The 114,358-nt window shown below is 64.5% G+C and carries 103 protein-coding genes (1 of these 103 cut by a window edge); 39 read left to right on the forward strand and 64 right to left on the reverse strand.

Annotated features, from left to right (window positions below; translation table 11 throughout):
* The coding region (locus K359_RS50935) for a transposase (RefSeq protein WP_029082718.1) at positions 1–260 on the forward strand (260 nt) is incomplete at its 5' end.
* A gap of 333 nt (positions 261–593) precedes the next feature.
* On the opposite strand, the gene K359_RS0102970 is transcribed toward K359_RS50935, so the two are convergent.
* The 6 genes from K359_RS0102970 to K359_RS50950 all read right to left on the reverse strand — a co-directional run bounded on the left by K359_RS0102970 (position 594) and on the right by K359_RS50950 (position 5,755).
* Entirely contained in the window at positions 594–983 is a 390-nt protein-coding gene (locus tag K359_RS0102970) for a hypothetical protein (protein WP_035975960.1), read from the reverse strand.
* Between the two features lie 294 nt (positions 984–1,277).
* Complete coding sequence (locus tag K359_RS0102975; RefSeq protein ID WP_029078010.1) at positions 1,278–1,490, reverse strand: hypothetical protein; 213 nt, start codon at positions 1,488–1,490, stop codon at positions 1,278–1,280.
* A 141-nt stretch (positions 1,491–1,631) separates the two neighbouring features.
* Positions 1,632–3,923 carry a virulence-associated E family protein gene (locus K359_RS57095; RefSeq protein ID WP_198031096.1) on the reverse strand — a complete coding sequence of 764 codons (2,292 nt, stop codon included), beginning with the start codon at positions 3,921–3,923 and terminating at the stop codon, positions 1,632–1,634.
* Between the two features lie 4 nt (positions 3,924–3,927).
* On the reverse strand, positions 3,928–4,536 hold the full coding sequence (locus tag K359_RS50945) for a class I SAM-dependent methyltransferase (protein ID WP_198031097.1): 609 nt from the start codon (positions 4,534–4,536) through the stop codon (positions 3,928–3,930).
* A 134-nt stretch (positions 4,537–4,670) separates the two neighbouring features.
* Complete coding sequence (locus K359_RS0102990; protein WP_035975963.1) at positions 4,671–5,330, reverse strand: hypothetical protein; 660 nt, start codon at positions 5,328–5,330, stop codon at positions 4,671–4,673.
* A 50-nt stretch (positions 5,331–5,380) separates the two neighbouring features.
* A complete protein-coding gene (locus K359_RS50950; RefSeq protein WP_035975966.1) occupies positions 5,381–5,755 on the reverse strand; it encodes an AlpA family transcriptional regulator in 375 nt (124 codons plus the stop codon).
* A 424-nt stretch (positions 5,756–6,179) separates the two neighbouring features.
* On the opposite strand from K359_RS50950, the gene K359_RS0103000 reads away from it, so the two are divergent.
* From K359_RS0103000 to K359_RS0103020, 5 genes are all read left to right on the forward strand, one after another.
* The gene (locus K359_RS0103000; protein ID WP_198031098.1) at positions 6,180–7,544 is read left to right on the forward strand and encodes a DUF3631 domain-containing protein; all 1,365 of its coding nucleotides are present in this window, start codon (positions 6,180–6,182) and stop codon (positions 7,542–7,544) included.
* An 856-nt stretch (positions 7,545–8,400) separates the two neighbouring features.
* A complete protein-coding gene (locus K359_RS0103005; RefSeq protein WP_029078013.1) occupies positions 8,401–8,778 on the forward strand; it encodes a VOC family protein in 378 nt (125 codons plus the stop codon).
* Positions 8,779–8,952: 174 nt separating this feature from the next.
* A complete protein-coding gene (locus K359_RS0103010) occupies positions 8,953–10,227 on the forward strand; it encodes an acyl-CoA dehydrogenase family protein (RefSeq protein ID WP_029078014.1) in 1,275 nt (424 codons plus the stop codon).
* Positions 10,228–10,375: 148 nt separating this feature from the next.
* Positions 10,376–10,993, forward strand: a complete 618-nt coding sequence (locus K359_RS0103015; protein WP_029078015.1) for a flavin reductase family protein — start codon at positions 10,376–10,378, stop codon at positions 10,991–10,993.
* A 13-nt stretch (positions 10,994–11,006) separates the two neighbouring features.
* A complete protein-coding gene (locus K359_RS0103020; protein ID WP_029078016.1) occupies positions 11,007–11,282 on the forward strand; it encodes a GNAT family N-acetyltransferase in 276 nt (91 codons plus the stop codon).
* Between the two features lie 203 nt (positions 11,283–11,485).
* Here the strand turns inward: K359_RS0103020 and yghU are convergent, their stop codons facing one another.
* Positions 11,486–12,364, reverse strand: a complete 879-nt coding sequence (gene yghU / locus K359_RS0103025; RefSeq protein WP_029078017.1) for a glutathione-dependent disulfide-bond oxidoreductase — start codon at positions 12,362–12,364, stop codon at positions 11,486–11,488.
* A gap of 270 nt (positions 12,365–12,634) precedes the next feature.
* Here yghU and K359_RS0103030 point away from each other — a divergent pair, with 270 nt between their 5' ends.
* Both K359_RS0103030 and K359_RS0103035 read left to right on the forward strand, forming a co-directional pair.
* On the forward strand, positions 12,635–13,768 hold the full coding sequence (locus K359_RS0103030) for a nitronate monooxygenase (RefSeq protein ID WP_029078018.1): 1,134 nt from the start codon (positions 12,635–12,637) through the stop codon (positions 13,766–13,768).
* Positions 13,769–13,917: 149 nt separating this feature from the next.
* Positions 13,918–15,429 (forward strand): acetyl-CoA acetyltransferase, encoded by a 1,512-nt coding sequence (locus K359_RS0103035; RefSeq protein ID WP_029078019.1) that lies wholly within the window; start codon positions 13,918–13,920, stop codon positions 15,427–15,429.
* Between the two features lie 146 nt (positions 15,430–15,575).
* Here the strand turns inward: K359_RS0103035 and K359_RS0103040 are convergent, their stop codons facing one another.
* The 7 genes from K359_RS0103040 to ltnD all read right to left on the reverse strand — a co-directional run bounded on the left by K359_RS0103040 (position 15,576) and on the right by ltnD (position 27,085).
* A complete protein-coding gene (locus K359_RS0103040; protein ID WP_029078020.1) occupies positions 15,576–16,778 on the reverse strand; it encodes an efflux RND transporter periplasmic adaptor subunit in 1,203 nt (400 codons plus the stop codon).
* On the reverse strand, positions 16,765–19,944 hold the full coding sequence (locus K359_RS0103045; protein ID WP_029078021.1) for an efflux RND transporter permease subunit: 3,180 nt from the start codon (positions 19,942–19,944) through the stop codon (positions 16,765–16,767). Before K359_RS0103045 ends, K359_RS0103040 begins: the two co-directional genes overlap by 14 nt.
* 389 nt (positions 19,945–20,333) lie before the next feature.
* Positions 20,334–22,040 carry a methyl-accepting chemotaxis protein gene (locus K359_RS0103055; protein ID WP_029078022.1) on the reverse strand — a complete coding sequence of 569 codons (1,707 nt, stop codon included), beginning with the start codon at positions 22,038–22,040 and terminating at the stop codon, positions 20,334–20,336.
* 190 nt (positions 22,041–22,230) lie between these two features.
* Positions 22,231–23,922 carry a methyl-accepting chemotaxis protein gene (locus tag K359_RS0103060; protein WP_029078023.1) on the reverse strand — a complete coding sequence of 564 codons (1,692 nt, stop codon included), beginning with the start codon at positions 23,920–23,922 and terminating at the stop codon, positions 22,231–22,233.
* A 170-nt stretch (positions 23,923–24,092) separates the two neighbouring features.
* Positions 24,093–25,382 carry a 3-oxo-tetronate kinase gene (gene otnK / locus K359_RS0103065; protein ID WP_029078024.1) on the reverse strand — a complete coding sequence of 430 codons (1,290 nt, stop codon included), beginning with the start codon at positions 25,380–25,382 and terminating at the stop codon, positions 24,093–24,095.
* Entirely contained in the window at positions 25,379–26,161 is a 783-nt protein-coding gene (otnI, locus tag K359_RS0103070) for a 2-oxo-tetronate isomerase (RefSeq protein WP_029078025.1), read from the reverse strand. The genes otnK and otnI overlap by 4 nt, the downstream gene beginning before the upstream one ends.
* 12 nt (positions 26,162–26,173) lie before the next feature.
* Positions 26,174–27,085 (reverse strand): L-threonate dehydrogenase, encoded by a 912-nt coding sequence (gene ltnD, locus K359_RS0103075; RefSeq protein WP_029078026.1) that lies wholly within the window; start codon positions 27,083–27,085, stop codon positions 26,174–26,176.
* A 156-nt stretch (positions 27,086–27,241) separates the two neighbouring features.
* Here ltnD and K359_RS0103080 point away from each other — a divergent pair, with 156 nt between their 5' ends.
* From K359_RS0103080 to K359_RS0103090, 3 genes are read left to right on the forward strand one after another with little or no spacing between them, the layout of a single operon-like run.
* On the forward strand, positions 27,242–27,901 hold the full coding sequence (locus K359_RS0103080) for an aldolase (protein WP_029078027.1): 660 nt from the start codon (positions 27,242–27,244) through the stop codon (positions 27,899–27,901).
* The gene (locus K359_RS0103085; RefSeq protein ID WP_051345956.1) at positions 27,894–28,397 is read left to right on the forward strand and encodes a GNAT family N-acetyltransferase; all 504 of its coding nucleotides are present in this window, start codon (positions 27,894–27,896) and stop codon (positions 28,395–28,397) included. The genes K359_RS0103080 and K359_RS0103085 overlap by 8 nt, the downstream gene beginning before the upstream one ends.
* A 47-nt stretch (positions 28,398–28,444) precedes the next feature.
* Positions 28,445–28,711 carry a hypothetical protein gene (locus K359_RS0103090; protein ID WP_029078029.1) on the forward strand — a complete coding sequence of 89 codons (267 nt, stop codon included), beginning with the start codon at positions 28,445–28,447 and terminating at the stop codon, positions 28,709–28,711.
* 150 nt (positions 28,712–28,861) lie between these two features.
* Here K359_RS0103090 and K359_RS0103095 read toward each other — a convergent pair whose 3' ends face one another.
* The 6 genes from K359_RS0103095 to K359_RS0103125 form a co-directional block, all read right to left on the reverse strand.
* Positions 28,862–29,566 (reverse strand): ABC transporter ATP-binding protein, encoded by a 705-nt coding sequence (locus K359_RS0103095; RefSeq protein ID WP_029078030.1) that lies wholly within the window; start codon positions 29,564–29,566, stop codon positions 28,862–28,864.
* Positions 29,550–30,281 carry an ABC transporter ATP-binding protein gene (locus tag K359_RS0103100; protein ID WP_029078031.1) on the reverse strand — a complete coding sequence of 244 codons (732 nt, stop codon included), beginning with the start codon at positions 30,279–30,281 and terminating at the stop codon, positions 29,550–29,552. Before K359_RS0103100 ends, K359_RS0103095 begins: the two co-directional genes overlap by 17 nt.
* Positions 30,278–31,264 carry a branched-chain amino acid ABC transporter permease gene (locus K359_RS0103105; RefSeq protein WP_029078032.1) on the reverse strand — a complete coding sequence of 329 codons (987 nt, stop codon included), beginning with the start codon at positions 31,262–31,264 and terminating at the stop codon, positions 30,278–30,280. The genes K359_RS0103100 and K359_RS0103105 overlap by 4 nt, the downstream gene beginning before the upstream one ends.
* Positions 31,264–32,142, reverse strand: a complete 879-nt coding sequence (locus K359_RS0103110) for a branched-chain amino acid ABC transporter permease (RefSeq protein WP_029078033.1) — start codon at positions 32,140–32,142, stop codon at positions 31,264–31,266. The genes K359_RS0103105 and K359_RS0103110 overlap by 1 nt, the downstream gene beginning before the upstream one ends.
* Positions 32,143–32,333: 191 nt before the next feature.
* On the reverse strand, positions 32,334–33,575 hold the full coding sequence (locus K359_RS0103120; protein ID WP_029078035.1) for an ABC transporter substrate-binding protein: 1,242 nt from the start codon (positions 33,573–33,575) through the stop codon (positions 32,334–32,336).
* 88 nt (positions 33,576–33,663) lie between these two features.
* A complete protein-coding gene (locus tag K359_RS0103125; RefSeq protein WP_029078036.1) occupies positions 33,664–34,482 on the reverse strand; it encodes a putative hydro-lyase in 819 nt (272 codons plus the stop codon).
* A 120-nt stretch (positions 34,483–34,602) separates the two neighbouring features.
* Here K359_RS0103125 and K359_RS0103130 point away from each other — a divergent pair, with 120 nt between their 5' ends.
* From K359_RS0103130 to K359_RS0103140, 3 genes are all read left to right on the forward strand, one after another.
* Positions 34,603–35,520: a LysR family transcriptional regulator gene (locus K359_RS0103130; RefSeq protein ID WP_029078037.1), complete on the forward strand. Its 918-nt coding sequence runs from the start codon at positions 34,603–34,605 to the stop codon at positions 35,518–35,520.
* Between the two features lie 141 nt (positions 35,521–35,661).
* Positions 35,662–36,912: a Zn-dependent hydrolase gene (locus K359_RS0103135; RefSeq protein ID WP_029078038.1), complete on the forward strand. Its 1,251-nt coding sequence runs from the start codon at positions 35,662–35,664 to the stop codon at positions 36,910–36,912.
* 30 nt (positions 36,913–36,942) lie between these two features.
* The gene (locus tag K359_RS0103140; protein ID WP_029078039.1) at positions 36,943–37,851 is read left to right on the forward strand and encodes an NAD(P)-dependent oxidoreductase; all 909 of its coding nucleotides are present in this window, start codon (positions 36,943–36,945) and stop codon (positions 37,849–37,851) included.
* Between the two features lie 170 nt (positions 37,852–38,021).
* On the opposite strand, the gene K359_RS0103145 is transcribed toward K359_RS0103140, so the two are convergent.
* On the reverse strand, positions 38,022–39,098 hold the full coding sequence (locus tag K359_RS0103145; RefSeq protein WP_029078040.1) for a tartrate dehydrogenase: 1,077 nt from the start codon (positions 39,096–39,098) through the stop codon (positions 38,022–38,024).
* A 168-nt stretch (positions 39,099–39,266) separates the two neighbouring features.
* On the opposite strand from K359_RS0103145, the gene K359_RS0103150 reads away from it, so the two are divergent.
* On the forward strand, positions 39,267–40,043 hold the full coding sequence (locus K359_RS0103150; protein WP_029078041.1) for an SDR family oxidoreductase: 777 nt from the start codon (positions 39,267–39,269) through the stop codon (positions 40,041–40,043).
* Between the two features lie 99 nt (positions 40,044–40,142).
* Here K359_RS0103150 and K359_RS0103155 read toward each other — a convergent pair whose 3' ends face one another.
* Positions 40,143–40,994, reverse strand: coding sequence for an alpha/beta hydrolase (locus K359_RS0103155; protein WP_029078042.1), 852 nt, complete (start codon positions 40,992–40,994; stop codon positions 40,143–40,145).
* An 88-nt stretch (positions 40,995–41,082) separates the two neighbouring features.
* On the opposite strand from K359_RS0103155, the gene K359_RS0103160 reads away from it, so the two are divergent.
* Positions 41,083–42,504: an amidase gene (locus K359_RS0103160; protein ID WP_029078043.1), complete on the forward strand. Its 1,422-nt coding sequence runs from the start codon at positions 41,083–41,085 to the stop codon at positions 42,502–42,504.
* Between the two features lie 107 nt (positions 42,505–42,611).
* Here the strand turns inward: K359_RS0103160 and K359_RS0103165 are convergent, their stop codons facing one another.
* Positions 42,612–43,244 carry a TetR/AcrR family transcriptional regulator gene (locus tag K359_RS0103165; RefSeq protein ID WP_029078044.1) on the reverse strand — a complete coding sequence of 211 codons (633 nt, stop codon included), beginning with the start codon at positions 43,242–43,244 and terminating at the stop codon, positions 42,612–42,614.
* A 176-nt stretch (positions 43,245–43,420) separates the two neighbouring features.
* On the opposite strand from K359_RS0103165, the gene K359_RS0103170 reads away from it, so the two are divergent.
* From K359_RS0103170 to K359_RS0103190, 5 genes are all read left to right on the forward strand, one after another.
* A complete protein-coding gene (locus K359_RS0103170) occupies positions 43,421–43,627 on the forward strand; it encodes a ferredoxin (protein WP_029078045.1) in 207 nt (68 codons plus the stop codon).
* Between the two features lie 70 nt (positions 43,628–43,697).
* Positions 43,698–44,924 carry a cytochrome P450 gene (locus K359_RS0103175; protein WP_029078046.1) on the forward strand — a complete coding sequence of 409 codons (1,227 nt, stop codon included), beginning with the start codon at positions 43,698–43,700 and terminating at the stop codon, positions 44,922–44,924.
* A gap of 83 nt (positions 44,925–45,007) precedes the next feature.
* The gene (locus tag K359_RS0103180; RefSeq protein WP_029078047.1) at positions 45,008–46,330 is read left to right on the forward strand and encodes an MFS transporter; all 1,323 of its coding nucleotides are present in this window, start codon (positions 45,008–45,010) and stop codon (positions 46,328–46,330) included.
* Between the two features lie 13 nt (positions 46,331–46,343).
* Positions 46,344–47,006: a sulfite oxidase-like oxidoreductase gene (locus tag K359_RS0103185; RefSeq protein ID WP_029078048.1), complete on the forward strand. Its 663-nt coding sequence runs from the start codon at positions 46,344–46,346 to the stop codon at positions 47,004–47,006.
* 28 nt (positions 47,007–47,034) lie between these two features.
* Complete coding sequence (locus tag K359_RS0103190) at positions 47,035–48,255, forward strand: bifunctional alpha/beta hydrolase/OsmC family protein (protein WP_029078049.1); 1,221 nt, start codon at positions 47,035–47,037, stop codon at positions 48,253–48,255.
* 192 nt (positions 48,256–48,447) lie between these two features.
* On the opposite strand, the gene K359_RS0103195 is transcribed toward K359_RS0103190, so the two are convergent.
* Complete coding sequence (locus K359_RS0103195; protein WP_084518250.1) at positions 48,448–49,905, reverse strand: PLP-dependent aminotransferase family protein; 1,458 nt, start codon at positions 49,903–49,905, stop codon at positions 48,448–48,450.
* Between the two features lie 47 nt (positions 49,906–49,952).
* Here K359_RS0103195 and K359_RS0103200 point away from each other — a divergent pair, with 47 nt between their 5' ends.
* Positions 49,953–50,894 carry a DMT family transporter gene (locus K359_RS0103200; RefSeq protein ID WP_051345957.1) on the forward strand — a complete coding sequence of 314 codons (942 nt, stop codon included), beginning with the start codon at positions 49,953–49,955 and terminating at the stop codon, positions 50,892–50,894.
* Positions 50,895–51,006: 112 nt separating this feature from the next.
* Here the strand turns inward: K359_RS0103200 and K359_RS0103205 are convergent, their stop codons facing one another.
* The 18 genes from K359_RS0103205 to K359_RS0103295 all read right to left on the reverse strand — a co-directional run bounded on the left by K359_RS0103205 (position 51,007) and on the right by K359_RS0103295 (position 67,552).
* Positions 51,007–51,477, reverse strand: a complete 471-nt coding sequence (locus K359_RS0103205; protein ID WP_029078052.1) for a DUF1801 domain-containing protein — start codon at positions 51,475–51,477, stop codon at positions 51,007–51,009.
* Between the two features lie 186 nt (positions 51,478–51,663).
* The gene (locus K359_RS0103210; RefSeq protein WP_029078053.1) at positions 51,664–52,719 is read right to left on the reverse strand and encodes a YeeE/YedE family protein; all 1,056 of its coding nucleotides are present in this window, start codon (positions 52,717–52,719) and stop codon (positions 51,664–51,666) included.
* A 114-nt stretch (positions 52,720–52,833) separates the two neighbouring features.
* A complete protein-coding gene (locus K359_RS0103215) occupies positions 52,834–53,868 on the reverse strand; it encodes a zinc-binding alcohol dehydrogenase family protein (RefSeq protein ID WP_371261119.1) in 1,035 nt (344 codons plus the stop codon).
* A gap of 103 nt (positions 53,869–53,971) precedes the next feature.
* Positions 53,972–55,402 carry an indoleacetamide hydrolase gene (gene iaaH / locus K359_RS0103220; RefSeq protein WP_029078055.1) on the reverse strand — a complete coding sequence of 477 codons (1,431 nt, stop codon included), beginning with the start codon at positions 55,400–55,402 and terminating at the stop codon, positions 53,972–53,974.
* A gap of 33 nt (positions 55,403–55,435) precedes the next feature.
* Positions 55,436–56,767 carry a phenylacetate--CoA ligase PaaK gene (paaK, locus tag K359_RS0103225; protein WP_029078056.1) on the reverse strand — a complete coding sequence of 444 codons (1,332 nt, stop codon included), beginning with the start codon at positions 56,765–56,767 and terminating at the stop codon, positions 55,436–55,438.
* A 16-nt stretch (positions 56,768–56,783) separates the two neighbouring features.
* Positions 56,784–57,242, reverse strand: a complete 459-nt coding sequence (gene paaI / locus K359_RS0103230; RefSeq protein WP_029078057.1) for a hydroxyphenylacetyl-CoA thioesterase PaaI — start codon at positions 57,240–57,242, stop codon at positions 56,784–56,786.
* Positions 57,243–57,443: 201 nt separating this feature from the next.
* Positions 57,444–58,520, reverse strand: coding sequence for a 1,2-phenylacetyl-CoA epoxidase subunit PaaE (gene paaE / locus K359_RS0103240; RefSeq protein ID WP_035975974.1), 1,077 nt, complete (start codon positions 58,518–58,520; stop codon positions 57,444–57,446).
* A gap of 2 nt (positions 58,521–58,522) precedes the next feature.
* Complete coding sequence (paaD, locus tag K359_RS0103245) at positions 58,523–59,026, reverse strand: 1,2-phenylacetyl-CoA epoxidase subunit PaaD (RefSeq protein WP_029078059.1); 504 nt, start codon at positions 59,024–59,026, stop codon at positions 58,523–58,525.
* On the reverse strand, positions 59,020–59,796 hold the full coding sequence (paaC, locus tag K359_RS0103250) for a 1,2-phenylacetyl-CoA epoxidase subunit PaaC (RefSeq protein WP_029078060.1): 777 nt from the start codon (positions 59,794–59,796) through the stop codon (positions 59,020–59,022). The genes paaD and paaC overlap by 7 nt, the downstream gene beginning before the upstream one ends.
* Before the next feature lie 142 nt (positions 59,797–59,938).
* Positions 59,939–60,226, reverse strand: a complete 288-nt coding sequence (gene paaB / locus K359_RS0103255) for a 1,2-phenylacetyl-CoA epoxidase subunit PaaB (protein ID WP_016842890.1) — start codon at positions 60,224–60,226, stop codon at positions 59,939–59,941.
* Between the two features lie 12 nt (positions 60,227–60,238).
* Positions 60,239–61,231, reverse strand: a complete 993-nt coding sequence (gene paaA, locus K359_RS0103260) for a 1,2-phenylacetyl-CoA epoxidase subunit PaaA (protein ID WP_029078061.1) — start codon at positions 61,229–61,231, stop codon at positions 60,239–60,241.
* 76 nt (positions 61,232–61,307) lie between these two features.
* Entirely contained in the window at positions 61,308–62,177 is an 870-nt protein-coding gene (gene paaX / locus K359_RS0103265) for a phenylacetic acid degradation operon negative regulatory protein PaaX (RefSeq protein WP_029078062.1), read from the reverse strand.
* A gap of 210 nt (positions 62,178–62,387) precedes the next feature.
* Entirely contained in the window at positions 62,388–63,158 is a 771-nt protein-coding gene (locus K359_RS0103270; RefSeq protein ID WP_029078063.1) for a triacylglycerol lipase, read from the reverse strand.
* 204 nt (positions 63,159–63,362) lie between these two features.
* On the reverse strand, positions 63,363–64,646 hold the full coding sequence (locus K359_RS0103275) for a DUF445 domain-containing protein (protein ID WP_029078064.1): 1,284 nt from the start codon (positions 64,644–64,646) through the stop codon (positions 63,363–63,365).
* Between the two features lie 192 nt (positions 64,647–64,838).
* Positions 64,839–65,315, reverse strand: a complete 477-nt coding sequence (locus K359_RS0103280) for a phasin (RefSeq protein WP_029078065.1) — start codon at positions 65,313–65,315, stop codon at positions 64,839–64,841.
* 181 nt (positions 65,316–65,496) lie between these two features.
* Complete coding sequence (locus tag K359_RS0103285; protein ID WP_029078066.1) at positions 65,497–66,093, reverse strand: GNAT family N-acetyltransferase; 597 nt, start codon at positions 66,091–66,093, stop codon at positions 65,497–65,499.
* On the reverse strand, positions 66,090–67,172 hold the full coding sequence (locus K359_RS0103290; protein WP_029078067.1) for an alpha/beta hydrolase: 1,083 nt from the start codon (positions 67,170–67,172) through the stop codon (positions 66,090–66,092). Before K359_RS0103290 ends, K359_RS0103285 begins: the two co-directional genes overlap by 4 nt.
* A complete protein-coding gene (locus K359_RS0103295) occupies positions 67,169–67,552 on the reverse strand; it encodes a hypothetical protein (protein ID WP_029078068.1) in 384 nt (127 codons plus the stop codon). Before K359_RS0103295 ends, K359_RS0103290 begins: the two co-directional genes overlap by 4 nt.
* A gap of 171 nt (positions 67,553–67,723) precedes the next feature.
* Here K359_RS0103295 and K359_RS0103300 point away from each other — a divergent pair, with 171 nt between their 5' ends.
* Positions 67,724–68,650 carry an alpha/beta fold hydrolase gene (locus tag K359_RS0103300; protein WP_156928336.1) on the forward strand — a complete coding sequence of 309 codons (927 nt, stop codon included), beginning with the start codon at positions 67,724–67,726 and terminating at the stop codon, positions 68,648–68,650.
* A gap of 288 nt (positions 68,651–68,938) precedes the next feature.
* Entirely contained in the window at positions 68,939–69,334 is a 396-nt protein-coding gene (locus tag K359_RS0103305; RefSeq protein WP_371261125.1) for a nuclear transport factor 2 family protein, read from the forward strand.
* A 318-nt stretch (positions 69,335–69,652) separates the two neighbouring features.
* Here K359_RS0103305 and K359_RS0103310 read toward each other — a convergent pair whose 3' ends face one another.
* The 16 genes from K359_RS0103310 to K359_RS0103385 form a co-directional block, all read right to left on the reverse strand.
* A complete protein-coding gene (locus K359_RS0103310; protein ID WP_156928337.1) occupies positions 69,653–70,747 on the reverse strand; it encodes a branched-chain amino acid ABC transporter permease in 1,095 nt (364 codons plus the stop codon).
* Positions 70,744–71,610 carry a branched-chain amino acid ABC transporter permease gene (locus K359_RS0103315; protein WP_029078072.1) on the reverse strand — a complete coding sequence of 289 codons (867 nt, stop codon included), beginning with the start codon at positions 71,608–71,610 and terminating at the stop codon, positions 70,744–70,746. Before K359_RS0103315 ends, K359_RS0103310 begins: the two co-directional genes overlap by 4 nt.
* A gap of 7 nt (positions 71,611–71,617) precedes the next feature.
* Positions 71,618–72,322 carry an ABC transporter ATP-binding protein gene (locus K359_RS0103320; RefSeq protein WP_029078073.1) on the reverse strand — a complete coding sequence of 235 codons (705 nt, stop codon included), beginning with the start codon at positions 72,320–72,322 and terminating at the stop codon, positions 71,618–71,620.
* Positions 72,319–73,032: an ABC transporter ATP-binding protein gene (locus K359_RS0103325; RefSeq protein ID WP_029078074.1), complete on the reverse strand. Its 714-nt coding sequence runs from the start codon at positions 73,030–73,032 to the stop codon at positions 72,319–72,321. The genes K359_RS0103320 and K359_RS0103325 overlap by 4 nt, the downstream gene beginning before the upstream one ends.
* A gap of 85 nt (positions 73,033–73,117) precedes the next feature.
* Positions 73,118–74,461: an ABC transporter substrate-binding protein gene (locus K359_RS0103330; RefSeq protein WP_084518252.1), complete on the reverse strand. Its 1,344-nt coding sequence runs from the start codon at positions 74,459–74,461 to the stop codon at positions 73,118–73,120.
* 80 nt (positions 74,462–74,541) lie between these two features.
* Positions 74,542–76,332, reverse strand: a complete 1,791-nt coding sequence (locus K359_RS50955; RefSeq protein ID WP_051345994.1) for an FAD-dependent monooxygenase — start codon at positions 76,330–76,332, stop codon at positions 74,542–74,544.
* A gap of 35 nt (positions 76,333–76,367) precedes the next feature.
* Positions 76,368–77,270 carry an intradiol ring-cleavage dioxygenase gene (locus K359_RS0103340; RefSeq protein ID WP_029078076.1) on the reverse strand — a complete coding sequence of 301 codons (903 nt, stop codon included), beginning with the start codon at positions 77,268–77,270 and terminating at the stop codon, positions 76,368–76,370.
* Positions 77,271–77,294: 24 nt separating this feature from the next.
* Complete coding sequence (locus K359_RS50960) at positions 77,295–78,416, reverse strand: maleylacetate reductase (RefSeq protein WP_051345995.1); 1,122 nt, start codon at positions 78,414–78,416, stop codon at positions 77,295–77,297.
* Positions 78,417–78,774: 358 nt separating this feature from the next.
* Positions 78,775–80,202 carry a DUF1254 domain-containing protein gene (locus K359_RS0103350; protein ID WP_035976079.1) on the reverse strand — a complete coding sequence of 476 codons (1,428 nt, stop codon included), beginning with the start codon at positions 80,200–80,202 and terminating at the stop codon, positions 78,775–78,777.
* 284 nt (positions 80,203–80,486) lie between these two features.
* Positions 80,487–81,374, reverse strand: coding sequence for a helix-turn-helix domain-containing protein (locus tag K359_RS0103355; protein WP_029078078.1), 888 nt, complete (start codon positions 81,372–81,374; stop codon positions 80,487–80,489).
* Between the two features lie 124 nt (positions 81,375–81,498).
* Positions 81,499–82,173, reverse strand: coding sequence for a spermidine synthase (locus K359_RS0103360; RefSeq protein WP_029078079.1), 675 nt, complete (start codon positions 82,171–82,173; stop codon positions 81,499–81,501).
* Positions 82,174–82,449: 276 nt separating this feature from the next.
* Positions 82,450–85,683 (reverse strand): bifunctional cytochrome P450/NADPH--P450 reductase, encoded by a 3,234-nt coding sequence (locus K359_RS0103365; protein ID WP_029078080.1) that lies wholly within the window; start codon positions 85,681–85,683, stop codon positions 82,450–82,452.
* Positions 85,684–85,852: 169 nt separating this feature from the next.
* Positions 85,853–86,848 carry an alpha/beta fold hydrolase gene (locus tag K359_RS0103370; protein WP_029078081.1) on the reverse strand — a complete coding sequence of 332 codons (996 nt, stop codon included), beginning with the start codon at positions 86,846–86,848 and terminating at the stop codon, positions 85,853–85,855.
* 10 nt (positions 86,849–86,858) lie between these two features.
* A complete protein-coding gene (locus tag K359_RS0103375; RefSeq protein ID WP_029078082.1) occupies positions 86,859–88,409 on the reverse strand; it encodes a wax ester/triacylglycerol synthase family O-acyltransferase in 1,551 nt (516 codons plus the stop codon).
* A 59-nt stretch (positions 88,410–88,468) separates the two neighbouring features.
* Positions 88,469–89,260, reverse strand: coding sequence for an alpha/beta fold hydrolase (locus tag K359_RS0103380; protein ID WP_029078083.1), 792 nt, complete (start codon positions 89,258–89,260; stop codon positions 88,469–88,471).
* A 5-nt stretch (positions 89,261–89,265) separates the two neighbouring features.
* Entirely contained in the window at positions 89,266–89,517 is a 252-nt protein-coding gene (locus K359_RS0103385; protein ID WP_029078084.1) for a DUF6489 family protein, read from the reverse strand.
* 374 nt (positions 89,518–89,891) lie between these two features.
* On the opposite strand from K359_RS0103385, the gene K359_RS0103390 reads away from it, so the two are divergent.
* The 12 genes from K359_RS0103390 (at position 89,892) to K359_RS0103445 (ending at position 103,660) form a co-directional block, all read left to right on the forward strand.
* Positions 89,892–91,490 carry an ABC transporter substrate-binding protein gene (locus K359_RS0103390; protein WP_029078085.1) on the forward strand — a complete coding sequence of 533 codons (1,599 nt, stop codon included), beginning with the start codon at positions 89,892–89,894 and terminating at the stop codon, positions 91,488–91,490.
* 115 nt (positions 91,491–91,605) lie between these two features.
* A complete protein-coding gene (locus tag K359_RS0103395) occupies positions 91,606–92,586 on the forward strand; it encodes an ABC transporter permease (RefSeq protein ID WP_029078086.1) in 981 nt (326 codons plus the stop codon).
* An 11-nt stretch (positions 92,587–92,597) separates the two neighbouring features.
* Positions 92,598–93,560, forward strand: coding sequence for an ABC transporter permease (locus K359_RS0103400; RefSeq protein ID WP_029078087.1), 963 nt, complete (start codon positions 92,598–92,600; stop codon positions 93,558–93,560).
* Positions 93,557–94,540, forward strand: coding sequence for an ABC transporter ATP-binding protein (locus K359_RS0103405; RefSeq protein WP_029078088.1), 984 nt, complete (start codon positions 93,557–93,559; stop codon positions 94,538–94,540). Before K359_RS0103400 ends, K359_RS0103405 begins: the two co-directional genes overlap by 4 nt.
* Positions 94,537–95,532, forward strand: a complete 996-nt coding sequence (locus tag K359_RS0103410; protein ID WP_029078089.1) for an ABC transporter ATP-binding protein — start codon at positions 94,537–94,539, stop codon at positions 95,530–95,532. The genes K359_RS0103405 and K359_RS0103410 overlap by 4 nt, the downstream gene beginning before the upstream one ends.
* A gap of 109 nt (positions 95,533–95,641) precedes the next feature.
* Positions 95,642–97,447: a gamma-glutamyltransferase family protein gene (locus tag K359_RS0103415; protein ID WP_029078090.1), complete on the forward strand. Its 1,806-nt coding sequence runs from the start codon at positions 95,642–95,644 to the stop codon at positions 97,445–97,447.
* Between the two features lie 9 nt (positions 97,448–97,456).
* On the forward strand, positions 97,457–98,167 hold the full coding sequence (locus K359_RS0103420) for a DUF1028 domain-containing protein (RefSeq protein ID WP_029078091.1): 711 nt from the start codon (positions 97,457–97,459) through the stop codon (positions 98,165–98,167).
* Positions 98,164–99,153 carry an ABC transporter ATP-binding protein gene (locus tag K359_RS0103425; protein WP_029078092.1) on the forward strand — a complete coding sequence of 330 codons (990 nt, stop codon included), beginning with the start codon at positions 98,164–98,166 and terminating at the stop codon, positions 99,151–99,153. Before K359_RS0103420 ends, K359_RS0103425 begins: the two co-directional genes overlap by 4 nt.
* Positions 99,150–100,241, forward strand: a complete 1,092-nt coding sequence (locus tag K359_RS0103430) for an ABC transporter ATP-binding protein (protein ID WP_029078093.1) — start codon at positions 99,150–99,152, stop codon at positions 100,239–100,241. The genes K359_RS0103425 and K359_RS0103430 overlap by 4 nt, the downstream gene beginning before the upstream one ends.
* A gap of 30 nt (positions 100,242–100,271) precedes the next feature.
* A complete protein-coding gene (locus tag K359_RS0103435; RefSeq protein WP_029078094.1) occupies positions 100,272–101,792 on the forward strand; it encodes an ABC transporter substrate-binding protein in 1,521 nt (506 codons plus the stop codon).
* Between the two features lie 31 nt (positions 101,793–101,823).
* The gene (locus K359_RS0103440) at positions 101,824–102,765 is read left to right on the forward strand and encodes an ABC transporter permease (RefSeq protein WP_029078095.1); all 942 of its coding nucleotides are present in this window, start codon (positions 101,824–101,826) and stop codon (positions 102,763–102,765) included.
* Between the two features lie 4 nt (positions 102,766–102,769).
* Positions 102,770–103,660, forward strand: coding sequence for an ABC transporter permease (locus tag K359_RS0103445; protein ID WP_029078096.1), 891 nt, complete (start codon positions 102,770–102,772; stop codon positions 103,658–103,660).
* Between the two features lie 168 nt (positions 103,661–103,828).
* Here K359_RS0103445 and K359_RS0103450 read toward each other — a convergent pair whose 3' ends face one another.
* From K359_RS0103450 to K359_RS0103475, 6 genes are all read right to left on the reverse strand, one after another.
* Positions 103,829–104,572 (reverse strand): hypothetical protein, encoded by a 744-nt coding sequence (locus K359_RS0103450; protein WP_029078097.1) that lies wholly within the window; start codon positions 104,570–104,572, stop codon positions 103,829–103,831.
* A 203-nt stretch (positions 104,573–104,775) separates the two neighbouring features.
* The gene (locus tag K359_RS0103455; protein ID WP_029078098.1) at positions 104,776–107,874 is read right to left on the reverse strand and encodes a multidrug efflux RND transporter permease subunit; all 3,099 of its coding nucleotides are present in this window, start codon (positions 107,872–107,874) and stop codon (positions 104,776–104,778) included.
* A gap of 81 nt (positions 107,875–107,955) precedes the next feature.
* The gene (locus tag K359_RS0103460; RefSeq protein ID WP_029078099.1) at positions 107,956–109,149 is read right to left on the reverse strand and encodes an efflux RND transporter periplasmic adaptor subunit; all 1,194 of its coding nucleotides are present in this window, start codon (positions 109,147–109,149) and stop codon (positions 107,956–107,958) included.
* Position 109,150: 1 nt separating this feature from the next.
* Positions 109,151–109,852, reverse strand: coding sequence for a TetR/AcrR family transcriptional regulator (locus tag K359_RS0103465; RefSeq protein ID WP_029078100.1), 702 nt, complete (start codon positions 109,850–109,852; stop codon positions 109,151–109,153).
* 64 nt (positions 109,853–109,916) lie between these two features.
* Positions 109,917–110,507 (reverse strand): thiamine pyrophosphate-dependent enzyme, encoded by a 591-nt coding sequence (locus K359_RS0103470; protein ID WP_029078101.1) that lies wholly within the window; start codon positions 110,505–110,507, stop codon positions 109,917–109,919.
* On the reverse strand, positions 110,504–111,037 hold the full coding sequence (locus K359_RS0103475; protein WP_029078102.1) for a thiamine pyrophosphate-binding protein: 534 nt from the start codon (positions 111,035–111,037) through the stop codon (positions 110,504–110,506). Before K359_RS0103475 ends, K359_RS0103470 begins: the two co-directional genes overlap by 4 nt.
* Positions 111,038–111,244: 207 nt before the next feature.
* Here K359_RS0103475 and K359_RS0103480 point away from each other — a divergent pair, with 207 nt between their 5' ends.
* The 3 genes from K359_RS0103480 to rocD all read left to right on the forward strand — a co-directional run.
* Entirely contained in the window at positions 111,245–112,468 is a 1,224-nt protein-coding gene (locus K359_RS0103480) for a cytochrome P450 (RefSeq protein WP_029078103.1), read from the forward strand.
* A 4-nt stretch (positions 112,469–112,472) separates the two neighbouring features.
* Positions 112,473–113,147: a potassium channel family protein gene (locus tag K359_RS0103485; protein WP_029078104.1), complete on the forward strand. Its 675-nt coding sequence runs from the start codon at positions 112,473–112,475 to the stop codon at positions 113,145–113,147.
* 129 nt (positions 113,148–113,276) lie between these two features.
* Positions 113,277–114,358: the 5' portion of an ornithine--oxo-acid transaminase gene (rocD, locus tag K359_RS0103490; protein WP_029078105.1), read on the forward strand. It continues 133 nt past the right edge of the window; only the first 1,082 of its 1,215 coding nucleotides appear in the window; the start codon lies at positions 113,277–113,279; the stop codon falls past the right edge of the window.

The following is a 114,358-nucleotide window of genomic DNA, read 5'->3' on the forward strand; positions in this document are numbered from 1 at the left end:
GCAAGGTCCCACGTTCAATCCACGAAAAGGCCCGGGACGTTGCGCGCGATATTGCCAAGACTGATGCCTATGTCAGGTCCCGGCGCGAACGGAAGAAGATTGAGATGCTCTTCGCGCACCTCAAGCGCATCCTGCGCCTCGACCGTCTCAGGCTAAGAGGCCCGTTGGGCGCTCGTGACGAGTTCCTCCTTGCCGCAACGGCGCAGAACCTCAGGAAGCTCGCAAAGCTGATCCCGATCCCTGCGCTCCAGCCCGCCTAGGCGCAATCAAGCACCCGTGCGCCGGTCGCATTGCCCGATCCCAAATTGCCAGTTCGCGGACTTCTTCAACACAATCCGCCAACAGCTGCCACTTCTCGCCCTGGCCCTTTTCGGACCCGAGGCGATGTCCAGTTTGAGTCTGCAATACCCCGGATAGCGGATATGGGTCGAGCTCGCTCACGAACTTCGATTTATGAGTACGACGCGCGGATGAAACACCTAGTCTGGCTTTCTCTGTGAGGGCTGCACCAGAAGCTTCGGCACACCGCACGTACCGTTGCGTACCGTTTCGGCGAAGTAGGGTGAATGGGCGCCGCTGGGGCAAAGGGCAGCTCACTCCGGATCCCACGGGCGTCTTGCTGGTCCCCGAGGGTGCTTCGTCTCTGCCCGAAGGACCGACTGCTGGGTCAAGCGCATGGATCGCAACAAGCGGGTGATTGCAGCAGTCTCGGTCACCTGGAGCTGGAGCAGTTTGCCAAATTCCTCGCGATCGAAATCCCCCTCCTCGAGCACCTGGCCGATCAGCTGGGCGACCCGACGGGCTGCGATCACATGTCGACAGTATTGGTTGAGAAGCGCGAAATTGCCGCGCATGAAATGATCGGCAGGCATCGATCCGACCACAGCACGCCACTCATCGGCCTCCTCATCGGTCAGCTCGTATGGGGCGTCAGGGCGTTGAATGATCTCGGTCGGATTGCCCGGCATCATCAGCGTTGCCATCGATGGGCGGCCTCGGATACCCATTACACACGTCCTTCTACCGGCACCGGGGCGGAATTTACCGGTAATTGTACAGCTTTATGGTGGCTGCTCCATGGACCGATCCCGTCATCCGCTTCCTTTTAGTTCGCGAACTCCCCCCCGGCCCCCTTTGACGTTGAGTGACATACCAACCTAGTTACGCGCTTGTTCGATGCGCGCGAACATGACTGGCCGTTCCACGAGATCAGCAATTGTGTGCAAGTTATCCACGATTGACCTTGCCTTTATCAGTGAGAGCATCGCAAAGGGCGCTCAGGGTTGGGAGCGGTTCACGATGCTGTCGATTGGATCAGCACGCTTGGCCAGCATTGCGCCCACCATGATCGCCATCAAGGTCTCATGCGGCAAGCGTTTTCTTTCGTTATCCGCCTGCCGCGCGCACGCCCTGCGATGGGTGACCTGAGCGACTTGGACCCCAATGGGGGGGGCCTGCCGCTTGTCGAGAAATCGCTGTGCTGCAGTCATAAGAGAGACCTGAGAGACCTGACTCTAAGGCTAGAAGCTTCTACGCAATATAGGCTAGTGCCTCGCATGGCCGGCTGGTGTGCACTGCCAGAAAAAGAGTTTGGCAACTCACAAGAAGCCTCTCGGGGTCTCTCGAGCCTCTCACTTCGTCCTTCGGTAATAGCCGCGCACCCGCTGGCCTTTAATGGTGACATAGCCGTTCTTTTTCCGTTTCCAGCCCACCGCCTTCATCGCGAGCGACAACCGCATGGTGTGTTCGACACGCTGATTCTGCGGCGCGAGATTGAGCACGTAGGCCAGCAGGTCCGCCGCCGAAACCTGCTCCTTGTCAACGAAATCGTGGTCGATGATGTTGCGCAGACCTTCGTGCTTCACACCGTCTTGAAAGTAGCAGTAGGGAGTGTGTTCAGGGATATCGCGCAGCACATTTTCCCAAGGGTCTTTCACCCGGCGATGCTCCTGCTCCCGGCCAGCAACAGCCCATAGCTGTTTATCGAGCACGAGGCTTTCGCCTTGGCTGTGGTAGTACGCGGCTTCGCCCCAGAGCTGGAGCCGGTCGCGCTTCAGCTTGTCGATGTCGATGGGTTGTTGCACGAGCAACGTCCAAAACCGTCGATTGCCGGTTTGGCTTTGGAGATATTCATCGCTGTTGGTCGTGCCGACTTCGATACTGTGGCGCGGCTGCTTCCTGACGAAGTGCCCATAGGCGGGGCGTGCTATATCGACTTGCCGCGATGCATACGCCTTCACCGTTTCGACTTCGGCCTTTCGCAGGCCAGACAAGTCGGCGGATTCGTGAATCCATATCCCGGCGAGCTGCTCCTGCACCTCGCGAGCTTCCCGGCCGATGATCTTCTCGTCGGAAAAATTGTCATCGCCCGCGGGCACGCGCCATGCGGTGGATTTTTCGTAGCCTTCTTCGCTCTCGAGCACCAGAATCTGATCGAACTTGATGCCGGGAGTGCGTGCCCGAGCAACCGCCGCGATCATCGTCTTGCGGGCGCAGGCGGCGTTGAGCGGTGTGTCGCTACAGTTGAAATAATCGACCGCCATCTTGTCGAGCCGTGGCTTCCGATCCCAATTGCCTTCGGCCTCGGCCAACATATCCACGATGGGATCGAAACAGTGTTCGAGCGCCAGGGAAGTGACGGCATCTCGCACGTGTTTTTCAGTCAGGTCGAACCCGAAACGATCTGACATCAATTGCCGCAACGCGATAATGCCGTTGTCGGACACTTCACCGAGAAGCTTTTCGAGGGCATGCTGCGTCGTGTCGCCCCGATAGCCGAACAACATCTTGCCGTGAAAGGTATCGTACTTGCATTCGATGCCGAGCACACAGACGGCAAGCCGTGCATTGTGCATCGATGGACGCGGCGAACCGTCCTTGCGACACTCACGCCAATCTGGCTCACCAGCAAGTCGTACCTTCCTGATGTCGTTGTTGTCTAGCTGCTGATGGCAGCGACCAAGCAGGCGTCCGACGGCGCGGCGTTGATCGCGCTGCCTAAGGATGTGTTGATTGCAGGGTAGATCGCACAACAGCGCGGCGGCGATTTGCTCATTACTGAATCTCTTGTCGTTCTTGAAGATCGCGGTGAGCGCGAACGATACTTCGGACCAGCTCTGGTATGGCTTGCTGGCGAGATTGGCCTGATCGAGATCGAACCGCAGATCATCGAGGTTGCCGGCGTGCCCAATGATCAGTTTGCCCTTGGCGTTGAAATCTTCCGGCAGATCGGCAGCGCTCTTGAGCCATCCGGCATGTTCGGCGACTTTGGTCCAGTCAATCGAGGATTTGTCGTTAGCATCATCAGGTTTTTGCTCGTTACTATTCTTCTTGAAGATCGCTCCGGCATATAGGTCTTCGCGTAGATCGAGAAAGTCACCGTCGAGCACAATGGCGCGGTGATCGGGATTTTCTGCGCTGCCGAAGAGGTACGCTTGCGAGAGCGTGAAGCTCTCATCGGCCAGCACACCACCGAAAAGCCCGTTAACGCACGCCACGAGGTTCTCCCGGATCTTTTTTTCGCGGCTCTTCGACAGCGGCGCCAGAATTCTCCAACGCTCCCTCTCACCAGCGACATGCGACGCCGATGTGTATAACAAGCATCGAACGCCCGCTTTTCGCATCGCTTCAATCGCATCGTCGAACGGGATCAGTCCGGCGTCGTAGTCGGTCTCGATCCCGGTAATCTCATCGAGGTTGGCGTTCGTGCGCAGGCAGTTCTTCTCGCTACGTGTGCCGCCGAACGACGCCAGCTTGAGCCAAGGCAGCTTCATCTTGTCGATGGCAGTCTCTCGCAAAATCAGATCGCGCAATTCCGGCAACGTTAGTCTTGAGACGCGCTTTGATGCTGCGAATTCGTTCTCGAAAAACGTCACCACGAAGGAGTGGGTGTCGAGATCAGTTGTTGCGTCGGGCTCGGACATTGGCTCACCTGCCTTCCGCTGTGAGGCGGTGCAGCGTCGGCGGGCCGTTGTGATTGCGGCACCAAACGAACCACGCGAAAGCGACGGCATTGCTCGACTTGTTGCCGCTCCAGCCCGCACGATGCATGCCCGGCAGGCGATTCCGGAAAACCCAGACCCGTGCGAGTTGGCCGCCTTCGAGGATAGGTGTGCGCTTAACGGATTCGTAGAAGCCTAACGGGAGCAGCAGCGCGCCCTTCGGCGCGAGCGTCAGAGTGTGCGCGGCGAAGCGGTCGGCCTTAGCGAACGGCGGATTCGTGATGCACGCGGTGCCTGCAGGCATCTCGCGCTCTTGAAAGAAGTCGCGCCCCTCGCTGATATCGGTGCCAACGACGAAATGCCCGGTAGCGCGCAGCACAATGACTATCGCGCTGCCTCCAGCGGCAGACTCCCAGACGGCGCGCGGAATCTTTTCGACCTTCAGCAGCGCGTGCACCGCGCAGGCCGGTGTTTCGTAGAGATCATTGCCGCGCTCGACGCGTGCCGCGCTGGCGACTTGAGCGACGGCAAAGGGTTGGCTCTTGCGGGGTTCATTAGCAGGCGCTTGATCAGTATTTGGGAGCGTGTTATTCATTTACGCCTCGTTAGCAAACCTGTTTGATGTCCACCCCGCCGACGCCTATCGGCGGGGTGTTGCCTGCATCCTCCTTTTTGCGCTTTGATTTTGCTGTCTGCGATTCCGGCGAGGCCGGGGCGGGCGGCATGGTCTTAACTTGTCAGGTTTATTGTGGAGCCATGTATTTCGGTGCCATCGTCGGACGCGTTAAGGATCGTTCGCCAGTTGTAGGCCTTGTGACCGATCAAGCCCGGCATGTCCGTCACTTCAAAGACGAGAGCCGTGCTGTGTCCGGCGTCCTTAGCTTTATTGAGCGCCGCCCTGATGAACCGCTCCAGCGGTCCAGTCATGTGCAGCCAGAGCATGGCCGTCGCCATGATCGCTCCGCTATGGTTCTGTGTGTGAGGCTCGTCGGTGTAGTGCCGGTTTTCGAGTAACCACTCCATCAAAAAATCACGGGTACTGTTGCGCCGATCTTTCGATGGTGGCAGCAGTTTCATCATCTCGACCCAGTCGCGAACTATCGCATCGATGCGCCCGATATCCGGCAACACTGCAGTGAAGACGTGCAGGTGGTAGTAGCGCAACTCAAGCTTGAGTTCACAATTTGATCTCCGCACCGGCTCTCCACGCGGATGCAATACAAGCATATCGATCCCGATTGCCTTGGCCAGTTCGCCGCGCATCCATCCTTCGCCGATCTCCATGTCCGACACCTTGGAGATGAACTTGCGGTATCGCGCCGAATAATCCTTGAACCCTGCATCTGCGTTTGCCTGAGTATGTTCACGTTTCCATTTTGCTTCACCCATTGCTTCTCTCCATGTTGTGGTCTTGCGGTTCTGTTTTGTGCCCTGTCAGTTTATTTGACGCCTAAAAGCGAAACCCCGGCTTTGGGTGCCGGGGTTCGAGTCGTGTCTTTCTTTATGGCTGGGCGTCCGCCGCGACGCGGGCGCTCGGGATCGCGGTAATCCTTCGTGGCAAACGCGGTCTGCCACGCCGTGATCTCGGCTTCGAACCAGCATCTCCTGTTCGGGGAGACGAACGTGCTGCGCGGGAATTTTCCGTTCTTCTCCAGTCGAAAGAGCGTGGTCCTCGAAAACGGAACGAGGTTGAGTACGTCCTTCTCCGAGAGCATCTTGCGCGGCCTGGTGGTGGTGTGTTCGTCGTCGGGATCGGTGATTGAAGTGCTGCTCTGCAGCAGCTTCTCCTTAGCTGCAGTCAACTTGCTCATCATAATGATGCGTCCTCTCCTTGGGCTCGATGTTGCTAGCGACACTAAGGAGTGTACTGCGACTGCACTCGTTCGCCTTCGTCGATCGTGGCCTTCGCTGAAAATTTCATCGTGTAGGACGAATCGCTTTTGTGTTGACGTCGCGATGATGCACGCATCAGCAAAGTGCTTCGCGGCAAGCAGAATACCAAATCAAAATTAAACTTTGCGCTCGACCTTCTCTAGAGTGTCCTCGCGCGCTCAATCGTTATGACGTATTTCCAAGCGCAGGATGTTGCAGTACACTGCATGCAGCACCGTCTCCCAGCGAGCGCGTGTTTCGACTCTGCGCCGGTTCACCGACGCAGCACGAAGCACCCCCGCTTCTCGTTTGGTCCTGTGATCCACCTCCTCAATGAGGGCGGACCGAATCGTCGTGGGTGCTTCGATGACCATTTCAGAGAAAGACCGTGAGCGGCTGCGTAGGCTTCATGCCTTGATGGGGTCGAGCAATTCCGGCGAGGCCGAGAACGCGCGAACGAAAATCTTCGAGCTGCTTAAACGACACCAGCAGTCGTGGAACGACCTCAGTAAGCTGCTGCAGGAAGATGTGCAGCTCCCGGACTATGATGCCTCAGCAGACAAGACAGTGTTCGATTTCCATCCGCTCGATCTGGTTCGTTACTTGCTGGCCGAATGTGTCAGCCTCACCGAACATCAAATTACAGCAGTGACGTTGTGGATCGGCCACGCCTACGTCTACAAATCCTTTATCCAGACGCCGCGCTTATTTCTGACGAGCCCGGTTCGTGGCTGCGGCAAGACCACGCTGCTGGCGTTCATTGAGAAGTTGACGCCGAACGCACACAGGATCGATGGCATCAGCGAGGCGGGATTATTCCGTCTGCTCGACACCACACCGACGCTGCTGCTTGATGAAGTCGACAACGCCGACCTGCCCAACAGTCCGATCAAACGCCGGGTGTTGAACGCCGGACATCGTAAGGGCACCGTCGAAACCCGCGTCATAAATGGTGAGCTTGTCTACTTCTCGGTGTTTGCGCCCATTGCTCTCGCTGCAATCAAGCGCCTCCACGGGCCGCTAATGGATCGATCCATCGTCATCGCCATGCAACGCAGCCGAACCAAGTTGCGGGAGTTCGATGGACAAGATGCAGCCTTGATTCACACAGCAGAAGGCTTGTCAGCGTTCTTCCGTGCGAACGGCGCATTCGTGAACACCACGCCAGAGCTTCTGTTCAAGAACCGGTTCGCGGACAATTGGCGACCGTTGATCGCCGTCGCCGAGCTTTGCGGGGTGTCGAAAGACTACGACTGGCCCGCGCTGGCGCGTGAGGCTGCGTTGGAATTCAGCAAGTCGGTCCGCGATGAAGACCCGGAGATCACTCTGATTGAGCACTGCATCGACGCATTCAAATCCGCAAACGCTGATCGGCTTCGAACGGCGGATTTGCTCGCCGCTTTACACGAGCACGACATGTGGTCGGAGTGGGAAGGCCCGAAGGGCAGCACAATTGCGCATGCACTGACGGCGCACGAACTGGCGACGATGCTGAAAGAGTTCGACAATATCAAGCCGCAACCGTTCAACCAACTGCATCGGAAGTCGAGCGACAAGACCGCGCGAGGATACAGGCTCGCGCCGTTCGAGGCCGCGTGGCAATCGTATGGTAGAGGCCGCGATCCAGCCGCGCCAGAAGCCGCAGCACCAGCGGCGCCGCCGAGTAAAAAGAAGAGCAAGGCCAAGCGACCGATGCAGGCGAGGCCAAAGCCTAGGGGGAAAAAGACGTAACAGCGTAACGGCACCGGCCGGTGTTACGCTGTTACGCTTTTTCCCGCCTACATTCTGACCATCACAGACTGCCCCCGGCTCAAGCATGTTTCTTTATGTTTTGGTCTCAGGGCCCGCTGAAAACAGGGCCTAGCCGGGCCCGGCCGCAAAAACCATGCGAAATCCCCGAGGAAACGGCCTTGACGTAGGGACCACACGACTTCGCCGTCCGCCTCATGCGCACTCGTCAGTTGCGCATTCGGCGTCCACCGCATCCCACACCGCGTTCGTGACGACCGCGAAGCGCCCTCGATCGGGTGAGACGGGTGCACCATACACCGAGTTGCTATTCCGATAAACCGAATTGCCTTTGGCGGAGGGTCTTGCCACGTCGGGCAACTCAGTGATTGAGCGCGTGAGGGAAGCACTAGCGGAAGGGTTCCCTCTCCCCTTGCGGGAGAGGGTGAGGGAGAGGGTGCCATACGGCGAACTCTCTCCGAATTTGTCACAGCGGCAAGCGAACACGTTGCGAGACCGATGCACTCATCGATCAGCTCGCCCGGGGCCACCCCTCTCCCCACCCTCTCCCGCAAGGGGAGAGGGAGCCTAAGCGGCGTGCTCACCTCACCGTCATTCCGGGTTCTCGCTTCGCGAGCCCTCAGGTGCGCAATTGCGCACCGGGGAATGACCATGGAAACAACGTCGCTTCCGAACACCGCACGCCTCGAGGCCGCTTCCGCCGCGGCAAATCTGCTGCTAGCGTTTGACCGGCGCGCGCGGCATGCGGGACATTGCGCGGCATTGCGGCGCGCCAAGACAACGCGCCAAAACAACGCGCCAAAACAACGCGCCAAGACAAGCAGGGAGGATATTTCAGATGTTTTCACACGTGATGATCGGCACCAACGACCTGGACAAGGCCAAGGCGTTCTATGACGCGTTGCTGGCCACGCTCGATGTCCGGCCGGCCCGGGTCGACGGTCACCGCATTATGTACCTCACCAAGGCCGGCATTTTCATGGTTTCCAAACCGATCAACGGCGAACCGGCGACGCACGCCAATGGCGGCACGATCGGCTTTGCCTGCAATTCGCCGGAGCAGGTCGAGCCCTGGCATGCGGCCGGCGTCGCTAACGGCGGCAAGCCCTGTGAGAACCCGCCCGGCGTGCGGGAAGGTTCTGGCGTCAAGCTCTACCTCGCCTATCTGCGCGATCTCGACGGCAACAAGATCTGCGCGATGCACCGGATGGTCTGAGCGCCTGCCGCCAAATTCGATCTTGAGACCGACGGCGTTTAAACAACGTTTTAAACGCTGTCGCGATATTCCGCGATGCGGCAGGGATCACGCCGAAAAGCATGCTCGCGCTTCGCAAATCCTAAGTCTATTGTCGGCCGCAACGCGAAACTCTCGCTGATGGGAGGACCAAGAATGAAACACGCCTATATCCCGCGAACCACGACCTACAATCTCAATCCTGGCGAAGAACTCAACGATCTCAGGATGTCGGACGAGGTTCGTCCGCTTTACGAGCACGTCAAGAAGTTCATCCGTGAGACCGTCGATCCGATGTCGGTCGAGTTCATGCGACTCGCCGAGGGCAAGAAGGACCGTTGGAGCTTCACGCCGGAGCAGCTCGCGGTATTGCAGAAGGCCAAGGACAAGGCCAAGGAGGAAGGGCTGTGGAACTTCTTCCTGCCCGATGACGAGACCGGCCAGGGCCTGAAGAACCTCGACTATGCCTATATCGCCGTCGAGCTTGCGAAGAATCCGCTGGCGTCGGAGACCATGAATTGCTCCGCGCCCGACACCGGCAACATGGAAGTGCTGGAGCGCGTCGGCACCAAGGAGCAGAAGGAGAAATGGCTGAAGCCGCTGCTCAACGGCGAGATCCGCTCGGCCTATGCGATGACCGAGCCGAACGTCGCCTCCTCCGACGCCAAGAACATCTCGACCACCGCAAAGCTCGTCGGCGACGAGTGGGTGATCAACGGCGAGAAGTACTACATCTCCGGCGCCGGCGATCCGCGCTGCAAGATCATGATCGTGATGGTGAAGACCAATCCGGACGCTGCGCCAAGCAAGCAGCAATCGCAGATCCTGGTCCCGATCGACACCCCCGGCGTCGAGATCCTCGGCCCGATGCATGTGTTCGGCCACGACCACGCGCCGCGCGGCCACATGCATCTGCGCTTCAACAATTGCCGGGTGCCGAAGGCGAACATGCTGCTCGGCGAGGGCCGCGGCTTCGAGATTTCGCAGGTCCGTCTCGGCCCGGGCCGCATCCATCACTGCATGCGCACGATCGGGAAGGCCGAGAAGGCGCTCGACCTGATGGTGTCGCGTGGCCTGACCCGCGAAGCCTTCGGCAAGAAGATCGCCCATCTTGGCGGCAATTTGCAGATCATCGCGCAGGCGCGCTGCGAGATCGAAGCGATGCGGCTGATGGTGCTCAAGGCTGCCAAGGCGATGGACGTGCTCGGCAACAAGGAAGCGCGGATCTGGGTCAGCATGGTCAAGGCCATGGTGCCGGAGCGCACCTGCAAGATCATCGACCAGGCGATCCAGATGCACGGCGCCACCGGCATTTCGCAATGGAGCCCGCTCGGCGAGATGTACCAGGACGTCCGCCATCTGCGCTTCGCCGACGGTCCGGACGAGGTGCACTGGATGGTGGTCGGCCGCCACGAGCTGAGCATGCCGTAGGCTTTTTTCTCTTCCCCGCTCTTCGCGGGGCGAGGTAAGCAAGTTTGGTAGGGCGGGTTAGCGCAAGCGTAACCCGCCTTTTACTTTGCTGTGCGCCCGCGGCGGGTTACGCTTCGCTAACCCGCCCTACGCTCTTCCGGATCATCCCATGGAATACGCCCCAAGCGACCTCACCCAGCGCGAATGCTACAAGGTGCTGACTTCCTTCGTGCTGCCGCGGCCGATCGCCTGGGTGACCAGCATCGGGCCGGATGGCGTGGTCAATGCGGCGCCGTTTTCCTTCTTCAACGTGTTCTGCGAGGACCCACCGCTCTGCATGTTCGCGGTCAACCGTCGGCCCGACGGCCGCGAGAAGGACACCTTCATCAACATCCAGCGCACAGGTGAGTTCGTGGTCAACCTCACCGACGAACCGTTGGCGCGCGCGATGCACGAGAGCTCGGGCGACTTCCCGCCCGAGATCGGCGAGCCCGACTATCTCGGCCTCAAGCTCGCGCCCTCGCGCAGGATCGCGGTACCCCGGCTTGCCGACGCCCCTTTCGCGATGGAGTGCAAGACCTGGAAGCTGATCGACGTCAACGGCGACCGCCAGCTGATCATGGGCGAAGGCATCCACTTCCACATCCGCGACGAATTGTGGGATCGCGAGGCGATGCGCGTGCACATGGAGCGCTACCACCCGATCGGCCGCATGTTCGCCGACCGCTATTGCCGCACCGACGACCGCGTGGTGTTTCCCGCAGCCGAGGGCGCGCAGAAGAAATAACCGAGGAAGATAAATGAGCGAAGCATTCCAGGACAACGAGGCGCAGAGCCGGTTCGAGCTCAAAGTCGACGGCGCCACCGCCTTCGTGGTCTACCGCAAGACGCCGGATGCGATCACGCTGGTGCATACCGAGGTGCCGCCGGAGCTCGGCGGCCGCGGCATCGGCTCAAAGCTCGCCCGCGCCACGCTGGAGGCGGTGCGCGCGCAGGGCCGCAAGCTCGTCGTGAAGTGCGAGTTCATCCAGGGCTTCATGAAGAAGCATCCGGAGTACGACGATTTGCTTCAATGATGCGTAGGGCGGGTTGGCCGAAGGCGTAACCCGCCGATGTCTTCCGCGCACGAGGGCGGATTGCGATTCGCTAATTCGTCGTCATGGCCGGGCTTGTCCCGGCCATCCACGTCTTTCAGGCCGCATTGAAGCAAAGACGTGGATGCCCGGCACAAGGCCGGGCATGACGAGTTTCACCGAGAGGCCGAAGCTTGCTGGCGACGCTACGACGCCGCTTGCTCGCCGATCTTGTCCTGCGTCCTGGTCTCGAAATCGCTGGCCTCATGCCGCTCGTGGAGCTGGCTCGACGGCTCGCCCCAGGTGCGGTTGACCATGCGGCCGCGCCTCACCGCAGGCCGTGCCGCGATCGCGTCGGTCCAGCGCTGCACGTTCTTGTAGTCCTGCACCGAGAGGAATTCGCCGCCACCGTAAAGCAGGCCCTTGGCCAGGCTGCCGTACCAGGGCCACACCGCCATGTCGGCGATGGTATAGACGTCGCCCGCGAGATATTCGCTATCGGCGAGACGGCGGTCGAGCACGTCGAGCTGGCGCTTCACCTCCATCGCAAAGCGATCGATGGCGTATTCGATCTTGGTCGGGGCGTAGGCATAGAAATGCCCGAAGCCGCCGCCGAGATAGGGCGCGGCACCCATCTGCCAGAACAGCCAGGAGAAGGTTTCGGCGCGCGTCTTGGCGTCGGTCGGCAGGAATGCGCCGAATTTTTCCGCCAGATAAACCAGGATCGAGCCGGACTCGAACACTCGGATCGGCTCCGATCCGCTGCGGTCCATCAGCGCCGGGATCTTCGAGTTCGGATTGACCGCGACAAAGCCGCTGCCGAACTGGTTGCCGTCGATCTTGATCAGCCAGGCGTCGTATTCCGCACCCTTGTGCCCCGCGGCGAGCAGCTCTTCCAGCATCACCGTGACCTTCACGCCGTTCGGCGTCGCCAGCGAGTAGAGTTGCAGCGGGTGACGGCCGACCGGCAGTTCCTTGTCATGGGTCGGGCCGGCGATCGGCCGGTTGATGCTGGCGAAACGCCCGCCGCTCTCCTTGTTCCAGGTCCAGACTTTTGGCGGCTCGTAGGCAGGGGTGTCAGTCACGTCATTGGCTCCCGATTTACGTTTTTCCAAGGTGGCGCGGCGACCGCCGTGCATGTCCGCACTAGATGGTGGGCACAGCTGGCTTTGCCCACCCCGTTCTCCCGCATTTTCTACCTTGCGGAATGCGCCGCGAGGGATGCAGCCAGAGCAGCGCTTGCACGCAAGATCGCGGTAGCCGAAACCGGCTTGGCTTAGCCATCCATGATGCGCTAGCGTCGCGGAAGCCTGATGCCAACAAGCACAAAAAACGGCTGCCGGGAGAACCGCTCCATGAAATCACCGATCTGCGACATGCTGGGAATCGATTTCCCCCTGCTCGCTTTCAGCCACTGCCGCGACGTGGTGGCGGCGGTCAGCCGCGCCGGCGGCTTTGGCGTGTTCGGCGCGACCGCGCACACGCCGGACACGCTGGAGCAGGAGCTGAAGTGGATCGATGCGCATGTCGACGGCAAGCCCTATGGCATCGACGTGCTGATCCCGGAAAACATCTCGACCGCGGGTGAGAAGAACGTCACCTGGAAGAGCCTGGAGGCGCGCGTCTCGCAGGAGCATCGCGACTTCACCCGCAATCTGCTGAAGAAATACGACATCGAGCTGACGAGCCGAAACGTCGCCGACAACCAGCCACAGCCTTTCGATGCCGAGACCGCGCTGCAACTGCTCGAGGTCTCGTTCCGGCATCCGATCCGGCTGATCGCCAATGCGCTCGGCGTGCCGCCGAAGGCGATGATCGAGATGGGCCGCAAGCACGGCGTGCCGGTGGCGGCATTGGTCGGCTCCAAGGAGCACGCGCTGCGCCAGGTCGCGGCGGGCGTCGACATCCTGGTCGCACAGGGCACCGAGGCCGGCGGCCATTGCGGCGAGGTCTCGACCATGGTGCTGGTGCCCGAGGTGATCAAGGCGGTCAGGAAGATCCGCGACGTGCCGGTGCTCGCCGCCGGCGGCATCATGACCGGCAGCCAGATGGCGGCCTGCATGGCGATGGGCGCGGCCGGCGCCTGGACCGGCTCGGTGTGGCTTGCCACCGTGGAGTCGGAGACCTCGGAGATTTTCCGCGAGAAGATGATCGCGGCGTCCTCGCGCGACGCGATCCGCTCCAAGGGCCGCACCGGCAAGCCGGCGCGCCAGCTCCGCTCGGTCTGGACCGATGCCTGGGACCGCTCGCCGGACAGCCCCGGTGCGCTGCCGATGCCGCTGCAAAGCATCATCAGCCGCGACGCCTTCAATGCCATCGACCGCTCGGCTGCGGCCGGCAACGAGAAGGCGCGCGATCTCGTCACCTACTTCGTCGGCCAGGGCGTCGGCCTGATCGACAGCGTGAAGTCGGCCGGCGCCGTGGTGCAGGAGTTCAAGGAAGACTTTGTCGAAGCCGTCGAGCACATGAACGCGCTGGTGGCGGAGTGAGTGCACGCGGCCCCTCCTCGTCATTGCGAGGTGCGAAGCGACGAAGCAATCCAACCTATCCCCGTGTGGAGATGTGGATTGCTTCGCTTCGCTCGCAATGACGCCCAGAACAACGATCGAGTCCAATACCGCAGAGTGAACCAACAAGAATGTCGAACAGCATCCCCGAAGACCGCATTCCCGTCATCGTCGGCGTCGGCGAGATCGTCGATCGTCCGAAGGACATCGCCGCCGGCCTCGAGCCGCTCACCTTGCTCGAGGAGGCGCTGAAGCGCGCCGAGGCCGACAGCGGGGCCAAGCTGCTCTCTGACGTGCAGTCGCTCGACGTCGTCAACTTCCTGAGCTGGCGTTACCGCGATCCCGAGAAGCAGCTGGCGCAGCGGCTCGGCGTTCAGCCTTCGCATCTCTATTACGGCCCGGTCGGCGGCGAGAGCCCGATCCGCTATCTGCATGAGGCAGCGCAGCGCATTGCGCGCGGCGAATGCAGTGTCGCCGCGGTGTGCGGCGCGGAGGCGCAGTCGACCGCGACCAAGGCGCAGCGCGCCGGCGTCGAACTGCCGTGGACGCCGTTCGCACACGACGTCGAGGAGCCGAAGCGCGGCGCCGCGTTCCAGAAGCCGCTGGCGGTGTCGCTCGGCGTCTTCAGGCCAATCACGGTCTATCCGCTCTATGAGTCCGCAACCTCGGCGCATTGGGGCCAGACCCCGCGCGAGGCGCTGAAGGAATCCGGCGATCTGTGGTCGACCTATGCGCGCGTTGCGGCCGACAATCCGAACTCGTGGCTGAAGAAGCGCTTCACCGGCGACGAGATCACCACCGCAACGCCCGATAACCGGATGATCGCCTGGCCGTATACAAAACTGATGGTGGCGAACCCGACGGTGAACATGGGTGGCGCGCTGATCCTGACCAGCCTTGCCAAGGCGCGCGCTGCCGGCGTGCCGGAGGACAAGCTGATCTATCCGCTCGGCGGCGCCTCGGCGGAAGAGCCGCGCGACTATCTGATCCGCGATCAGTTCGTCGAGAGCCACGCGCAGAATGCGGTGCTGAAGGCGGTGATGGACCTCGTCGGCGGCGACGGCAGGAAGTTCGATGCGATCGAGCTGTATAGCTGCTTCCCCTGCGTGCCGAAGATGGCGCGCCGCACACTCGGCCTCGGTGCCGACGTGCAGCCGACCGTGACGGGTGGTCTTACGTTCTTCGGCGCGCCGCTCAACACCTACATGACGCATTCGGCCTGCGCGATGGTGCGCAAGCTCCGCAGCGGCGGCACGCTCGGCCTGCTCTACGGCCAGGGCGGCTTCGTCACCAAGCATCATGGCCTCGTGCTGTCGCGCGCGGCGCCGACGACGGCGCTCAAGCAGGACACCTCCGTGCAGGCGGAAGCGGACCGCAACAGGCGTGACGTGCCCGATTTCACCGCGGAGGCCGCGGGCAAGAGCAAGGTCGAAGCCTTCACCGTGATTTACCGCGCCAATGGCGAGGTCGAGCATGGCGTCACCATGCTGCGCACCGAGGACGGCCGCCGCACGCTCGGCCGCATCCCGGCCAGCGATACGGCGACGCTGGCGTATCTGCAGGACATGGACCGCACGCCGGTCGGCACGCTCGGCGACATCGTCACCGCCGGCGACGGCGTGCTGGAATGGCGGGCGGGATAAGAACTCTCGCCCCAGGCGCGGTGTAAGGCTCCCTCGCCCCGCTCTTGCGGGGAGAGGTAAGAGGTGCCCTCCCAAAGCATCACCTGAAAACGAAAATGCCCGGGACAAGCCCGGGCATGACGGAGAGAACGCTGCTGCGTCCTCCCCTACCCCTTCACGTCCTGCTTCTCGGACGCCGTGGTCGGCTTGCCCTTGGCGCCGGGGCCGGTCACGCGCACGTGGTCGCCGTCGGCGAGACCGTCCGGCGGGGCGGTGATGATGCGGTCGTCGGGCGCGAGGCCCGAGGCGAGCTCGATGTCCTTGCCGAGGTCGCGGCCGATCTTCACGGTCTTGAACAGCACCTTGTCGTCAGGGCCGACGGTCGCGACCCGCAGGCCGTTGCTGTTGAAGATCAGCGCGCTGGCAGGAATGCTGAGCGGCGTGGAGTCGCGCTGCAGATTGAGCTTCACGCTGGCGTAGCTGCCCGGCATCAGCTCGCCGGACGAGTTGTCGAGCCCGAGCTGCATCCGCGTCGTGCCGGAGGCGACATCGACCGCCTGCGAGGAAGCCTCCACCGTCGCCTGGAAGGTGCGGTTCGGGTAATCCGGCAACACCAGCGCGGCCTTGGCGCCCATCTTGATCGCCGGGACGTAATTCTGCGGCACGTTGACGTAAACGCGAAGCTTGGTGATGTCGGAGACCGTGAACATCGCGGGGCCCGAGTTGCCGCCGGCATTGATCAGCGCGCCGACGTCGGTGTCGCGCGAGGTCACCACGCCGTCGAACGGCGCCGTGATCTTCTTGTAACCGGCGAGCGCTTCGAGCCGCTCGACATTGGCCTGGCCGGCTTTGACCGCACCGTTCTTGTTGGAGAGGTCGGCGGTGCGCTCGTCGATCTCCTGGGCCGAGACGAAGTTCGAGGCGACCAGCGTCTTGCGCCGGTTCAGCGTCGCCTCGGAGAGCTTGGCTGATGCCTGGGCGCTGGCGAGATCGGCGCGCGCCTGCAGCAATTGCTGGTCGAGGTCGGGCGCCTCGATTTCGGCGATCACCTGGCCGGCCTTGACGCGGGCTCCGATGTCGACGTCCCAGGTCTTCAGGTAGCCGGAGACCCGGGCGAAGATCGGCGCGCGGGAATAGGCCTCGAGCCGGCCTGGCAGGTCGATGGTGGGGGTGAGCGCCTTGGCGGTCGGCAGTGCCACGGCGACGGTCGGAACGGCCTGGTCGTCGGTCCATTCCTTCAGCCGCGTGTCCTGCTCCTCGCGGGCACGGATCCCGGTACCGACGATCAGGCCGGCGCCGACCAGCGCCACCACGCCGAAGATGCCCAGTTTCCGGCGCGAAACCGGCGGGCGCTGTTCAGTGGGCGGCATGCGGAATCTCCGATGAGGCGGCGGCTTTGGCGCCTTGCTTCTTGTGTACCATACTGAATACCACGGGAACAAACATCAGCGTCGCGAAGGTTGCAAAGATCAGGCCGCCGATCACGGCCCGGCCGAGCGGCGCGTTCTGCTCGCCGCCCTCGCCCAGCCCCAGCGCCATCGGCGCCATGCCGATGACCATGGCCAGCGCCGTCATCAGCACCGGGCGGAACCGGACGAATCCGGCCTCCAGCGCCGCCGCGACGGGATCGCCGAGCTCCTCATAGCGCTCGCGCGCAAAGCTGATCACCAGCACGCTGTTGGCGGTCGCGACGCCCATGCACATGATGGCTCCGGTCAGCGCCGGAACCGACAGCGTGGTCTGCGTCGTGAACAGCATCCAGACGATGCCGGCAAGTGCTGCGGGCAGCGCCGTGATGATCACGAACGGGTCCGACCAGGACTGGAAGTTCACCACGATCAGGAAGTAGATCAGTACGACCGCACCGAGCAGGCCGAACAACAGGCCGGTGAAGGCCGAGTTCATGGTCTGCACCTGGCCGAGCAGCACCACGGAGGAGCCCTTCGGCACTTCCTTGGCGGTGTCAGCGATCAGCTGGCGCACGTCGGTGGCGACGCCGCCGAGATCGCGGCCTTGCGTCGTCGCGTAGATCTGCACCAGCGACTGGATGTCATATTGCGAGACCACCGCGCTCGAGGTCGCGCGCTTGATGTCGGCGATGCCGCCGAGGATCGGCGCCTGGGTGTTGCCGGTCGCGGTGATCGGCAGCGTCTGCAGCGCGCTCAGCGAGTCGATCTGGTATTGCGGCGTCTGCATCACGATCGAATACGACACGCCGTTGTCCGGGTTGAGGTAATAGGTCGGCGCGATCTGCGAGGAGCCGGCGAGGTTCACCACCAGCGAGTTGGTGACGTCGCGTTCGGTCAGGCCGACATATTGCGCGCGGGTGCGGTCGACATCGATGTTGAAGGTCGGGTTGTTCGGCGACTGCTGGATGCGGGCGTCGGCGATGCCGGGGATGCGCTTGATCCTGGCGAGCAGCTTGTTGGCATAGGCGAAGTTGGCGTCGAGATTGGCGCCGCGGATCTGCAAATCGATCGGCGCCGGCGCGCCGAAGTTGAGGATCTGGCTGACGATGTCGGCCGGCAGGAACGCGAAGCTGGTGCCCGGGAACAGCCGCGGCAATTGCTCACGCAACGCGCGGACATGCTCCTCGGTCGGCTTGTGGCCTTCCTTCAGGCGGATCTGGATGTCGCCGTCCTGCGGACCGATCACGCCGGTGTTGTTGTAGGTCATGTTGATGCCGGAGATCGGCATGCCGATGTTGTCGGTCATGGTCTCGATCTCGCCGGGGACCAGCTTGCGGATCGCCTTCTGGATGTCGGCGAGCTGGTTGGCGGTCTCCTCGACGCGGGTGCCGACCTGGGTGCGGACATGCATCAGGATGTTGCCGGCGTCGACCGACGGGAAGAAATTGCGCCCGAGGAACGGCACCAGCAGGAACGATGCGGCGACGACCGCGAGGAAGCCGGTCACGAACACCGTGCGATGACCGAGCGCCATTACGAGCAGGCCGCGATAGCCGCTGCGGATGCGCTCGAACCGCGCCTCGAAGCCGCGCTGGAACCAGACCAACGGATTGCGCGATTTCGGCGGCGCGCCCTCGTGATGCACATGCGGCTGCAAGAGATAGTTCGCCATCGTCGGCACCAGAGTGCGCGACAGGATGAACGACCAGATCATCGCGAACATCACTGCTTCGGCCATCGGCACGAACAGGAAGCGCGCCACGCCGGACAGAAAGAACATCGGCACGAACACGATGCAGATGCAGAGCAGCGAGACGAAGGCCGGCGTCACGATCTGGTTGGCGCCGTCGAGGATCGACTGCTCGACCGGCTTGCCCTGCTCGAGGTGGTAGTTGATGTTCTCGATCGTCACCGTGGCGTCGTCGACCAGGATGCCGACCGCGAGCGCGAGGCCGCCGAGCGTCATGATGTTCAGCGTCTCGCCGATCAGGGACAGCATGATGATGGCGCCCAGCACCGACAACGGGATCGACACCGCGATGATGACGGTCGAGCGCCAGCTGCCGAGGAACAGCAGGATCATCACGCTGGTCAAGAGCGCTGCGATCACGCCCTCGAAGGCGACGCCGGTAATCGCACCGCGGACGAACACCGACTGATCGCCGATGAATCCGATCTTGAGCGCGTCGGGCATCTGGTCCTTGACCTCGATCACCTTCTGCTTGATGCCGGAGATGATATCGAGCGTCGACGTGGCGCCGGCCTTCAGCACCATCATCAGGACCGAGCGGTTGCCGTCGACATGGACGATGTTGGTCTGCGGCGGGTTTCCGTCGCGGACCGAGGCGACGTCACGCACATAAACCATCGCGCCGTTGACCTGCTTGACCGGCAGGTCGCCCAGCTCCTCGAGCCGCAGCGGCGAGTTGTTGAGGTTGATGGTGTATTCGAAATTGCCGATCTTCTGGGTGCCGACCGGCGTGATCAGGTTCTGCGCGGCGAGCGCGTTGGCGACGTCCTGGCCCGACAGGCCGCGGGCCTGCAGCGCCGTCGAATTGAGATCGATCTGGACCTGGCGCTGCTTGCCGCCGAACGGATACGGGATCGCGGCGCCGGGCACAGTGACCAGCGGCGTGCGCAGCTGGTTGATGCCGATATCGGCGAGGTTCTGCTCAGTCAGGCCTTCGCCCGACAGCGCGACCTGGATGATCGGAACCGTCGAGGCGCTGTAGTTCAGGATCAGCGGCGGCGTCGCGCCGGGCGGCATCTGCTTGAGCAGGGTCTGCGAGATCGCGGTGACCTGCGCGTTGGCGGTGCGGATGTCGACATTGGGCTGGAAGAAGATCTTGATGATGCCGACGCCGTTGTAGGAATTGGCGACGATGTGCTCGATGTCGTTGACGGTCGTGGTCAGCGCGCGCTGAAACGGCGTGGTGATGCGGCCGGACATCTGGTCGGGCGGCAGGCCGGTGTACTGCCACACCACGCCGATCACGGGGATGCGGATATCCGGAAAAATGTCGGTCGGCGTGCGCAGCGCCGCCAGCGGTCCGATAATCAGCAGCAGGATCGCGAGCACGACGAAAGTATATGGCCGGCTCAGCGCGATACGGACCAATGCGATCATAAAAGAGATATTCCCGAAATAGAGCCCGCCCAGGCAGAGGAATCGGCATTGCAAAAGCCGTTCCGATAGCGGCCGATTTACCCGATGGCGGGCAAAACGCCAACCCGCGGAGCCGCAGCGGCTTTCACTTCCTCGGCATAGCGCGTGAAGCCGCGTCCTCCGATCGACCATGCCGGACGCAGTGCCGCCGGTCGCACGCGCGATCATCGCCAAAAAGAGACGGCTCTGCTTCAAATGCGAGCCGGCCGAGCACGCCGTTTCGGCCGTCGGATGCTAACGCATCGCTGCTCTGCGAAAATGCAAAGCGTGGTGAGCCGGTCAGTCCACCACGCTGGTGTCGGTTGCCCGGAGACGATGCCGGCAAGCCCGGCCCGACGGGCGGCGCCGGATCAGGCGGCGCGGACGGCGTCGAGGAACTTGCCGACCTCGAGCTTGAGACGGCTGCTGTCGCCCGACAGCGTCTGCGCCGCCGACAGCACCTGGGTCGACGCCGAGCCGGTTTCGTTGGCGCCGTGCTGCACGTCGGTGATGTTGGCCGAGACCTGCTGGGTGCCCTGCGCCGCCTGCTGCACGTTGCGGGAGATTTCCTGGGTCGCCGCGCCCTGCTCCTCGACAGCTGCGGCGATGGCGGACGAGATTTCCGACAGCCGTTCGATGGTCGAGCCGATCGCGCGGATCGCGTTCACGGAGTCCTCGGTCGCGGCCTGAATGCCGGAAATCTGCTGGCCGATCTCGCCGGTCGCCTTCGCGGTTTGCTCGGCCAGCGCCTTCACTTCGGAAGCCACCACCGCGAAACCACGTCCGGCCTCGCCGGCGCGCGCCGCCTCGATGGTCGCATTCAGCGCCAGAAGGTTGGTCTGGCCGGCGATGGTGTTGATCAGCTCGACCACGTCCCCGATCCGGGCGGCAGCCTTCGACAACTCCCCGACCCGGTCATTGGTCGCACGGGCCTGGCCGACCGCATCGCCCGCCATCCGGGCAGACTCCTGCACCTGCCGGCTGATCTCGTGGACCGAGGATGACAGCTCTTCGGTTGCCGACGCCACCGACTGGACGTTGGTGGTCGCCTCCTCCGAGGCAGCGGCGACGGACGTCGCGAGATTTTGCGAGCGTTCGGCGGTCGAGGTCAGCGTGGTCGCCGACGCCTCGAGCTCGGTCGAGGCGGATGCGACGGTCTCGACGATCTCGCCGACCGCGCGCTCAAAGCCGTCGGCCAGCTGGAGCATGTCGCTACGGCGCTGCGCGGCGGCGCGCGCCTCCATGTCCTTCTGCTCGCGCTCCATCCGGACCTTGGCAAGGCCGTTGTCCTTGAAGACGAGCGCGGTCTTGGCGACGTCGCCGACCTCGTCGCGGCGGTCGGTGCCGTGCACCGGAATGTCGTAATTGCCGCTCGCAAGCCGCTGCAATGTCTCGACGACAGCACGGATCGGCTTCGCGACACCGTATTGCCCGACGATGAAGCCGAACAGCAGGCCGAACAGGACGCCTGAAGCGGCAAGCAGGATCAGCAGCTCCGAGGTCGAGGTATATTCCTGCTCGTTGGCCTTCATGTTTTCCCTGACGCGCTGATCCTGGCGGTCGGCCACCGCCCGGACCCTGGCCTGCAGCTCCTCCGCGGCCGCGCGGCTCTTCATCGCGGCGTCACGCAGCTTCTCGGCGGACTGCGTCAGGTCGGAAGCCCTGGCACTATCGACCGCATCGAGCGTCTGCTTCAGCTGGGCCTGGTAGGCCGACTGCGCCGAACGCACGCCGGGCAGCAGCGCGATGGTCTGCGGATCCTGCGTCTTGCTGATCTCGACCAGGCGCTCCTCGAGCAATTTGAGCTGCTCGTCGATCACGGATCGCGCCGCGACCCGGTTCTCGTCGCGCGGATCGAGCGCGCTGCGGAATTCGGCGCGATTGATCGTAAGCACGCTCTGGTTGGCGTGCGCCGAAAGCAACGCACGGTTCGCGGCGCGCGCCGTGACCACGCCGCGCTCACTGAGCGACTTCAGCGAAGCAATGCCGAGATAGGCGAGCGTACCGGCGATGATGGAGAGACCGCACACAATCGCCAGTATCTTCGTGAGAATGCGGAATCTCGCCAGGAACATCATCCGGTGCCTCGTTTGGAATGGATTTCGCGATTCTGTGCGGGTGGCCGCGTCGCGCTGTGGCAAGTTACCGCGCGTGAAACTACGGTTCGTTAATCACGCTTCAGTGGAACTACGGAGCGCTGCATACGCAAAGAAAAATGCGCGGCCTGGGAGCCGGGCATTTTCCGATGGTCAGAGGTTTCGGTCGACGTCAGGCCGCGCGGACGGCGTCGAGGAACTTGCCGACCTCGAGCTTGAGACGGCTGCTGTCGCCGGACAGCGATTGCGCCGCCGACAGCACCTGACTTGAGGCCGAGCCGGTTTCGCCGGCGCCGTGCTGCACGTCGGTGATGTTGGCCGAGACCTGCTGGGTGCCCTGCGCCGCCTGCTGCACGTTGCGGGAAATCTCCTGCGTCGCCGCGCCCTGCTGTTCGACTGCGGCGGCAATGGTGGACGAGATCTCCGACAGCCGCTCGATCGTCGACGAAATTTCCTTTATCGCGCCGACCGACTCCTGGGTCGCGGCCTGGATGCCGGCGATCTGCTGGCCGATCTCGCCAGTCGCCTTTGCGGTCTGCTCGGCCAGCGCCTTCACTTCGGAAGCCACCACCGCGAAGCCGCGGCCGGCATCGCCGGCGCGCGCCGCCTCGATGGTGGCGTTCAGCGCAAGGAGGTTGGTCTGGCCGGCGATGGTGTTGATCAGTTCGACGACGTCGCCGATGCGCGCGGCGGCCTTCGACAGCTCGCTGACGCGATCATTGGTGGTGCGCGCCTGACCGACGGCGTCACCGGCCATCCGCGCCGATTCCTGCACCTGACGGCTGATCTCGGTCACCGACGACGACAGCTCTTCGGTTGCGGATGCCACCGACTGCACATTGGTCGAGGCCTCCTCGGATGCCGCGGCAACCGAGGTGGTCAATTCCTGCGAACGCCGCGCGGTCGACGACAGCGTGCCCGCCGAGGCTTCGAGCTGGGTCGAAGCCGACGACACGGTCTGCACGATCTCGCCGATCATCTGTTCGAAATTGCGGGTGATGGTGTCGACCCGGCGGCCGCGCTCGATCTTGGCTTCGGCATCGGCAGAAGCGGCTTCATCGGCCGCCTTCTTGGCGACCAGGGCTTCCTTGAACACCTGCAGCGTATCGGCCATGGCGCCGATCTCGGTCTTCTCGCCCTGATGCGGCACGACGGCGGTGAGGTCGCCGCGGCCCAGCGTCTGCATCGGACTCACGATCGAGGCGATGCCGGCCGACACGTCGCGGATCATCAGGAAGCTGACGCCGACGCCGACGATGATGGCGGCACCGAGGATCATTGCAAGCAGCGTGAAGCCCCAATCGTAGCTGCTGGCCGCGTCCTGCGCCGCCTTGTCGGCACCGGTGTTGTTGAGGTCGATGTCCTTGCGCAGGATCTCGTCCGCCTCGAGGCCGATCTTGTTCACCGTCTTGGCATTCAGCTCATGGGCCTCGTGCGGGATCTTGCCGGCTTCCTTGCGCGACAATTCCATCACCTGCTCGGTGCCCTTCTTGTAGCGCGTCCAGCTATCGACCCACTGATTGTAAAGCGCCCGCTCCTCGGGGGACGTGATCAGCGGTTCATAGACCGCACGGACCTTCGTGTTGGCTTCGACCACGGTTGCCAGGGTCTTTTCCGCAACCAGCTTCTCCTCCAGCGTCTCGGCCAGCATGTGCTCGCGGATCACGTTGCGGTAGGTGATGACGCCGGCGCGCAGGTCACCGAGCGCCCGTACGCTCGGCAGCCAGCTCGTCATGATGTCGACGGTGTTGGCATTGATCGCCCGCATGTTCTTGACCGCGAGCAAGCCCATTCCCGTTATCGCGACAAGCAGGAACGCAACCACGGCAATGATCTTGGCGCGGATCGAGAATTTGGCGAACATCGTGAGGTCTCTTGGATATCGGGCTCGCGAGGCCCGATCGAATGGCTGGGGGCGCTGCGGGACGCCGCGGATATCAAAGCCAGCCCCCCTCCTTCGGCAGGGTTAATTTGGTTCCCCGTTGAACTACGGAGACGCCCGCCACCGCATTGATGCGCCGCGCGTTCCGCGCCTCAGGGCATCAATGCCAGCGCATCCGAGAAGAACTCCGGCCCGCCGAAATTGCCCGATTTCAAGGCAAGCACCATCTCGCCATTTCCGGCGCCGACGGCGCGCAGAACCGGCACGCCTGCAGCGATTTCCGCACCGACCAGGAATCCCGGGATGCGCAGCCGGTCGACCACGGCGCCCGAAGTTTCACCACCGGCGACCACCAGCCTGCGCACACCCGACTGCACCAACCCCTCCGCGATATCGGCCATCGCCTGCTCGATGGCACGTCCGGCTGCATCGCGGCCATGACGGGATTGCAGAGCTGCCACCTCCTCCGGGGTCGAGCTGCTGGCAATCAGGATCGGCCCGGGCCCGAACCGGTCTCTCGCCCAGGCGAGCGCGCGCTGCGCCTCCTCCCGTCCAGCGATCACCCGCTCGGGGTCGAGGTGCAGCACCGGCATCACCTTCTCGGCGTTGGCGATCTGGCGCAGGGTCGCCTGCGAGCAGCTGCCGGCGAGACAGGCGGCCGGGCCGCCGATCGCGCTCTCAGGCATCGCAGTCGCGGCGTCCGATTTGGCCTTGCCCGCCGCGACCAGCGCCCGCGCCAGGCCAAGCCCGATGCCGGAGGCGCCGACCGACAGGCGGTGATCAAGCGCCACCTGCCCGATGGTCTCGAGGTCGCGATCGAACACCGCGTCGACGATGGCAGCGCCGATGCCGCCGCGCGCGAGCTCGGCCAGCCTGCCGCGCACGGCGTCGGTGCCGCGGCTCAGCGTCGCCAGATCGACCAGGCCGACCTTGATCTTGCTCTGCCGCGCCAGCACACGCACCAGATTGGAATCATGCATCGGGTTGAGCGGGTGATCCTTCAGCGGGCTCTCGTTCAGCGGCACGGAGCCTACGAACAGATTGCCCTGGTAGACGGTGCGGCCGGTCTCCGGGAACGCCGGCGTCACCAGCACGATGCTGTCAGAGGAATCGGCGCGCAGCGCGTCCATCACCGGGCCGATATTTCCTGCATCGGTGGAATCGAAGGTCGAGCAGATCTTGAACAGGATGTGGGAAGCGCCGCGGCCGCGCAGCCAGCTCTCCGCCGCGCGCGAGCGCGTCACGGCGAGGCCGGCCTCGATCGAGCGGCTCTTCAGCGACACCACGACGGCGTCGACCTCGGGCAGCGCCAGATCGTCGGCGGGCACACCGATGGTCTGCACCGTGCGGAGACCCGCACGGGTCAGCGTGTTGGCGAGGTCGGAGGCGCCGGTGTAGTCGTCGGCGACACAGCCAAGCGACAGTTTCGTTGCTGATGTCACGGCTTCACTCCGGCGTAGGGCTTGAACCAGGCGAGGCCGTTGGTGGTCTTGCCCCGCGGATTGTATTCGCAGCCGACGAAGCCGCCATAGCCGAGCCGGTCGAGCTCGTCGAACAGGAACGGATAGTTCAGCTCCTCGCCGTCGGGCTCGTTGCGCGAGGGGATCGAGGCGATCTGGATGTGGCCGATGACAGGCATCATCTCGCGCAGCCGCATCGTGACGTCGCCATGGATGATCTGGCAGTGATAGATATCGAACTGCAGCTTCAGGTTCGCAAGACCAAGCTCGTTGATCAGGTCGCGCGCGAAGATGAAATCGTTGAGGAAGTAGCCGGGCACGTTGCGCGGATTGATCGGTTCGATCACGACGTCGAGGCCGTGCGGCGCGAAGAACTCGGCCGCGTATGCGACCGATTTGCGGAACGCCGCGACCGCCCTGGCATCGCTGCGGTCGGCGATGCCGGCCATCAGATGCACCCGCTTGACGCCGGTCGCCGCTGCATAGGGCAGCGCGGTCTTCAGGCTCTGCTGCAGATCGGCGAAGCGATCCGGCAGCGCGGCAAATCCCTTTTCGCCGGCGGCCCAGTCGCCCGGCGGCAGGTTGAACAGCGCCTGCGTCAGCCCGGCGGCCTTCAGCCGTTTGCCGACCTCCTCGGCCGGATGGTCATAAGGAAACAGGAACTCGACCGCGGTGAAGCCCGCTTTCGCCGCCGCCTCGAAGCGGTCGAGGAACGGGACCTCGTTGAACATCATGGTGAGGTTGGCGGCAAAACGGGGCATTGCAAACTCCTGTTATTTCGCGCCGGGAAGCTTGGTACCGGTGACTTGCGCATACATCCGCGCCACCGACGCATCGTCGTCGCGGCCCATGCCGGCGGCCGATGTCATCAAAAACATCTGCAAGGCCGCGGCCGAGACCGGCACCGGGAAGCGCGCAGTGCGCGCCATGTCCTGGATGATGCCGAGGTCTTTGACAAAAATCTCCACCGCGCTGCGCGGCGCATAATCGCCGTCGAGCACATGCGGGATGCGGTTCTCGAACATCCAGGAATTGCCGGCGGAGGCCGTGATCACTTCATAGACCTTGCGGATGTCGAGGCCCTGCTTGGCGGCAAAGGCGATCGCCTCCGAGGCGGCCGCGATATGCACGCCGGCCAGCAGCTGGTTGATCATCTTGAACGCGGCGCCCTGGCCAGCCGCATCGCCGAGCTCGTAGAGCTTTGCCGCCATCGCATCCAGCGCCGGTCGCGCCTTCGCGAACGCGGCCGCGCTGCCCGAGGCCAGAATTGTGAGCTCGCCCTGCGCCGCGCGCTGCGCGCCGCCGGAGATCGGGGCATCGAGATAGTGCCGGCCGGTCGCCTCGAGCTGTTTTGCCAGCCGACGCGCGATATCGGGGTCCATGGTCGCCGAGGAGATGAAGACCGCATCCCTGACCATGGTCTCGGCAGCGCCGCCCTTGCCGAACAGGATGGCCTCGGTCTGCGCCGCATTGACGACGACGCTGACGACGATATCGGCATCCTTGGCCGCCTCGGCCGGCGAGCCGGCGCCCTTGCCGCCATCGGCCACGAAGCGCGCGACGGCATCGGCCGAGACGTCGCAGCCGGTCACGGCGAGACCGGCCCGCCTGAGCGAGGTCGCCATGCCGTATCCCATCGACCCCAGCCCGATGACGGCGACACGTGGTGTTGCGGAACTGGACATGCGGCGATCCTCAAATTTTTACTTGTTTGAGCATGATTGCGGTTTTCCGGATCATGCTCGTTGCTGCTTGCTATCACGGCTTGGCCGCGCTGCCAAAGCATGAGACAAAGCGGAAAACGGATGGCGCCATGAGCGAGCCGGAACGGGCGAAACCGGATGAGCGAGACAAAGCTTCGTGAGGACATTTGCCGCTTCGGCCGCTCGCTGTTCGAGCGCGGGCTGACGCCGGGCTCCTCGGGCAATATCAGCGTCCGGCTCGACGACGGCGGCTGGCTGGTCACACCGACCAACGCCTCGCTCGGCTTCCTCGATCCGGCGAAAATGTCGCGGCTCGACGGCAACGGCCGGCTGGTCTCCGGCGATGCCCCGACCAAGGAAGTGCCGCTGCACACCGCGCTCTACCAGACCCGCGCGAGCGCCGGCGCCGTGGTGCACCTGCACTCGACCCATTCGGTCGCACTCTCGATGCTGCCCGAGATCGACCCGCGCGCCGCGCTGCCGGCGATGACGGCCTATTACGTGATGAAATGCGGCCAGACCGCGCTGGTGCCCTATTATCGCCCCGGCGATCCCGCCGTTGCCGACGCGATCAGGGGGCTGGCCGGGAAATATTCATCGGTGCTGCTCGCCAATCACGGCCCGGTCGTGTCGGGCGACACGCTGGAAGCGGCGGTGTTCGCAACCGAGGAGCTGGAAGAAACCGCAAAGCTCTATCTGCTGCTGCGCGGGCTGAACCCGCGGTATCTGTCACCGGAACAGGTCAAGGATTTGACCAAAGTGTTCGGGCTGACGCTGCCGGAACATGGGCATGATTGAACAATTGATCGGACAACCGAAAGCAACGATCAAATATCTGGCTGACCATCCCGCACTCGTGCCAACGATCGCGGCATGGCAGCACACGCAATTCGGCTACCTCACGCCGGCGGCCACGCTCGAAGATCGAACCGAGAGGCTCCGTCGATCGCTCCAGAAAGACGCGCTGCCGATGGCGATTGTTGCATTGAGCGAGGACGGAACGCCGTTGGGATCGGCCGGCATCCTAGCGGCGAGCATCACCCACAAGCATCTGACGCCGTGGCTGTCCTCGGTATACGTCCCCAGCGAACATCGCGGACAGGGAATTGCGTCCGCATTGAGTCTGCGCGCCATCGATGAATGCGCCAAACTGGGATTCGACCGGCTGTACTTGTTCACCCCGCACAGCGAAGCGATGTACGCGCGGCTGGGCTGGAAGAGCTTCGAACGGATCGAATACAATGGAACGCCCCTCACCCTCATGGATAGAGGCGCGTCACTGCAACAGCTGTAGGATTTACGGACTAGACATAGCAGAGGTGAGACATGCGGAGGACAGTCATGACGAAGTTCACAGGCTTGGCATTCGCGGCTCTGTTCGTCGGCGGCTTGGTGGGATCCACTGCGCAGGCCGAGGAGACCTTGGAGGACCTGCTTGCGGTCCAGCTGCGCGCGCAGGGCTATGCCTGCGACAAGCCGCTCAAGGCCGAACGGGACGACAAGCTCTCCAAGCCCGACAACGAGGCCTGGACCCTGACCTGCAGCAACGCAACCTACCGCGTCACCCGTGTGCCGGACCTCGCGGCCAAGGTCGAGGTCCTCAAGTAGGTTGTAGGCCTGCACGGGCTAGCTCGATCGTGGCCCGCATAAGCGCAGCGATATGCGGGACATTTCCCGGATGTCGCCTCCGCCTTTGCTTTTCGAGCTACGGCGGACAAGTCGCTCATTCGGGGCGGCTTCTCGCCGCGCACACTGCCGCTACAGCCCCAGATACGCCTTGCGCACGTCGGGATTGCCGCTGATCTCGGCGGCGGTGCCCTCCATCAGCACGCGGCCGGTCTGCAGGATGTAGGCGCGGTCGGCGATCTCCAGACACTCGGCCATCCGCTGCTCGACGATCAGAACCGTCATGCCGGCGTCGCGGATGCGCTTCACGGCCTGGAAGATCTCGTCGACCAGCTTCGGCATGATGCCCTGCGACGGCTCGTCGAGCATCAGAAGCCGCGGCCGCGTCATCAGCGCCCGGCCGATCGCGAGCATCTGCTGCTCGCCGCCGGACAAAGTCTCGGCGCGCTGGTCGAGCCGCTCGGCGAGCCGCGGGAACAGCTGGAACACCAGATCGAGCGGCGCGTCGCGATTGGCCTCGCTGCGATAGAGGTAGCTGCCGAGCCGCAGATTGTCGTGCACCGAGAGCCGCGGAAACAGCCGGCGGTTTTCCGGCACGAAGGCGATGCCGCTCGACGTGATGACGTGCTGCGGCTGGCCGTCGATGCGCTTGCCGTCGAAGGTGACGGTCCCTGCGCGCGGCCGCTCCGCACCGGCGATCGATTTGAGCAACGTCGACTTGCCCGCACCGTTGGCGCCGGCGACGCAGACGATCTCACCCTTGGTGACGTCGATCGACACGGAGGAGATCGCGACCAGGCCCTGATAGGCGGTGGTGACTTCACGCACCGACAGCATGACGACCCCCGAGATAGGCAGAAATGACCTCTGGATTGCGGACGACCTCGGCGGGCTTGCCCTCGACGAGCACCTTGCCGAGATTGAGCACGATGGCGCGATCGACCAGCGGCATCACGATTTCCATCACATGCTCGACCATCAGCACAGTGACGCCGGTGGCGCGCACCTTCCGCACGAGCTCGACGCCAGTCTGCGCCTCGACCGGCGTCAGACCGGTCAGGACTTCGTCGAGCAACAGCAGTTTCGGTTCGGTCGCCAGCGCACGCGCGACCTCGAGCCGGCGCTTCTCGGATGGCACGAGGTCGGCGGCAAGCTTTTCGGCGCGCGCCGCAAGGCCGCAGAACTCCAGCACCTCGTAGGCTTTCTGCCGCGCAACACGCATCTTCGTGTTGCGGATCAGCGCGCCGACGATGACGTTGTCGATCACGGTCATGGTCTCGAAGCTCTTGACCACCTGGAAGGTGCGTCCAACGCCGCGCTGGCAGCGTTCCGCCGCCGGCAGCCGGGTGACGTCCTCGCCGTCGAAGATGATCGAACCTTGGGTCGGCGGCAGTACGCCCGCGATCAGATTGAACAGCGTCGACTTGCCGGCGCCGTTTGGGCCAATCAGGCCGACGATCTCGCCGCGCCCGACCGAGATCGAGACATCGCTGTTGGCGACGAGGCCGCCGAAGCGCTGCCAGACGCCGCGGGTTTCCAACAGTGCCGTCATCGCGCGGCCTCCTTGCGCCAAGGGACCTTGCCGAACACGCTGACCAGACCGCGCGGCAGCGCCAGCGAGATCAAGACGATCAGCGTGCCGTAGACGATCAGGTCGACGCCCCGCCCCGAACCGCCGACGAACGAGCGCGTCAACTCGGTGAGCGGGATCAGGATGACAGCGCCGAGCACCGGCCCCCACAGCGTGCCGATGCCGCCAAGCACCGCGGGCAGTGCCATCAGCAGCGAGAACTGGAAGCCCATCACGCTTTCAGGATCGATATAGGAGACGAACTGGGCGTAGAAGCTGCCGCCGACCGCGACCAGGAATGCCGAGACCGCCGCCGCGCCCATCTTGGAATTGAACACGACCACGCCGAGGCTTTCGGCGGCATCGGGATTGTCCTTTACCGCGCGCCACCAATAGCCCCATTTGGAGTCCTCCAGCCACCAGGTGACGAGCCAGGCGACGCAGGCAAGCGCCAGCGCGAAGTAGAAATATGGCAGCTTGGATCGGGCGAACTGGAATTTCAGCCAGCTGTCGCCGCGCATCGGAATCGTGATGCCGAGCGCGGCACCTGCCCAATCCCAGTTCTGGATCAACAACAGCGCGATCTCGGCGATCACGATGGTCGCGATCACGAAATAATGCCCGCGCAGCCGGAAGCAGGGATAGCCGAGCGCCATCGCGATCAAGGCGGAGATCACACCGCCCGCCAGCATGCCGAACCACGGCAACACGCCGAACTTGGTGAACAGCAGCGCGGTGGTATAGGCACCAAGCCCGAAATACAGCGCATGGCCGAGCGAGATCTGCCCGCAATAGCCGGACAATATGTTCCAGCTCTGCGACAGCGCCGCATACATCAGGGTCAGCACCATGATGTTCTGGACGTAAACGTCCTTGACGAACAGCGGCACCAGCGCGGCGATCACAGCCAGGCAAAGCGCCACGATCAGGTCACGCCTGCGGCGTTGGGCGAAGTGGGTGTCCATCACATCGATCCGAACAGGCCACGCGGGCGGATGAAGACGACCAGAAGATAGACGGCGTAGATGCCGACCGATTTCAGCGACGGCGGCAGGATCAGCGCGGTGCTCGCCTCCACCAGGCCGACGATGATGCCGCCGGCGAAGGCGCCGAATACACTGCCGAAGCCGCCGAGCGCCACCGTGACATAGGCGATCAGGGCAAAGGAGGCGCCGACGTCGGGATAGATGTAGAAGAAGGTCGCCATGATCGCGCCGGCAAGCCCGACCAGCGCCGCACCAAGGCCCCAGCCCAGCGCGAACACGCGGTTCTTGTCGATGCCGACCAGGGCCACCGCCCCGGCATCCTCGCGCGTCGCTTCCAGCGCACGGCCGAAATCGGTGCGGTTGATGAAGAAGTAGAGCGCAACGAAGGCCGCGATCGAGACCAGCGCGCCGACCAATTGCGGCACGGGCAGGTAGATGCCGGCAACCGAGATCGTCTTGCCGCCGAGCCAGGAGTGCGTGACGCTGCGATAATCGGGCGTGAAGAAGAACTGCGCCAGACCCCGCATCACGATGGCAAGGCCGAAGGTCGAGAAGATCTGCACCATGCCGGCATTGGCCTTTGCCCGCACGGCGAAGCGGACGATCAGGAGATAGACTACCGCGCCGAACACGAACAAGGCGGCGGCAACCAGCGGCGCCGACAGCAACGGGTCGATCGCAAAGAACGCGAACAGGAAGAAGGTCGCGTACATCGCGATCATCAGGAATTCGCCGTGCGCGAAATTCACGACGTCCATCAGCCCGAAGATCAAGGCGAGGCCGGCGGCGATCAGTCCGTAGAGCAGCCCCATCAGGAGGCCGCTCGCCAGACTCTGGATAATGGCTTGGGCGGTCACGGCTGGAGCCTCGCGACGCCTGCCATGCCATGACGTGCCGTTCCCGGCGAAGCGGAGCAAGCCATCGCCCCGCGAGCAAGACTGCGTTGCGCCGCCGCTTCGCTCCTCGCAATGACGAAATGCGCGGTGCGCTGAATGATCTCTTTCGCTGTCACAGTGCTTGCTCCCCCCGCCCCTTGCGCCATCCCGGCCTATTTCATCGGCCAGACCGCGTCGGCGATCGCGGCCTGCGGCGGGAAGATGGTGACAAACTTGCCGCCGACATATTGCAGCAGCACCGGATCGGCGTCGTTGTTCTGGCCCATGTCGTCGAACTTGACCCGCTTCCAGGGCATGATGGTCTGCTCGCCCGGAATGTCGGTCGCGACCAGCGCCTCGCGGATCTTCTCGCCATCGGTCGACTTGGCGCGGTTGATGGCGTCGGCCATCACGATCAGGCCCATGAACTGGCGCGAGGTGAGATCGTTGAAGTCCTTGCCCGAACGTTCCTTGAACATGGCGTTGAGCTTGCCGACCATCGGACGCTTGGTGGCGAGGTCGAGCGAGAAGGTGCCGCGCGAGATCACGCCTTCCAGCTTGTCGCCGACCGCGTCATACAGCGCCTTCTCGGAAAAACCCGCATCCTGCGCGACGATCGCATTCGGCTTGTAGCCGAGTTCGGCCATGGTCTTGACCAGCAGGATGCCGTCCGTCGTATAGCTCGACGGCATCAGCACGTCTGCATTCGCGGTTTTCAGCTGCTGCACCTCGGCCGACAGCGACGGCGAATTGGCGCGGTACTTGATATCGGCGACGATCTTGTAGCCGCGTTCGCCGGCGATCTTGGTCTGGGCGTTGCCGGAGTCGGTGCCGAAGATGGTATCCTCGTGGAACAGCGACAGCGTCTCGATCTTGGTGCCCTTCTTCTTCATCGCATCGTAGAAATCGAACATCGCGGCCGAGTACATCTCGTCATGCGGGGCCGCACGGAAATAGAACTTCAAGCCGCGGCGATGCAGGCTCGGCGAGGAATTGTCGGCCGAGAGGAACGGGACGCCGTAGCGTTCGCAGATCTGGCTGACGGTGACCGCGACCGCGCTCTGATAGGTGCCGATCACGGCGCAGACCTTCTCCTGCGTGATCAGGCGCTCGGCTTCGGCACGGCCCTTCTGCGGATCGGCCTGGTGGTCGGCAAACACGAGACGGATCTTGGCGCCGCCGAGGCCCGGCAGGCCCGCGCCCTTGGCGAGCGGCAGGTCGAAATCATGGTCCTTGTTGATGACGTCGAGCGCGGTCTCATAGGCCTTCTGCGCATCGACGCCCTGCTGCGCGCTGCCGCCGGAGAACGGATAGATGATGCCAATGACGACTTCGGAGGTTTGCGCGCGGGCCACGATCGGTGCCAGCGCGGCGGCGGAGGCGCCAAGCAATACGTTACGGCGAGAGATCGTCATTCGAAATTCCCCTTGGTCAGCTTTGTTCTTATCGATGTGATGCTTGTAGCGCGCAGTAAAGCCTCAATGAATTGCACGAATTGCCTATTCAGAGCACAGCGAGCTGCTTGTTCCTGAGGTCGGTCACCAGCATCAGGCCCGGCGAATGCGTGATCGCGAACGGCAGCTTCGCACTTGCGATCACCGATTGCGGGGTCACGCCGCAGGCCCAGAACACCGGGATCTCGTCGTCGGCCACCGGCACCGCATCGCCATAGTCGGGCCTGGCGATATCCTTGATGCCGATCGCATGCGGATGGCCGAGATGGACCGGCGCGCCATGCACCGACGGGAAGCGCGAGGTGATCTGCACCGCGCGGATCGCATCTGCCGGCTTGAACGGGCGCATCGACACCACCATGGGTCCGGCGAACGGCCCCGACGGGCTGCAGGCGATGTTGGTGCGGTACATTGGAACACGCAGATTGCGTTCGATGTGACGGATCGGCAGTCCCTCATCGAGCAGCGCCTCTTCGAACGAGTACGAGCAGCCGAGCACGAAGGTGACGAGATCGTCGCGCCAGTATTTTGTGATGTCGGTCGGCTCGTCGGCCACCTCGCCGTCGCGCCAGACCCGGTAGCGCGGCACGTCGGTGCGAATGTCGAGGTCGAGGCCGAGCGCAGGGATCCTGACATCGCCGACATCGGACATGCCGATGATCGGGCACGGTTTCGGATTGAGCTGGCAGAACCGGTGGAAGGCGCCGGCGAGCTTCTCCGGCAGGATCGCGAGATTGCCCTGGACGAACCCGTTGGCGAGACCGGCTGTGGTGGCCGAGGCCACGCCGTCACGGCAGGCGCGCCGCGCCTCGACGCTCGCGAGCGCCGCTTCACCCTGAGATCGCTGCACTGCCGCAAAAACAGTCATGGGAGGCTCCTGCCCATAATCTCGACAAGGACAAACCAACACCAAGCGTGATATAATGTCTAATCGTCCTTTCTAATCAAAATCGATAAATGGAATTTATCGATCGAGGATATGCTTCCAATGACGGACTTCCGCTCGATCGAAACCTTCCTCTGGGTCGTCAAGCTCGGCAGCTTCCGCGGCGCCGCCCAGCGGCTCAACACCACCCAGCCGGCGATCTCCCAGCGCATTGCCCAGCTCGAGCGCGAGATGGGCGTCAAGCTGTTGAACCGCGATCATCGCGTGGCCTCGCCGACGCCGAGCGGCCGGCTGATGATGACCTATGCCGAGAAGCTGATCGGCCTGCGCTCGGAGATGATGGCCGAGGTCGGCGACCGTTCAGCGATGCGCGGCGCGCTGCGGCTCGGTGTCGCGGAGACCATCGTGCACACCTGGCTGCCGCGGCTGGTCAAAAGCGTCAACGAGATCTACCCAAACCTGTCGCTGGAGATCGAGGTCGACATCACGCCGAACCTGACCCCGCGGCTGCTGGCGCAGGAGATCGAGCTCGCCTTCGTGCTCGGACCGGTCTCGGCCTCCGGCGTGCACAACCATGTGCTGTGCGATTACCCGATCGGCTTCCTGGCGAGCCCGTCGCTCGGCCTCGGCGACGGCCCCGTGGCGCGGCGGGATCTGGCGCGATTTCCGATCATCACCTTTCCGCGCAAGACCCAGCCCTATGAGACCGTGCGCGCGCTGTTCAACGCACCCGATCTGCCGCCGATCCGCCTGCATGCCTCGACCTCGCTCGCGACCGTGATCCATATGGCCAATGAAGGCCTTGGCATTGCGGTGATTCCATCGGCGATCGTCGAGAACGAGCTTGCCGACGGGCGGTTGCAACTGCTCGATACCGACCTCAAGCTGCCGCCCCTCACCTTCACCGCAAGCTGGCTCGCCTCCCCCGATGCGGTCGCGATCGAGCGCGTCGCTCATCTCGCCAGGCAGATCGCGCAGGCGAGCGTGGCGGTTGACGCGGTGGAAGCGGCGCGTCATTGAACGAGTGCCGGATAATCAAACGTCATTCCGGGGCGATGCGTCAGCATCGAACTAAGATGTGCTATTGCACATCTGAGAATCTCGAGATTCCGGGTCTGGTCCTTGGGACCCGGAATGACGAAATAAGAATGGACCGACGACATGAGCCGAGCCGCGACCAACCTGCAGATCGATTCCGCCCGCCTCTGGGGCAGCATCCACGAAACCGCGCAGTTCGGTGCAACACAGAAGGGCGGCGTGCGGCGCCTGACCCTGAGCGCCGAGGACAAGCAGGTGCGCGACTGGTTCCGCAAGGCGTGCGAGAACGCCGGCCTCGAGGTGCAGGTCGATGCGCTCGGCTCGATGTTCGGGTTGAGGAAAGGACGGGACATGTCGAAGCCGCCGATCGGCGTCGGCTCGCATCTCGACACCCAGCCGACCGGCGGCAAATATGACGGCATACTCGGCACGCTGGCCGGGCTCGAACTGGTGCGCACGCTCAACGATGCCGGCATCGAGACCGAGCTGCCGATCTGCATCTGCAACTGGACCAATGAGGAAGGCTCGCGCTTTGCGCCGGCGATGATGGCCTCGGCCGCCTATGTCGGCGATTTCACCACCGACGACATCCTGTCGCGCAAGGACGCCGAAGGCGTCACTGTCGGGCAAGCACTCGACTCGATTGGTTATCGCGGCGATGCCCCAGTCGGCCGCCAGAAATTCACCAGCTTCGTCGAGCTGCATATCGAGCAGGGCCCGATCCTGGAGGCCGAGGGCAAGACCATCGGCGTGGTCGATTCCGGCCAGGGCGTGTTGTGGTACGACGGCAAGATCATCGGCTTCGAGAGCCATGCCGGCTCGACCCCGATGCCGCTGCGCCGCGATGCCTTGGCGACGCTGTCGGAGATCGTGCTGGCGATGGAAAGCATCGCCAGGAAGCATGGGCCGAAGGCGGTTGGCACCATCGGCGAGGCGGTGATCGCTGCGCCCTCGCGCAACGTCATCCCCGGCGAGATCGCCTTCACGGTGGATTGCCGCAGCGCCGATGCCGCGATCATGGATGCGCTGGATCGCGACCTGCGGGCCGCGGTCGCCGAGATCGCCGCGCGGCGCAAGGTCGAGGTTCAGCTCGATCTGGTCTGGCGCAAGGCGCCGACGCATTTCGATCCGAAGCTGGTCGACGCCGTGGAGAACGCGGCCAAGCAGCTCGGCTATTCGCATCGCCGCATCACCTCCGGCGCCGGCCACGACGCCTGCAACCTCAACACGGTGATGCCGGCGGCGATGGTGTTCGTGCCCTGCAAGGACGGCATCAGCCATAACGAGCTGGAAGACGCGACGCAGACCGATTGCGCCGCCGGCGCCAACGTCCTGATGCACACGGTGCTGGCGCTCGCCGGCGTCGCGTCGTGATCCTCTGATTCCCTTTACCTGGAGGTGCGCATGCGCGCAGTTTTCGTCGACGCCAATGAATCGCTTGCGGTGATCACGGAGCGGCTGGAGAAACCGGGCGATCCCAGGATGCGGATCAACCGCAACCCGGACATCAAGCCGGAAGACTATCCGGCGGTGCTCGACGGCGCCGAGATCGCGGTGGTCGATCACACCGCGTTGCCGACCGACATTGCCAAGAAGTGCGCCGGCCTGAAGCACGTCGTGTTCCTCGGCACCGGTGCGCGCAGCTACATGAACCCGGAGGAACTCGCCGGGCTCGGCATCGCCGTGCACCTGATCAAGGGCTATGGCGACACGGCGGTCGCGGAGTCCGCGATCGCGCTGATGTGGTCGTCGGCGCGCGTGATCGCGCAGATGGACCGCGAGATGCGCGCGGGCAACTGGCTGCGCGAGGACGGCATGCAGCTGACCGGCAAGACGCTCGGCCTGGTCGGCTTCGGCGGCATCGCCGCCGAGGTCGCGCGCATCGCGCTCGGCAGCGGCATGAAGGTGATCGCCTGGAACCGGTCGCCCAAGAGCCATCCGGGCATCGAATTCGTCGATCTCGACACAGTGCTGGCAAAGAGCGACGTGATCTCGATCCATCTCTTGCTGAACGACGGGACCCGCGGGATGATCACGCGCGACAAGATCGCGCAGATGAAGAAGGGCGTGGTGCTGATCAACACCGCCCGCGGCGCCATCGTCGACGAGCAGGCGATGATCGATGCGCTCAATTCGGGCCACATCCGCCACGCCGGCCTCGATGTCTACAACACCGAGCCGCTGCCGAAGGACCATGCGCTGACGAAAATCCCGAACGTGACGCTGTCGGCGCATTCCGCCTTCCGCACGCCCGAGGCGAGCGAGAATCTGATCCACGCGGCATGGGAGCATTGCCGCAGGATCGTGAAGTAATAATTATCGACGTCGTCCTGGACAAGCGAGCGTAGCGAGCGCGATCCAGGACCCATTACCACCGGCCTGTGTCATCGCGCAGGCCGGTAGTCAGACCTATCAAGACAACAAGCACTCGGGGTAATGGGTCCTGGCTTTCGCCAGGACGACCCCGTGATTGACAGCACAGCTCAATCCACCATCTCTGCAACGGCCTTGCCGCAGGCCGTGGTGTCGGCGTTGCCGCCGAGATCGCGGGTGCGCAGCGTGCGTTCGCCGAGCGTGCGCTCGATCGCGCCGACGATGGCGTCAGCGGCCTGCTTCTCGCCGAGATGCTCCAGCATCATCGCACCCGACCAGATCATGCCGATCGGGTTGGCAATGCCCTGCCCCGCAATATCCGGCGCCGAGCCGTGCACCGGCTCGAACACCGACGGGAAGTCGCCTTCCGGGTTGATGTTGCCCGACGGCGCGATGCCGATCGTGCCGGTGCAGGCCGGGCCGAGATCGGAGAGGATGTCCCCGAACAGATTGGAGCCGACCACGACGTCGAACCAGTCCGGATGCAGCACGAAGTTCGCGGTGAGGATGTCGATGTGGTACTTGTCCCACTTCACACCAGGATACTTCTTGGCCATTGCCTCCACGCGCTCGTCCCAATAGGGCATCGTGATGGAGATGCCGTTCGACTTGGTCGCCGAGGTCAGATGCTTCTTCGGCCGCGACTGCGCCAGGTCGAACGCGAATTTCAGGATGCGGTCGACGCCGATGCGGGTCATCACCGTCTGCTGCGTCACGAACTCGCGGTCGGTGTCCGGGAACATGCGGCCGCCGACCGAGGAATACTCGCCCTCGGTGTTCTCGCGCACCACCCAGAAATCGATGTCGCCGGGCTTGCGGTTCGCCAGCGGCGACGGCACGCCGGGCATCAGCCGCACCGGGCGCAGATTGACGTACTGGTCGAATTCGCGGCGGAATTTGATCAGCGAACCCCACAACGAGATATGATCCGGGATCTTGGCGGGCCAGCCGACCGCGCCGAAATAGATCGCGTCATGCTTGCCGATCTTGGCCTTCCAGTCGGCCGGCATCATCTCGCCGTGCTTCTCGTAATAGTCGTAGGAGGCGAAGTCGAAATGGTCGAACTTCACGTCGACGCCGTGCTTTTTCGCCGCCGCCTCGATGACGCGCAGGCCCTCCGGCATCACTTCCTTGCCGATGCCGTCGCCGGGAATGACCGCAATCCGATACTGCTTCTTGCTGCTCATCGAGAACACCCTTGTGATTTGCCCGGCCGGCAATGCCGCCTATCCTGACGGCCCTGCAATGGACCAAACTTCGCGCCAGCGCAACGCTGCAGTGCAGTGTTGACCGCGGCGCGACCCTGCCCCACCAAATTCGCCGATATCCGTTCCTCATAACAAGCGAGACATCCCATGGATCTGCATCTGCGCGGCAAACGTGTCCTGATCACCGGCGCCTCCAAGGGCATTGGCGCGGCCGCCGCCGAAGCCTTTGCCGAGGAAGGCGCCAACCTGCTGCTCGCCGCCCGCAACGGCGACCAGCTCAAGGCGCTGGCCGAGCGGCTGCGCTCGGCGCACCAGATCGATGCGGCGATCAGCGTGGTCGATCTGCGCAAATCGGAAGACCTGGCGCGGTTGGCAAAAGAGGCCGCCGACATCGACATCCTGATCAACAACGCCGGTGACATCCCGGGCGGCTCGATCGACAAGATCGACGAGGCGACCTGGCGGCATGCATGGGAGCTCAAGGTGTTCGGCTATGTCAATTTGACGCGCGCGATCTATGCCCAGATGAAGGCGCGCGGCGGCGGTGTGATCGTCAACGACATCGGCGCGGCCGGCGAGAAGTTCGACGCCAACTACATCTGCGGCAGCGCCGGCAATGCGGCACTGATGGCGTTCACCCGCGCGCTCGGCGGCAAGAGCCTGGCAGACAATATCCGCGTGGTCGGCATCAATCCCGGCCCTGTCGGCACCGACCGCCACGTCACCCTGCTCAAGACCCGCGCCAAGCATCAGTTCGGCGACGAGAACCGCTACAAGGAATTCCAGAAAGGCATGCCGCTCGGCCGTCCCGCGCATGCGCGCGAGATCGGCGACCTGATGGCGTTTTTGGCGTCCGACCGCGCCGGGTATACGTCGGGCGTAATTTACACGGTAGATGGCGGGTTTACGTCGGGGTGGGGCTAGTCCTTCTCCGCGTCATTGCGAGGAGCGACAGCGACGAAGCAATCCATAGTCCCTCATATGCGGACCGATGGATTGCTTCGCTTCGCTCGCAATGACGCGTTACCCCGCGGTCCGCTCGAACAATTGCCGGATTAGCGTCGTGATGCGGCCCTGCGGCGCCTGCATCTGGTGCATGATCGAGAAATGATCGGCGCCCGGGATCTCTTCATAGGTCACCGGCAAGCCGTAGCGGGCGCGATGGCCGGCGAAATCGGCGGTCTGCCTGCGCAGCAGCGGCAGCTCGGCGCTGCCGCCCACCAGCGACAGCGGCTTTGCCGTGCCGCCCTGCTGCATCATCGGCGAATTGCGCCGCGACATGCCTTCGTCGAGCTTGAGCTTCTCGTTGAGATAGGAGTGCCTGATCGGCTCGAGGTCGTAGATGCCTGAGATCGCCATGCCGGCCCGGACGTTGGGGTTCGACAGCGCCATCGACGTCAGATGCCCGCCCGCGGACCAGCCCGACACCACGATGCCATCGGCAGCGGCACCTAGGCCCGGCAATTGCTGCGCAAGAAAATCGATCCCGGCGTGAATCTCGGCGACGATGTCATCGAGCGTCGCATCCGGCGCCAGCGTGTAGCCGATCAGCGCGACATTGATGCCATGCGCCATCGGCCCCTCGGCGAAGATCGTGAACACTTCCTTGGCACGGGTCTGCCAGTAGCCGCCGTGGATGAACAGCAGCGTCGGCGCACCGTCGTGCGCCTTGAGGAAATCGATCCGGTTGCGCTCACGCGGGCCGTATCTGAGATCGAGATGATTGGAATGCTGCTGCCGTAGCGCCGCCGAGCGCTGCTCCCAGCCGGCGGCGATCTCGGCACTGCCCTTGACGGCGACGCCGTTGTTCAGGCCGACGTCGCGCTCCTGCTGGCTCATCGCGCGCCAGTCCAGCGCGGAAAACAACGCTGCCATTCCCAACCCCTCGGTTCTCGTCGCATTGCCACAACGGCAGGAAATGTTCTACAGCACAAGCAAACAGAACACATAGGAGCAACGGTGCATGGCTGATCAGGGCTTGGTGAAGGAAACGGCGTGTGCCGTCGTCGGGAAACTGAAGGCCGGTGACGTCACGCCGCTCGATCTGCTCGATGTGCTGGAAAAGCGCATTGCCGAGGTCGACGGCAAGGTCAACGCCCTGCCCACACTCTGCTTCGATCGCGCCCGCAGCCACGCCAAGGCCCTGATGCGGAAGCCGGTCAGCGAGCGCGGCCTGCTCGCCGGCCTTCCCGTTCCGATCAAGGATCTCACTGCCGTGTCAGGCGTGCTGACCACGCTTGGCTCGCCGATCTTCAAGGACAACATCCCGGCGAAGTCCGACATCCTGGTCGAGCGCCTCGAACAGAATGGCGGCGTGATCTACGCCAAGTCGAACACGCCGGAATTCGGCGCCGGCGCCAACACCTTCAACGAGGTGTTCGGCCCGACGCGCAATCCCTGGGACACGTCGCGCTCGGCCGCCGGCTCGTCCGGCGGCGCCGCGGCGGCACTGGCGAGCGGCACTGCGTGGCTCGCCCACGGCTCCGACATGGGCGGCAGCTTGCGCAACCCCGCAAGCTTCTGCGGCATCGTTGGCCTGCGGCCGTCGATCGGCCGCGTCGCGCACACACCGAAATTCGGCGTCGACCGCACGCTCGGCGTGCAGGGACCGATGGCGCGCAATGTCGAAGACCTCGCGCTGCTGCTCGACGCAATGAGCGGCGAGCATGCCGCCGATCCGTTGTCGCTGCCCGTGCTGCCGACGTCGTTCCTCTCGGCGACACGCTCCGGCAGCAAGCCGAAGCGCATCGCCTATTCGCCCGATCTCGGCATCACGCCTGTTGATCCCGAGGTCAAGGCGGTGACCCGCAAGGCGGCGGAGCGCTTTGCCGAAGCCGGCGCGATCGTCGAGGAAGCGCATCCAGATTTGCGCGAGGCCCATGAATGCTTCCACGTGCTGCGCGCGTTCGATTTCGCGATCAGCAAGGCCGAATTGCTGCGCACCAAGCGCGACCTGCTCAAGCCCGAGGTGATCTGGAACATCGAGGAAGGCCTCAAGCTCACGGTCGAGAAGCTCGAGCGCGCCGAGGCGCAGCGCGTCGCGATGACCGCGCGTGCGCTCGAATTCTTCGAGACCTACGATCTGCTGCTGGCGCCGGCCACCATCGTGCCGCCATTCCCGGTCGAGAACCGCTATGTCGCCGAATGCGACGGCAAGACGTTCGATAATTACGTCGAATGGCTCGGCATCGTCTATGCGATCACGCTGGCCTGCTGCCCGGCGCTGTCGCTGCCCTGCGGCTTCACCGCGTCGGGCCTGCCGGTCGGCCTGCAGGTGGTCGCCAAACCGCGCGCCGAGGCGCAGCTTCTGGCTGGTGCGAAGGTGCTGGAGGATGTTCTGGGCGTGCGCGGCACCACTCCGATCGATCCGCGGCCGCCGAGATAAAGCAGCCTAAAGCGCGATGAGATTGGGTTGAATCATCATCGCGCTTTAGCTCTTTGTTTGAGCATGATCTTCTCGGAAAACCGCTTCGCACTTTTCCGGATCATGCTCTACGCCTTGTCTTCCGTCGCCTTGAGCGCGACGGTGAGTGCGTGCTTGGTCTGCTCGACGATCTCGTCCAACAGCTCCTCGCGGCTGATCTGGGCGGACTCGCCGGTGAGCAGGCCCTGCTCGGCGAGCATCACGATACCGTGCAGCCCGGCCCAGATCTTCAGCGCCTGGCGCTCGCGCAACAGCCCGACGGCCGGCGCCTCGAACGACTCGATCAGCAGCGCCAGCGTGTCCATCGCCGCGGTGTGCAGCTCGCTGCCAACAGGCGCGCAGGCCATGGTGCGCGATGCGAACATCAGCCGGTAGATGCCGTGGCGCTGGAGCCCGAAGGCCAGCGCGGCCTGGGCAAACCGCGACAGTTTCGATCCCTTGCCCGGCTGCTCGATCGCCTCGCGCATGATCACGTTGAACTGCCGGAACGCTTCCGCGGTCACCGCCTCGAGCAGCGCCTCGCGGTCGGCGAAATGCCGGTACGGCGCCGGCTGCGAGACGCCGAGCTGCTTGGCCAGCGCCTTGATGCTGATCGCTTCGGGACCACCAAGCTCGACCTCGCGCAACGCGGCCTGAATCAGGGCTTCGCGAAGGTCGCCATGGTGGTAGGTTTTGAACGGCTTACGAACGATTTGTCCCATTGCGGCAATGATCGCTGAATTTTTGCTTGACGCGCAAGCGCGACGATAATGTAATATGCTATAACTTGGCGGTCAGGTTAAGAGGCCGGCCGCCCAAGCAAGCTAGAACTTGCATAATATGAAGTGAGGAACCCGGCGCGCCCTGCGGTGCGCCAGAGCCGAGGGAGAGTGCTTGCATGTCCAAGCTCAGAATCCGCGTCGACCAGGACAAATGCCAGGGTCACGCCCGCTGCAAATCACTCGCCCCCGAACTGTTTGAGCTCGACGAATACGGCAATGCCCATGAGGCCGGCGACGGGACCGTTCCGGCCGGGCTCGAGGACAAGGCTTGGCTCGCACAGACCAATTGCCCGGAAATCGCGATCGAAGTCACCGAGGAATGACGGCCGGCCGGGGCGGCCGCGCGCCTCCCGTTGAGCCCAAGCGTTTGATCGAACGAGAAGGAACGAGCTGATGTCCGATTCCCCGTCCGCAACCTATCTGCCCGAACATCCCCCGGTCACCGACTGGGTCCATGATTTCGACCACACCGACCCGGTCTGGACCGACGATCCGTTCCCGATCTGGGAGACGCTGCGCTCAGCCTCGCCGGTCGTGCATACCGAGCGTTTCCTCGGCTGCTACATGCCGACCACCTATCAGGCGGTGAAGGAAATCGCCTACGACACCGAACATTTCTCCTCGCGCCGCGTCATCGTGCGCGACGTCCGCCCCGAGATCACCGCCCGCGCGCCGCCGATCACCTCAGATCCGCCGGAGCACAAGCCCGCCAAGCAGGTGCTGCTGCCGCCGTTCACGCCGGACGCGATGGCGCGGCTCGAGCCGCGGGTGCGCGCGATCTGCAACGAGCTGATCGACGAATTCATCGCCGATGGCCATTGCGACGCCGCGGCGCGTTACACCAAGCACATCCCGGTGCGCGCCATCGCCCACATGCTCGGCATCCCCGAGAAGGACGGCGACCTCTTCATCAAGTGGATCCACCAGATCCTCGAGCTCGGCATCAAAAACGAAGACGAGCTGATGAACGGCGTGCGCGAGATGACCGGCTATTTCATGGCCCATCTCGAGCAGCGCAAGCTTGCGCCGGGCGACGACCTGATCTCGCAGCTGCTGCGGGCCAAGGGCCCCGGCGGCCAGCCGCTGACCGACGAGCACGTGCTCGGCTCGCTGCGGCTGCTCCTGATCGCCGGCATCGACACCACCTGGAGCGCGATCGGCTCCTCGCTCTGGCACCTCGCCAAGACGCCGGCCGATCGCGAGCGGCTGATTGCGGAGCCGGCACTGATCCCGACCGCGATCGAGGAATTCCTGCGCGCCTATGCGCCGGTGACGATGGCGCGCGAGGTGATGAAGGAGACCACGATCTCCGGTTGCCCGGTGAAGGCCGGCAACATGGTGCTGCTGTCCTTCCCGGCGGCGAATCGCGACCCCGCCATGTTCCCCGACGCGGACAAGGTGGTGATCGACCGCAAGGAGAATCGCCACGCCGCCTTCGGCCTCGGCATTCACCGCTGCGTCGGTTCCAATCTGGCGCGGATGGAGATGCAGGTCGCGATTGAGGAATGGCTGAAGCGGATTCCGGATTTCCGGCTCGATCCGGCCGGCAAGGTCACCTGGTCCGAAGGCACGGTGCGCGGGCCGCGTCAACTGCCTGTTCTGTTCGGCAAGACCGCCTGAGCGGCCGGACACAGCAGTTACATCGCACCATTCAATGAGGTAGCTTGCCCGGAATCGAACCGACGAGTCCGGGAGGCTAGCTTATGACCGATCAAACCGCTCAATCCGCGAGCGATCATCTCGACATCCACGATGTCGAGCGGCGGGTGAAGGCGATCTTCATCGGCTCGGTCGGCAATCTCGTCGAGTGGTATGATTTCTACGCCTATACAGCGTTCGCGCTGTATTTCGCACCGGCGTTCTTCCCGCACAGCGATCCGGTGGTGCAGCAGCTCAATGCCGCCGTGCTGTTTGCCGCGACCTTCCTGATGCGCCCGCTCGGCGGCTGGCTGTTCGGCTACATCGCCGACCGCTACGGCCGGCGGCTGTCGCTGACGCTGTCGGTGGTCTGCATGTGCTTCGGCTCGCTGATCATCGCGGTGACGCCGACCTATGCCAGCATCGGCATTGCCGCGCCGGCGATCCTGGCGCTGGCCCGCATCATCGAGGGGTTGAGCCTCGGCGGCGAATACGGCGCCAGCGCCACCTATCTCAGCGAGGTCGCCGATCCCAAGCACCGCGGCTTCTACTCGAGCTTCCAATACGTCACACTGATCGGCGGCCAGCTCACCGCGATCATCGTGCTCTTGCTGCTGCAGAAGGTATTCCTGACCTCGGACGAGCTGAAGGCCTGGGGCTGGCGGATCCCGTTCGTGATCGGCGCCGGGCTTGCGATCTTCGCCGCGGTGATGCGGCGCGGCCTGCACGAGACCGAGGCGTTCGAGGAGGCCAAGAAGGTGTCGAAGCCGACCGGCTCGATCGTCGGCCTGTTGAACTACCCGCGCGAATTGCTGCTGGTGGTCGGCCTCACCGCCGGCGGCACCGCGGCGTTCTACACCTTCACCACCTACATGCAGACCTTCGTGAAACTGTCGGTCGGGCTGACCGAGGACCAGACCACCTTCGTGATCTTCGGCTCGCTCATCTTCGCGACCATCCTGCAACCGATCTATGGCGGCCTCTCCGACCGCATCGGCCGCAAGCCGCTTTTGATCTTCTTCGGTGTCGTCGGCACGATTTCGACAGTGCCGATCCTGACAGCGCTGAAGGACACCAAGTCGCCGTTCATCGCCTTCCTCTTGATCTGCGGTGCCTGGATCTTCGTCGCCGGCTACACCTCGATCAATGCGATCGTGAAGGCCGAGCTGTTCCCGACCAATGTCCGCGCCCTCGGCGTCGGCCTGCCCTATGCGATCACGGTGTCGATCTTCGGCGGCACCGCGCCCGCGGTCGCGCTCTATTTCAAGAGCGTCGGGCACGAGGACTGGTTCTATTATTACCTCAGCGGCATGATCTTCCTGTCGCTCTTGATCTATTCGACGATGCGCGACACCAAGCACGAATCCGCGATGCATCGCCACGAATGATGACACGACGCCAATGACCGACGACCAGGAACCGCCCGAGAGCAAGCTGACGCGCAGCAAGCAGCGCTGGGCGCGCGAAGGCAAGTTCCTCACCGGCAAGATCACCCGGCCGGAGGAGCAGCGCCTGCCGCCGGGCCAGCATCTGACGGCGGACTGGCCGGTGCTCGATCTCGGACTGATGCCCAACGTCTCGCAGGAGCGCTGGCGGCTCGACGTCTACGGCGCGGTCGAGCAGACGATCTACTGGAGCTGGCCGCAATTCATGGCGCAGCCGCAGACGCAATTCGTCTCCGACATCCACTGCGTCACGACCTGGTCGCGCTACGACAATCAGTGGGAGGGACTCGCCACACGCGACCTGCTCGCCACCTGCCGGCCGCGCGAGGACGCGCGCTTCGTCGCGCTGCATTCCTATGACGGTTATACGACAAACCTGCCGCTCGAGGATTTTGCCGCCGAGGACGCGCTGCTCGCCCATAGCTGGTCGGGCAAGCCGCTCGAGCAGGAGCATGGCGGCCCGGTGCGGCTCGTGGTGCCGCATCTCTATTTCTGGAAGAGCGCCAAATGGCTGCAGCGCATCGAATTCCTGACCGAAGATGCGCCGGGCTTCTGGGAGGTGCGCGGCTATCACAATCGCGGTGATCCCTGGGCCGAACAGCGCTATTCTGGCGACTGACAACCACCAAGAAAAATGGAGCCTGCCCGTGCCGCACGAACGCTTTCAATTCACCGGTGTGGACGGCCATCAGCTGGCCGCAGCACTTGATACGCCGGACGGGCCGATCAAGGCCTATGCGCTGTTCGCGCATTGCTTCACCTGCGGCAAGGACGTGCTGGCGGCAAAGCGCATCGCGGTCGCGCTCGCCGCCAAGGGCATCGCCACCTTGCGGTTCGATTTCACCGGCCTCGGCTCCAGCGAGGGCGATTTCGCCAACTCGACCTTCACGTCGAACGTCGCCGACCTCGTCCGCGCCGCCGACCATCTGCGCGAGACGCGCAAGGCGCCCGCAATCCTGATCGGCCACAGCCTCGGCGGCGCCGCGATCCTCGCGGCCGCGGGCCAGATCCCCGAGGCGAAGGCGGTCGCCACCATCGCCGCACCCTCCGATCCCGCCCATGTCACGCATTTCTTCAAGGACCGCATCGAGGACATCCGCACCCAGGGTGAAGGCGAAGTGTCGCTCGCCGGCCGTCCCTTCCGCATCAAGCGCGAATTCCTCGACGACGTCGCCGAGCAAAATCTGATGGCGCAGGTCAAAAGCCTGCACAAGGCGCTGCTGGTCATGCACTCGCCGACCGACGACACGGTCGGCATCGACAACGCCACCAATATCTTCATCGCCGCCAAACACCCCAAGAGCTTCGTCTCGCTTGCGGGTGCGGACCATCTCCTGAGCGGCAAGCAGGATGCCGCCTATGTCGCCGACCTGATCGGCGCCTGGGCGGAACGCTACGTCGATCTCGCACCGCAGCCGGCAGCAGACACCGGCGCCGCACCGCGCAACGTCGTGGTGCAGGAGACCCGCGCCAGCAAGTTCCAGCAGATCGTCACCACGGGGCCGCACCGCATGCTGGCCGACGAGCCGGCCGCCGTCGGCGGTCAGGATACCGGCCCCGGCCCTTACGATTTCCTGCTCACCGGGCTCGGGGCCTGCACCTCGATGACGATGCGGATGTATGCCGACCGCAAGCAGTTGCCGGTCGAGCGCATCACCGTGACGCTCACGCACAACAAGATCTACGCGAAGGATTGCGAGGAGTGCGAGACGCGCGAGGGCATGCTCGACCAGATCGACCGTGTCATCCGGATCGAGGGCGAGCTCGACGTCGAGCAACGGAAGCGGCTGATGGAGATCGCCGACAAATGCCCGGTGCACAAGACGCTGACGTCGGAGGTGCGGATCGTCACCAAGGCGGCGGAGTAGAACCTGCGACGCAGCGAGATCGGCCGAGCCGAAGCAGCATGTCAGCTGTATCCGCTCTCCACTTGAAATATCGAAAACAACCCCATGCAAAGTAGCCGGCGGCTGCCGGCGTTCGACAAGGCTACTTGACACGTCGGGCAACTCAGGGATATTTTTCTAATATTCCGAAATCGTGAAAGCACCTCTCGCCGTCTACCCACGCGCCGCGCGCTTGCCGGCCAGGCAGTTCGCCATGATCCGGACCGCCGCGCCGATCTCGTTCTCGCGCCAGGCGGCGAAGCCGAGCAACAGGCCATGGTCGCGCGGCCGTTCCAGCGCGAGGCTCGACAGCGCGCGCACCTCGACGCCGGCGGCGACCAACCGCGTCACGGCGCTCCGGTCGGCGCCGCCGTCCTTGAAGCGGGCGATCAATTGCATGCCGCCGGGCGGGACCTCGGCCGCGAGCACCTCGCCGAGCTGCCGCGCCAGCGCCGCGGCGAGGTGATCCCGGCGCGCGCGATAGATCCGCCGCATCCGTCTGACATGCGCCAGGAAATGACCGTCGGTCATGAAACCGGCCAGCGCCTCCTGGACGTGCACGGAGGCGATCAGCCCGAGATGCCGCTGCGCGATCTCCATCGTCCGCGCCAGTGATGGCGGCACCACCAGATAGCCGATGCGGATATCGGCGGTCATCGCCTTCGCGAACGTGCCGACATAAAGCACGCGCCCCTCGCGATCGAGCCCTTGCAGGGCCGGCATCGGGCGGCTGTCATAGTGAAACTCGCCGTCGTAATCGTCCTCGACGATCCAGGTCTTGCCGGGTTCGGCCGTCGCCAGCAGCTCGGTGCGGCGCGCAACCGGCATCACCCGTCCGGTCGGATGCTGATGTGAGGGCGTCGTGAAGATCAGCTTCGGCGCACGCGCCGCGCGCATCCGCGTCATGCCCCATTGATCCAGCCTGACGCCGACGACGTCGGCGCCGGCCGCGCGAAACGCCGCTGCGGCGCCGGGATAGCCGGGATCCTCGGTCCAGACCGCATCGCCTGATACGATTGTGGTCGCCGCGATCAGCGTCAGCGCCGCCTGCGCGGTCGGCAGGATCAGGATCTGGTCGGCCTCGGCGTGCACGCCGCGGTTGATTTCGAGGTAGTCGCGCAAGGCTTCGCGCAGCGCTGGCCGGTTGACCACGGTCTGGTCGTTGAAGCGGCGGCGCAGCGCGCTACGGCGCAGGCAGCGCGCCCAGATCTCGTGCGGAAAATCGCGCGCGTCCGCAAACCCGAGACGGAGCGGCCGGAATTCGGCCTGGTACGACAGCGGCCAATCGGCCTCCGAGAGCTGCAAGGCCCAGGGCGACAGCAGCGGCTTGCGGGCGGCGTCTCGCCGTGGCGCCGGCATAGCCTTGGCAAAGCGTGCCTCGATATCGTCGGTGACCACCGGCCGCCGCCGCGCGGCGACGCGCAGATAGCCCTCGGCCGCGAGCTGCTCATAGGCATGCGTCACCGTGTTGCGCGACACGTCGAGCTCGGCCGAAAGGCTGCGGCTCGACGGCAGCATGGCCCCGCTCCTGATCCGGCCACTCGCCATCAGCGCGCGCAGCTGCCCCGTCAGCTGCGCGGCTAGCCCGGCATCATCCGACCGCTTCAGCACGAGCAATTCGGCGAGGATCAATCTGGCTCCTCTAGTCTATCCAATCTGGCCCTTTCGAGAGAGCCAGCATGATCCTATTCACAAGCGGTATCGCCTGCAAGGATGCCGCCGTGAACCAGTCGCAGTCGCCAGCCAAAGCCGCCGCTTTGTTCGTCGTCGTGGTGCTGGCCTGGGGCATCAACTGGTCGGTGACGAAATCGCTGGTCCAGGCGGTGCCGCTGCTATGGACCGCATCGATCCGGAGCTGGGTCGCGCTGATCGCCCTGCTGGTGATCCTGCGCGCCAGCGACAATCTGATCATTCCGCGAATCGCCGATGTCCCGGTGGTGCTCAGCGTCGCCCTGCTGCACATGACGTTCTTCTCGACACTGACCGCCGCCGGCCTGCGCTATCTGCCGGCGAGCAAGGGCGTGGTGCTCGGCTACACCACGCCGCTCTGGGTCGCTCTTGCCGCCGGTGCCGCGCGGACCGAACGGCTCGGTACATTGAAGCTGGTCGGGGTCGCGTCGGGGCTCGCCGGCCTCTGCGTGATCCTCAACCCGGCGTCGCTGGACTGGAGCAATCTGCACATCATTGCCGGCGCCGGCATGATCATCGTCGCCGCGATCTGCTGGGCCGCGAACATCATCTATATCCGCTCACACCGCTGGATCGCGACGCCGCTGCAGCTGTTGCTGTGGCAAGTGCTCGTCGCGACGCTGGTACTGACCACGACGGCGCTGGTCACCGAGGGCGTGCCCACGGTGACATGGTCGCCGCACCTCGTGCTGCTGTTCCTCTATTCCGGCTTCATCGGCACGGCGTTGGCTTATTGGGCGATGTCTGTTGTCAACAAGAGCCTGCCGGCGCTCACGACCTCACTCGGCACGACGGGGACGCCGATCGTCGGGATCGTCACCGCGGCGCTGCTGCTCGGCGAACCGATAGATATGTCGCTCGCGATTGCCGCGGCCCTGATCGTCGGCGGCATCGCGCTGAGCTCGCTCGCGGATGCACCGGCGCGTGCGTAATTAGGGCCTGTACTCATGGATTCGTCACGTCCGCTTCGGTCTCGGAAGCTGACGTCAAAACCGACGTCGCTGCATGTCGGCCTTGGGCCAGAAGCGGCAGCCGCCAGGAGGCCTATTTCTTCTTCTTCATCGCCGCCGTGACGTACGGTTTCTTGGCGGCCTGAGCCATCCACGAAAGCACCTGGTCGTCGTCGAACTCGTCCATGGCGGTCAACTCGACGCCGCGGGTGGCCTTGCCCATTCTGAACGGTGTCACTGGGGGTTCCGGTTGTAGTTCGTTGCCTCGGATGAACATCAGCTTCAGGTGACCGACGAAGGCGCCGGAAGAGAAGCACCACCCATCGGGAACGCCATAGTAAGCCATTCCCCATTTCACCGCGCGTTTGAGGTCGGGGATTGCCTTGGCGGCCAAGGCATCGACATGTTTGGCGATGCTCTTCTGCGGTTCGGGAAGGCTCTCGATATAGGCAAATACCGGCTTGTCGCCTTCGGCCGCTTTCGCGGGACTCGCCTTGCCGGTCATCGCTACCAGAAGCTCGACACTTTTTGCCTGTGGCGTTCCCGTGTCTTTTTTTACTGCCATGGCCCCACCGATCTAATTCGTGATGCGGCAGCGGATATACGGCCCACAACCGACCTCGTTTCGACGCTAAGCCTATCCTTTTCCACCGGCGGCACAATGACAGCTCTGGGTCATAAGCCGCCGATAACTACCGAACCGGGCAACTTCCGCTTTATGACCGGAAGCCGCCGGTTATGAGTAAGCGCCCTAGGCCGTCGCCAGCGGCCTGACCCGCAAGGCCCCGCGCAGACCTGCACCGGTGCCGAGCAGGATGCCGGCGATAGCGATGAACGATGACAGCGACAGCGTCGACAGCCCGGTCAGCCCCTGCCCGACCGAGCAGCCGAAGGCCATGACGCCGCCCGCCCCCATCAGCGCGGCGCCGCCGGCCGAGCGCAGCATGTGCTGCGGCGACCGATAGCCTTCGAGCTCGAAGCGTCCGGTGGCAAGCGCCGTAATCAGGCTGCCGGCAAACACGCCGAACACGGTGACGATGCCGAAATTGAGCGTCGAGCCGGTCGACAGCATCACATATTGCAGCGCGTCGGCGATCGGCGCGATGAAGGTCAGCGACGTCACCGGCACCGGATTGAAATCATCGGCGCCGAGATAGCCGGTCGCGTACCAGCCTGCCGCCACCAGCAGGCCGACGATCAGGCCGGCCGCGATCTGGCCGGGCGATTTTCGGAACGGCGCATAAGCGAAGGCGAAGATGATCAGCACGGCCGCGAGCACCGAGGCCGCGATCATCCGCGCCGGCACCGCACCGAGGCCGGCGCTTGCCAGCAGGGCCGGCACCGAATTGGCGGCGACCGTGGCCTGAGACGACTGCACCATTGCGATCCGCATAGGCGCAATCAGTCCCTTCAGCGTCATCTCGGCGAAGATGCCGAGCACGATCACGACCACCAGGGAACGCAGATTGCCGCGCCCGAGCAGCACCAGCGCGCGCGAGCCGCAGCCATTCGACAGCACCATGCCGTAACCGAACAGCAGGCCGCCGAGGAACATCACCGGCGCCGAGAATGACGGTTGCAGATAGATCGACTTGCCGAGATCGACGAGGCCCGCCGCCGCCAGCAGCTGCGAGGCCGCGATCGCAACGCCCATCGCCAACGCGTAGGTACGTGCCAGCCGGCCGTCGCCCTCCGCCCACCAGCCGCGCAGGCCGCTCATCATGCAGAAGCCGCTGACGAGTCCGACCGAGCCGTAGATCAGGCCGATGATCAGGGCGGCGAGGATGACGATCGTGGCGGAGTCCATGCAAGGGTCCTCAAGAGTTCGTCACTGCGAGCGAAGCGAAGCGAAGCAATCCATACCACCACAACGGGAGAGAATGGATTGCTTCGTCGCTTCGCTCCTCGCAATGACGGTGAATTACGGTCGCAGGATCACGCGGTCGCGCGACGAGCCGGCGACGGCAACGAACGCCGCCTTGGCCTGTTCCAGTGGATAGATCGCGTTCTGCCTGATCGGAAACGGCTTCAGATGCCCGCTGGCAAAGCCCGGCGCGAGCTCGCGCAGCACCTCGCCGGTCGCAACCGACGACAGCGCGAGCGTGTCGATGCCGACATAGGTGTGCTGTCCGCGGTAGAATTCGAGGATGTTGAACTGCACGATGCGGTCGACCGCGGCGATCAGGATCTGTCGGCCGCGCAGCGCCAGCGACTTGTGCGCGGCCTGGAAATAAGGATCGCCGACCGTGTTGTAGACGATGTCGGCGCCCTTGCCGCTGGTCAGCTCGCGCACCCGCGCGGCGACATCGGTGGTGGAGGCATCGATCACCTCGACCGGCGAATTCGTGTGGCCCTCATAGGGCTCGCTCTTGCGCACCACGCCGATCGCGCGCGCACCGTGCCAGCTTGCGATCTGCACGGCGGCCTGGCCGACCTTGCCGTTGACGCCCATCACGAGCACGGTCTCGCCCGCCTTCGGCAGTCCGGCGCGGCGCAGGCCTTCCATCGCGGTGACAAAGGGCACGCCGATCCCGGCGGCTTCGTCCCAGGAGATGCCGGCGGGTTTTTCCACCACGGCATCGCGCTCGACCACGAGATGCGTGGCGTGGGTGCCGTCGCGGCGGATGCCGAGATCGCCTGATGAACCGAACACCTCGCGCCCGATCAAGCCCGACGGACCGTCAATCACGACGCCGGCATAGTCGCGGCCGGAGGTGCGCGGGAACACGGCATAGGGCATCAGCCCGGTCGCGGCCTTCACGTCGGACGGATTCACCGCCGCCGCCTTCACCTCGATCAGGACATCGTTGTCCCCGCACGACAGTGCATGCGTCTCGACCACCGGCGCCACCGCAGCCGCGTTCTCCGCCTTCGTCAGCAGGCGGACGCAACGAGCATCGACAGGATGACGATTTGCTTGCGGGGCCGGCGGCATGAGCATTCCAGTCTCAGTCATGAAGCGCGCCGCAAAGCACGCGGATCGTGGCGGCCAGACGGCCTCAGACCATGACTAATCGACTGACCGACCAATTCAAGGGGCTTGTTGCGAGCCGGTGGACTCAGAGCTTCGGCGGCGGGGCCGTGCCCAGGATCGCCTCAATCGACAAGCCGAGCCCGAGCAGTCTGGCATCGCTGCCGACCGCACCATCGATCTCGAGCCCGAGTGGCAAGCCGCCCGGCGTCATTCCGGCATAGAGCGACAAGCCGGGAAGGCCGGCATTGCTGCCGGGATCGGTGTTGCGGATCATGGTGCCGAAAGTCGGCGCCGGCTCGCCGCCATTGACCGACACGTCGCCGGACCCGTTCTTTTCATCGATGACCGACGCAGGCGCGATCGTGGTCGGAAACAGGATGGCATCCAGTTTGTTGTCCCTGATATAGGCGGCATAGATCGCCTGCAGCGCCGGCCGCTGCACCTTGATCGCATCATCATAGGCGGCGCCGAAGGCGTCCGTGGTAATGGCCCCGAACGCGCCGATGACGTCGGGGCTGGCGACCTTCGCGGCGATATCGGCAAGCGTGATTCCCTCGATCCCGGAGGCGGCGAGCCAGGCCGGAATATCGGCGATCGGTTCATGCAGCGCGACCACGAAGGACACCTTGCCGTTCTGCTCGAACAGGTCAGGTATATCGACATCGACCAGCACCACGCCAGCCGCCGTGAGCCGTGCGCAGGCTGCGCGGGCGACAGCCTCGACGTCGCGATCGAGGCCGCTCCAGAAGCAGGCGGGAATGCCGAGACGCACGCCGCGCAACGGAATGCCAGTGGCGAGCGGCGTGCCTGTAATCACGGCATCGAGCAGCGCGACATCGGCGACCGTGCGGCCCATCGGGCCGACGGTGTCGCGGGTATGGCTGATCGGAACCACCTGATTGTCATCGTGGTAGCGCCGCTCGGCGCCGCCATTGCCGACCGACGGCCGCAAGCCGACGGTGCCGGTCAGCGCCGCGGGCACGCGGGTCGAGCCGCCGGTGTCGGATCCGAGGCCACAGGTGGCGATACGCGCGGCGATCGCCGCGGACGTTCCGCCCGACGATCCGCCGGGGATCCGGCTGGTGTCGTACGGATTCCTCACCGGTCCCGCGAACGGCGCGAGATTGGTGCTGGTGATGCCGAAGGCGAGCTCATGCAAATTGGTCTTGCCGATGACGACAGCACCCGCGTCGAGCAGCTTTTGCAGCGACGGCGCATTGCGCGCAGGTCGCGCGTGTTGCAGCGCCGCCGTGCCGCCCGATGTCGGCAGATCTGATGTGTTGATGTTGTCCTTGACGACGATGGGCAGGCCGGCAAGCGCACCGGTCCGTGCGCCGGAATCCACCTCGCGTGCCGCGGCAAGTGCGCCGTCCCGGTTCAGCAGGATGAAGGCATTGAGTTGCTTGAGCCGCTCGGCGCGATCGAGCGCCGCCTCCACGACGCTGACCGCCGTCACCTTCCCGTCGCGGATCGCCGCCACGATCTCAGCGGCGGTCGTTTCAGTCGAATTTGCCATCGAACCCTGCGCCCTCTTGCTATGGGCGCAAGGCTAGGCTTTCGGCCGCTTGTCGTAAACACGTTTCGCCTTGCCGAGCGACCGTTCCAGCGTCTCGGGGGCGACAACGCGGATGCGGGTGGAGATGCCGATCGTGTTCTTGATGAAGCCGGAGAGTTTCTCGGCGTGCGCCGTCAGCCCTTCGCCGTCCCAGCTCTCGGGCCGGGCTTCGGCGAGCACCGTCATCTCGTCCATGCGGCCCTCGCGGGTCAATTCAATTACAAAGTGGCCGCCGCACCAGTCGGTCGCCAGCAGGGCCTCCTCGATCTGGGTCGGGAACACGTTGACGCCGCGCAGGATGATCATGTCGTCGGAACGGCCGGTCACCTTCTCCATCCGCCGCATGCCGGGCCGCGCCGTGCCCGGCAACAGCCGCGTCAGGTCGCGGGTGCGGTAGCGGATGATCGGAAAGCCTTCCTTGGTCAGCGAGGTGAACACCAGCTCGCCCTTCTCGCCGTCAGCAAGCACCTTGCCGGTCAGGGGGTCGATCACCTCGGGGTAGAAGTGGTCTTCCCAGATGTGCAGGCCGTCCTTGGTCTCCACGCATTCCTGCGCGACGCCGGGGCCCATCACCTCCGACAGCCCGTAGATGTCGGTGGCGTCCATGTCGAAGGCGTGCTCGATCTCGACGCGCATCGCGTTGGTCCATGGCTCGGCGCCGAAGATGCCGAACTTCAGCGATGATTTTCGCGGATCGAGCCCCTGCCGTTTGAACTCGTCGAGGATCGCCAGCATGTAGCTTGGCGTCACCGTGATGATGTCGGGCTTGAAATCGTTGATCAGCTGCACCTGCCGTTCGGTCATGCCACCGGAGATCGGGATCACCGTGCAGCCGAGCCGCTCGGCGCCGTAATGCGCACCGAGACCGCCGGTGAACAGGCCATAGCCATAGGCATTGTGCATCAGCATGCCGGTGCGGCCGCCGGCGGCGCGGATCGAGCGCGCCATCACGTCGGCCCAGGTGTCGATGTCGGCCCTGGTGTAGCCGACCACGATCGGCTTGCCGGTCGTGCCTGATGAAGCATGGACCCGCACCAGCTGCTCGCGCGGCACCGCGAACATGTTGAAGGGATAATTGTCGCGCAGATCGGTCTTCACCGTGAAGGGAAACTTGGCGAGATCGGCAAGCTGCCTGAAGTCGGACGGGTGCACGCCGGCGGCGTCGAAGCTTTTCTTGTAGTGCGCGACATTGTCATAGGCATGCTTGAGCGACCAGGCGAGCCGCCTGGTCTGCAACGCCATGATCTCGTCGCGCGAGGCGCGTTCGGCACCGTCGAGCTCGGCGTGATAGCCGCTATCCCTGACGTTGAGCTTTGCCGTCACCATCACATATCTCCCGAAATCATGATGCCTTGATATCCGTGTCCGGCAGCCAGGTGCCTTGTATCACGCGCGAATGTCCGCGGAATTCGGCGATCACGCCGTCGCCGGCGGTGACGCGCACGTCATAAATCCCGGAACGGCCGCTGCGCGAGATCTCGCGCGCGCTCGCCACCAGACGGTCGCCGAGCTTGCCGGGCCGGATGAAGGTGATGTTGCCCTGCGCCGCCACCGCGCGATCGTTGCGGCTGTTGCAGGCAAAGGCGAAGGCGGAGTCGGCCAGCGTGAAGATGTAGCCGCCATGACAGATGCGCTGTCCGTTGACCATGTGCGGAAGCACCGTCATCGCCATCGTAGCCTGTCCCGGCCTGATCTCGACGAGCTCCATGCCGAGGCCCTTGCTGGCGTCGTCTTCCTTCCACATCGCATCCGCGCAGGCGCGGGCGACGTCCTCGGGCGATAGCGTGGCCTTCACGTTCACATCGAACTCCCTGTGCGCGGGCCCGTTGCAAGGGCCTCTTGGTGTCACATCAGTGTTGGGCGCGACGCGTGAGGCGTCAACGCTACTTCCGTCATTCCGGGATGGTCCGAAGGACCAGACCCGGAATCTCGAGATTCCCCGATGCGCCATTGCGCATCTGCGGTTCGATGCTGCGCATCGCCCCGGAATGACGATCAATAACTAGACGTGGTCGTAGTCGACCACGACCTTGCCGGAGCACGGCTTGGCCTGGCAGGTGAGGATGAACCCCGCCTTCAGCTCCCACGGCTCCAGCGAATAGTTCAGATCCATCGGCGCCTCGCCTTCGACCAGCTTGGCGCGGCAGGTCGAGCACATGCCGCCCTTGCAGGCGAACGGCAGGTCCATGCCGGCCCGCAGCGCGGCGTCGAGGATCGACTCGCCGTCGGCCACCGGGACCTCGCGGCGCTTGCCGTCGATGATCAATCCGGCGATTGCCTTCGGCGGCGCGCCGGCGGGAACGACCACTTTCGGACGCGGCTTGCCGCCGAACTCCGAGACGAAGCGTTCGACATGGATGCGCTCGTCGGCGATGCCGATCTCGCGGCAGGTCGCCTCGATGATCTCGCTCATCGCGGCCGGGCCGCAGACGAAGACGTGATCGACGGTCGCGGCCGGCACCAGTGAGCGCAGCAGCACCCGCACCTTCTCGCCGTCGAGCCGGCCGTGCAGGATCGGAATGTCCTGCTCCTCGCCCGAGATGACGTGGAACACCGACAGCCGCTGCATGAAGCGGTCCTTCAGCTCCTCCAGCTCCTCACGGAACATGACGCCTTCGGTCGAGCGGTTGCCGTAGAACAGGAAGAAGCGGCTGTCCGGCTCGCGCGCCAGCACGCCCTTGACGATCGAGAGGATCGGCGTGATGCCGCTGCCGGCGGCGAAGCCGACATAGGTCCGCGCCTCGCCGGGTGCATGCGCGACCCCGAAACGGCCGGTCGGCGTCATCACGTCGAGCTCATCGCCGGCCTTCAACTCGTCGGCGGCCCAGTTCGAGAAGGCGCCGCCATCGACCTTCTTCACCGCAATGCGCAGCTCGCCATCGTCGGGGCCGGAGCAGATCGAGTAGGAGCGGCGAACCTCCTCGCCGTCCATGGTGGTGCGCAGCGTCAGATATTGTCCCGGCGTGAAGCGGTAGTCGCCTTGCAGATCGTCGGGGATCGCAAAGCTCATCGAGATGGCGTCCGACGCCTCGCGGCGCAGATCGCTGACGGACAGACGGTGAAAGCGCGGAGTCGACATGGTCAATGACACTTGAAGTAGTCGAAGGGTTCACGGCAGCTCTTGCAACGCCACAGCGCCTTGCAGGAGGTCGAGCCGAATTCGGACAGCAGTTCGGTATCGCCCGATCCGCATTGCGGGCACGCCACCTGCTGCTCGCCGAACAGCGCGCGGCGCGAGGAGCCTGGCAGCGGCGGCGCGATGCCGTATTCCCTGAGCTTGCGGCGGCCGTCCTCGCTCATCCAGTCGGTGGTCCAGGCCGGCGACAGCACGGTGCGCACCTTCGGCCGGTGAATGCCTTCGCGCTCCAGTGCCAGCTCGATCTCGAGCGCAATCATGTTCATTGCCGGACAGCCGGAATAGGTCGGTGTGATCGCGACCTCGACATGACCGTCGTGGACGGCAACGTCGCGCAGCACGCCGAGATCGGCGATGGTCAGCACCGGGATTTCGGGATCGACCACCTGCGCGGCGGCGCTCCAGGCGCGCCGGCGCAGATCGGCATCGCTGAGTGCCGCCGTCACCATGTTGCCCCCGGAAAGGTCCGCTGCATCGACTGCAGCTCGCTGAGGAGATGGCCGAGATGCTCGCTGTGCCGGCCGCTGCGGCCGCCCTGCTGCATCCAGTTGCCGGATGGCAGCGCCAGCGTCGCCTCGTTGACGATGCCGGTGACCGTCTTCAGCCAGCGCGGCTGCAGCACCGCAGGGTCGATCGCGATGCCGGCATCGATCAGGCTGCGCTCGCCGTCGTCGACCGCGAACATCTCGCCGGTATAGGCCCAGAGGTCATCGATCGCGTCCTGCGCACGGCGATGGCTCTCCTCGGTGCCGTCGCCGAGACGGACGATCCATTCCGACGAATGCCGCAGGTGATAGGCGCTCTCCTTCTCCGACTTCGCCGCAATCGCGGCAAACGTCGGATCGGCGGACGCCATCATCGCGCGCCAGTAGAGATCGGCAAACGCCGCGTAGAAGAACTGCCGCACCATGGTGCGGGCAAAGTCGCCATTCGGCTGCTCGACCAGCAGGAGATTGCGATACTGCCTGACGTCGCGCAGATAGGCGAACTTGTCCTCATCATTGCCCCGGCCTTCGACCTTGGCGGCGTAAGTGTAGAGCTCCCGGGCCTGGCCGAGCAGGTCGAGGCCCATATTTGCGAGCGCCATGTCCTCTTCCATCGCGGGCGCATGGCCGCACCATTCGGAGAGACGATGGCCAAGGATCAGCGTATCGTCGGCACGGCGCAGCGCGTACAGCACCAGCGGCGTTTCGGAGACTTCGATATTGGCGGTTGCCATGTTCTCTATTCCACCTGCATCCACTTGCTCGACGTCATCCTGAGGAGCCTGCGCAGCAGGCGTCTCGAAGGATGGCCGCGATTGCGATCGGGGCGTCATTTCGAGACGGCGCTACGCGCCTCCTCACCATGACGGATGAGAGTCACATATGCCCGACTTCGTCGGGAACGTCGTAGAAGGTCGGGTGACGGTAGATCTTGGATTCCGCCGGCTCGAACATCATGCCCTTCTCGGACGGGTCGGACGCGGTGATGGCATTCGACGGCACCACCCAGATCGACAGCCCCTCGCCGCGGCGGGTGTAGATGTCGCGCGCGGCCTGCAGGGCGAGCGTCGCGTCGGCCGCGTGCAGCGAACCGACGTGCTTGTGCGCAAGCCCGTTGCGGCTGCGGATGAAGACTTCCCAGAGCGGTACGTTCGGCGTGGCCATGGCGGCGCTCCCTTATTCGGCGGCTTGCGCGAGCTGGCGGCTCTTGCGCTTCTCGGCATAGGCCATCGCGGCCTCCCGCACCCAGGCGCCTTCGTCATGCGCCTTGCGGCGCGCGGCGAGGCGATCGCGGTTGCAGGGACCGTTGCCTGCCAGCACCTGCTTGAACTCGTCCCAGTCGATCGGGCTGTGTTCCCAATTGCCGTTGTCGTTCTGCTTCATGCCGGGATCTGGAATCGTCAGCCCGAGGAACTCGGCTTGCGGCACGGTGGCGTCGATGAATTTCTGGCGCAGCTCGTCGTTGGAGAAGCGCTTGATCTTCCATTTGGTCGAGGTGTCGCTGTGCTGGCTCACCTGGTCCGGCGGACCGAACATCATCAGCACCGGCCACCACCAGCGATCGAGCGCGTTCTGCGCCATTGCCTTCTGCTCCGCGGTGCCGCGGCACAACGTCACCATGATCTCGAAGCCCTGGCGCTGATGGAACGACTCTTCCTTGCAGACGCGGATCATCGCGCGCGCATAGGGCCCGTAGGAACAGCGGCACAGCGGAATCTGGTTCATGATCGCCGCGCCATCAACCAGCCAGCCGACGGTGCCGATGTCGGCCCAGGTCAGCGTCGGATAATTGAAGATCGAGGAATATTTCGCCTTGCCCGACAGCATCGCGTCGACAAGCTCCTCGCGCGAGGTGCCGAGCGTCTCGGCGGCGGCGTAGAGATAGAGCCCGTGGCCGCATTCATCCTGCACCTTGGCCAGCAGCGCGGCCTTGCGGCGCAGCGACGGCGCGCGGGTGATCCAGTTGCCTTCGGGAAGCATGCCGACGATTTCGGAATGGGCGTGCTGGGAAATCTGCCGGGTCAGCGTCTTGCGATACGCCGCGGGCATCCAGTCGTTCGGCTCGATGCGCTCGTCGGCATCGATGCGGGCCTGGAACTGACTGGCACGGGCGACATCCTCGACGCCGCGATCGTCGCCGTCGGATGAGTTGAGCGCCTGCGTGTACATGGCCGACCTCCCAGTGTGTTGTTGGGCAGGAATATATAACACAAATATCCAAATGAAAGAGGTTTTTGTAATATGTTCAGACGCCCTCGAAACGGCGGGCCACGGCCCCGTTGGGCTTCGGCAGCGGCCCGGCCTCGTTGGTGGCATGGTCGTCAAGCCATTGTTCCGACGGCGAAAGCAGCCCGCGATAGATCTCGCCGCAGAGTTTACGCGCGGCCCTGCCCGGCCAGTCCTTCGGCAACAGCTGATACGGCAGCAGCGGATCGCGCAGCACGACCCGCCGGTAGTGGTGGATCAGAAGGATGCGTGCGGTGAAGGCGTCGGCGTCGCTCAGCCTCTCGCCTCTGATGATCCAGCCGTGCAGCGGCTCGAACGTCTTCATGAACTTCAGATAGGCGTCCGCGGTGCGATCGAGCGGCCAGCTCTCGCTAAGCAGCCGGCGCCCGCTGTCGTCTTCCGCGGAGACTTCGAGACGAATCGCGCGCGACGCTTCATCGGGGATCGGAGCCCCCGACGGCGCGACCCACACGCCGGGCAGCGGGCTGCCGAAGCCGGCATTCTTCAGCGCCTCGCGCGCGGCGTCGCGGTCCTCGGCATTGCCGATCAACAACAGCTCGAAGCGGCCGGTCCAGTCCGACGGCGGCGGATCGTAGATGTGCCTGGTCGCGGTGTCGAAGGTCTGCCGTCCCCTGGCGTTCAACCGATAGAAGCTGTTGCGGCCGACCTTGTTGCGCTCGAGCCAGCCGTCGGCGGCGAGCCGCGACATCGCGGTGCGCACCACGTTGCCGTCGATGTCGAGCGACTTGAAGAATTCGAGCAGCGTGCCGAGCCACACCGAGCCGCCGCGCGGCACGATGGAATCGCCGAACACGGTGATGATGATCGAGCCCGTGCGTGACGGCTCGCGCTTCAACTGGTCGACGATGCGGGCAAGCGGCTGCGGCATGCGTCAACGCATAGCGCGTTTTGTCGATTCACGACAATGCAACCGCTCTAGCTTCTCCCTCTCCCCGCTCTTCGCGGGGAGAGGGTTGGGGTGAGGGGCTGCCTCAACAAATTGGATAGACGTGAGTGCGCGGAGGCTCCCCTCACCCGGATCGCATCTGCGATGCGCTCCGGCCTCTCCCCGCAAGCGGGGCGAGGCAAGAAAGAAGCTTTACCGATTCGGATCCGGATAGACGACGCTGCGCCAGCCGCTGCGATCGAACGGCGCCCACTCGCCTTCCTTCTGCGCGAGACGATCGGCGACCGCGTAGACCACGGCCGGGTGATGGCCCATGCCGCAGTGACTGCTCTCGACCTCGATGCTTTCGGTCATCGACGAACTCTGCTCACGGCAGCCCTGCCAGGCGCAGACGCCGTCGGTGCGGCTGAAGACCGCGGTGGTCGGCACCGGCGGCGTGCTGGCGAGCGAGCCGCCGAAACGCTGGTCCTCTTGCTCGGCGCGGCGGCCGCTGGCCATCTCGTAGACGCGCCAGGCATTGGTCGACTTCGGACCGGCGGCAAACGGGCTGCCGAGCGTGATCACCTGGCGCACGCGCTCAGGCATCATCTTGGCGAGCTGGCGCGCATAGAGGCCGCCGAGGCTCCAGCCGATCACCGAGACCTTGCGGCCGCTGGTTTCATTCATCTCCTGCAGCAGCTCGACCATCCCATCCTGCACGCCGGAACGAAGCCCGAGATTGCGGCCCTGGCGCCAGCCGCTGACGGCGTAGCCCTTGCTCCTGAGGAAGGAGCGCAGCGGCCGGGTCGACGTGTCGGAGGCAATCAGCCCCGGCAGCACCAGCACGGGATGCCCATCGCCGCGTGGCGCGAGACTCAACAGCGGCAAGGCACCAAGGAAGGCACCGAGCTCATGAATGGCGCGGCCTTCCAGAAACATCAGCGTCCTGGACGGCGGGCGTAGCGACTGCGCAGCAACGGACATTTCAACTCCTCTTCGGCACGGCCCCTGACGTCGCGGCGGCCGGCAATGGAATCAACAGGAATTGGTCAACAGGATTGACGCAAACCCGGCGGAATCGTTCCGCAACGCAACAATCAACCTTGAAAAGCTAGGGAACCGATCACTTTCATGCAAGCGGTCCTGGTCACACTTGCCACAACTTAAGTGACCTCCGTGCCCAATCGGTCACAGCAGCCGCAGCACATATTCCAGGGTGTAAAGCGCGAGCCCGGCAAGTCCGCCGATCAGCGAGCCGTTGAAGCGGATGTATTGCAGGTCCTTGCCGACATTGACCTCGATCAGCTGCAGCAATTGCTCCATGTCCCAGCTCTTCATCTGGTCGGCGATGAAGGTCGAGACGCCGCTCTTCTGCTCGGCCACGACCGCGCGCAGGATCGCGACTAGACCCTGGTTGATCTCGCCGCGCAGTTCGGCGTCGCCATCGAGTGCCTCGCCGGCCTCGACGAACATTCTCGCCAGCAGATGTTGCAGCACCTGCGACTCGCCCGAGGCGCTGCGCTCGATGAAATCCTTGACGTTGGCCCAGATCGTGCGGCCGAGATTGGCGAGCTCCGGCCGCGCCAACAGGTCGCGCTTGAGACCTTCGATGCGATCGGAGAACGCCTTGTCGCTGCCGAGCCGGTCGACGAACGACAGCAGCATGCGGTCGAACTCGCCCCTGAACGGATGCTGCGGATCGTTGCGCACTTCCTCGAAGAATTTCGTGGCCGAGGCGATGATGCGGTTCACCACGAATTTGTCGGCGCGATAAAGCCGCAGCAGCGTCGGCATCTCGGCGCGGACCTTGTCGCGGATCACAGCCATCGTCTCCTGCTGCGTCAGCGTCTGGTGCAGCACGCGCAGGATGTCGTCGAGCAGGCCGGCATGCTTGCCTTCCTGCACGAAGCCGCGCAGTGCGCCGGCGGCAAGCGGCGCGAGATCGATCGAGAGCACCTGCGTCGTGATGCGGCGGCTGATGAACTGCATCAAGCCCGAGCTCTCGGTCGCCGCAAACGCTTCGGGCAGCATCCGCAGCACGAAGCGGGCCAGATCCTCCGATCGCTTGCGGTCGCGCAGCCAGTCGGCGATGAACGAACCGAAGTCGATCTCGCGCAGCTTGGCCTCGACCGGACCGGATTCAAGGAAATTGTTCTCGATGAATTCGCCGAGCTTCTCGGCGATGCGCTCCTGATTGCTCTGGATGATCGCAGTATGCGGGATCGGCAGCCCCAGTGGCCGCTTGAACAGCGCGACGACGGCATACCAGTCGGCGAGCCCGCCGATGGTCGCGGCCTCGGCAAATGCCGCGATGAAGCCGAACACCGGATGAGTCGACAACAGCGCCTTCGACGCGATGAAAATGATGAAGGTTGCCGCCAACACGCCGGTCGCCAGCCACTTCACGCGCCGCAGCTCGGCCGCGCGCTCGGCGTCGACGGGCATTGCGATGAGGGCGACGGGAAGGGTCATCGGGACCTTCGATTGAACGACGACCTCATCCTTAAGGAGCGCGTCTCGAGGGATGAGGCCCGTATGTGGCCTCATGGTTCGAGACGGCGCAAGGGCGCCTCCTCACCATGAGGAGATGTGTGCGAGTGCACCCAAAAAGAAGGCCCGCAAAATGGCGGGCCTCCGAAAGAGCAGTTTGTCGGAAGATCGCAATCAGGCGGTCTTGCTGTAGACCTTGGCGAAGTTGTCCTGCGCGGTCTTCGCACCGTCGGTGACGAGCTTGCCGAGATACTCTGACGTGGCCTTCGCCCGCGAGACGAACAGTTCGCCACGCGCACGGACCAGGTCCGACTGGATCTGGGCGGCTTCGCTCAGCGACTTGGCCGACGCGAGCTTGTCGATGCCGGCGAAGAACGCCTCGGCGTCCTGGTAGAGCGCCTGCTGGATGTTGCGGCTGATCTTGGCGGCTTCGGTCACCGAACCGGCAACAGCGGTCTCGATCACGTTGGTCACCTTCTCGGAGCCGGCATACGCATCGGCGGCGCGGGTCTTGGCGACCTCGGCCTGCTTCTTCACGAACTCACGGGCGGCTTCCGGAACTTCCAGGTTCTGGAGCTTGGTGAACGCCTCGGTAACGGGCGCGAAGGCTTCCTTTACGCTGTTCAGCACGGAATTGGTTTCGGTGGTCATTGGGGTCTCTCCATCCTCAGGTTTGAGCTATGGGCTCACCCCGTCCGGATTGGCCCGGGGCAACAGTGTTATGACACACTCCATGGTGCGTCGCAACATAGATGTTGCATCGCGATATCACGAACACGTGAGCAGCGTGAATATCGGGCAAACTGCCTGCGGAACCGGCAGATGATGGTATTTAACCACCCCCAACTGCGCCGGGCAGCCCATAAGCCTCCATCTGGGCCCGAACCTGCGCCACATTGTGCCCAAGCACGACGATGTCGTGGGTCTTGCCCTCGACATCGCGGACATGGTCGCGCAGCAGGGCCTCCGCCTTGAAGCCGAGGCTCTCGAACAGCGCGATCGCCGCCCGCTGGTCGACTGTCATCTGTACCGAGAACTTCTCCAAGCCGGCGCCGAGCGCAATGGCGAAGGTCTCCTGCGACAGCGCCCGGCCGACGCCCTGCCCGCGGACGTCGAGCGACACCACCATGCGGATCTCTCCGACATGCGGCGACCAGGAGTGCGGATCGCGCACCAGCGTGCCGCAGCCGACCACCTTGCCGCCCTTGATCGCGAGCAGGCTCGTGATGTCGCCGCGATCGATCTCGTTGACCCAGGCCGACAGCACCTTCGGCTGGCTGATGTTGCGCGGCAGAAACAGCAGATCGTGCGTCGGCAGCTTTTGCGCGAAGGCCAGCACCGCGGCCTCGTCGGCCCTCGCCATCAGGCGGAACTCGATGTCGCCGGCCTCGGTCTTGACGTGGCGCGGATAGGAACGTTGTTCGGTCATGTCGATCTCTTACCCAACCAGGAGTCCAGTTTCGGCCACAGCCGCTTGATTGCATTGGCGCCGGCGACCAGCGAGACGTGACCGCCTTTCAGCATCACCTCCTCCTTGTCCTCGGAGCCGATCTTGGGGATGAGGTGCTTTGCCGCGTCATACGGCACGATGTGATCGTGCTCGGCGACTGCGTGCAGGATCGGCACCTTGATGTTGGCAAGCTTCGCCTCGCGGCCGCCGACCGTCATGCTGTCGTTGTAGAGCTTGTTGTCCCACATCAGGTTCTTGACGGTCTGGCGAAAATATTCTCCGGCCAGCGGCAGGGTGTCCGTGCCCCAGCGATCCATCATCCGGTAACCCTTGACGTACTCGTCGTTCCAGATGTTGTCCCACAACTGCACCTGGCTGAATACGCGCGACGCCGGCCGCAGCATGTCGAACGACGTCATGATCATGTCGCCCGGCACGTTACCAACGCTGTCGACCAGCTTGTCGACGTCGAAATATCGCCGGTCGGAGAAATTCTGAAACAGCTTCATCTCGCGGAAATCGATCGGCGTGGTGAAGCAGATCAGATTCTTCATCGGCCCGTCGTTGAAGATCGAGCCGTAGAGCAGCGACAGCACGCCGCCGAAGCAATAGCCGATCACCGAGACGTCCTGCTCGCCGGAGTCCTGCTGCACGCGGCGGACCGACTCCGGGATGAAATCGAGGACGTAGTCCTCCATGCTCAGCGTTTTCTCCTCCGGCTTCGGCGCGGTCCAGTCCAGCATGTAGACGTCGTAGCCGCGCTTGAGCATGAATTCGACGAAGCTTTGGCCCGGCACCAGATCGAGGATGTAGCCGCGGTTGGTGGTCGCCATCACGATCAGGATCGGCACGCGATAGACTTCGCTCGCCATCGGCCGGTAGTGATAGAGATTCATCGTGCCGCGCGAATACAGCACGTCCTTCGGCGTCGAGCCGAGCGCGGGACCGGAGCTCGAGATGTACTCGACGCCCTTGATGCTGCGCTGGATCGCACGCTGCACCTCGGACTGCACCCGCTCCGCGATCGAGGCGACGTCAAAACCCGTGGAAGCGTTCATTTGGGCTCTCCCTCGGATGGCGGGCGTTTGGTGCGCGGCGGCCGTGGCGTTGCGCCGAAGCCATCCCCCGGCGCCAGCGAATTGTGGTGCACCTGCTGCAGCAGCGTCTTGATCTCGTTGAGCTGGTTCTCCATCGACTGCAGGCGCTCGGCCATGCCGACGAGCTGGGCGCGGCTCGGCAGGTTCATCGCCAGAAGATACTTCTCCATCAGCTCGCCGAGCTGCCGCTGCGCGCCCGCCGCGGCACCGCCGGCCTGATTCATCAACTTGGAGAATTCCGGCGATGCCATTAACTGGTTGCCGAAGGAGTTGAACCCCTTCTCCATCTCACCCATCATCGTCTGCCAGATCACGGCAGGGTCGTTGCCCTTGTCGGCCATGCGGCGCTCCTCCACACCAAATCCGAGCGCTTGCCGCGCTTCCACTTGTTTCCGCCATACGACACTGTTGCCGTGGATCGGTCAACAGCACGGCGCGCCCGCAGTGGGGAGGCCCTTCTGCGCCGCATCAAAGCGTGGCATAGAGGTTCCTGACCGCGATACCAGCAGGGGATGCCCGTGACCACGCTCGCCCATCAGCCGCCGCAGCTCGCCCGCGCCAATGGCATCGACATCTGCTACGAGATTTTTGGCGATGCGAATGCCGAGCCGCTGCTGCTGATCATGGGGCTCGGCGCCCAGATGATCCATTGGGACGACGAATTCTGCCGCCAGCTCGCCGCGCGCGGCTTTCGCGTGATCCGATTCGACAACAGGGATATCGGCAAGTCCTCCCGCCTGAGCGGCGGCAAGCGGCTGTCCGCGCTCGAGCTGCTCAAGCTGCGCTTCCTGAAGATCCCGGTCGCGGCGCCGTACCGGCTGATCGACATGGCGCGGGACACCGTCGGCTTGATGGACGCACTCGGCATCCGCACCGCGCATCTGGTCGGCGCCTCGATGGGCGGCATGATCGCGCAGGAGGTTGCGATCACCTTCCCCGAGCGCGTGCGCTCGCTGACCTCGATCATGTCGACTACGGGCAACCCGAAGATACCTGGGCCGACCCGCGAGGCGACCGCGGTGCTGATGGCGCCGCCACCGAAGAGCAAGGAGGAGTATTTCGCGCGCTTCGGTCAGACCTGGAAGGTGCTGCGCAACGGCTCGTTCCCGGAGGATGAGGCGCTCGACCCCGAGCGCGCGCGGCGCACCTTTGAGCGCGGCCTCAATCCGGAAGGCGTCGGCCGCCAGCTGCGCGCCATCCTCGCCTCCGGCAGCCGCAAGGAACGGCTGCGCGGCGTCAAGGCGCCGACGCTGGTGATCCACGGCACCGTCGATCCGCTGGTGCATCCCGAAGGCGGCAAGGACACTGCGGTCTCGATCCCGGGCGCAAAGCTCGTGATGGTCGAGGGTATGGGCCATGCGCTGCCGATCCCGATGTGGCCGCAGATCATCGATGCCATCGACAGGCACGCGCATGGTGCGGCCGCCAAGGCGGCGTGAGGCCGGAGCGTCTTCGAGCGAAGTGGATACCGGTTCGCGTGAAGAAAACGCGTCCAAAACCAGAATCGAGAACCCCGTTCCGATTCAATCGGAACGGGGTTCCGGTATCTTCTGGTAACCATGTGAGCCAGGGGTGCGTTCTTCCGGGCGCCGCGTAGAGGCTGTAGAGAGCGCAGTGCGGCGTGCGGGTCGCACGCCATCAGCCTCGGGAGTTACCAGATGAACGCCATCCTCCGGCCGCGGACAGCGGTCGCCGCTCTCCTCCTCGCGCTCGCGTCCTCCGCCGCGATGGCCGCCACCAGCGAAGCGCAGCAGGAAGCCAACCGCAAGGCGGTGCTGGCCTTCTACGAGAAGGGGCTGAACCAGAAGGACGCCGGCGCGGCGCTCGCCTATGTCGGCAACCGCTATGTGCAGCACAATCCCGGCGCGGCCGACGGCCCAGAGGGCTTCCGCAAGTTCATCGGCTTCCTGCGCGAGAAGTTTCCGAACTCGCACAGCGAGATCAAGCGTTCGTTCGTCGATGGCGACTACGTGATCCTGCACGTCCATGCCGTGCGCGAGCCCGGCACCCGCGGCAATGCGATTGTCGACATCTTCAAGCTCGAGGACGGCAAGATCGTCGAGCATTGGGACGTGGTGCAGCCCGTTCCGGAAAATCCGGCGAACAACAACACGATGTTTTGAGGCGCGCGATAGCGAGACACGATTCCGGCGTCGTCCTGGCGAAAGCCAAAACGACGCGTCGCTGTTAGTCCAGTCATCCTTAGGTGCTCGGGGAGGCAGCGAATTTCTCCCTCGTCGTCCCGGCGAAAGCCGGGGCCCATAACCACAGGGTTGAGTTGTTGAACAAGGGTGTGGCCGTAGCGTAGCGCAACAATGACTTTCGGTGGTTATGGGTCCCGGCTTTCGCCGGGACGACATCGAGTATGTTGCGTCATCGAGAGTCATACATTCACACTCTCTCAGGATGACGGTGTGACGACGTGGATCGCGCAACCGGACCTATCGGCCGCGGCCAAGCCAGCGCTGCGTCGGGAACAGCTGGAGCTGCCAGCGGCGCGCCGCTGCGCCCCACACGCCCCTCGGCATGAACAGCATGATCAGGATGGCGAGCGTGCCGAGCACCACCAGATACAGGCTGCCGTACTGGGCGAGATAGGTCAGGAGCCCCCAGAGCAGGAGCACACCGACCATCGGTCCCTCGATGGTGCGTACGCCGCCGATCACCACGATGAAGATCACATAGGCAGTCCAGTCGGTGACGCTGAACGCGGCGTCGGGCGATATCCGCGCCTTCTGCAGATAGACCAGCGCGCCGACCATGCCGGTCGCGAAGGCAACCGCGATCCACAGCACGTGGCGGATCCGCGCGGTGCGCACGCCGACGCTGCGCGCCGCCGCCGCATTGTCGCGGCTTGCCGCCAGCGCGAGCCCAAGCCGCGAACGCATGAAGGCGTAGATGCCGAGCGTCACCAGCACGGCGATTAGCAGCGCAAGCCAGTAGACCAGCACGTCGCGCGCTGCCGCCGGCCGCAGGCCGAGCAGCGCCTGCACCGCCTTCAGCCCGACCATCTGCGACAGCTCGTTGGGCGAGATCGACATCCCGGTGCCGCCGCCGAGCGACTTGAACTGCGCGCAGATCAGCCGCAGCGCTTCGGCGGCGACCCAGCTGCCGATCGCGAAATATGGCCCTTCCAGCCGGAACAGCAGCGGCCCGAGCACCGCCGCGACCAGCGCCGCGAACAGACCAGCCAGCGGGATCGCCGCGACAGGATCGAGTCCGGCCATCACGATGCCGGCAAACAGCGCATAGGCGCCGAGCCCGACAAACGCCTGCTGCCCGACCGACACCAGCCCGCCCCAGCCGGCCAGCACGTTCCAGAGCTGCGCCAAGGTCAGCATGGTGAAGACGAAGATCAGGTCCTGGATCAGGTTGCGTGATGCGATCGCAGGCAGCGCGGCCAGCACCACGACCAGCGCGATGCCGGCCACAGCCGCAATGCGCGACAGCCGCGTGCCGACCCGAACCTGCCACACCGGCGCGTCCGCCGGGCGCTCCTCCCGGCTTGCCGGGATACGGATGCTTTCGACACTCATGTCCGCCTCGCCGGGAACAGACCGCGCGGCCGCACCATCAGCACGGCAAGGAAGGCGAGATGGCCGGCCAGGATCTGCCATTCCGGATTGATCCGCGCTCCGATCGCCTGGGCGAGCCCGAGCACGATGCCACCGGCCAGCGTTCCCCACAGGCTGCCGAGGCCGCCGATGATCACGGCCTCGAACGCGTAGAGCAGCCGCGCCGGGCCGATCGACGGATCGAAGCTGGCGCGGATGCCGAACACGATCGCGGCGATCACCGACACCGCAAGCGATAGTCCCACCGCGATGGCGTAGACATTGCGCTCATTGACGCCCATCAATTGCGCGATCGCGGGATTGTCGGCGGTGGCGCGGAAGGCGCGGCCGAGCGAGGTGCGATAGAAGATCAGCTGCAGCAGCGCGACGGCGGCGATCGCCGTCACCAGCGCGGTCAGCGGCGCCAGTCCGACGCTCAGGCCCGGGGCCAGCGTCACCGATGAGGATTCGAAGGCGCCTGCCTGCAGGCGGCGGCTGTCGGCGCCGTAGCCGAGCAGCAGCCCGTTCTGGATCACGATCGACAGGCCGAAGGTGACGAGCAGCGGCGGCAGGATGTCGTCGCCGAGCACCCGCTCCAGCACCAGCCGCTGCAGCACGAAGCCGAGCGCGAACATCGCCACGACGACCAGCAGGGATGCGGCCGCAAGCGGCAGACCGAGCGCCGTGGTGGCGCTGAGCACCAGATAGGCCGCAAGCAGGATCAGATCGCCATGCGCCAGATTGACAAGGCGCATGATGCCGAAGATCAGCGACAAGCCAAGCGCGAACAGCGCATAGACGCCGCCGAGCAGCACGCCTTCGATGATGGTGTCGAACCCGCTCATCGCTCCCTCACGTTCCGAAATAGGCCGCGCGGATCGTGTCCTGATCCACATCCTTTGGCCGTCCGCTCAGTGTCACCCGTCCCTCCTGCAGGCAGTAGAAGCGATCCGCCGCCCGCAATGCGCGGGCGATGTCCTGCTCGACCAGCACGACCGCGGTGCCGCCCGAGCGGATCTGCGGCAGCATGCGGTAGATGTCCTCCACCACGATCGGCGCGAGGCCGAGGCTGATCTCGTCGCAGAGCAGGACCGACGGGTTGGACATCAGCGCACGGCCGATCGCCACCATCTGCTGCTGGCCGCCCGACAGCGCCGTCACGGCGCCGCGCCGCCGCTCCTTCAGCACCGGGAACATGCGGTAAACCGCGGCGAGGTCCCACGGCGCGGTGCGTTCGCCGCCATAGGCGCCGATCAGCAGGTTCTCCTCGACGCTGAGCGAGGGAAACAATTGTCGGCCCTCCGGCACCAGCGCGAGGCCGAGCCGCACGATGCTGGCGGCGGACGCATCGCCGATCGCCCGCCCACTCAGGCGGATCGAATCGGGGCTGCTCTTCACGAGCCCGGCCAGCGACTTCAGCATGGTCGACTTGCCGGCGCCGTTGGCGCCGATCACCGCGACCGCCTCGCCCTCTTGCAGTTCGAAGTCGATCCCGAACAGCGCCTGGAAATCGCCGTAGAACGCATCGAGCGCAGTGACATTGAGCAGCGCGGTCATGCCGGCACGCCCATATAGATGGTCTCAACCTCGCGCGAGCGCATCACCTCGACTGGTGCGCCCTGGGCGACGACCTTGCCGAAGTTCAAGACAACCAGCCGCTGCACCACCGCGAGCAGCGCGTGCACCACGTGCTCGATCCAGATGATGGCGACGCCTTCGGCGTGGATGGTGCGGATGGTCTCGACCAGTTCATGGCATTCGGCATCGGTGAGGCCGCCGGCGATCTCGTCGAGCAGCAGCGTGCGCGGTCGGGTAGCGAGCGCCCGCGCCAGTTCGAGCCGCTTGCGATCGAGCAGCGGCAGGCTCCCGGCAAGCCGGTTGGCCTTGGCCTCGAGGCCGGTCAGATCGAGCATGCGGCCGCAATGCTGGACCGCATCCGCCTCCGACAGGCCGCCGCCAAACAGCGCGGCGACCGCAAGGTTCTCGAACACCGAGAGATGGTCGAACGGTTGCGGGATCTGGAATGAGCGCCCGATGCCCGCGCGGCAGCGTGCCTCGGAAGAGAGACCTGTGATGTCGACGCCGTCGAGGACGATGCGGCCGGCATCGGGCCGCAGCAGCCCCGTGACCAGATTGAACAGCGACGACTTGCCGGCGCCGTTCGGCCCGATCACACCCAGCGCCTCGCCGGACACAAGCGTCAGGTCGATCGCGTCGGCAACGACGATGGCGCCGAACCTTTTCGAGATGGCATGGAGTTCGAGCATGGTCGCTCACCACATCAATTTGCTTCGAGGATATGCGCGGGGTTGCCGCGCATCTCCGGAAAGACAACTCTCTGGAATGCGCCCGCTAGCTCAGCGCCTGCATGTCGCCACCGAGCGGAATCTGCGGCGCCAGCTTGTTGTCGGTGATCACCATGTTGTACTTGTCGCCATTGAGCCGCCACTGGCCGCCGACCAGCGGCGTCTTGGCGATATTCTTCGCCGCGAACGGCGGCACCGCGCTGGAGCCGAACGCGATCTGGCCCACGATCGTATCGAGCTTGGTGGCGCCAATCGCTTTCGCCAGTGCTGCCCCATCGGCCGGGTCGCTAGAGCGCTTGATGGCATCGATCGCGACCTCGAACAGCGAATGCACGAAGCCGATCGGCTGGGTCCATTGCTTGCCGGACGCCTGCTCATATCCTTTGGCGAGATCGGCTGCGCTGACGCCGCTGAGGCTCGACTTGTAGGGATGCGTCGGCGTCCACCACACTTCGGTGGAGATATTGTTGCCGCCCTTGCCCAGCGCCTGCACTGACGCCGGGAACAGCAACGCCTTGGCCACCGACACGACTTTCGGCTTCAGCCCCTTCTGCCGCGCCTGGTTCCAGAATGTGGTGAAGTCGGGCGGGATGATCACGCCGGTGATGATCTCGGCATCGGCACCGCGGAACGCCGCGATCTGCGAGCTGAAATCGTCGGTCAGATTCTGGAAGCGGCCGGGATCGGTGAGCTTGAAACCCTGCTTGGCCATCACAGGCGGGAAGCCGATCGTGGTGTCGCCCCAGGCGTTGCCGTCGGCATCGTTCGGAAACAGCGCACCGACCGATTTGTTGGTCGCGACCTGGCTCCACATGCTGGTGAAGACGCCGATGACGTCCTCGAGCCCCCAGAAATAGTGGAAGGTGTATTCGAACGGCTTCCAGCTCTTCGGATCGCCCGGATTGGCCTGCCGGCCGATGAAGTTGGTCTGCCACGGCGCGACGGAAGAGATGCACGGCACCTGCTCGAGCTCGCACTGCGTCGCCACCGGATTGTTGGTCTCGGGCGTGGCGCCGACCACGATCAGGCTGACATTGTCGCGAGTGATCAGCTCCTTGGCGACCTCGGAGGCGCGGTTCGGATTCGACTGGCTGTCCTTGGTCACCACCTCGACCGAATAGGTCTGCGATCCGACCTTGACGCCATCCTTGATGAACTTTCTGAACTCGCCCAGCACGAAATCGTCGGCTTCGGCAAAGGCAGCCAATGGACCGCTCTTCGGCGAGACATAGCCGATCTTGATCGGCTTGTTGGCGGCCCGCACGGCCGGCGCAAACAATGTCGTCGTACCTGCGGCCGCGAAACCACCGGCGATGCCCTGCAGCACGCGGCGGCGATCGAAAGACAATGCGTTCAAGTGGTCCTTGGCGTTCAAATGGTCCTTGGTCATTTTCCCCTCCCTTGAGGCAAGCCGGTTTCACACCGGCTGCCGTTCATTCCGTTCTGAGAAATTACCGGCGTCGCGCCGCATCACGCGGCGGCGATGGACTTCGTCTGCGCCTTCGCGCTGCGGCCGAGGATCTGGCCAAACACGTCGAGCAACACGTCGGAGGCGTCAGCCGCCGCCTCCCTGGTGCGCCAGGCGACGTACGTGTCGGGACGCACCAGCACGCAGCCGTCCTCGTCGACCTCGCTCTGGCGATACCAGTCCGCATAGATGTCGAGCGCATCGCAGCCTTGCGGGCCGATGGTCACCACATCGACCGGCAGGCCGTAGGCCTTCTCGACCGCGGCAGCGGCCATCTTCCAGCCGTCGCCGCCAATCCCGGTGAGCAGCGTGAAGCGGCCCCTGCCGGTGAGATCGAGCGTCGACTTGCGCTGGCCCTGATGCTCGACCCAGACATGCGGCAAGTGCGCGCCCGGCCAGGTGGTGGCCTGATAATAGAGTTCGTGATCGCGGGTGAAGGCCGGCATCGGCGTGCCATCGGACACCACGGCGGTCGAGCCGTAGCGCTGGTTCATCTCGACGCCGTGGCAGTTGAACTCGTAGCTCTTGTTGGCGATGGCCTCATAGAGCTTCTTGCGGCGTGCCTTGCCCTCGGCGGTCGGCGCCTTGCGCGCGGCGATCGCCTTGCGCGCTTCGGCCGGATCGGTCGAGGCGACGAGCCCCACCGCCTCGAAGATCGGCGGGAAATCGCCGATGCTCTTGTTGGCGCGGGTCACGATCTGCTTGCCGACCGGCTGGCGCTCGACCGAATAGGTCTCGAGCAGCGACGGCGCCGCGTGGCCCTCCAGCACCAGCTTGAGCTTCCAGCAGAGATTGTATGCATCCTGGATCGAGGTGTTGGAGCCCAGGCCGTTGGTCGGCGGATGCCGGTGCACGGCATCGCCGACGCAAAACACGCGGCCAGACGCGTAGTGGCCCGCATACATCTCGTTCACGGTCCAGGTCGAGGTCGAGGTCACCTTGACCTCGAGCGTCTCGTCGCCGACGAGATTGCGTACGATCGAGATCGCCTCGTCATTGCTGAGCCTGCGCTCGCCCTGCTCGATATCGTAGCCCCAGATGATCAGCCATTCGTTCCACGGCCGTACCATGCGGATCAGGCCGGCGCCGATGCCGCCGATCTCGGCGCCGGGCTGCAGCACCCAGTACAGCACGCTCGGCCGGTGCGCGACGTATTTGCTCAGATCCGCCTGCACGATGATGTTCATGCTGCCGGCGCGTCCCATCTGGCCCTCCATCGGCAGCCCGATCACCTCAGCGACGCGGCTGCGGCCGCCATCGGCGCCGATCAGATATTTGGCGCGGATCTGGTAGGTCTCGCCGGATAGCCGATCCTTCACCGTTGCCGCGACACCGTCGGCATCCTGCACCAGGTCGACGAACTCGGTGTTGAAGCACAGCGACGTACCGCGCTGGCCGGCGGCCTCGATCAGGATCGGCTCCAGGAAATTCTGCGGCAGGTCGCAGATCCGGGTCGGGCTGGCGAGATCGTAATCCGCCTTGCGCGAGGGATGATTGCCCCAGGAGTAGAGCCGGCCGAACTCCTCGCCGGCGAGGCTCTCGCAGAACACGTTGTTGGCCATCAGATGCTGCGGCACCGCCTGCGCGACCGCCTTGTCCTCGAGGCCGAGATCGCGCAGCACCTCCATCGCACGCTGGTTGGTGATGTGAGCACGCGGCGTGTCGGCGAGCCAGCCGTATTTGGTCACCATGATGTGCTTGACGCCGTACATGCCGAGCAGCGCCGCCGCCGTCGCGCCGGCCGGGCCGCTGCCGACGACAAGCACGTCGGTCTCGATCGGTTTGCTGGTCATCATCCTCTCCCTGGTCGTCGTGTTGGTTGCGATCGTCATTCCGCGGCCATCATCGGCTTCGGCACCAGCCCGACGCCGGGCCTCATCTGGAAGTCGTAGGTCATCAGGTGCCACGGTGCGGACACGCGGTCGCCATTCGGCAACGCCGGTTCGCTGCGGGGCTCGACGCGCGCGATGAGCTCGTCCTTGACGCCGAACACCACGTCGCTGCGCAGATATTGGTCGCCATCGAGGAAGACGTGGGTGATCAGCGGCTCGTAGCCTTCGGCCTTGACCAGGAAGTGGACGTGCGCGGGCCGCATCGGATGACGCTGTGTGGCGGTGATGAGATCGCCGACAGGGCCATCGGTCGGGATCGGATAGCTGCACGGCAGGATGGTGCGGAACGAGAAGCGGCCATCGGCATCGGTGACGAAGCGTGCGCGCAACGATGGGCCGTGGGTCGCATAATCCGCCTTCTGCGAATCGTAGAAGCCGTCGTCGTCGGCGTGCCAGACGTCGATCTCGGCACCGGCGAGCGGTTTGCCGGCGAGGTCGGTGACGCGGCTCTGCACGAACATCACCTCGCCGTCGATGCCTTCCGAAATGTTGGCGCCGTGCGGCGTGACGCGGTGCTCGCCGACATAGAACGGGCCAAGCACCGTGGTCTCGGTCGCGCCTTCGCGCTCGCGGTGATTGACGGCGTCCACCAGCATCGAGACGCCGAGCACGTCGGAGAGCAGGATGAACTCCTGGCGCAGCGGCGTGCAGGTCTGGCCGGTGCGGGTCAGGAACTCGATTGCCTGATTCCATTCCTCGAAGGTGAGTTCGGTGCGGCGCACCAGATCGTGCAGCGACTTGACCGTCTCCTCGATGATGAACTTCAGCCGCTTGTTCGGCGTGTTGGCGAAGCTGCGAAGCACCTCGTCGGTGAGATCATGCTCGTTGAAATTGGCCATCGTGTTTCCTTGATCTGGTGAAGGTCAGTGCTGCACGGGCGCGTCGCCGCGCCAGGCTGCCGCGATCAATTGCTCGATCGGGGCGCGATCGACCGGTCTGGGGTTGGCATAGGGGTTGCGCACCGCCATCTCCGCGGCGCGAGCGATGCCGCCCTCGGGCATCCCGATGTCGGAGAGCGCGCGCGGCAGCGCGAGCTGCCGGGCAAGATCAAACAGGCCCTGCGGTGCGTTGGCGCTGTGCAGCGCTCGCGCGACGCGGCTCATCGCCTCCGGCGCGGCGGCTGCGTTGTAGGCGGCGGCGTGCGGCAGCACGATCGCATGGGTTTCGGCGTGCGGCAGGTCGAACATGCCGCCCAGCACATGGCAGAGCTTGTGATGCAGCGACATGCCGACCGCGCCGAGGCAGACCCCGCACAGCCAGGCGCCATAGAGCGCATCGCGCCGCGCGCCAGGATCGGCAGGCGCAGTCATGATGCGCGGCAGCGCACGGGCGAGCGCGGCGATGCCTTCCTCCGCCATCAGCGAGGTCAGCGGATTGGCGTCGGGCGCATAAAGCGCCTCAACCGCGTGGGCAATCGCGTTCAGGCCGCTGGCGGCGGAGATGTGCGGCGGCAGGCTGACGGTGAGATCCACGTCGTAGATGACGGCGTCTGGCACCAGATCCTGGGAATGCTGTGTGGTCTTGATGCCGTTGGTGGTCTCACCGAGGATCGGCGTCATCTCCGAGCCGGCATAGGTGGTCGGCATCGCGATGTGCGGCAGCCCGGTGCGCAGCGACAGCGCCTTCCCGAGCCCGACCGTCGAACCGCCGCCGATTGCGACCAGCCCGTCGATGTCGTGGGATTCCACGATGCGAAGCGCTTCGTTGGTGACCTCGACCGGCGTATGCATGCGCGCGCCGGCGAACAGGCCGGCGAGTCTATCGCCGAGGCCGGCACCCAACTGACGTCCGAGATCCTGCTGCTCGCGGGTCGTGAGCACCAGCGCCCGCTTGATGCCAAGGCGCTCGGTTTCCTCGCCAAGCCGCGCCGAGGTGCCGGCGCCGAACACCACGCGATATTGCTGCGAGCAATAGGCAAAGGCGCCCTGGCCGGCATCACCGGCTGCCGCAACGGGTGCGGCGGATGCGACTCCGGCATCGGGCATTGCGACGCTCATGGCATTCCTCCCGGGCCGGCGAACCGGCGATCTCGTCTTGTTGGGAGAATGCTAGCGGCGGGCAGCCGCGGCGGGCCTGCACGAAACCGGAGAAAATCTGCACAAAACCGGAAAAATCATCCGTCGAAACGGGGCCGGCTATGCGCCCGCGCCTGACCCAGTCGCCATCGCCGGGAGCTAGGGCGCGTACTCATAAACCCGGGATGTCCGCTTTCAAGAGGTAGAGCGGAGGGCGGCCCGACCGCAAGGATGTCGTCTTGTGACCCACAACCGACATGCGCCGGAGATGGGGCCATCAACGAGATGCCGCCTCCGCTAAGGAGACGGCACCTCGCGCGCCCAAGCCTTAGATTACCTTGGTCACCGGCGGGATCACCCATGACCCATCGATGATCGAGGGATTGTTCTCGTCCGGCCAGTACAGGCGCAACATCAGGTGAAACTTTCCCTTCGGAGCCGGAAGCCAGTTGGCCTCCTTGTCCGAGCCGGGGCTTTCGTTCTGGATGTAGATCAAGAGCGAACCGTCGGGCTCGTATTTGGGGTTGGTCCTCATGCTCATCGAATAGCGGTTGATCGGGTTGGCGATGAAGAACATGCCTTCATCATACATAGTCAGCGACCAAAAACCCTTCACCGGCGGCATCTGCCCTTTTTCGAAGCGCAGGATGTACCTGTATTTTCCGTCGTAATCCTCCAACAGCGAAGGCTTCATGGAGGTCGGATAGATGGCGTCCTGCGGCCGGTTGCAACCAAGCCCGAGGGCGGCGATCAATGCTCGCTGGAGGTAGTTGGTGCCATAAACGCCCGCCTTTGTGGTGAATGACCAGCCGTTCTGCCGCGTAATTTCGCCATCCCTGCTGAGGAAGTGTAGCATGATCCGATCGTACGAGAGCTGCGGCAGCCGCTTATCCCAACGGCTGTCGAGAGCCTTCGGGTCGAAGCTCTGCCCCGCAACGAGGCCGATCCGCTCGAACCGTTTCAGGGCGGGTGCGTCTGCCGGTGCAGGTGGATTTCTTTTCAGCAGATCGGCCAGCAGCGTGAAATACTCAGTGGCCGAGAGACGGTTGACTTGATCGCGCACTGCCATCTTCATGTCGATGGATGGATCGACTTTGCCTGGCGGCGGGGTGTAGTCCTTGCCCCAAGTGCTCAGCGGCTGCAACTTGAACTGGTCCTGCAACGCGTGCACCTCGGCATAGTCTTGCGAGGTGCCGGTGCAATAGATGCGTCCAAGGAGCCATACGATGGCGGTGGGCGACCTGAGCTGCGACATGCCTGCCGGGACCGTGCCCGACCAGCCGGGACCCGTGATCAAGAAGGTCTGGGCTTGCGTGCCTGTGGTCCGGGTTCCGGGAACCTGAAACACATCTGTCCATCCGCTCAGGAAAGGCAGCAGGAAGTAGCGGCCTTTCATGTCGGGGGAGCTCAGCACCCAAGGTTCGTCGCCGACATCGAAGAACGCCGTCGTGTAGAGCGTGTCGGCATTCGGGGCGGTAATGTCGCGGAAGCTGGCGTTGGGGTATTCGCGCAGCTTGATAAGGGTACCCATCGGCCCGCGCGTGCCCTCGGGCTTGGCGACGTTGGTGATCACCCGCCGCGTCATCTCCATGGTCACGAGCGGATAGCCGAAGATGTAGGCATCCGATGCGACGACGAAATCCTCGGTCCCCTCGACGACGTCCGTCAGCGGGCCGTCCCATGCCCGGCCCGGCAAGGGAATGAGCGCAGCGGCCAGCCCGAGCCCGCCCAGAGCTACGGCACGACGGCTGAGCATCGGGTCGGTGTGGTCTCGTCCCGCGTGGATGCCATCGGTCGCGGTTTTTTGAAAATCGCATTTTTTTCGCATGGGGACCCTCATCAATTGATACGCAATATGCGCAGCACGTAGAAAAGATCAGACGTCGCAACCGCTCATACTTTGACATGGATCAACGCAGGACTGCGTGTCCTTCTGGCCCTTTGCAGACATTCACTTAGGCATCGTCGATGTCTACTTTTGAGGGCACCTCGGACCTCGCTATCCCGCGCACGCGCGTACCAGATTTATGAGTACACGCCCTAATGGCTGCGCCGGTATCGTCCCGGCGTCACGCCGGTGAAGCGGCGGAACATGCGCGTAAAATGCTCCTGGTGGGAGAAGCCGCAGGCCAGCGCGATGTCGGCCAGGCTCTGCGTCTCGTCGGCGAGCAACGCCCTGGCGCGCTCGATGCGCAGATTGATCACATATTGGTAGGGCGAGATGCCGCTGGTCGCCTTGAACAGGCGCACGAAATATTCGGTGCTGCGGCCGCAAAGCTCCGCCAGCTGGTCGAGCCGGATATCGGTCTCGAGATTGGTGTCGACGAATTCGCGGATCCGCGCCATCTGCCTGTTGCTGAGCAGGTTCGGATGCTTGCCGGCCTCCACGCTCGGCTTGTGGAAATTGATCGCAACAAAGCGGTTGGCGATCGCCTGCGCGATCGGATCGACGAACAGCGACGAGGCCGGCAGGCTGCTGGTGATGGTGTCGCCGATCGCCGCAGCGAGATGCTCCAGCACGGCATCCTGATCACCGAGCATCGGCGCGAGCCCGCCGATCAGGCTGGGGGCCCCGTCCCGGCCCGCGAACAGGTCGGACCGCAGATAGATGTGGGTGGATTCCAGCGCTTCACGCAGGACGACGTTGCAGGCATGTCCCGCCGGCAGGAAGAACACGCCGCCGCGCGGAATCTGTCGGGCGACCGACTTGCCGTCCATCACATAGGTGATGTCGACGGGGCCGCCCCGATGCAGCACCATCAGATTGTCGGATAGCGCGTGGAAGTGCCCGTCAAACGGCCGTTCACGCTGGACCGAGGCATACGCGGACGACCAGCCGAGCCCCTCGCTCGAGCCGCGGAATTCGGCCTGGAAGCGGTTCAGGATCCCGTGCGTCTCCTGCACCCCAAAATTCGACGTCGCCTGCATCCGACAGACCAAGGGCTCGAGGCTTCGGTGCCGTCGAGTGAAGCCCAACAGCCCTTGATTTTCAATACAATCGAACCGAACGGGGAGCCCCGGCAGCCTTGCTGCGTCGCAATAGCGACGCCTGCTATTGCTTGACTGCGATCCAGATCACGTGGCGTACGCCGCGGCCTCGGCCGGTGGCGCGCACGGCGATCTCGTTGACGGCGAACCCGGCCCGGGACAGGGATTTCGGGAATTTGGCATTCGGCCCTGATGACCAGACCGCGAGCACGCCGCCGCGCCGCAACGCGGTGTGCGCGACCTTGAGTCCGGAGACACCATACAGCGCGTCATTGGCCTCGCGGGTCAGGCCCTCGGGCCCGTTATCGACATCGAGGAGAATGGCATCGAAGGTGCCCGGGTGGCGCTCGATCACATCGGCAACGTCAACCTCCTGAATGCTGACGCGCGGATCGTTCAGGCTGTCGCCGAAGATCTCCGCCATCGGGCCCCTCGCCCAGGCAACGACTGCTGGCACCAGTTCGGCCACCATGATCTGCGCTTCGGGTCCGAGCACGGCGAGCGCCGCCCGCAGCGTAAAGCCCATGCCGAGCCCGCCGATGAGAAAATGCGGCTTCGCGGTCTTCTCGATCTTCTTCGCAGCAAGCGTCGCCAGTGCGGCTTCCGAGCCCGACAGGCGGCTGTTCATCAGCTCGTTGGTGCCGAGCATGATCGAGAATTCGCGGCCGCGCCGCATCAGACGCAATTCGCCTTCGGTGCCGGGAATGCGCGCGGTATCGATCTTTTCCCATGGAATCATGCGGCGGCTTGTAACATGGGCGTCAGGGCGGGCGAAGCTAGCGCCCAGAGAATGTGACTCACGAGTGGCGCAACAAACTCGGTGTCGTCCCTGCCTAGTGCGCAATTGCGCACGGGAGCAGGACCCATAACCACCGAAGGTAATTGTTGCGCACCGCTGGGGCCACAGCCCTCTTCAACGACTCAACCCCGTGGTTATGGGTCCCGGCTTTCGCCGGGACGACGATGGGGAAGAAACCCACCCTCAACCGCATCACCGTCGTCCCCGGCGCCGAGGCTAGCCGCCGGCCCAGACGTCCAGCACGTAACGGTTCCTGGTGCCCATCTCCTCGATCCAGCGCGCAGCGGCATCGGCGTCGGCGCCGGCGCGCTCGCGATAGATCGACATCAGGGTCGCCTTGACGTCGGGCTCCATCTTGCTGCCGTCGCCGCAGACATAGACGATTGCGCCCTTCTCGATCAGCTCCCAGACCCGATCCTTCTGCGCGGCGACGAGATGCTGCACATAGGTCTTCGGCCCATCGGCACGCGAGAAAGCGGTGTAGAGTTCGCCGACGCCGTCGGCTGCAAAAGCCTTCAGCTCATCTCCATAGATGAAATCCTGCTCCGGATGGCGGCAGCCGAAGAACAGCATCGCAGGGCCCAGCGTCGCGCCATGCGACTTGCGCGCGGCGCGCTCCTGCAGGAAGCCGCGGAACGGGGCCAAGCCCGTGCCCGGCCCGATCATGATGATCGGCACGCCGTTGTCATCGGGCAGGCGGAAGCCGGCTTTGGTTTCCTTGATGGTGGCGTGGACGGTGTCGCCGGCGCGGCGGCGCGCCAGGTAGTTCGAGCAGACGCCCTTGTAGATGCCCCGGCCTGAGCTTGCGGGGGCTTCCACCACGCCCACCGTGACGCTGCAGCGCTGTGCCTCGCCGGCCGGAGACGACGAGATCGAGTAGTAGCGCGGCGCCAGCAGCGACAGCATCTCAAGGTAAAGATGGAACGGCAGCTCGCAGGCCGGATATTCCTCGACCAGGTCGAACACCGATTTGCGCTTGGACAGCACCTCGGTGCGGTAGCGCCCGGCCGAGGCCTCATCGTCACCGACATAGGCCATCAGCTTCGGCTTGGTCACCGGGCAGCGGGTGTGCTCCGTCATGATCTGGATCTGCTTGCGGGTCGCGACCTGCTGCAGCTCGACGAACTCGGTGAGCAGCCGCCCAACCGACACCGCGTTGCCGACCGGCAGTTGCGCGCGGCGGCCTTCCGACACCTGCAGGCGGATCTGGTCGGCCGGCAGGAAGCCGAACCGGCGCGCCACGGAATCGACCAGGGTCGGGTCGTTGCGCGGCACCACGCTGAGATGATCGCCGACGCGATATCTGAGATTGGCCGGCAGCTCGACCTCGATGTGCCGGGTCGAGCGCTCCGACGGATGGGCGCCCTCCTTGTTCTGCAGCTCGTTGTTGGCAAGCACCTTCATTGGCACCGCGCCGCCCTGCGTCACGATGGTGTTGACCGCGCCCTGCGCCACCGGCTCGATCGCATAAAGCGGCTCGTCCTCGGCGGTGCGGGTGAAATTCCAGTCGATGCCGAATTCCTTGGTCGCGACCTTCGCCGCCTCCGGGAACCATTTCTGGAACTGGCCATCGAGATCGCTGCGCGCATCGCCCTCGCCGCGCGGATAGACGGCGCGCGCGCCATGCCTGGTCAATTGCTCGTCGATGAAGCGCGGCACCGACTGGTAGGTTGCGGCCCAATCGCTGTTGCCGCAGCCGAACACCGCATAGCGCACCTTCGCGAAGGCGTCCTTCGGCAGATCGCTTTCGAGCCATTTGACGAATTGCGTGGCATTGTCGGGCGCCGCCCCATTGTAAGAGGCGCAGATGATCAGGACGCCGCCCTCCTCCGGCAGCTTGCCGACATAATCATCCAGCGGCCCGAGACGCACTGCGAAACCATTGATCTCGGACAGATCCGCCATGCGGGTCGCCAGCTCCTCGGCCGAGCCGAGGTTGGAGCCGTAGAGCACCAGCATCGGCGTGTTGTGGCCGGGGCGCGTGGTCGGCGCGCGCGGCGTCTTCGGCGCAGCCGCAACCGCGCCCGTGCTGCCGGCGAACGCGCCGCGATCCTTGTCGTCGCGTGACCGTACCTTGATCCTGAAGCCGTCGGGCTTGACCGTCAGCGTCTCCTTCAGATGCATTTGGTAGCGATGCACGTCGAGCAGCTTGAAGCGTTGCAGGATCATGCCGATTGCGAGCGCCGCCTCGTGCATGGCAAAGCCGCGGCCGATGCAGGCGCGCTGGCCGTTGCCGAACGGCTTCCAGGCGTTGATCGGACGCTTGGCCTCCGCCTCGCGGCTGAAATTCTCCGGATCGAACACGTCGGGTTTCGCTCCCCAGACCGAGGGGTCGCGATGCAGCGCCATCACCAGCACGGTGATGAAAGTGTTCTTCTTTAATTTGTACTTTCCGCCGATGGTCTCGTCGCTGAGGGGCGCGATGCCGTAGGCCGGCGCCGGCGGCCACAGCCGCAGCGCCTCCTTCAGGCATTGCGTGATGTAGGTGAGCTGCGTGACCTGCTGATAGGTCGGCCTCGCATCGAGGTCGGGACCGAGGACGCGGTCGACCTCCTCATAGGCCTTCTTCAGCACCTCGGGATGCTTCATCAGCGCATAGATCGTGCACGACAACAGGCCGCTGGTGGTCTCGTGGCCGGCGATCAGGAAGGTGTTGATCTGGTAGCGGATGTTGACGTCGTCGAGCTGCTCGCCAGTTGCCCGGTCGACGCCGGTCATCATCGCGGCCAGCATGTCTTTCTTGTCACTGGTCACGTCGGCATTGCCGCGCCGCTCGGCAATGATCTCGTCGACCATCTTGTTCATGAAGCCGACGTCGTCAGTGAGCGTCTTGCGCCGCTTCTGCATCCACAGACCCTCGAGCGGCAGGCCGCGGGTCATCATGATGGTCTCGAGCGAGCGCACCAGCGATTCCACGAAAGGGTGGTAGTCGCGGCGGTAGAACGAATTGAAGCGGTAGTCGAAGCCGCAGAGCCCGATCGTGTCGAGGGTCAGCGCCGTCATGTCGTGGACGACCTCGATCTCCTCGTCGGCGTTGAGGCGCTCCCATTTCTTGACCAGCTGCTCGGCGATATCGACCATGCTGGGGTGGTACGACTGCATGGCGCGGTTACCGAACGGCTGCATCAGGATGTTGTGCGCCTTGCTCCAGTTCGGCTCCTTGGTGTCGGCGGTGAACAGCCCGTCGCCGCCGACCGCGCGCACGCGGCGCAGCGAGCCGCGCACCGCCTTGTCGAAGCGCTTCTCGTCGGAGAGCTCGTCGACCAGATCGTGGCCAGAGACGATCACGATCGGCGAACCCATCATGTCGAGCCAGAAGATCGGCCCGAGCTCCTTGGAGAGCTTCACCAGATGCTGCACCGGCGCGGTCGAATCCAGCGACAGCATGTTGCCGACCACCGGCTTCGTCGGCGGATGCGGGATCGGACTCAGTCTGTTGCCGGACGCCATCTTTGAAGTGCCCCCCTCTAGTCTCGAACTCCTGTCGTGATTCCCGGATGGTCCGAAGGACCAGACCGCAGACGCGCAATTGCGCATCGGGGAATCTCGAGATTCTCAGGCGCGCAATTGCGCGCCGTAGTTCGATGCTGCGCATCGCCCCGGAATGACGACTTCGTCGTCAGCCGAATTTTCGCTTACGCCACTCAATCAGCTTGGCGCTGACTTCGTCAGGCTTTTCCTGCTGCGTCCAATGGCCGCTGTCGTGGACCAGATACTTTTCGAGGTCCGGCACCAGCCGCTCCATGCCGTCGGCGGCCGACGGCGGCAGCACCGCGTCGTTCTCCGCCATGATCATCAGCGACGGCACCCGCACATGATGGTCCAGCCCAGCCGAGCGTTCCCAATTGCGGGTGAAATTGCGGTACCAGTTGATGCCTCCGGTGAAGCCGGTTTTCGAGAACGTGTCGACGAACACTTTCTTCTCGTCCGCCGACAGGATCGGCGTGCGCGGGTCGTGCTTGGCGTCGTAGTTCGCGATCATCTGCGGAAACGCCAGATTAAGTCGGGCCGACGCCCCGACGCCGGCGATCGGCTGTTCCTCCGGCGTCCCGGGCGGGCGCGCCACCGGCTTGCGCATGAAGGCGTCGAAAGTCTGCTCGACGCGGCTGCCGAAGATACGGTCGGGCTCGCGCGCCGGATCCTGGAACTGGACGATGTACATATGGTCGCCGAAGCGCTGGCGGAACAGCGCGATCGGGTCCATCGGCGCACGGTCCCAATGCGGCGTGTTGACGCCGACGACACCGGCGACCCACGAAGGATGCCTGAGCGGCATCTGCCAGACGACAAAGCCGCCCCAGTCGTGACCGACGAAGATCGCCTTGTCGATCTTGAGATGATCGAGCAGGCCGACGAGATCGCCGGTCAGCTGCTCCATGTCGTAGGCTTCGACCGGCTCCGGCCGGTCGGTCGCGCCGTAGCCGCGCTGGTCCGGCGCAATCACCCGGATGCCGGCCTCGCCCAGCGCCTTGATCTGGTGGCGCCAGGAGAACGCCAGTTCGGGCCAGCCATGGCACAACACCACCGGCGGCGTGTCGGTCTTGGGGCCAGCTTCGTAAAACCCCATGCGGATGCCGTTCGTCTCGGCGAACTGCAGCGGTGGCATCTCGATCATTGTGAAATTCCTATTCGGCTGCGCCCTTGATGTCAGCAGGCGGGGGCGCGAACGCCGCCTCGAGTGCATCGAATTCGAGCGGCAGCATGTCGCACATCACCTGCACATGAGGAATGATGTTGGCACCGACAATGAAGCCGAAATCAAGCTGATCGCGATAGCTCTGCACCGTGATGTTGAGCGCCACGCCATGGGTCGAGATCGAAACCGGGAAGATGTGCAGCAGCTCGGCGCCCGCGGCGTACAGCGTCTGCCGCGGCCCCGGCACGTTCGACACCGTGATGTTGGTCGCCGGCGGCAGCACGTTGGAGAGGTCGGAACGGCTGTAGAGCAGCGCCAAGACCTGCACCACGATCGGCGCACCCAGCAGCGAGATGTTGGAGACCTGCGGCACCAGGGCGCGCAGCGGATGCGACATCTCCTTGGACTTGGTGGATTGCGCGATGATGGTCTCGAGCCGCTTCTTGGGGTCCTCGACGTCGGTCGCGATCGAGCAGATCATGCCGAACACCTGGTTGTTGGATTCGGCATTGCCCTCCTCGCGCAGCGAGATCGGAACGCCGGCCGTCAGCGACTTGTTCGGCAGCGCGCCCTGGCCGATCAGATAGCGCCGCACCACGCCGGAGGCGAGCGCCAGCACGACGTCGTTGAGCTTGCCGCCCGAGGCCTTGGCCAGCGCCTTGGCGCGCGACAGCGAGATCGAGGTGCCGGCAAAGCTGCGCTCGGACGAGATCGCCTTGTTGAGGATGGTCGGCGGCGAGGCCATCGCCTGCAGGCTCTCGCGCGACCTCGGATCGGCGACCTTGGCGACGACGTCGGACAGGCTCTTGAGCACGGTCGGCATCGAGCCGGCAAACTTCACCGCGCTCTCGATCTGGAACATGGCGTTGTCGAACAGGATCGAGCCAAGATCGCTCTTGCCCGAGCGCGGCAGCTCCAGGCTCTTCTGCGCGGCGGCGGCCGCCTCGAACGGCTGGGTCCAGAGCTGCTGATAGGCGTCGATCAAATTGGCCGCGATGTCGCGCGGCTCCTGCGCGACCTTTTTCGCGCTCGGCGGCTCGATCTGCCGCGGCACCGGCGTCAGGTCGTAGATCATGCTGGTCAGCGCCGCGCCGGCGCCGCCGTCGATGCAGGCATGGTGCATCTTGGAATAGAGCCCGATCTCGTTGTCCTTCATGCCCTCGAAGACGTAGAACTCCCAGAGCGGGCGGGCACGGTTCAACAGCTTGGCGTGCATCCAGCCGACGATGCGCTCCAGCGTGGCGCGGTCGCGCGGCGCCGGCAGGCTGGCGCGGAAGATGTGGCGGTCGATGTCGAACTGGTCGTCCTCGACCCAGGACGGATGATCGATATCGAGCGGCGCCTTCTGCAGGCGCGCCTTGAGGATCGGCGCAACGTGCAGCCGCGAGGCGATCATCGCCTTGAACTCCTCGAAGAAGTCGCCCTTGTAGCCGTCGGGCAGGCGGAAGATCGCCATGCTGCCGACATGCATCGGCATTTCCGGCGTTTCCAGATAGAGAAACGATGCGTCCAGCGAGGACAGCTTCTTGGCGTCGCTCATGATCTCCTCCCGAGAGCAAATTGACGCGGGCGCCTTGGCGGCGCTTCTCGTCGTCTGGTTTAGGATAGTGCCTGTTCTGCCGCCCCGTAGGCAATGGCAAAGGGGCCCGACCGGTCAAAATGCCGGAACTCCCCTTCCGGCTGCGCCAGCCGGTTCGCGATCGCCCACAAGGCCGCGGGGTTGACGCCGAGGCCGAGATGGCTGGCGAAATGCACCTCGATGTTCTCGGCGGTGGCCGAAGGCCGCAGCCGCGAGGTCCGCCAGTTCACGATGCCGTCGGTGCGGGAATAGATCGAAGTTGTCGGCACCGGCATGTCGCCGGCGATCGCGGCGCGGATCTCGGGGATGTCGTCCACCCCCTCGCCGGACAACAGCTCATAGAGCCGTGTCGCATTGGTGGCGCGGATGTCGTCGGCGAACGGGCTGCCCAACGTGATGATGGAACGCACCAGCTCCGGCATCTGCGACGCCAGGTCGCGTGCGTAGACGCCGCCGAGGCTCCAGCCGATGATCGAGACCTTGCGCCCGGAAGCCTCGTGAATCCGCTTCAGGAGGTCGCGCAGCGCATCGCGCCTGGAGGCGATGCCGCCGAAATTGCGGCCCATGTTCCAGGCGTAGGCGTCGTAGCCGAGCTCCTTCAAATAGCGCCGCATCGGCGCCATCGAAAGGTCGCTGGCGAGGAAGCCCGGCAGCGCCAGCACCGGATGACCGTCGCCCTTCGGCGCCTGCATCAGCAGCGGCGAGAGCAGCAGGCTCGAATTGAGCTCGAGCACGCCGCGCCCCTCCGCCAGCATCAGGAACAGGCTTGGCGCACGCAGCCGGCGTCCGGTCCCATCGACGCTCCTGTCCATGTCAGTCACGACTTCTTCTTGGCCGTGCCGCCGAAGCCGGCCATCGCCACGAACATATCCTGGAAGCGCTCCGCGAGCTTGGGATCGAAGGTGAACCAGCTCTGCATCAGCGATTCCGGTGAAATCTTGTCGATGTTCGACAGCATCTGCTGCTGCAGCTTGTCCATCACCGCGTTCTGCATCGGCGCCACATCCGGCAGGCCGAAGAACTGCCGCGCTTCAAGGGGCGTACAATCTATCTCGACGTTGACTTTCATATCCGCCTCCTCAATGCGCCTGGCCCGCCTCAGTATCGCCGGGACTCGGTGCGTCGCGCAAGCGAGCCGTACCTGCCCAAAGGTGCAGTCGGCCTCAATCATCCGTTATGGTCAACCAAACTGTCTTGGAGCGACCGGCAAGAACGGCGCTCGCCGGCGATCAATGCCATGACCGACAAGTGGCAGTCCGAAAGTCGAATGTCAGGCGTTCGCACCAACCGCCTACTCTCACATCCTGTTCATTGCGCTGCACCCGCGCAAACCGGTTAACCCTTTGGGAAATCGCGCTTGCGTGGCCTGCAAACTCTGGCAACATGGCCAATAATACAGCCGGACAAAGCAGCCGGCGGACAATAACGGGGACGCGGGATCACATGTCGGTACGTTGGAGTTTGTTTGCGGCGGCTGCCGTCGCACTCGTTGCCTTTGCTTTGCCGGCATCGGCCCAGACGTTGAAATATGCCAACCAGGGCGAGCTCAAGTCACTGGATCCCTACACACTGAAGGAAACCACGACGATCGCGCATCATGGCCATGTCTATGAGGGACTGGTTGCGCGCGACAAGGACCTGAAGATCATTCCGGCACTGGCGGAAAGCTGGGAGGCGCTGAGCCCGACTCAATGGCGCTTTCATCTGCGCAAGGGCGTGAAATTCCACAATGGCGACCCCTTCACCGCCGACGACGTGCTGTTCTCCGCCGAACGCGTCCGCGCCAAGGGCTCCAACTTCCTCAGCAACGTCCCGGCCGACGCCAAGTTCACCAAGGTCGACGACTACACGGTCGACGTGACGCTGGACTCGCCCAATCCCATCCTGACCGCGCAGTGGGATGGCTGGTACATCATGGACAAGAAATGGTGCGAGGAGAACAACACCGTCGCACCGACGCCGGCCTCCGCGACCACGCCGAGCTACGCGACGCTGCACGAGAACGGCACTGGCCCCTTCACGATCGAGAGCCACCAGCCCGGCGTCAAGACCGTCTTCAAGGTCTACCCGGACTACTGGCGCAAGCCGGAGCACAATCTCAAGGAAATTATCTTCACCCCGATCGCATCCGACGCCACCCGCGTCGCCGCGCTGCTCTCGGGCGAAGTCGACGTCATCGAGCCGGTTCCGATCCAGGACATCCAGCGGGTCAATTCGAGCGGCACCGCAACCGTCCTGACCGGGCCGGAGATCCGCACCATCTTCATCGGCATGGACATGGCGCGCGATGAGCTGCTGTTCTCCAACATCAAGGGCAAGAACCCGTTCAAGGACATCCGCGTCCGCGAGGCCTTCTACAAGACGATCGACGTCGACCTGATCAAGACCCGCGTCATGCGCGGCATGTCGACCCCCTCGACGCTGATGATCGCGCCCGAGCTCTATCCGCTGTCGAAGGAGTTCACCCGGCCCAAGCTCGATCCGGACGGCGCCAAGAAGCTGCTGGCCGACGCCGGCTATCCGAACGGCTTCGAAGTCACGATGGATTGCCCGAACGACCGCTACGTCAACGACGCCGCGATCTGCCAGGCGGTGGTCGGCATGCTGGCGCGCATCGGCATCAAGGTGAACCTGCTGGCGCAGCCGAAGGCGCAGTATTTCGCCAAGGTGCTGAAGCCCGGCGGCTACCAGACCTCGTTATTCATGCTGGGCTGGACGCCGGCGACCTCGGATTCCCACAACGTGCTGCACGATATTTTCGGCTGCCGCCCCGACCCGAAGGATTCCACAAGGGGTGAAGCCAATCTGGGCGGCTATTGCAGCAAGGAGGTCGACGCGCTGACCGACAAGGTTCTGGTCGAGCCCGACGATGCCAAGCGCAACCAGCTGATCAAGCAGGCCTACGAGATCGTCATCAAGGACTACGGCTACATCCCGCTGCACCAGCAGTCGCTGGCATGGGGCGTATCCAAAAAGGTCAAGCTGACCCAGCGTGCGGACAACCAGGTCCTGCTTTACTGGGCGACCAAACAGGGTGAATAGTGGTTTTGGCGAATTGGGTCCCGGAAGCCCCTGCTTCCGGGACCTCTTGCTTTCCGGGCGCGCAATGCCGCGTGCCAAGTGTGCTGACAAGTGCCAAGAGCAGTGAAAGGTAGAGATGCTGGCTTTCACTCTTCGCCGCGTGCTGCAGGCGATCGGCGTCATGCTCGCCGTGGGCGTCATTGCGTTCTCGATGTTCCGCTTTGCCGGCGACCCGGTGAACCAGATCGTCTCGATCGACACCTCGGCCGCGCAGCGCGCCGAGATCCGGCAATCGCTCGGCCTCGACGACCCCGTGCTGGTGCAGTTCGGCCGCTACTTCATCAATGCCGTGCAGTTCAAGTTCGGCGTGTCCTACCAGTTCCGCCTGCCGGTCTCCTCACTGCTGGCGGAGCGGCTGCCGGCGACGCTGGAGCTTGCGATCTGCGCGACGCTGTTCGCCATGATCGCCGGCATCCTGATGGGGGTCTATTCGGCGCTGCGCCGTGACACCGTGCTCGCCAAATTATTCCAGGCGATATCGCTGATTGGCATTTCACTGCCGACCTTCCTGATCGGCATCCTGCTGATCTATCTGTTCGCTGTGACGCTGGGCTGGCTGCCCTCCTTCGGCCGCGGCGAGGTGGTGAAGCTCGGCTGGTGGACCACCGGGCTGCTGACCGTTTCCGGCCTGAAAGCGCTGATCATGCCGTCGATCACGCTCGGGCTGTTCCAGATGACCCTGATCATGCGGCTGGTGCGCGCCGAAATGCTGGAAGTGCTGCGGACCGACTATATCCGCTTCGCCCGCGCCCGCGGTCTGACCACGCGCGCGATCCATTTCGGCCATGCGCTCAAGAATACCCTGGTCCCGGTGATCACGGTCGCCGGCCTGCAGTTTGGCTCGGTTATTGCTTTCTCGATCATCACCGAAACCGTGTTCCAATGGCCGGGCATGGGACTTCTGTTCGTGCAGGCCGTGCAAAATGTCGATATCCCGATCATGGCTGCGTATCTGTTGATGGTCTCACTGATCTTCGTCACCATCAATCTCGTGGTCGACATCCTCTATACCGTGGTCGATCCGCGCTTGCGGTCGACTGTCGGCCGTGCGGCGTGAGAGGCTGACCGATGTCCGACGCCGTCGTCCCCCATCGCTCCGAAGACCAGGCGCACGTACCTGCCGGCTGGTTCAGGCGCGCGCTTGACAGCGACATCTTCTATTCGTTCCGCCGTTCCCGGCTGACGATGGTCGCCGCCGTGATCACGCTGCTGTTCTTCCTGCTGGCGCTCTTCGCGTCGTCGCTGGCGGTGCAGAACCCGTTCGATCCGGCGCAGCTGCAGCTGATCAACTCGCGAATCGCGCCGCTGTGGACCGCCGACGGTCAGAGCCCGTTCCTGCTGGGCACCGACGAGCAGGGCCGCGACGTGCTCTCGGCGATCCTCTACGGCCTGCGCATCTCGCTTGCGGTCGGCATAGCCGGCGTGATCTTCGCCGGCGCGCTCGGCATCGCGCTCGGGCTGGTCGCCGGATATTTCGGCGGCGCGGTCGACAGTGTGATCATGCGGATCGCCGACGTGCAGCTCACCTTCCCGGCGATCCTGATCGCGCTGTTGGTCAATGGCGTCGCCAAATCGCTGCTCGGCAACCGGCTCGACGAGATGAGCACGCTCGGCGTGCTGATCATCGCGATCGGACTCAGTTTCTGGGTGCAATATGCCCGCACCGTGCGCGGTTCGGTGATGGTCGAGAAGAACAGGGATTATGTAGCGGCGGCGCAGCTGATCGGGCTGCCGGCGCCGACGATCATGCTGCGGCACGTGCTGCCGAACACGATGGGTCCCATCCTCGTCATCGCCACTATCAATCTGGCGCTCGCGATCATCACCGAGGCGACGCTGTCATTCCTCGGCGCCGGCATGCCCGATACCATGCCCTCGCTCGGCACCCTGATCCGGATCGGCAACAACTATTTGTTTGCCGGCGAATGGTGGATCGTCGCCTTCCCGGGCATTGCGCTGGCAGGCCTGATCCTCTCCATCAACCTCGTCGGCGACTGGCTGCGCGACGCCCTCAATCCGAAGCTCCGATGAGCAAACCTGTCCTCTCCGTACGCAACCTCGAGGTGGAATTCGTCACCCGCCGCGCGACGTTGCGCGCCATCAACGGCGTGTCGTTCGACATCGCCAAGGGCGAGGTGCTTGGCGTGGTCGGCGAATCCGGCGCCGGCAAATCGGTCACGGGCCTGGCGGTGATCGGGCTGATCGATCCGCCCGGCCGCATCTCCGCTGGCGAGATCGAGCTGTCGGGCACAAGGATCGACCATCTTCCGCCGGAGGAGATCCGCCGCGTCAGGGGCAAGCGGATCGGCATGATCTTCCAGGATCCGCTGACCAGCCTCAATCCGCTCTACCGGATCGGCGACCAGATCATCGAGACCATCCGCACCCACAGCAATCTCACCGAAAGCGCCGCGCGCAAGCGCGCCATCGATCTATTGGCCGAGGTCGGCATTCCCGCGCCGGAGAAGCGCATCGACGGCTACCCGCACGAATTCTCCGGCGGCATGCGCCAGCGCGTCGTCATTGCGCTGGCGATCTGCGCCGAGCCCGAGCTGATCATCGCCGACGAGCCGACCACCGCACTCGATGTTTCCGTGCAGGCGCAGATCATCGCGCTGATCAAGCGGCTCGGCCGCGACCATGGCACCGCCGTGATGCTGGTGACCCACGACATGGGCGTGATCGCCGAGACCTGCGACCGCGTCGCGGTGATGTATTCCGGCCGCATCGCCGAGATCGGCCCGGTGCAGGAGGTGGTGCGCAATCCGCTGCATCCCTACGCCAAGGGCCTGATGGGCGCGATCCCGACGCTCGCGGGCGAGGACAAGCGGCTGGTGCAGATTCCCGGCTCGATGCCGCGGTTGTCGGCGATCCCGCCGGGCTGCCCATTCAATCCGCGCTGTGCGTTTGCCTTCGATCGCTGCCGCGTCGAGCGGCCCGAGCCGATCCGCCAAGGCACACAATCCGTCGCCTGCCATCTGTTCGAGCCCGCCAAGGAGACGGCGGCATGAGCACGGCGCTGATCGAGGTCAAGAACCTGCGCCGTGTCTTCGACGTCTCGAAGCCGTGGCTCAATCGCGTGATCGAGGGTGGTCATCTCGAATTCCTGAAGGCCGTCGACGGCGTCAGCTTCGACATCAAGCGCGGCGAGACGTTTGCGCTGGTCGGCGAGTCCGGCTCCGGCAAGACTACGGTTGCGCGCATGGTTGTCGGCCTGCTGCCGCCGAGTTCGGGCGAAGTCATTATCGACGGCGTCTCGATGACCGATCCGCGGCAGGCCCAGGCGCGCCGTCGGCTGCGCCGGCGCATCCAGATGGTTTTTCAGGACCCCTATGCGAGCCTCAATCCGCGTTACCGGGTCGCCGCCATCGTCGCCGAGCCGATCCGCGCCTTCGACCTGATCCAGGGCGAGCGCGACATCAAGGCCCGGGTCGGCGAATTGCTCTCGCTGGTCGGCCTGCACCCCGACGACGGCCAAAAATTCCCGCACGAATTTTCCGGCGGCCAGCGCCAGCGCATCGCGATCGCCCGCGCGCTGGCGTCGGAGGCCGAGTTCATCGTCTGCGACGAGCCGACCTCGGCGCTCGACGTCTCCGTGCAGGCACAGATCCTCAATCTGATGCGCGATTTGCAGGACAAGTTCGGCCTGACCTATCTCTTCATCAGTCACAATCTCGCGGTGGTCCGTCATATGGCGAGCCGGATCGGCGTGATGTATCTCGGCCGCATCGTCGAGATCGCCGAGGGCCGAAAACTGTTCGAGACCCCGCTTATGCCCTACACCAGGATGCTGCTCGGCGCGGTTCCCGATCTTGCGATGTCCGGGCGCCAGCGCATCCCCGTCAAGGGCGAGATTCCCAACCCGATCGATCCACCGCCGGGTTGCTCGTTCAACCCGCGCTGTCCCCTCGCCTTCGATCTCTGCCGTGAGAGGACGCCGGAACTGATCGATGGCGTCGCCTGCCACGCCGTCAACAATGCCACCGCCGCCGTTCCGGCATGATCACGCGGATGGGAGCGGCCATGTCTACCAAGCGGTTGGCATACCAGCTCGCCTGTGATCAAGTGCGCGCGCACAAGAAACCCAACAAGCCGCCAAACGGTCAATCGTCATGAGCAACGTCAACCCCGATCCGTTCACTACAAGGCCCGAGATCGAAGGCACTTTCGGCGTCGTCACCTCGACGCACTGGATCGCCACCGCGGTCGGCATGGCGGCGCTGGAGAAAGGCGGCAACGCCTTTGATGCGGGGGTCGCGACCGCCTTCACGCTGCAGGTCGTCGAACCGCATTTGAACGGGCCCGGCGGCGACGTGCCTGTTATCGTGCACGACGTCAAGCGCGGCAAAGCCGAAGTGATCTGCGGCCAGGGCCCGGCGCCGGCGAAGGCAACCATCGCGCACTACCGTAGCGAGGGCCTCGATATGGTGCCCGGCACCGGCCTGCTCGCCGCCTGCGTGCCCGGTACGTTCGAAACCTGGATGCTGCTGCTGCGCGACTATGGCACGATGAAACTTCGCGACGTGCTGGAGCCCGCGATCGCTTATGCCCGCGACGGCTATCCGCTGGTCGAGCGTGCATCCGCGACCATCCAGACCGTCGAGCAGCTGTTCCGGAAATACTGGACCACGTCAGCCGACGTGTACTTGCCGAACGGCGAGGTGCCGAAGCCCGGCACCATCTTCACCAACAAGAAGCTCGCCGAGACCTACACACGCATCCTTGAGGAGGCCGAGAGCGCAGGCCACGACCGTGTCGCGCAGATCGAGCGCGCGCGGCAGGCCTGGTCGAAGGGCTTCGTCGCCGAGGCGATCGAAAAGTTCTGCCGCACCCAGGAGGTGATGGACGTCTCCGGCTCGCCGCATCGCGGCGTGCTGTCGGCCGACGACATGGCGCGCTGGCAGCCGACCATCGAGGCGCCGGTGACCTACGATTACGGCCGTTACACCGTGCAGAAGTGCGGCGTTTGGAGCCAGGGTCCGGTGATGCTGCAGCAGCTCGCGCTACTCAAGGGATTTGAGCTCGACGGGCTCGATCCGGCTGGCGCCGACTTCATCCATCTGCAGATCGAAGCCGCCAAGCTCGCTTATGCCGATCGCGAGACATTCTATGGCGATCCCAAGTTCACCGATATCCCGATCGAAACGCTGCTGTCCGATGCCTATAACAACGAACGGCGCAAGCTGATCTCGAAGGAGCATGCCTCGCTCGATTTCCGCCCCGGCTCGCTCGAAGGTTTCGGCGGCGTCGTGAAATTGCGGCGCGCCGAGGGGCATCGCGAGGCCGTCGGCGCCATGGGCGCGGGCGAGCCGACGGTCGGCCGGTTCGGCGAGGTGCGCGGCGACACCGTGCATTTCGACATCATCGACAAGGCCGGCAACATGATCTCGGCGACACCGTCCGGCGGCTGGCTGCAATCCTCGCCCGTGATTCCCGAGATCGGATTCTGCCTCGGCAGCCGCGCCCAGATGTTCTGGCTGGAGGAGAACCACCCTGCCGCGCTCGCGCCGGGCAAGCGGCCCCGCACCACGCTGTCACCGACCATGGCGCTGCGCGACGGCGAGCCGTATCTCTCCTGGGGCTCGCCCGGCGGCGACCAGCAAGACCAGTGGATCACGCAGTTCTTCCTGCGCCACGTCCACGCCAAACTCAATCTGCAGGAGGCGATCGATGCGCCGGCCTGGCACTCCGAGCATTTCCCGATCTCGTTCTGGCCGCGCACTTCGCGGCCCGGCGTGCTGGTGCTGGAAAATCGCGTGCCGAAATCGACCGTCGACGAATTGAAACGCCGCGGCCATGTGGTGGAGATTGGCCCCGATTGGTCGGAAGGCCGCCTCACTGCGGCCTCGAAGGTCGGCCCACGCCGCCGCGCCGCGGCCAACCCGCGCGGCATGCAAGGTTATGCGGCCGGCCGCTAGGGGTTTGGGATGACCTGGTCGATCATCGCCCGCGACAGCGCCACCGGCCAGCTCGGCATCGCCGTCGCGACCCGGTTCTTCGCGGTTGGCGCGCTGGTGCCGCACATGGCGCCCGGGATCGGCGCCGTCGCGACGCAGGCGCTGGTCAATCCCTATTACGGCATCGACGGTCTCGCGCTGCTGCGCGAGGGCAAGAGCCCGCATGAGGTGATCGCGGCGCTGCTTGCGACCGACGGCGGCCGCGAGAGCCGGCAGGTGCATGTCATGGACAGCAAGGGGCGCATCGCCGCACATTCCGGCAAGGACTGCATCGACTGGTTTGGCCACATCGCGGGCGACGGCTTCTCGATCGCCGGCAACATGCTGGCCGGCCCCGCAGTGCTTGACGAGACCGCGCGTGTGTATTCTGCAAACGAAAGGCTTCCGTTCGCCGAGCGGCTGATCACGGCGATGTTCGCCGGCGAAGCGGCGGGCGGCGACAAGCGCGGCAAGCAATCGGCGGCACTCCTGATCCACGGCGCAGAGGAATGGCCGCTGCTCGACCTGCGGGTCGACGACCACGCCGATCCCTTGCGCGAGCTGGAGCGGCTGGAAGCGGTCAGCCGCGAGCACTGGGTGCCGTTCCGGAACTTCATGCCGACCCGGAGCAATCCGGGTGGAACCAGCGACCGCGCCAAGATCGACGCCGGTATCGCAGCGGCAACTGCGAGCCGCGAATGACGGCAGGTCCGCTGATCGAGATCGAGGGCCTGCGCGTCGCCTTCCACGGCGACGACGGTCGCGTGACGCATGCCGTCGACAGCGTGGATCTTTCCGTCGCCAACGGCGCCACGCTCGGCCTGGTCGGCGAGTCCGGCTGCGGCAAGAGCGTGACCTCGCTTGCAATCATGGGGTTGTTGCCGAAACAATCCGCCGAAGTCTCCGGCGCGATCCGCTTCGACGGCTTCGACCTGCTCGACGTGCCGGACGCGACGTTGCGCGACCTGCGCGGCAATCGTCTCGCGATGATCTTCCAGGAGCCGATGACCTCGCTCAACCCGAGCTTCACCATCGGCGACCAGATCGCCGAGACCATCTTGCGCCACCGCGGCGGCTCGCGGCGCGCGGCGCGCGAACGCACCATCGAGCTGCTCCGCCGCGTGCATATCCCCTCGCCCGAGAAACGCATCGACGAGTTCCCGCACAAACTGTCCGGCGGCATGCGCCAGCGCGTGATGATCGCGATGGCGCTGGCCTGCGATCCGCAGCTCCTGATCGCCGACGAGCCGACCACCGCGCTCGACGTCACGCTGCAGGCGCAGATCCTCGATCTGATGCGCGAGCTGAAGGCCGCGAGCCGCGCCGCGATCATCCTGATCACCCACGATCTCGGTGTCGTGGCCGAAGTCTGCGACGAAGTCGCGGTGATGTATGCCGGCGAGATCGTCGAGCGCGCGCCGGTCGACGAGCTGTTCGCCAATCCCCAGCATCCCTACACGGTCGGCCTGCTCGGCTCGATCCCGCGGCTCGACCGCCGCACCAGCCATCTCGCCACCATCGAGGGCATGGTGCCGAACATGGCGAACCCGCCCGCGGGCTGTCGCTTTGCCGCGCGCTGCCCGTTCGTGGAGAATGCCTGCACCAAGTCGCCGCCGCCGCTCGCGATGCTGAGCGCGACCCACGCCTCGCGCTGCATCAGGGCGCCGTTGGAGCAGCTGGTGTCATGACCGTGCTGCTCGAGGTCGAAGGGCTGGTGAAGCATTTCGTCGCGGAACGGTCGGTGTTCGGCCGGCCGACCGCCCATGTAAAGGCGGTCGACGGCGTCAGCTTCACGGTCGAGGCCGGCAAGACGCTGGCACTGGTCGGCGAATCCGGCTGCGGCAAATCCACCGTCAGCCGCCTGGTGCTGCGGCTGATCGAGCCGGATGCCGGACGCATCAGCTTCGAGGGCCGCGACCTCGGCGCGCTCAATGCCGAGCAGTTGCGCGCGTTCCGCCGCGACGCGCAGCTGATCTTCCAGGACCCCTACGCCTCGCTCAACCCGCGCATGACGGTGAGCCAGATCCTGACCGAGCCGCTGGCGCTGCACGATCTGGTACCAGCGGCGCGCCGCCGCGAGCGGGTCGAGGAGCTGCTGCGCCTGGTCGGCCTCGAGCCACGCTTCGCGCGCCGCTATCCGCATGAATTCTCCGGCGGCCAGCGCCAGCGCATCGCGATTGCGCGGGCGCTCGCGGTCGAGCCGAAGCTGATGATCTGCGACGAGCCGGTGTCGGCACTCGACGTCTCGATCCGCTCGCAGATCCTGAACCTGCTGCGCGACCTGCAGGATCGCCTGAAGCTCGCCTACGTCTTCGTGTCGCATGATCTCGCGGTTGTGAAGCACATCGCCGACCGTGTCGCCGTGATGAATCTCGGCACCATCGTCGAGACCGCGGATGCGCAGGCGCTGTTCGCTGCGCCGCGCCATCCTTACAGCCGCGCGCTGTTGTCGGCGATCCCGGTGCCTAAACCGAAGGCAAAGCGCAGCCGGATTGTGCTGCAGGGCGAGCTGCCGAGTGCGCTGCATCCGCCCCCGGGCTGCCGATTCCACACAAGATGTCCCTATGCGATCGAGCGCTGCCGCAGCGAAGTGCCACAGCTCGTTGAAGATGGCACCGGACATGCAACGGCGTGTCATCGGACGGCAGAGCTGCCGCGGGACGACGCCATCGTCCCGTCTGACGGCAGCTTCTCGCCGACGCTGGAAAAACTGCTGGCAGCCTTTGGCGCGGCGGAAGGAGCCGGACGTCCCGGGGTTGGTACAGTCGGGACTTAAGGTCGGCGCGTGAACATGGGGAACGGTGTGATGAAGATGTTTCGTTTGGCGGCGGCGGCCGCGCTGTTGCTCGCGCTCGGCGCGGGCGCCCAAACCCAGGCTCAAGCCCAGACCACGCTGCGCATCGGCCTTGCCGAGGATCCCGACATCCTCGATCCCTCGATCGGGCGCACCTATGTCGGCCGCATCGTCTTTTCCGCCTTCTGCGACAAGCTGTTCGACATCGACGAGAAGCTTAACATCGTGCCACAGCTCGCGCTGTCGTATGAGACCTCCGCTGACGGCAAGGAGATGACGATCAAGCTCCGGCCCGGCGTCAAGTTCCACGACGGCGAGCCGTTCGATGCCGAGGCCGCCAAGTTCTCCCTGGAACGTCATCTCACGCTGCCGACCTCGTTCCGCAGGCCGGAATTGGCCGCGCTCGACCATGTCGACGTCGTCGATCCCCTGACCATCAAGCTGGTGCTCAAGACGCCCTACTCGCCGCTGATCGCGCAGCTGACCGACCGCGCCGGCATGATGGTCTCGCCCAAGGCGGTCAAGGAAGCGGGCGACAAGTTCGGCCTGCATCCGGTCTGCGCGGGACCCTACAAGTTCGTTGAACGCGTGCAGCAGGACCGCATGGTGTTCGAGAAATTCCAGGATTACTGGAACAAGGACAACGTCTTCATCGATCGCGTCGTGTTCCTGCCGATCGTCGACGCCACGGTGCGGCTCGCCAACCTGAAATCCGGTGGGCTCGATCTGATCGAGCGCGTGCTCGCCACCGACATCAAGGACGTGCGCGCCGACAAGCGGCTCGTGCTGTCGACTGCGCCCGAACTCGGCTATCTCGGCCTTACGATCAACGTTGCGAACGACAAGAACAAGGGGCCGCTCAGCCAGTCGGAGAAGGTGCGCCAGGCGCTCGACCTGTCGATCGATCGCGAGGCGCTCAATCAGGTCGTCTTCAACGGCGAGTTCACGCCGGGCAATCAATGGGTCAGCCCTACGCATCCCTATTACCAGAAGGCGTTTCCGGTCCGCGGACGCGATGTCGCCAAGGCCAAGGCGCTGCTGAAGGAAGCCGGTGTCACGCTGCCCGTCGCCGTCGACTACATGATCCCCAAGGGGGCCGAGAACGAGGCGGTGGCTCAGGTCGTGCAGTCGATGGCCGCCGAAGCGGGCTTCGACATCAAGATCCGCGTGGTCGAATTTGCGACGACCTTCAAGCAGGCCCAGGCCGGTGAATTCCAGGTGTTTCAGATCAACTGGAGCGGGCGTATCGATCCTGACGGCAATTCCTACGTCTTCCTGCACACCAAGGCGCCGCAGAACGACGGCGGCTATTCCAATCCGGAAGCCGACAGGCTGATGGAAGAGGCGCGGCTGGTCAACGATCCCGCCCAACGCAAGGCGATCTACGAGAAGATGGCCAAGATCGTGCTCAATGACGAACCCATCATCTACATCTATCACCGCACACTTCTGATCGCACACACCACCAAGGTCGAGGGTTACCGGCAGATGCCGGATGGATTGGTGCGCGTGGTCGGGCTGAAATTGAAATGACCGCCGCAGCGCAGGGGATGCGGAGCCGACGATGCTGAACTTCCTCGCCAAGCGGCTGGTTCAGCTGGTCCCGACGCTGTTCTTTGTCTCGCTCCTGATCTTCTCGCTGCAGCATCTGCTGCCCGGCGATCCGGCACTGGTCATGGCGGGAGAGGAGCGCGATCCCGCCGTCATCGAACAGATCCGCCAGCAGTACCATCTCGATCGGCCGATCCCGGTGCAATATGCCTACTGGGTCAAGGGCGTGCTCACAGGCGACTTCGGCGAGTCCCTGCGCAACAAGATGCCGGTGCTGAGCCTGATCACGCAGAAGCTGCCGGTGACGATGCAGATCGCCGGCATGGCGATCGTGATCGCCTTCCTGATCGGGATTCCCGCCGGCATTATCTCTGCGGTGAAAAAGGGCACCGCCTGGGACTATGGCGCCAATTTGTTCGCGCTGTGGGGCATCTCGACGCCGAATTTCTGGCTCGGCATCATGCTGATCTTCCTGTTCTCCGTTGAACTGGGCTGGCTGCCGGCCTCCGGATACGTACCTTTGAGCGAGAACTGGCGCGCCAGCCTCGCCGCATCCATCATGCCGGCGTTCGTGCTCGGCAACGCGATCGCGGCGATCCTGATGCGTCATACCCGCAGCGCCATGCTGCAGGTGCTGGAGAGCGACTATGTCCGCACCGCACGCGCCAAGGGCCTGTCTGAACGCACGGTGATCCTCAAGCATGCGATGCGCAACGCGCTGACGCCGATCATCACGCTCGGCGCGCTCGAGCTCGGCACGCTGCTGTCGGGGGCGGTCCTCACCGAGCAGATCTTCTCGATCCCCGGCTTCGGCAAGCTGATCGTCGATGCCGTATTCAATCGCGATTACGCGGTCGTCCAGGGCGTGGTGCTGACCACCGCGACGATCTACATCACGCTCAACCTGATCGCCGACATCGCCTACATTCTCGTCAATCCGCGGCTGCGGGGCTGATCGGATGACCGACGCCACACTCGTCACATCAGCTTCGCTTGCCGCCTCCGAGACGCTGGAGAGCCCGGCGCGGCGCGCGTGGCGGCGACTGGTCAGGCGCAAGGGCGCCGTGCTCGGCCTTGCCGTGATCGCAGTCTTCATTCTGCTCGCAATCTTCGCGCCACTGATCGCGCCCTATGATCCGGTCGCGACGAGCTGGTCTTTGGTGCGAAAGCCACCTTCGGCGCAGCACTGGTTCGGCACTGACGACCTCGGCCGCGACGTGCTCGTCCGCGTCATGTTCGGCGCCCGCGCCTCGCTGCTCGCGGGCGTCATCGCGGTCAGCATCGCGCTTGCGGTCGGCGTGCCGCTTGGGTTGCTCGCCGGCTATCGCGGCGGCTTCATCGACGCGCTGATCGGCCGCATCACCGATGCGATGCTGGCCTGCCCATTCCTGATCCTGGCGATCGCGCTGGCCGCCTTCCTCGGCCCAAGCCTCGGCAACGCAATGATTGCGATCGGCGTCTCGGCGACCCCGATCTTCATCCGCCTGACCCGCGGCCAGGTCATGAGCGTCAAGGTCGAGGACTATGTCGAGGCGGCGCGCGCCATGGGCAATCCGCGCTGGCGCATCGCGCTGGTCCACATCCTGCCGAACATCCTGCCGGCGCTCTTGGTGCAGGCGACGCTGTCGATCGCGGCTGCGATCATTGCGGAAGCCGCACTCTCCTTCCTCGGCCTCGGCCAGCAGCCGCCGGCGCCGTCCTGGGGCAGCATGCTCAACGCCGCGCAGCGCTTCCTCACCAGCGCGCCATGGATGGCAATCTGGCCCGGGCTCGCGATCTTCCTGATCGTGCTGTCGTTCAACCTGGTCGGCGACGGCCTGCGCGACGCGCTGGACCCGAAGGCGCGGTAATGTAGTTAGGGGGCCATCCACTCCGTCCCCGTCATCCTGAGGAGCCGCGCTTGCGCGGCGTCGCGAAGGATGCACGGCCCCGCTGGTGGCCGTCGATCCTTCGAGGCTCGCTACGCGAGCGCCTCAGGATGACGGGACCGATGGCGCGAGTCGGTGAGCGATATCCGGCTAAATCACCACTTCCCGCAGTACGCGCCGACAATCCATCTCGTATTCGAGATCGACCACCGGCGGGCGGCAGAAGTGCCAGGTCAGGCCCGAGCGCATGGCGCCGCGGCGGACCAGCTCGTCGACGATCACGGGATGGACATCGTGCACGGTGTAGGCCTGCACCGCTGTCGTCTCCGGCCAGCCGAAGCTGAACTCGGCAAGACGCCGCTCCATCTCGCCCGTGGTGAAGCGGACCTTCTCCCGCCACGCGCCGGGACTGAGATCGCGATAGCAAACGATGCGCTCGGGATAGCTGCCGGCGCCGCCGCGTGCCTCGGCGCCACCTGCGATTACGAAGGACGGGGACGCGCTCGTGCTCGGCCGCGTGAACGAGAACGCATGGAACGACGGCTCGGCCGGCGGATCGATCTCGGGACAGACATTGCTGCGGGCCACCGGGTTGATGGTGCCGTCGAACAGGCCCCATTCGGCGAGCGTCTTGACATAGTGCTGGTTGAAGGCGCGGAAACCGTCCTCGGTGAAGGCGGCCGGCGAGCGCAACTCGCAGGCGCAGAACGAGGTCAGCGGGCGGCCGGCATCCCGGATGTAGGCCGCGATCCGCGCAAAACCTTCCGCAAGCGGCAGCAATCGATCGAAGCGGACCCGCTCGATCTCATAGCCCGCGTTCGCCTGCGCGCCGCTTGAATACTGAAACACGGCCGGAATGAACCGGTAATTGCCCGCCGCAAACTCGCTCGCCATGCCTGTTTCCTCGCCTGTTTTCTCCAGATCTTGTGCGGAGCATAGCGTTTTCGAGCGAAGTGGTCTCCCGGTTCGCGGGAGGAAAGCGCGTCAAACCAAAGAGGCCTCTGCGCCCCCGTCGGCAATGCCCGTCACCGGACAAAGAAAAGGCGGCAGTGGCTTTCGCCAGTGCCGCCTCTCCTGCGAGCATGAGCTTGGAGGACTCAGGTCGGTTTGAGCGCACCGCCACCGCCGAGCTCGTAGTCGGCGATCTGCTTGGCGCGGTCGGAACGGGCCGCGGCCTGGTGGTCGGTCGCGATCACCGTGTAGACCATCGGCAGCACGAACAGGGTAAACAGCGTGCCAATCGTCATGCCGGTGACGACCACGAGCCCGATCGAGAAGCGGCTGGCGGCGCCGGCGCCCGAGGCGGTGAGCAGCGGCAGCAGGCCGGTGACCATGGCCGCCGTCGTCATCAGGATCGGACGCAGACGAATTCGGGCCGCCATCTCGATCGCCGAGCGACGGTCGAGTCCCTCGTTGAGCTGCAGCTCGTTGGCGAACTCCACCATCAGAATGCCGTGCTTGGTGATCAGTCCGACCAGCGTCAGCAGGCCCACCTGGGTGTAGATGTTCATGGTGGCGACGCCGAAGAACAGCGGGATCAAGGCGCCGACGATCGCCATCGGCACGGAGATCATGATCACGAACGGATCGCGCAGGCTCTCGAACTGCGCCGCCAGCACCAGGAAGATGATGATGATGGCGAACGCGAAGGTGACCAGCAGCTGGTTGCCTTCATGGACGTATTGCCGGGAGTCGGCCAGGAAGTCGTAGGTGAAGCCGGACGGCAGCTTCTTGGCTTCACCCTGCAGGAACTCCACCGCCTGCCCCATCGAGACGCCGGGCATCGGCACGGCCTGGAAGGTCGACGAGTTGAGCTGGTTGTAGTGGGTCAGCGCGTTCGGATCGACACCGGTCTCGACCGTAACCACGGTCGACAGCCGCACCAGCTGCCCGGTCGCGGTCGGGACATAGTAGTTGTCGAACGATTCCGGCGCGAGCCGGCTGGCGCGCGGCACCTGCGGGATCACCTGATAGGAGCGTCCTTCCAGGTTGAAGCGGTTGACGTAGTTGCCGCCGAGCAGCGTCGCCAGCGCGCCGCCGATCGACTGCATGGTGATGCCGAGGTCGCTCGCCTTGGAACGATCGACCTTCACCCGGACCACCGGCTGGTTGAAGTCGAGATCGCTGTCGGTGACGATGAACAGGCCGCTCTTGCGCGCGGCATCCTTGAGCTTGTTCATCTGGTCGAACACCTGCTGGAAGCCGGCCGTCGAGCTGATCACCATCTGCACCGGCAGACCGCCGGGTCCGCCGGGTAGCGGCGGCAGACTGAACGCGAACGCGCTGACACCCTCGATCTTGGACAGCTCGGCCTGCATTAACGGCTGTAGCGCCTGCGCACTCCGCTTGCGCTCGTCCCACGGCTTAAGCAGTGCGCCGGCGAAGCCGCCCTGCGGACCGGTGATGCCGTTCAGGATGAACCGCAGGTCGGTCTCGGGGAACTTCTGGAACTCCTTGTCCATCTTGTCGCTGTAGAAATCGATGTAGTCGATGTTGGCGTATTTCGGCGCCTTGGTGATCGCAAACACGATGCCCTGGTCTTCCTGCGGCGCCAGCTCCTTCTGGATGTGCATATAGAGGAAGCCGACCAGGCCGAGGATGGTGAGGGCGAACAGCGCCGTGATCGGGCGATAGTCGAGCGAGCGGTCGAGCAGACGGCCATAGCCGCGGGTGATCGCGCCGAACACGCGATTGACCAGCCTGGCGAAACGCCCCTCTTCCGCACTCTTGAGGAACACCGAGCACATCATCGGCGACAGCGTCAGCGCGATCACGCCCGACACGATCACGGAGCCCGCCAGCGTGAAGGCGAATTCGCGGAACAACGTGCCGGTGACGCCGCCAAGGAAGCCGATCGGCGCGTACACCGCCGCCAGCGTGATCGTCATCGAGACGACCGGACCGACGATCTCGCGCGCACCTTTCAGCGATGCCTGCACTGGTGGCAGGCCCTCCTCGAGATGTCGATGGATGTTCTCCACCACCACGATGGCGTCGTCGACCACGAGGCCGATTGCCAGCACCATCGCCAGCAGCGTCAGCAGGTTGAAGCTGAAGCCTGCGGCCAGCATCAGGATGCAGACGCCGATCAGCGACAGCGGAATGGTGACGACGGGGATGATCACCGAGCGGAGCGACGCAAGGAACAAGAAGATGACGACGACGACGATCAGGACCGCTTCGGTGAGCGTCTTCTCGACCTCGTCGATCGACGATTGGATGAACTTGGTGGAGTCATAGGCCACCTTCATCTTCATCGACGGCGGCAGGTTGCGCTCGAGGCTGGGAAACAGCGCCCGCACGCCCTGCACCAGGGTCAGCGGGTTGCCCTGCGGCGTCGCCTTGATGCCGATGAAGATCGCATGCTCGCCGTTGAAGGCGACGCTGGCATCCGTGCTCTGCGCCGCGAGCTCCACCGTCGCGATGTCCTCGATGCGCACGAACCCGCCGTCCTTCGACTTCACGATCATGCGCTTGAACTGATCGATGTTCTGAAGGTCGGTATTGGCCGAGACGTTAGAGACGATGAAGAAGCCCTTGGTCTGGCCGGCAGCCGCCTGGAAGTTGTTGGCGGCGATTGCGGCGGCAACGTCGTTGGGCGACACGCCGCGTCCGGCCATGCGGGTCGGATCGAGCCAGACGCGCATCGCGAAGGTCTGGCCGCCCAGGATGTCGGCCGAGGCGACGCCGTCGACCGTCGAGAGCACCGGCTGCACGACGCGGGTCAGATAGTCGGAGATCGCCGATCCGGTCAGCTCTTCGCTGGAGAATCCGAGATACATCACCGCGATGGTGTCACCGGTCGCCTTGCTCACGACCGGATCGAACGCTTCCTTCGGGATCAAATATTTGACCGAGTTGACCTTGGCGAGCACCTCGGTCAGCGCCTGGTTCGGATCGTGGTTGAGCTTGACGTAGACCTGGATCGTCGAGGTGCCGAGCACCGAGTTCGACGTCATGTAGTCGACGCCTTCAGCCGACGCGACCGCCTGCTCGATCGGCGTCGTGATGAAGCCGTTGATCAGCTCCGGCGACGCACCGGGATATGACGTGGTGATCGTCACGACGGTGTTCGAGAGATTCGGATATTGCCGGATCGGCAGCACCATCGCCGCGCGCAAGCCGATCAGCAGGATCAGCAGGCTGACGACGACCGACAGCACCGGGCGCTTGATGAAAATATCAGTGAAGGCCATCGCCAACTCGATTCGTGTTGTCTGCCGGTTTGCGGCAGGTGGCGGAGGGCCAATCGGCCCTCCGAGTTCAGATAATGGAGATCAGTAACGCGGCGCCTCGGCCGGAATCGGCGGCGGCGGATCGGTCGAGATCGCGACCGCCATGCCCGACTGCAACTTGATCTGTCCGACGGCGACGACCTTGGCCCCGGGCTTGAGGCCCTTGAGGATCTCGACACGTCCCTCGACGCGATTGCCGGTCTTCACGAATGTGCGGTCCGCGGTCAGCGTGGTCTTGCCGTCGTCGCCCTTCTTCTCGGTGATCAGGAACACCGAGTCGCCGTACAGCGTGTAGTCGACCGCCGTTTCAGGGACGGTGACGACCGGCGGCTTCTCGGGCAACACGATCGTGGTGGTCGCGAACATGCCGGGCTTGAGGATGCTGTCCGGATTCTGGATCGTGGCCTGGACCCGGATGTTGCGGGTGTCGGTCGAGATCTGCGGCTCGATGGTGGTGAGCTTGCCCTCGAAGGTACGGCCCGGATAGGCATCGACCGCGATGCGCACGGTCTGGCCGACCTTGATCTGCGAGCTCTGCTTCTCGGTCACGGTCAGGTTGGCGTACAGCACCGACAGATCGGTGAGCGACACGATCTGCGTGCCGGCCGTCAGATACTGGCCGACTTCGACCTGGCGAACGCCGAGATCGCCTTCGAACGGCGCGCGCACCAGCTTCTGCGAGATCAGCGCTTCGGTCCTGGCGATGCCCGCCTTGGCCTGGTCGTAGGTCGCCTGCGCGGTGTCGACGGTCGACTGCGGTCCGAACTGGCGTGACGCGAGTTGCTTGGCGCGGTCGAGCTGCTGCTCGCCGACGGTCGCCTGCGCCTTGAAGCTGGCGAGGTCGCCCTGCTCAGGCGCATCGAACAGCTGCACCAGCGGCGTCCCCGCCTTCACATGGCTGCCGGCGGTGAACAGAATCTCGGTGATGCGGCCCGACACGTCGGTGGTGACGTTGACCTGGTGCACGGCGACGAGATCGCCGACCGCACTCAACAGGTTCGGAATCACCTCGGACTTCGCCTCGACGGCGGTCACGTTCGACGGCGGCGGCTTATTGTTGGCGAAGAACTGCGCGATCATGTGGCTGCGGAAGGCGTTGAAGCCGACCAGTGCGCCGACCAGCAGAGCCAGCAACAGGCCTACGATGATGAACCAGCGCACCATGCGGACGGGGCGCTTGGCCTGTTTTTCCTTGAGCGGTTGTCCCGAGATGTGACTTTCGGTCTGGATATTCATGTCATGCACTTTCTGCAGTTACCGACGGTCCTGCGATCGGCGACGGCTGGCGGCCCAAATGAGTTGAGATTGCGGCCTCGGTAAGTCCGATGCCGCGAAGGATGAATTGGCAAAGCTGCCGCTCGGCCGCTGCGGCATCGCCGTAGGGGAGACACGGTGTCGCAGGCAGCTGCGTCAACGCGCTCATAAGCACGGTGTGGTGCGCAAACCAGAACAGGTTGAGCGGCTGGTCGCCGATCTGCGTGGCCTCGCCGGCAGCGATCGCCCGCTCGAGCGAGGCGGCGAAGGCCGGACCGATCAGCTTGCCGACCTTGTCGTAGAGCAGGCGCGCGAACTCGCCGTCATCGAGATGGCTCGTCACCATCAGCCGCATCCGCTGCGCCTCTTCCTGGTCCGGCGCATCCCGCAGTTGCATGAAGTGGCCGACCATGCCCTGCACCAGCTCGACCAGCGTCGCGGTCGAGGGCTCCTGGCCGAGCAGATGCGCGAGGTCAGGATCGGCCTCGCACTCTTCGGCAAGGATTTCGGCGTAGAGCGCCGCCTTCGACGGGAAGTGCTTGAACAACAGCCCTTCCGAAATGGCAGCCGCGGCCGCCACGCTCTTTGTCGTGGTGCCGGCAAAGCCGTTGCGGGCGAAGCATCGCTTTGCAGCGCTCAGGATCAACTGACGCCGCAAGTCACTCGTCATGCGTAAAGTAGACATTTGGGTCGTGAGTAATCACTCACTTTACCGAAAGTCAAGGTTCTATTGCACCGCGAAAGCCACTTTAAATTGGAGTGTGGCCGACAGACCCGCGGATGCGGTTGACGATGTAGGTGCCGTCGCGGCTGGACAGCACGCGTTCCAGATTGGCCCCGTCGATCTTCGCGCTGGCGAACCGCGGCCCCGCGGTAACGTCTTGCAAAGACGAAGCAAAAGCCTCGACCTCGGCCATCGTGCTGATCGAGCGGCTATCCCCGATTCCGCACGCTTTGGCAACACCCACGAGGTCGGCGGGCCCGCCGGTGTGGCTGGACTGGCCGCCGGTCTCACCATAGGCCTCGTTGTCCAGCACGATGATCGAGAGGTTTTTGGGCTGCTGCAGCCCGACCGTCGCGAGGCTCCCGATCCCCATCAGCATCTCGCCATCGCCGGTGATCACGACGACCGGCAGCGTCGGCTGGGCCAGCGCTAGGCCGAGCCCGATCATCACGGCGCCGCCCATGCCGCCCCAGAGATAGAAGTTGCGGTCATCGTCGCCGGCGGCGGCGATGTCATAGGTGGAGGCGCCGAGGCCGCCGACGGCGAAGGCGCCGTTGCGATTCCTAAGCAGTTCGGAAACGACCGCGCGGCGATCGAGGAGATTGGCTTTGCTCATTTGGTGAAAACCTTTGCCCCGATCAGGCGCTGCGACAGCAACACGGCGGTCGGCGTGCAGGCGTTGTAGGCTTGCGCTGCGCCGGCCTCGACAACTTCGCGCACCTCATCCGGATGCGAGGCGCGGAGCACCTTGATCCCCGACAATTCGAGAATGCCTTGCGTGTTCGAACCCATCGGCACCTGCCACGGATTGAACTCGCCCCATTCGCCGCGCATCGTCACCAGCGTGAGGAACGGCAAGCGAAAGATCTGCACCAGCGACAGCATGTTGATGCAATTGCCGACTCCGCTCGACTGCATCAGCAGCACGCCGCGCTGGCCGCCGGCCCAGGCGCCCGCCAGCAGCGCCACGCCCTCCTCCTCGGTGGTCAGCGCAATGCCGCGCATCGAGGATGAGCCCAGCACGCGCTCGATCAGCTCTGAGTGCCCGGCGTCCGGCACGTAAGGCACCTGGCGCACCTCGAAGCGCTGCAATATCGAGAAGATCTCCTCGGGCCAGGAGGCCGCGGTCTCGGCACGGGCATGCATCGGCGTTTCCGGTCTCTGTTGTTTGGCTGCGACTGTAGTGGGGTGCGCGCGCTTCATCAAAGCGCAAAACCGCATATGGCTCTGCGATTTACTCGCATCGGATCGCGTGCGCCGCGCTGTTCCCGCGACCTGCAAATTGTGTTGCGTGGCCGCCGCCTGCGGCTTACGATAGTTGCAAATGAAACTAATCAGGGTTGGATTTCCGCCATGGACGGGCACGCGCGAGAGCTGGCTGACGGTTTCGACCTCGAGAAGCTGACGCCGGACTTCTACGCCAACCCCTACCCGACCTATCGGGCGCTGCGGGAGACTTCGCCGGTCAAGCGGCTGCCGAACGGCTGCTATTTTCTCACCCGCTATGATGACCTGATCGCCGCCTACAAGAACACCAAGGCGTTCTCCTCCGACAAGAAGAAGGAGTTCTTGCCGAAATACGGCAACTCGCTGCTCTACGAGCACCACACGACGAGCCTCGTCTTCAACGATCCGCCGGCGCACACCCGGGTGCGGCGGCTGATCATGGGCGCATTGTCGCCGCGGGCGATCGCCGGGATGGAGCCGGACCTGATCGCGCTGGTCGACAGCCTGCTCGACCGGATCGAGAGCAAAGAGCGCTTCGAACTGATCGGTGACTTCGCCTCCGCCATTCCGGTTGAGGTGATCGGCAATCTGCTCGACGTGCCGCACGACGAACGCGAGCCGCTGCGCGACTGGTCGCTGGCGATCTTGGGTGCGCTGGAGCCGGTGATCGGCAAGGAGGCGTTCGACCGCGGCAATAATGCGGTCAAGGATTTCCTCGCCTATCTCGAAACCCTGGTCGAACGCCGCCGTGCCAAACCGGGCAATCCCGAGCGCGACGTGCTGACCCGGCTGATTCAGGGTGAGGACAATGGCGAGCGGCTGACCGCGAAGGAATTGCTGCACAATTGCATCTTCCTGCTCAACGCCGGCCACGAGACCACGACCAATCTGATCGGCAATGGGCTGGTGACGCTGACCCAATACTCCGAGGAGAAGCAGCGGCTGATCGCGCAGCCTGAGCTGATCAAGACCGCGGTCGAGGAGATGCTGCGTTACGAAAGCTCGAACCAGCTCGGCAACCGCATGATCGTGGAGGAGACCGAACTCAGCGGCATCAGGCTGCCGGCCGGCACGCTGGTCACGCTGTGCATCGGCGCAGCCAACCGCGACCCCGCGCAGTTCCCCGACCCTGAACGCTTCGACGTCGCGCGCACCCCGAACCGACACCTCGCCTTCGGCACCGGCGCGCATCAATGCGCGGGCATGGCGCTGGCGCGGCTCGAAGGCGCCATCGCGATTTCGCGATTCCTCAACCGCTTCCCGAACTATGTGCTCGACGGCGAGCCGGTGCGTGGCGGACGGGTCCGCTTCCGCGGCTTCCTCAGCGTGCCATGCCGGCGCGACGCGTGATCCGATGACCACAAGGCAAATACGCGAACGCTGGGGCGATTCGCTGCTGACGGTGCTGACCGTGCTGCTGCTGGTCATGATGTTCGTGGTGGCGCCGCTGCAAGCGCTCGGCCTGTTCGAGTTTCAGGTGTTCGAGCTGCTGCTCGCCATCTTCCTGGTCGGCGGCGTGTTCGTGATGTCGGGCAGCGCGCTTGCCGTCGTCACGATGCTGATCGCGCTTGCGATGATCGTGACCGGCGCGATCCTCCGTCTGCGCTCGCCTTCGATCCTCGACCTCAATCTGTTCGCCGGCGCCTGGCTTTTGGTCGGCATCACGATGGCGGTGACGGTCGCGCAGGCAACCTTCGCGCCGGGACGCGTCACCTATCACCGGGTGATCGGCGCGGTGCTGCTCTACCTCGCGGTCGCGGTGATCTTCGCGGCGCTCTACACCTTCATCGGCACGCTGGTGCCGAATGCGTTTGCCGGCATGAAGGTCGAGGACCGTCCGTCGCTCGCGAGCCAGCTGATCTATTTCTCCTTTGCCACGCTGACGACGACCGGCTATGGCGACGTCGCGCCGTTGCACCCGATTGCGCGCAGCCTCTGCAATGTCGAGGCGATCTTCGGCCAGCTCTACCCCGCGACGCTGCTGGCGCGGCTCGTCACGCTCGAGATCGCGCACCGCGATCAGGACTGAAGCAACGCTGCCGGGGTGGACCGAATTTGGTCCACAGCAATCCTTTAAGCTGCGCCAGCCGATGCCCAAATCAGTGATAGGATGCAGGACGGCACCTCCATGGTGCCGGCACAACTGGAGCGACGAAACATGCGTCCGCCAGTCACCGATTTCATCGCAAGGGAGGCGCAGTTTGGCGCCCAGAACTACGCGCCGCTCGGCGTCGTGCTGTCGCGCGGCGAAGGCGTCTGGGTTTGGGATACCGACGGCAGGCGCTACCTCGATTGCCTGTCGGCCTATTCGGCAGTCAATCAAGGCCATTGCCATCCAAAAATCCTTGCCGCCATGGTGGAACAGGCCGGCCGGCTGACACTGACTTCGCGGGCCTTCCACAACGACCAGCTCGCCCCGTTCTACGAGGAACTCGCCGAGCTGACCGGCTCCCACAAGGTGCTGCCGATGAACAGCGGCGCGGAGGCGGTCGAGAGCGCGATCAAGTCGGTGCGCAAATGGGGCTACGAGGTCAAGGGCGTGCCTGACGGCCAGGCCGAGATCATCGTGTGCGCCGACAATTTCCATGGGCGGACGCTTGCGATTGTCGGCTTCAGCACCGATCCGGACACCCGCGCGCATTTCGGCCCGTTCGCACCGGGCTTCAAGATCATTCCCTTCGGCGACGCCAAGGCGCTGGAGGACGCGATCACGCCGAACACGGTTGCTTTCCTGGTCGAGCCGATCCAGGGCGAAGCCGGCGTCATCATCCCACCGTCAGGCTATTTCACCCTCGTCCGCGAACTCTGCACCCGCCATAACATCATGCTGATCCTCGACGAGATTCAGACCGGACTCGGCCGCACCGGCAAACTGCTGGCGGAACAGCACGAGGGCATCGAGGCCGACGTGACGCTGCTCGGCAAGGCGCTGTCCGGCGGCTTCTACCCGGTCTCGGCAGTGCTCTCGAACAACGAAGTCCTCGGCACGCTGAAGCCCGGCCAGCACGGCTCGACCTTCGGCGGCAATCCGCTCGCTTGCGCGGTGGCACGCGCGGCGCTGCGCGCGCTGGTCGACGAAGGCATGATCGAGAACGCGGCTGTCGAAGGTGCGCGTTTCCTCGAGGGCCTGCGGAGCATCCGTGCCAATACTGTCCGGGAGGTGCGCGGACGCGGGCTGATGCTCGCGGTCGAGCTGCACCCGGAAGCCGGCCCCGCCCGCCGCTATTGCGAGCTGCTACG

The organism is Bradyrhizobium sp. th-b2, from assembly GCF_000426785.1.
Lineage (GTDB): Bacteria > Pseudomonadota > Alphaproteobacteria > Rhizobiales > Xanthobacteraceae > Bradyrhizobium > Bradyrhizobium septentrionale.

Excerpts from the sequence above, each read along its gene's own strand:
- K359_RS0102970 (WP_035975960.1), bottom strand. The coding sequence starts at position 983 with ATGGCAACGCTGATGATGCCGGGCAATCCGACCGAGATCATTCAACGC.
- K359_RS0102975 (WP_029078010.1), bottom strand. The coding sequence starts at position 1,490 with ATGACTGCAGCACAGCGATTTCTCGACAAGCGGCAGGCCCCCCCCATT.
- K359_RS57095 (WP_198031096.1), bottom strand. The coding sequence starts at position 3,923 with ATGTCCGAGCCCGACGCAACAACTGATCTCGACACCCACTCCTTCGTG.
- K359_RS50945 (WP_198031097.1), bottom strand. The coding sequence starts at position 4,536 with ATGAATAACACGCTCCCAAATACTGATCAAGCGCCTGCTAATGAACCC.
- K359_RS0102990 (WP_035975963.1), bottom strand. The coding sequence starts at position 5,330 with ATGGGTGAAGCAAAATGGAAACGTGAACATACTCAGGCAAACGCAGAT.
- K359_RS50950 (WP_035975966.1), bottom strand. The coding sequence starts at position 5,755 with ATGATGAGCAAGTTGACTGCAGCTAAGGAGAAGCTGCTGCAGAGCAGC.
- K359_RS0103000 (WP_198031098.1), top strand. The coding sequence starts at position 6,180 with ATGACCATTTCAGAGAAAGACCGTGAGCGGCTGCGTAGGCTTCATGCC.
- K359_RS0103005 (WP_029078013.1), top strand. The coding sequence starts at position 8,401 with ATGTTTTCACACGTGATGATCGGCACCAACGACCTGGACAAGGCCAAG.
- K359_RS0103010 (WP_029078014.1), top strand. The coding sequence starts at position 8,953 with ATGAAACACGCCTATATCCCGCGAACCACGACCTACAATCTCAATCCT.
- K359_RS0103015 (WP_029078015.1), top strand. The coding sequence starts at position 10,376 with ATGGAATACGCCCCAAGCGACCTCACCCAGCGCGAATGCTACAAGGTG.
- K359_RS0103020 (WP_029078016.1), top strand. The coding sequence starts at position 11,007 with ATGAGCGAAGCATTCCAGGACAACGAGGCGCAGAGCCGGTTCGAGCTC.
- K359_RS0103030 (WP_029078018.1), top strand. The coding sequence starts at position 12,635 with ATGAAATCACCGATCTGCGACATGCTGGGAATCGATTTCCCCCTGCTC.
- K359_RS0103035 (WP_029078019.1), top strand. The coding sequence starts at position 13,918 with ATGTCGAACAGCATCCCCGAAGACCGCATTCCCGTCATCGTCGGCGTC.
- K359_RS0103040 (WP_029078020.1), bottom strand. The coding sequence starts at position 16,778 with ATGCCGCCCACTGAACAGCGCCCGCCGGTTTCGCGCCGGAAACTGGGC.
- K359_RS0103045 (WP_029078021.1), bottom strand. The coding sequence starts at position 19,944 with ATGATCGCATTGGTCCGTATCGCGCTGAGCCGGCCATATACTTTCGTC.
- K359_RS0103055 (WP_029078022.1), bottom strand. The coding sequence starts at position 22,040 with ATGATGTTCCTGGCGAGATTCCGCATTCTCACGAAGATACTGGCGATT.
- K359_RS0103060 (WP_029078023.1), bottom strand. The coding sequence starts at position 23,922 with ATGTTCGCCAAATTCTCGATCCGCGCCAAGATCATTGCCGTGGTTGCG.
- otnI (WP_029078025.1), bottom strand. The coding sequence starts at position 26,161 with ATGCCCCGTTTTGCCGCCAACCTCACCATGATGTTCAACGAGGTCCCG.
- ltnD (WP_029078026.1), bottom strand. The coding sequence starts at position 27,085 with ATGTCCAGTTCCGCAACACCACGTGTCGCCGTCATCGGGCTGGGGTCG.
- K359_RS0103080 (WP_029078027.1), top strand. The coding sequence starts at position 27,242 with ATGAGCGAGACAAAGCTTCGTGAGGACATTTGCCGCTTCGGCCGCTCG.
- K359_RS0103085 (WP_051345956.1), top strand. The coding sequence starts at position 27,894 with ATGATTGAACAATTGATCGGACAACCGAAAGCAACGATCAAATATCTG.
- K359_RS0103090 (WP_029078029.1), top strand. The coding sequence starts at position 28,445 with ATGACGAAGTTCACAGGCTTGGCATTCGCGGCTCTGTTCGTCGGCGGC.
- K359_RS0103095 (WP_029078030.1), bottom strand. The coding sequence starts at position 29,566 with ATGCTGTCGGTGCGTGAAGTCACCACCGCCTATCAGGGCCTGGTCGCG.
- K359_RS0103100 (WP_029078031.1), bottom strand. The coding sequence starts at position 30,281 with ATGACGGCACTGTTGGAAACCCGCGGCGTCTGGCAGCGCTTCGGCGGC.
- K359_RS0103105 (WP_029078032.1), bottom strand. The coding sequence starts at position 31,264 with ATGGACACCCACTTCGCCCAACGCCGCAGGCGTGACCTGATCGTGGCG.
- K359_RS0103120 (WP_029078035.1), bottom strand. The coding sequence starts at position 33,575 with ATGACGATCTCTCGCCGTAACGTATTGCTTGGCGCCTCCGCCGCCGCG.
- K359_RS0103125 (WP_029078036.1), bottom strand. The coding sequence starts at position 34,482 with ATGACTGTTTTTGCGGCAGTGCAGCGATCTCAGGGTGAAGCGGCGCTC.
- K359_RS0103130 (WP_029078037.1), top strand. The coding sequence starts at position 34,603 with ATGACGGACTTCCGCTCGATCGAAACCTTCCTCTGGGTCGTCAAGCTC.
- K359_RS0103135 (WP_029078038.1), top strand. The coding sequence starts at position 35,662 with ATGAGCCGAGCCGCGACCAACCTGCAGATCGATTCCGCCCGCCTCTGG.
- K359_RS0103140 (WP_029078039.1), top strand. The coding sequence starts at position 36,943 with ATGCGCGCAGTTTTCGTCGACGCCAATGAATCGCTTGCGGTGATCACG.
- K359_RS0103145 (WP_029078040.1), bottom strand. The coding sequence starts at position 39,098 with ATGAGCAGCAAGAAGCAGTATCGGATTGCGGTCATTCCCGGCGACGGC.
- K359_RS0103150 (WP_029078041.1), top strand. The coding sequence starts at position 39,267 with ATGGATCTGCATCTGCGCGGCAAACGTGTCCTGATCACCGGCGCCTCC.
- K359_RS0103155 (WP_029078042.1), bottom strand. The coding sequence starts at position 40,994 with ATGGCAGCGTTGTTTTCCGCGCTGGACTGGCGCGCGATGAGCCAGCAG.
- K359_RS0103160 (WP_029078043.1), top strand. The coding sequence starts at position 41,083 with ATGGCTGATCAGGGCTTGGTGAAGGAAACGGCGTGTGCCGTCGTCGGG.
- K359_RS0103165 (WP_029078044.1), bottom strand. The coding sequence starts at position 43,244 with ATGGGACAAATCGTTCGTAAGCCGTTCAAAACCTACCACCATGGCGAC.
- K359_RS0103170 (WP_029078045.1), top strand. The coding sequence starts at position 43,421 with ATGTCCAAGCTCAGAATCCGCGTCGACCAGGACAAATGCCAGGGTCAC.
- K359_RS0103175 (WP_029078046.1), top strand. The coding sequence starts at position 43,698 with ATGTCCGATTCCCCGTCCGCAACCTATCTGCCCGAACATCCCCCGGTC.
- K359_RS0103180 (WP_029078047.1), top strand. The coding sequence starts at position 45,008 with ATGACCGATCAAACCGCTCAATCCGCGAGCGATCATCTCGACATCCAC.
- K359_RS0103185 (WP_029078048.1), top strand. The coding sequence starts at position 46,344 with ATGACCGACGACCAGGAACCGCCCGAGAGCAAGCTGACGCGCAGCAAG.
- K359_RS0103200 (WP_051345957.1), top strand. The coding sequence starts at position 49,953 with ATGATCCTATTCACAAGCGGTATCGCCTGCAAGGATGCCGCCGTGAAC.
- K359_RS0103205 (WP_029078052.1), bottom strand. The coding sequence starts at position 51,477 with ATGGCAGTAAAAAAAGACACGGGAACGCCACAGGCAAAAAGTGTCGAG.
- K359_RS0103210 (WP_029078053.1), bottom strand. The coding sequence starts at position 52,719 with ATGGACTCCGCCACGATCGTCATCCTCGCCGCCCTGATCATCGGCCTG.
- K359_RS0103215 (WP_371261119.1), bottom strand. The coding sequence starts at position 53,868 with ATGACTGAGACTGGAATGCTCATGCCGCCGGCCCCGCAAGCAAATCGT.
- iaaH (WP_029078055.1), bottom strand. The coding sequence starts at position 55,402 with ATGGCAAATTCGACTGAAACGACCGCCGCTGAGATCGTGGCGGCGATC.
- paaK (WP_029078056.1), bottom strand. The coding sequence starts at position 56,767 with ATGGTGACGGCAAAGCTCAACGTCAGGGATAGCGGCTATCACGCCGAG.
- paaE (WP_035975974.1), bottom strand. The coding sequence starts at position 58,520 with ATGTCGACTCCGCGCTTTCACCGTCTGTCCGTCAGCGATCTGCGCCGC.
- paaD (WP_029078059.1), bottom strand. The coding sequence starts at position 59,026 with ATGGTGACGGCGGCACTCAGCGATGCCGATCTGCGCCGGCGCGCCTGG.
- paaC (WP_029078060.1), bottom strand. The coding sequence starts at position 59,796 with ATGGCAACCGCCAATATCGAAGTCTCCGAAACGCCGCTGGTGCTGTAC.
- paaB (WP_016842890.1), bottom strand. The coding sequence starts at position 60,226 with ATGGCCACGCCGAACGTACCGCTCTGGGAAGTCTTCATCCGCAGCCGC.
- paaA (WP_029078061.1), bottom strand. The coding sequence starts at position 61,231 with ATGTACACGCAGGCGCTCAACTCATCCGACGGCGACGATCGCGGCGTC.
- paaX (WP_029078062.1), bottom strand. The coding sequence starts at position 62,177 with ATGCCGCAGCCGCTTGCCCGCATCGTCGACCAGTTGAAGCGCGAGCCG.
- K359_RS0103270 (WP_029078063.1), bottom strand. The coding sequence starts at position 63,158 with ATGTCCGTTGCTGCGCAGTCGCTACGCCCGCCGTCCAGGACGCTGATG.
- K359_RS0103275 (WP_029078064.1), bottom strand. The coding sequence starts at position 64,646 with ATGACCCTTCCCGTCGCCCTCATCGCAATGCCCGTCGACGCCGAGCGC.
- K359_RS0103280 (WP_029078065.1), bottom strand. The coding sequence starts at position 65,315 with ATGACCACCGAAACCAATTCCGTGCTGAACAGCGTAAAGGAAGCCTTC.
- K359_RS0103285 (WP_029078066.1), bottom strand. The coding sequence starts at position 66,093 with ATGACCGAACAACGTTCCTATCCGCGCCACGTCAAGACCGAGGCCGGC.
- K359_RS0103290 (WP_029078067.1), bottom strand. The coding sequence starts at position 67,172 with ATGAACGCTTCCACGGGTTTTGACGTCGCCTCGATCGCGGAGCGGGTG.
- K359_RS0103295 (WP_029078068.1), bottom strand. The coding sequence starts at position 67,552 with ATGGCCGACAAGGGCAACGACCCTGCCGTGATCTGGCAGACGATGATG.
- K359_RS0103300 (WP_156928336.1), top strand. The coding sequence starts at position 67,724 with ATGCCCGTGACCACGCTCGCCCATCAGCCGCCGCAGCTCGCCCGCGCC.
- K359_RS0103305 (WP_371261125.1), top strand. The coding sequence starts at position 68,939 with ATGGCCGCCACCAGCGAAGCGCAGCAGGAAGCCAACCGCAAGGCGGTG.
- K359_RS0103310 (WP_156928337.1), bottom strand. The coding sequence starts at position 70,747 with ATGAGTGTCGAAAGCATCCGTATCCCGGCAAGCCGGGAGGAGCGCCCG.
- K359_RS0103315 (WP_029078072.1), bottom strand. The coding sequence starts at position 71,610 with ATGAGCGGGTTCGACACCATCATCGAAGGCGTGCTGCTCGGCGGCGTC.
- K359_RS0103320 (WP_029078073.1), bottom strand. The coding sequence starts at position 72,322 with ATGACCGCGCTGCTCAATGTCACTGCGCTCGATGCGTTCTACGGCGAT.
- K359_RS0103325 (WP_029078074.1), bottom strand. The coding sequence starts at position 73,032 with ATGCTCGAACTCCATGCCATCTCGAAAAGGTTCGGCGCCATCGTCGTT.
- K359_RS0103330 (WP_084518252.1), bottom strand. The coding sequence starts at position 74,461 with ATGACCAAGGACCATTTGAACGCCAAGGACCACTTGAACGCATTGTCT.
- K359_RS50955 (WP_051345994.1), bottom strand. The coding sequence starts at position 76,332 with ATGACCAGCAAACCGATCGAGACCGACGTGCTTGTCGTCGGCAGCGGC.
- K359_RS0103340 (WP_029078076.1), bottom strand. The coding sequence starts at position 77,270 with ATGGCCAATTTCAACGAGCATGATCTCACCGACGAGGTGCTTCGCAGC.
- K359_RS50960 (WP_051345995.1), bottom strand. The coding sequence starts at position 78,416 with ATGCCCGATGCCGGAGTCGCATCCGCCGCACCCGTTGCGGCAGCCGGT.
- K359_RS0103350 (WP_035976079.1), bottom strand. The coding sequence starts at position 80,202 with ATGCTCAGCCGTCGTGCCGTAGCTCTGGGCGGGCTCGGGCTGGCCGCT.
- K359_RS0103355 (WP_029078078.1), bottom strand. The coding sequence starts at position 81,374 with ATGCAGGCGACGTCGAATTTTGGGGTGCAGGAGACGCACGGGATCCTG.
- K359_RS0103360 (WP_029078079.1), bottom strand. The coding sequence starts at position 82,173 with ATGATTCCATGGGAAAAGATCGATACCGCGCGCATTCCCGGCACCGAA.
- K359_RS0103365 (WP_029078080.1), bottom strand. The coding sequence starts at position 85,683 with ATGGCGTCCGGCAACAGACTGAGTCCGATCCCGCATCCGCCGACGAAG.
- K359_RS0103370 (WP_029078081.1), bottom strand. The coding sequence starts at position 86,848 with ATGATCGAGATGCCACCGCTGCAGTTCGCCGAGACGAACGGCATCCGC.
- K359_RS0103375 (WP_029078082.1), bottom strand. The coding sequence starts at position 88,409 with ATGAGCGACGCCAAGAAGCTGTCCTCGCTGGACGCATCGTTTCTCTAT.
- K359_RS0103380 (WP_029078083.1), bottom strand. The coding sequence starts at position 89,260 with ATGGACAGGAGCGTCGATGGGACCGGACGCCGGCTGCGTGCGCCAAGC.
- K359_RS0103385 (WP_029078084.1), bottom strand. The coding sequence starts at position 89,517 with ATGAAAGTCAACGTCGAGATAGATTGTACGCCCCTTGAAGCGCGGCAG.
- K359_RS0103390 (WP_029078085.1), top strand. The coding sequence starts at position 89,892 with ATGTCGGTACGTTGGAGTTTGTTTGCGGCGGCTGCCGTCGCACTCGTT.
- K359_RS0103395 (WP_029078086.1), top strand. The coding sequence starts at position 91,606 with ATGCTGGCTTTCACTCTTCGCCGCGTGCTGCAGGCGATCGGCGTCATG.
- K359_RS0103400 (WP_029078087.1), top strand. The coding sequence starts at position 92,598 with ATGTCCGACGCCGTCGTCCCCCATCGCTCCGAAGACCAGGCGCACGTA.
- K359_RS0103405 (WP_029078088.1), top strand. The coding sequence starts at position 93,557 with ATGAGCAAACCTGTCCTCTCCGTACGCAACCTCGAGGTGGAATTCGTC.
- K359_RS0103410 (WP_029078089.1), top strand. The coding sequence starts at position 94,537 with ATGAGCACGGCGCTGATCGAGGTCAAGAACCTGCGCCGTGTCTTCGAC.
- K359_RS0103415 (WP_029078090.1), top strand. The coding sequence starts at position 95,642 with ATGAGCAACGTCAACCCCGATCCGTTCACTACAAGGCCCGAGATCGAA.
- K359_RS0103420 (WP_029078091.1), top strand. The coding sequence starts at position 97,457 with ATGACCTGGTCGATCATCGCCCGCGACAGCGCCACCGGCCAGCTCGGC.
- K359_RS0103425 (WP_029078092.1), top strand. The coding sequence starts at position 98,164 with ATGACGGCAGGTCCGCTGATCGAGATCGAGGGCCTGCGCGTCGCCTTC.
- K359_RS0103430 (WP_029078093.1), top strand. The coding sequence starts at position 99,150 with ATGACCGTGCTGCTCGAGGTCGAAGGGCTGGTGAAGCATTTCGTCGCG.
- K359_RS0103435 (WP_029078094.1), top strand. The coding sequence starts at position 100,272 with ATGAAGATGTTTCGTTTGGCGGCGGCGGCCGCGCTGTTGCTCGCGCTC.
- K359_RS0103440 (WP_029078095.1), top strand. The coding sequence starts at position 101,824 with ATGCTGAACTTCCTCGCCAAGCGGCTGGTTCAGCTGGTCCCGACGCTG.
- K359_RS0103445 (WP_029078096.1), top strand. The coding sequence starts at position 102,770 with ATGACCGACGCCACACTCGTCACATCAGCTTCGCTTGCCGCCTCCGAG.
- K359_RS0103450 (WP_029078097.1), bottom strand. The coding sequence starts at position 104,572 with ATGGCGAGCGAGTTTGCGGCGGGCAATTACCGGTTCATTCCGGCCGTG.
- K359_RS0103455 (WP_029078098.1), bottom strand. The coding sequence starts at position 107,874 with ATGGCCTTCACTGATATTTTCATCAAGCGCCCGGTGCTGTCGGTCGTC.
- K359_RS0103460 (WP_029078099.1), bottom strand. The coding sequence starts at position 109,149 with ATGAATATCCAGACCGAAAGTCACATCTCGGGACAACCGCTCAAGGAA.
- K359_RS0103465 (WP_029078100.1), bottom strand. The coding sequence starts at position 109,852 with ATGTCTACTTTACGCATGACGAGTGACTTGCGGCGTCAGTTGATCCTG.
- K359_RS0103470 (WP_029078101.1), bottom strand. The coding sequence starts at position 110,507 with ATGAGCAAAGCCAATCTCCTCGATCGCCGCGCGGTCGTTTCCGAACTG.
- K359_RS0103475 (WP_029078102.1), bottom strand. The coding sequence starts at position 111,037 with ATGCATGCCCGTGCCGAGACCGCGGCCTCCTGGCCCGAGGAGATCTTC.
- K359_RS0103480 (WP_029078103.1), top strand. The coding sequence starts at position 111,245 with ATGGACGGGCACGCGCGAGAGCTGGCTGACGGTTTCGACCTCGAGAAG.
- K359_RS0103485 (WP_029078104.1), top strand. The coding sequence starts at position 112,473 with ATGACCACAAGGCAAATACGCGAACGCTGGGGCGATTCGCTGCTGACG.